The sequence below is a fragment of the Marinobacter gudaonensis genome, assembly GCF_900115175.1.
Classification (GTDB): Bacteria; Pseudomonadota; Gammaproteobacteria; order Pseudomonadales; family Oleiphilaceae; genus Marinobacter; species Marinobacter gudaonensis.
Genome location: NZ_FOYV01000004.1, coordinates 1 through 115,343, shown reverse-complemented (window position 1 = coordinate 115,343; position 115,343 = coordinate 1). Strand labels below are relative to the sequence as shown.

Genomic DNA, 115,343 nt, shown 5'->3' with positions numbered 1-115,343 from the left:
AACCCAGAGATGGCCAGCACGGAGACGGCGCTCGGCGCCTTTACGGAGATACAGAACCGGAAAATTCATGAGGACCACCTGAAGAGAACAAAAGGGTGTAGGATCGAAACGGGAACGGGCGCCGAAGCATGACGGTCTGCCGGGGCAAGCCTCCCAAAACTGTGCGGAGCCAGGGATGGCGGAGCCAAGCGTACAGGGAGGTATTTACAGCGTGTTTTGGGAGGCTTGCCCCGGCAGACCTCCCCTCACGCCTGCAATTATTGCTCGGCAGCCACATGCTCCGAATAGGCCGTCGCATCCATCAGGCCCTCGAGTTCACCGAGGTCGGCCAGCTTAACCTTGAACATCCAGCCATCGCCGTAAGGATCCTCGTTCACCTTCTCCGGCTCATCCTCCAGGCTCTCATTCACCTCGATGACCTCGCCGGTGACCGGACTGAACACATCCGACGCCGACTTCACCGACTCGGCCACGCCGGCCTCCTCGCCACCATTGACCGTGGCACCCACATCCGGCACGCCGATGTACACCACATCGCCCAACTGCTCCTGGGCGAAATCGGTAATGCCGACCGTGGCGGTGCCGTCATCGGCGACGCGAACCCACTGGTGGGTTTCGATGTATTTCAGATCTGCGGGAATCTCACTCATTGTCCGGTTTCCTGAAAGAATTTTCTGCGCAGTTTACCCGAAGACATCGTTTCCAGCGAACCCCTGAACGGTTCCGCGGGCCAGTTCCATGAACGCCTCGAGGTAATCCACCTCGCGGTCCCGCTCACGAAGGCCCAGGAAGATCTGCTTGGGAATGCCGGACGCCCCGAGCTGCACCGGCACCACCGGAATACGACTGGCGTAATCGGCTACCAGCCAGCGAGGCAAGGCCGCCACACCACGGCCAGCCGCGACCATCTGCAGCATGATGTCGGTGGTCTCGATGGTCTTGTGCCGGGCCGGACTGGTGTGGGCCGGCAACAGGAACCGGGTGTAGATATCGAGACGCTCCACCTCCACCGGATAGGTGATCAGGGTTTCTCGTTCCAGATCCTCCGGTTCGGCCCAGGCCCTGCCTGCCAGGCAGTGGTCCTTACCAACGACCAGCACCTGCTCGTAGTCAAACACTGGCTCGAAGACCAGCCCCGGACGGTGCAGGGGATCGGGCGTGACGAGCATGTCGATATCATGGCCGAAGAGCGCACCAATGCCACCGAACTGGAATTTCTGTTTTACATCCACATCGACGCCCGGCCAGCGTTCCAGATACGGCCCCACGACCTTCAGCAGCCATTGATAACAGGGATGGCACTCCATACCGATGCGCAACGTACCCCGCTGGCCCTGGGCAAACTGGCCAACCAACATTTCGGCGTGCTCAAGCTGCGGCAATAGCCGGTTAGCCAGCGACAGTAAGTACTCACCTGACTGGGTCAACCGGAGCTGTCGCCCTTCCCTTACCCAGAGGTCGGTGCCCAGTTGCTGCTCCAGCTTCCTGATCGAATGGCTCAGGGCAGACTGGGTCAGGTGAAGGTGCTCGGCAGCCGCCGTTAATGAGCCCTGCCGGTGTACCGCACGGAGGATTTCCAGATGGTTACGTTCGATCATCGCACGCCCTGGCATGAGTTATTTTCATGGAACAGTGAAATAATACCATTATTCTTCATCAATCAAGACCGATACCCTGCCCTTTCTTCCCTATTCGATTCACAACACGCATCAAACAGAGGGCAACCCATGGTAACCACACACAATCTCGGCTTTCCGCGCGTTGGCGCCCGTCGCGAACTGAAATTCGCCCAGGAGGCGTTCTGGAAAGGCCAGATCAGCGAACAGGAACTTCAGGCGACCGGCGCCGATCTGCGGCGGAAGCACTGGCACCTCCAACAGCGTCTCGACCGGGTTCCGGTAGGAGACTTTTCCTTTTACGACCAGGTACTGGATATGAGCGCCACCCTCGGCAACCTGCCTGAGCGCGCGGCAGAATCCGGTGGCACCGAGCTTGAACGGTATTTTCGCGTGGCCCGCGGCCGCTCCGGCCAGGAGACAGCCTGTTGTGGCGTTCAGGCCGGGGAAATGACCAAGTGGTTCGATACCAACTACCACTACATCGTGCCGGAGTTTTCCCGCGACACGCGCTTCAGCCTAAATGCCAACCGACTGATCGGAGAGATTGCCGAAGCCCGCGCCCAGGGACAGACACCCAAGCCTGTAATCATTGGCCCCGTGACCTACCTCTGGCTTGGCAAGTCCAAAGACGGCAGTAATCGCCTCGACCTGCTGCACACACTCCTGCCACTCTACTCGGAGCTCCTGGAACGCCTGGCCGACCAGGGCATTGACTGGGTACAGGTGGACGAACCCGCCCTGGTGACCGATCTGGACGCTGACTGGCGCCACGCCTACAGCCTGGCCTACCACCAGCTGAAAACCGCCAAGCCGAAGCTGCTGCTGACCACTTACTTCGGGGAACTGAGGGACAACCTGCAACTGGCATGCGAGCTGCCGGTCGCAGGGTTGCATCTGGATGCCGTCAGTACCCCCCAGGAGGTGGCACGGGTTGTTGACTGGCTGCCACCCCACAAGCAACTTTCCCTGGGGGTAATCAACGGTCGCAACATCTGGCGAACCAACCTGGAACACACCCTCGACTGGCTGGAACCAATTCACGATAAGCTGGGTGATCGCCTCTGGCTTGCGCCCTCCTGTTCGCTGCTTCACGTACCCGTCGATCTTGCCAGTGAGCAGAAGCTGGACCCGGAAATCCGCAACTGGCTGGCCTTTGCCGTGCAGAAGCTCGAGGAACTGGCGACTCTTGCCACTGCCCTGAACCAGGGCAGAGCCGCGGTTTCCGAGGCACTGAAAGCCTCGGCCAGCGCTGCCCTCAGTCGGAAAACATCAAGCCGGGTGTGCAATCCCGACGTGCGTAGCCGGACTGAGGGCATTACCCGTTCACTGGGGCAACGCCAGAGCCCGTACACCCAACGCATCGTTGCCCAGCAGAAGCGCCTCGGCCTGCCGCGCTTTCCGACCACCACCATCGGATCCTTTCCCCAGACCCGGGATATTCGACAGACACGCCTGCAGTTTCGCCGGGGCGAACTTAGCGAAGCGGACTACACGGCGCGCATTCGCGAGGAAATCCGCCGCTGCGTGACTGAACAGGAAGCACTGGGCCTTGATGTGCTGGTACACGGCGAAGCAGAGCGCAATGACATGGTGGAGTACTTTGGCGAGCAGCTCGACGGCTACACCTTCAGCCAGTTTGGTTGGGTGCAGTCCTACGGCTCCCGTTGCGTGAAGCCGCCCATTCTGTTTGGTGACATCTCGCGCCCCAGGGCCATGACAGTGGACTGGATCCGCTATGCACAGTCCCTGACCGACAAGCCCCTCAAAGGCATGCTTACCGGCCCGGTGACCATCCTCAACTGGTCATTCGTTCGCGACGACCAGCCCCGCCAGGAAAGCTGTCGGCAGCTGGCCCTGGCCATCCGGGACGAGGTCCTGGACCTGGAGGCCGCCGGTGTTGGCATCATCCAGATCGACGAGGCAGCCCTGCGCGAGGGCCTGCCGTTGCGCACATCCGACTGGAAAGACTACCTGGACTGGGCCATCGAAGCCTTCCGTGTGGCAGCCAACGGCGTCAGGGACGAAACCCAGATCCATACTCACATGTGCTACTCGGAGTTCAACGACATCATTGAAGCCATTGCACGCATGGATGCCGATGTCATTACCATTGAAACCTCGCGCTCGGATATGGAGCTGCTGGACGCCTTCCAGGACTTCCAGTACCCGAACGACATCGGCCCCGGCGTGTACGACATTCACTCCCCGAACATTCCCGACAGCGAGCAGGTCCGCTTACTGATGAAGAAAGCGGCAGAACGGATCCCCGCCGAGCGGCTCTGGGTGAACCCGGATTGCGGTTTGAAGACGCGGCAGTGGGAGGAGGTGATTCCGGCTCTGCAGCAGATGGTGGCGGCAGCCCGGACGTTGCGGGAGACGACTCAGTAACCGGTACTGTTCTGGTCCAGCTGGAACTGGAACCCCGTGGCCCGGCGGACTTCCGTGGTGAAGTCCCCGGTGTCATGGAATTCAAACCAGCGATAGCCGGGCGGGCGGTCTTCAACAGCGAACCGGCTGGAGCCGGCCGTAAACTGAATGCAAGTGGAAGGCGTGGCCAAGAGTGTCACGCCGTTCCGGTCGCGTTCGTGCTCCTGATGGATGTGGCCCCAGAGCACCACTTTCACTTGCGGGAATCGGTCTACAACCTGCCAGAACGCATCCCGATTGGTGAGTCCGATTTTTTCCATCCAGTCAGAACCGATGTCTACCGGGTGATGGTGCAACGCGACCACCGCCGGCAAATCCGGATGCTTCTCGAGGGTGTCGGCGAGAAACGCCAGTTCCGAGTCGGCCAGGGCACCGTGCACCTTGCCAGGCACCGAGGAGTCCAGCATTACGAACTGCCATCCGCCCTCAACGACATGCCGGGCAGTGGCGCGGAACTCGGCAGCAATCCTGCTGAGGTTGTCGGCGTGATCGTGATTACCGGCAATCCAGAGTGACGGGCAGGAAAACGCCCTCAGGCAATCGCCAAACACCCGGTACGCCTCTTCGGAGCCGTCCTGGGCAAGATCGCCCGTAGCCAGGATGAGATCCGGCTGGCCATGCGTCCTGAGAACCTCACTGATCACCGCCCGCAAACTGTCCAGGGTCCGGACGCCAAGGAGATCGCCGTCGGCCCGGGCCATCAGATGCGGATCAGTCAGTTGCAGTACCCGGAACGGCCGGGTTGATTCCTTGGCGGTCATGGATGTCTGGATCTACTCGCTGGCAATTCCCTGTCTGGACACCAGTGTACGACGCAGGTTCCCGGATTTATCACCCTCGAATCGAACCCGAGTCACATTCTGGCCAGCCCATGGCGATTTATTGCAATTTTTGACAACTATGGCACATCCCCCGCCCAGAACCACACCACTTTAGTACAGCACCCGGATCAGCGCGGGGTGGCGTGGGGTGGCATAACCGGGCTTTCCGCGACAGCGGCGGAAACGTCAGTCGACGCCTTCACCGGCTGACCAGGCCGCATGTTCCATGGGCAAGTGGCCGAAACGCAGGCAATAGTCCAGCCAGTCGGCCAGGAAGCCGTTGACCTGGACCTTCTCGTCGGGGTGATGCATGAAGCGGTTGGGATAATCGTTCACCGGCGCAATCTGGCGATCCCGGTAACAACTGATGACCTCTGCCATGCTGGCATCATGGTAGACGCGCACGGTCATTTGCGGGTTGTTGAGCCAGCGTCCGGAATTGTGGACCTGCTCAAGCAGGAGGGTTTCGGTGAACTTTGCGGTTTGCAGCACTTCGATCCGCACGCGGCCCAGATAGTGGTTTTCACGGTGCAGCTCGAACTCGCACACCGGCTTGCCGTCCACCTCCAGTTGTCGAAGCTTTGCCAGCCGCTGGTAATTGCCATCACACAGGGCACCGAGCTGCCGGAGATCCGGAACATAGCGCCGGGGTTTCATGGTCCACTCGCCCATCACTGCCATCCTTTCCTGAGACGGGCCCGATTGAGCTCGAGCCACTGCAGCGCAATGATGGCGGCGGCGTTGTTGATACGACCATCGTGGATCATCGCTATGGCGTCCTCCGCCGACACCACGTGGGCACGGATGTCCTCGTGCTCATGCTCCATGCCGTACAGGCCACCCGCATTCTCCGTGCTGACGCGCCCGCAGTAGAGATGGATCATTTCAGTGCTGCCGCCCGGTGAGACCAGGTAATCGCAGATCTTCTCGAGCGGTTCGAAGGTGAGCCCGGCCTCTTCCTGCCCTTCCCGCTGGGCCACCTCTTCCGGGCTCTCGCCGTCCTCGTTCATGCCGGCCACCAGCTCCAGCAGCCAGGGCGATTGGTTCCGCCCCAGGGCGCCGAGGCGGAACTGTTCGAGCAGAACCACCTCGTCCCGCTGCGGATCGTAGGGCAGCACGCAGGTGGCGTCGCCCCGGATGAACAGCTCCCGGGTGAAGATGGGCATGTCTTCGCCATCAAAACGTCGGTGCGTCAACCAGAGCTTGTCCATGCGGAAGAAGCCCTGGAAGACGGTCTCGCGTTTTTCGACTTTGACGTCGTCGGCGGTGAACTGGAACGGCTTGGTCATTTTTCGTCCGGTCGTTGAATCGACTTTGAACGATAGCCTCTAGTCGGCCATGACTTCAAGCTCAAACCTTGTCGTAGAGCTTGCTCCCCGATTCCAGGAACTCCCTGGACTTCTCCTGCATGCCCGCATCCACGGCCGACACCTCGTCCAGCCCGTGCTCTCTGGCATAGTCCCGCACCTCCTGGGAAATCTGCATGGAGCAGAACTTGGGGCCACACATGGAGCAGAAGTGGGCCACCTTGGCAGACTCCTTGGGCAGGGTCTCATCGTGGTAGGCCCGGGCAGTATCCGGATCCAGCCCCAGGTTGAACTGATCCTCCCAACGAAACTCGAAACGGGCCTTGGACAGGGCGTTGTCGCGAATCTGGGCGCCGGGGTGCCCCTTGGCCAGATCCGCCGCATGGGCGGCAATCTTGTAGGTGATGATGCCGGTTTTCACATCGTCCTTGTTGGGCAGGCCCAGGTGCTCCTTGGGCGTGACGTAACAGAGCATGGCGCAGCCGTACCAGCCGATCATGGCGGCGCCGATGCCCGAGGTGATGTGATCATAACCCGGCGCTATGTCGGTGATCAGCGGGCCCAGGGTGTAGAACGGCGCCTCGTCACAGCATTCCAGCTGCTTGTCCATGTTTTCCTTCACCAGGTGCATGGGCACGTGGCCGGGGCCCTCGATCATGCACTGCACATCGTGCTTCCAGGCGATCTTGGTGAGCTCGCCCAGGGTTTCCAGTTCGCCGAACTGGGCGGCGTCGTTGGCATCGGCAATGGAGCCGGGGCGCAGGCCATCACCGAGGCTGAAGGACACGTCGTAGGCCTTCATGATCTCGCAGATGTCCTCGAAGTGCTCGTACAGGAAGCTTTCCTTGTGATGGGCCAGGCACCACTTGGCCATGATCGAACCGCCCCGGGAAACGATGCCGGTGACCCGGTTGGCGGTCAGCGGCACATGGTGCAGTCGCACGCCGGCGTGGATGGTGAAGTAGTCCACGCCCTGCTCGGCCTGCTCGATCAGGGTGTCCCGGAAGATTTCCCAGGTCAGGTCCTCGGCCACGCCACCGACTTTTTCCAGCGCCTGGTAGATGGGCACTGTGCCGATGGGCACCGGGGAATTGCGAATGATCCACTCCCGGGTCTCGTGGATGTTCTTGCCGGTGGAGAGATCCATGATGGTGTCCGCGCCCCATCGAATGCCCCAGGTCAACTTCTCCACCTCTTCCTCGATGGAGGAGGTCACCGCTGAATTGCCGATGTTGCCGTTAATCTTCACCAGGAAGTTGCGACCGATGATCATCGGTTCGATCTCGGGGTGGTTGATGTTGGCAGGTATGATCGCCCGGCCACGCGCCACCTCGTCTCTGACGAACTCCGGGGTGATTTCCGGCGGCAGATTGGCGCCAAACGACTGGCCCGGGTGCTGCTGGTCGAGCAGGCCCTGAGCCCGAGCTTCCTGCAGCTTCATGTTTTCGCGGATGGCGATGTATTCCATTTCCGGGGTAATGATGCCCCGGCGGGCGTAATGCATCTGAGACACGTTGCAGCCTGGCCTGGCACGCAATGGCTTGCGTTCGTCCATGAACCGCAGTGGATCAAGCTGGGGGTCGTTCATGCGCCGACGGGTAAATTCCGACGAGTAGCCGCTTAGCTGCTCTACATCGCCACGCTCGGCAATCCATGCGGCACGCACCGGCTTGAGCCCCTTGCGCAGATCAATGGTGGCCTCGGGATCGGTATAGGGGCCAGAAGTGTCGTACACAACCACCGGCGGGTTCTTCTCACCGCCCATCTCGGTGGGCGTGTCCTGCACGGTAATTTCCCGCATGGGCACGCGCAGATCGGGTCGGCTACCCTGTACGTAGATTTTCCGTGAACTCGGCAGGGGTTGTATGGCGGCGGAATCCACCGTGGCGGAGTCGCTGAGGTAATCGGGCAAGTTGGTCATCATTCGCTCCCGGAACAATTGTTGGATGTCGGGTCGCGTATGACGGAGCCTTGGACACGGGCTTTCCCTTGGGAAACACTGGTCTTTCAGCGCTGTGGTCTTAAATCCCTACGCCGGTATTATCCGGATCAGGTCGCGGGTTCTGCGATGCAATCTCAGCCGTCTGCCTGCCGTTTTCCGGAAGACAGACCAGCACCCCGTCAAGACGCGAATCTGTAATGCGTGACACTCAAAATGAGTGCCATTTGCAAGTGTAGAGCTGCGAACGATTATTGTCCATAATGGCCGTCCAGACCCGTCGATCCGCGCCCTGCTAGCCGGACAACGATGCGATACTGTATTCAGGAGAAAGAATGAAAAAGCGATTGCTTTCCGGACTTATTGGCCTCATGGCGGCCCAGCCCGTCCTTTCCATGGATCTGGTCGAGACCTATGAGAAAGCACTTTCCTATGACTCCGGCATTGCCGCGGCCCGGGCAAGCTTCGAAGCCCAGCAGGCGGCCAGCGACGTCAGCCAGAGCGCCCTCCTGCCGCAGGTGAATGCCTATGGTGAAGGCAACTACATAGACGTCGACGGGCCGGGGCAGGACAACAGCTACCGCGAACTGAACTACGGCGTGCAGCTGACCCAGCCGCTGTTCCGGGCCGATGCCTGGTTCCGCTACGACGCCAGCCAGTATCAGACCGAAGCTGCCCGGGCCGATTACAATCTGGCTCAGCAGCAACTCATCCTTGACGTAGCAACGGCCTACTTCAACGTCCTGCGGGCACGGGACACCGTGACCACGGCCAGGGCAACCGAAGCGGCCATCCAGCGGCAGTACGAGCAGGCCCAGGAGCGCTTTGATGTCGGGCTGATTGCCATTACCGAGGTGTACGAGGCGCGCGCCAGCTACGACGACAGCAAGAGCCAGCGCATCGCCGCGGAGAACCAGCTCAACGTTGCCCGCGAGCAGCTGGCACGGCTGACCGGAGAGTATGCCGAAGACCTGGAGAATCTGCGCCAGAACTTCCCCCTCGGCCGACCGGAGCCCATGGACCCGTCCGCCTGGGAGGCAACTGCTCTGGAGCAGAACTGGTCTATCCAGTCAGCATTGTATGACCTGAACGCCAGCGAGGCGGGACTGAAAGAGGCGAAGGCCGGACACTACCCGACCCTGGACTTGAACGCGTCTTACGGCAAAACCAATCTGGACGGCATTGACGGCACTGGCGCGCCTCTGACCAGTCAGCGGGATGGCACAACCACCCGCGGCGTCATCGGGCTGACCCTGAACGTGCCGCTCTACTCCGGCGGCGGCACCCAAGCGGGCGTGCGCCAGCAGCGGTCCCTGGTGACTGTTGCCGAGCAGTCACTGAATACCGTACGCCGGGATGTACGGGTGAACACCCGGAGCCTGTTCCTGACCGTTAACAACAACATCGAAACGGCCTCGGCCCTGGAGCAGACCATCATTTCGCGCCGTAGCGCCCTGGACGCAACCCGGGCCGGCTACGAGGTGGGCACCCGCAACATCGTGGAGGTGCTGGATGCCGAGCGGGCCTACTATGTGGCCCTGCGGGATTACGCCAATGCCCGCTACGACTACGTGATCAATTCCCTGCAGTTGAAACAGGCCGCCGGCACCCTGAGCCCCCAGGACCTGCTTGAACTCAACAACTGGCTGAGCGCGACCGCCCCAGGGATCGAGGCACTGGCCCACGAGGAAGAAACGCTGGACGACCCGACCCGCTAACCACGCTACACAGCCACGGGGGCGGGCCGCAGCCGGGCAGCCCGCCCGATATCAGACCCGCTCGATGATGCCGTCCACGACGCGATCGAGTGCACCACGATTGCGATTGACGACTTCCAGGGCCCGGCGCCCGATGGCCTGCCTTTCCTCATCGTCACTGAACAGATGACAGATATGGCTGGCGAGGTCGTCACCATCGTCGACCAGTTTTACGCCATGATCATCCAGCAAACGCTGGTAGATGGTCTCGAAATTGAAAACATGGGGGCCGGAAAACACGGGGATGCCCCATGCGGCAGGCTCCAGCGGATTGTGGCCACCGCGCTCGATCAGAGAGCCGCCTACAAACGCCAGATCACTGGCACCGTACAGCATCATCAACTCGCCCATGGTATCGCCCAGGTATACCTGGGCCCCGGCGGGATCTTCAGAAAGTGACCGGCGGGCCAGGCTCAGCCCCATCTTTCCGGTACGCTCGGCGACCGGCCCGAACCGGTCCGGATGACGGGGCACGAGGATCAGCAATGCGCTCGGGTGCTTCTCCAGAACCTTGCAGTGGGCCGCCAGCAGCTGGTCGTTCTCGACGCCGTGGGTGCTGCCGGCAATCCATACCGGCCGGCCAGACAGAGATTGTTTCAGGGATTGCGAGGCTTCGCGCACCGGCTCGGGGATGTCCACGTCGAATTTGACACTGCCGGTCACGGCGACCTTGGCCGGCGCCACACCGATACGGCGAAATCGCTCGGCGTCTTTCTCGGCCTGGGCCGCCACCCAGCTGATACTCTGCATGATCGGACGGGCCAGACTGCGGACGCGCACATAGCCGCGGGCGGAGCGCTCGGATAACCGGGCGTTGATCAGAAACACGGGCACCCGGCGCTTCCTGCTCTGGCGGATCATGTTGGGCCAGATTTCGGTTTCCATAATCACCAGAATCCGGGGCTTGACCCGGTCAAGAAACCTGCGGATGCTCCCCGGCGTGTCATACGGAGCGTAGGCGTAACGCACCTGATCGCCAAACATCTTGCGCGCCTGGGCCAGCCCGGTGTCGGTCATGGCAGTCATCAGGATGGTGATGCCCGGATTGCGGGTGAGCAAGCGTCGCACCATCGGCGCAGCGGCGATGGTCTCGCCCACGGAGACCGCGTGCACCCAGACCACCGTACCGCTGGCACGGGGCACAATACCCAGGCGCTGGTACCAGTTACGTCTGAGCTCCGGAGCCTTGCGGCCATGCCACCATAAGCGCAGGAGAATGAACGGCAGAATCAGCCGTATCAACTGGGAGTAGATAAAGTGCAGCACAGGGGACTCCGGGCAAAACAGTGCGTTATGATAGCGCAAAACCTATTGATTTGCTTCCGATTGCCGCCGGGCAACCAGGCTCGCCCGGCCCGGAAACCGACATCTTGCAGGACCCGCTCCACGTGAACAGGAAATACCGTAAGCTCCCGCGAAACACCGACTATTCCGCCTACCGACATCCTCGGTGGTGGCCCACCTGGCTGGGTATTGCCCTGATGTGGCTGGTATCGCAACTGCCTGTCCGGCTGCAATGGTGGCTCGGCAAGCTCGCCGGTCTGCTTGCCTACCGACTGGCCGGCAGTCGGCGCCACATCACCGAGGTGAACATTCGCCTGTGCTTTCCCGAACTGACCGCGCCCCAGCAGCAGGCACTGGTGCGCAAGGCCTTTATTGCCAACGGCATCGGCCTTCTGGAGCTGGGCATTGCCTGGTTCCGCGACCCGGCCAAACTTACCGGCATTACCCGCGTTCACGGGCTTGAGCATTTTGAAGATGCGTTGAAACACGGTAAAGGCGTGTTGCTGCTGGGCGGGCATTACAGCACTCTCGACCTGGGCGGCAGCCTGGTAACCCAGTACATAGAAGCCGATGTCATGCAGCGGGACCACAACAACCCGCTGATGAACGCGGTGATGACCCGGGCCCGGGAGCGCCGCTACGGCACGGTTCTGGGCGCCCGCGACCTGCGCGGACTGTTCCGCAGCCTGAAACAGAACCGGGCGGTCTGGTACGCCACCGACCAGGACTACGGACGCAAGGACATTGTCTTTGCGCCGTTTTTCGGCATTGAGGCGGGCACCATTACCGCAACGTCCCGGATTGTCGAACGCAGTGGCTGCCAGGTGGTGCCGTTCAGCCACTTCCGGCGGGAGGATGGCCCGGGCTACGATATCTACTTCCATCCAGCCCTGGAGAACTTCCCGAGCGGAGATGACCTCCAGGACGCAACCCTGATCAACCAGACCATCGAGCGCGAAGTCCGGCGTGCCCCGGACCAGTACTTGTGGATGCATCGACGGTTCAAAACCCGTCCGGACGAGTCAGATCCGGGTTTCTACAAACGCAGGTAACAGAGCGCCATGGCGGATCACCCGAAACAGGCCAGAAAGGAAGCACCCGTCGTCTGGCTTCTGACCGACAACAAGCCCGGTCATCGCAACCAGCTCAAGGGGATTGGTAATCGGCTGCGGGTGTTGACCGGCGCTGCCACACACTGGGTGGACGCCACCACACAATCGATTTCGTTGTGGCGCGCGGTCCTGGGCGCGGCACCGCGAATGCACGCAGAGCTGCCGCACCCGGACCTGGTGGTGGCCGCAGGCACCGGCACCCACCGACTGCTGCTGTCGCTACGCCGACTGCGTGGGGTGAGAACCCTGGTGATTATGAAACCGGGCTTTCCCCTGTCGCTGGTGAACGGCGCGGTGATCCCCGCCCACGACCGCGTACCGCCCGGGCCCCGTACCCTGGTCACCGAGGGGGTGATCAATGCGCTCACGCCCCTGGCCCGGATTACCGAAAAACGGGAGGCGCTGCTGCTTGTTGGTGGCCCGTCACCGCATTTCGACTGGGACGACGATGTCCTGCTCGGCCAGATTAACCATCTGATCGGCCAGTACCCGGACTGGCGCTGGACCATCGCCACCTCCCGTCGCACACCGGGAACGTTACAGGCGCGCCTGGACGATCTGTCCGGGCTGCGGGTGTCTGTGGTACACCCCGAGCAAACCCACGAGAACTGGCTGAGCCACCAACTGGCCGGTTCACGAGCCGCCTGGGTCACGCCAGACAGCATGTCCATGGTTTGTGAAGCCGCCACCTCGGCCGTGCCCACAGGGGTGTTCGAGTTGGCCAACCGAACCGGCAGCCGCGTCGCCGAAGGCGTGGAACGCCTGGTACAGCAAGGGTATGTGGCGCGCTGGCCCGACCACGCGATCGTCATGGCCGGCCGAAACCCTGGCAACCGGACACTCTGGGAAGCCGATCGTGCCGCCCGCTGGATTGTTGAGCAGAAACTGCTTCCCGCCTCCCAGGCCGGTAAGCGCAACACCTTCGAGCAGAGCAAGGGAGGACCTGCACCGTGAGGATTCTTCAGGCACTGCCGGCACTTTACAGTGGTGGTGTTGAACGCGGCACGGTGGAGTTCGCGGCGGATCTTGTCAAACGAGGGCACGAATCCTGGGTGGTTTCAAAGGGTGGCCCCATGGCGGAACAACTCCGTGGCCAGGGCTCCAGGCACGTGTATATGCCGATTCACCGAAAGTCCCCTGCCTCCTTCGGGCAGATATTGCCCATGCGAAAGCTGATTCTGGATCTCAAGCCGGACATTGTCCACGTGCGCTCCAGAATGCCTGCCTGGATCATCTTCCTGGCCCTGAAAACCATCCCGAGGAACCAGCACCCCGCGGTGGTCTCCACCTTCCACGGCATGTATTCGGTCACGCCCTACAGCGCCATCATGACCCGGGCGGATCACATGATCGCCGTGTCACGATGCGTGCAGGAGTATGTGCTGAAGAACTATCAGGTGCCACCCGACAGGCTCACGGTTATCCAGCGCGGTGTTGATATCGATGCCTTCCGCCAGCGCGAGCTACCTCCGCAATGGCTTGAGCGATGGTTCCGCCAGTACCCACAACTTGCCGGCAAAAGGATCATCATGATGCCGGGTCGGATATCGCGCTGGAAAGGCCAACTGGACTTCCTCGCCATGATGGCCCGACTGGTGCAGGCCCGCCCGGACTGTCATGGCGTGATCGCCGGTGGCGCCGAGCCCGGCAAGGAACATTTTCTGGAGGAACTGGAGCGGGCGAGGGATCGCCTGGGACTCACCGAGCGCGTCAGTTTCCTGGGCCAGCGCAATGACATGACCAACCTGTACCTGCTGGCTGACGTGGTGTGCCATATGAGCACCAAACCGGAACCTTTTGGCCGTACTGTCACCGAAGCCCTGGCCTCGGGAACGCCGGTGGTTGCCTACAATCGCGGCGGCGCAGCGGAGACCCTGGAAGCCTGCTTCCCCCGGGGCCTGGTGCCGCCAGACGATATCGATGCGTTCACCGGGGTGGTCGCGCGGTTGCTGGATGCGCCGAAACCGACTATCGAGATTCCCTATCGGTTCCGCCTGGAAGCCCAGACCGAGGCCTCCCTGAACGTTTATGAGAACCTCCTCAACCAGCGCTCCGGCAAATCCAGATGATGTCCGGGCGCCCGCTGACCATTGCACTGCTACTGGCCACTCCCGGGGGAGCCTGGGGCGGCATGGAGCAGCACACGGCCGATCTCTCCCGTGCGCTGGCGGCCATGGGGCACCGGGTGCATGTGCTGGGCCATCGGGCCTACGAGGCCAGGTTTCCTGCACCCGTGCGTTTTCACGCGCTGCCGGTTCAGTTGGGTCGTCACAACCCATTGCTGCACTTCCTGCTTCGCCGGAACCTTCGCCAGATGGCACCGGATATCCTGCACGCCCAGGGCAACAAGGCGGCCCGGCTGGCCGGTAAAGTCGGCGGGCCGAATACCGTACGAATCGGCACGGTCCATGGCATCAAGTCCAGCCACACAGCCTTTGACCGGATGGACCGCGTAATCGCCGTGAGCCCGGCGATCAAACGTGCCCTCACTCATCCCCGCAGTCATCTGATATACAACGGTGCCCGCGTCGACGAAGACTCAAGGCTATCGCCATCGGAAGCGGATTTGTCGCCAGGGACCATCCATGTGATTGCCGCCGGCCGGCTGGAATCCGTGAAGGGTTTCGACCGGCTGATTCACGCCTGGTCCCTGCTTGGCCCGGCCGCTGACGGCTGCCATCTGACGATTTATGGCGAAGGCAGCCAGCGCCCGGCGCTGGCGCAACAGATTCGTGGCCTGGGCCTGGATAACACCATCTCCCTGCCCGGCTACAGCCCCTGCCTGGCCCGACACTATCGACAGGCCCGGTTGAGCGTGATCAGCTCCGATCGCGAAGGCTTTCCCTACGTCTTGATCGAGTCCTTGCTGTGCGGCTGCCCGGTGGTCTCGACCCCGGTTTCCGGGCCAATGGAGCTGCTTCCTCCCGAAGCCATCAGCGAGGGTCACGAACCGGACGCCATCGCCAGCGTACTGACCCGCGCCCTGGCCAATCTGGAGGGACTTGCCGAACGCGAGGCTACGGCCATGGCGTTCGCCCGGGCCAACCTCACCGTTGAGGCCATGGCGGCGAAAACAGAGGCACTTTATCGGGAAGTCCTTCCAGGCTGATCCCCTGAACCGACTTGCCCGACCGGTCCGCTATGGTTATTTAGCATCATCGTCAAAACTGGCCAGCATCTGCAGTTCCCGGGCCTTGGCCAGACGCATGAAATTCCGGTTGGCAGCGGTAATGGCCACGCTCAGACCAAACCAGCCGTTCAGGATCTGCCGATGAATGAGGTAATACTTCAGGAACTTCAGCGGAAACTCGACAAACAGCCGGGCACTGGAGATTTTTCGCCCCTTTTTGGCCAGGAACCGGGCCTGCTCGCTCGACAGCTGGCAGTACTTGCGCTCCATCTGCTCAAGGGAAATCAGCGTGCGGTGCAGGACGTCGCCTTTCAGGTCCAGCACCCGCCCGGCCATGACTCTGGGGCGATCGTCATTGCTGTCCTGTTCCGGCTGGATAGCAGCTCGCTTTCGGTGATAGAGCCGCAGGATCCACTTGCTTTTGTCGTGGCGAAAGGGATGGCGGGCATCCGGCTGGGACAACACCCAGCGCATCCGGAAACCGGCAATATCCTCGGCAACAGGACGTGAGAACAAGGCCTGGATATTGCCGACCAGCCGGTCCGAGAGGACCTCGTCGGCGTCCAGGTCCAGTACCCAGTCATTTCGGCACAGGCTGGCTGCAAAGGCCTTCTGGCAGGCAAAGCCATGCCAGTCGTTGTGCACGAATCGGGCGCCCGCCGCCTCGGCAATGTCCCGCGTTCGGTCCGTGCTGCCAGAATCGACTACGATAATTTCATCCACCCAGCCAGACAGCTTGGCCAGGGACTCGGGTAACCGGAGTTCTTCATTCTGGGTGATGTAATAAACGGACAGCGGTAGCTTCATCGGAATTTCCGTTTTGAGGCAAGCAATTCAGGGCCGGTTCAGAACAATACCACAACCGCCTTGTGGTAAGATGGCGCCCCTGATTTGGACGATTTCCACGGCATTCTATAACTCAAGCCCGGAGTGCACAGATGATTCACCCCGTCATTATGGCCGGCGGCACAGGCTCAAGACTTTGGCCGATGTCACGCCAGTTGAACCCGAAACAGTTCCTGAAACTGACCAGTGGCCCCCTGTCGATGTTACAGGCCACCGTTGCCAGGCTTGAGGGCATGGACGCAGCCAATCCACTGCTGATCTGCAACGAGGAGCACCGCTTCCTCGCTGCCGAGCAGATGCGACAGTCCGGTCACGAGGACTCCCGGATCATCCTTGAGCCGTGTGGACGCAATACGGCACCGGCCATCGCACTGGCCGCCCTGCAACTGAAGGAAACCGTTGCGCCGGATGCGGACGATCCCCTGATGCTGGTGCTCGCAGCCGACCACCTGATCAAGGACGTGGCGGCGTTCCAGGAAGGTGTGAAGAAGGCCATCCCCCTGGCGCGGGAAGGCAAGCTGGTGACCTTCGGCATTGTGCCCAACAAGCCTGAAACCGGTTATGGCTACATCCACCGGGGTTCGGAACTGGGGCCGGACAGCTTTGCCGTGGACCGCTTCGTGGAAAAGCCCGACCTGGCCACCGCGAACGCCTATCTGGACTCCGGCGAATACCTCTGGAACAGCGGCATGTTCCTGTTCGGCGCCCGTGAATACCTGAAAGAACTGGAAGTCCACCGGCCGGACATCCTGTCTGCCTGCCAGGCCGCCATCGCCGACACCGCCGATGACCTGCACTTTACCCGGGTCAATGCAGAACGGTTTGCCGAATGCCCGTCGGATTCGGTGGACTACGCGGTAATGGAGAAAACCGACCGGGCCGCCGTGGTCTCCCTGGACGCCGGCTGGAGTGATATCGGCTCCTGGTCCGCGCTCTGGGAAGTCAGCGACAAGGACGACCACGGCAACAGCCTGACGGGCGATGTGATCACCCACAACACCGCCAACACCCTGGTGCGTGCGGACAGCCGACTGGTGGCCACCGTGGGTGTCGACAACCTGGTTGTGATCGAAACCAATGATGCCCTGCTCGTGGCCCACAAGGACAGCGTGCAGGACGTCAAGACCGTGGTGGAGAAAATCCGCAACGACGGCCGCCACGAGCATATGAACCACCGGGAGGTCTACCGGCCCTGGGGGGTGTACGACTCCATTGACAACGGCGCCCGCTACCAGGTCAAGCGCATCACCGTGAAGCCCGGCGCCAAGCTGTCGGTGCAGATGCACCACCACCGCGCCGAGCACTGGATTGTGGTCAGCGGCACCGCACGGGTGACCAACGGCGACAAAACCTATCTGGTGACCGAGAACCAGTCCACCTACATTCCGGTGGGCCAGGTGCATTCGCTGGAAAACCCCGGGGTGATCAACCTGGAACTCATTGAGGTACAGTCCGGCTCCTACCTGGGCGAGGACGACATTGTTCGGTACGAGGACCGGTACGGCCGCAAATGAGCAAGATCAAATACTTTCTGATTGCCGGCCTGCTCAGGATCGCCGGCGGGCTTTCCCTTGCCGGAGCTCAGCGAATCGGCCGGATTGTCGGCTACCTGGTGTGGCGCCTGCCCACCAAGTCCCGGCAGGTCACCGACGTTAACCTGGATATCTGCCTGCCTGAGCTGACAGAGCCCGAGCGCGCCGCCCTGGTCCGGGAATCCCTGCGCCAGACCGGCATGACCATGCTGGAGGTGCCGCTGATGTGGGAATGGCCCGTGGAAAAGTGCCTGGGCCTGGTTCGCGAAACCGAGGGCCTGGAACTGATTGACCAGGCCATGGCCGGCGGCAAGGGCCTGATCCTGCTGGCACCGCACCTGGGCAACTGGGAACTGGCCGGCCTGTTCTTCTCTTCCCGCTACAAGATGGCGGCACTGTACAGCCCGCCCAACATGCCCGAATTCGAGGATTACATGATCAAGGTTCGCGGGCGCCTGGGCTCGGAACTGGTACGGGGCGATCGACGGGGGCTGGCACGCCTTGCGGCGATCCTGCGTGAAGGGGGCGTTGCCGGTATCCTTCCGGACCAGTCGCCAAGGGGCAAGGGCAACGCGTTTGCCCCCTTCTTTGGCATGGAAGTGAAAACCATGACCCTCGTCTCCAAGCTGATGCAGCGCACCGGCGCCAATGTGCTGATCACCTACGCCGAACGCCTGCCAGACGCGGCAGGCTTCCGGATTGTGGTGCGCGACACCGGGCCCGGGCTTGGCGACAGCGATCCGGTGGCGGCCACCACCGCCATGAACCAGGCCATTGAGCACTGCGTTCGGGAAATTCCGGCGCAATACCAGTGGGAATACAAACGCTTGCGGCACAGGCCGCCGGGGGAGATCAACCCCTACAACCCGGATCGCGTATGCTAGCCATGACTGCCATGAACCGACTACTCCCCGCAGCTCTGTTGATGGCCGGCCTGGGCGGCGCCCTGCTGTCGTCCAGCGTATTGGCTGGGGCCACGCTGCTCCTGGCCATCGGTGGCATGGTCGTCAGCTTCCGGAAATCCCTGTACCGCGCCGGGTGGGACAAACCCAAGGAGCTCAGGCTCCTGCATTTTGCCTTCTGGTTTTTTGTACTGGTCAGCGCGTTTTCCTGGGTCCTTGAGGGATTCGATTACGAGGGTGGCAAGACCCTGGGGACCCACGCTCGCTTTATCCTGTTCTGGCCCCTGATCGTTGTGCTGACCCGGGCCGCCATCGGTGCATGGGTAACGTTTACCGCGATCACATTGATTTCCGTGTCCGTTCTGGCGGTTTTCCTGGTTACCATTGCCGCCCGCCAGGGTGCCCTGCATCACGTGCTCAACTCCCGCTTTGGCGGCGGAATCAATCCCATCAGCTTTGGCAACCTTGCCTTGCTCGGAGGCATGCTGACGATTGTCGGGTCGCTGTTCTTCTACCGGGACGGGCGCCGGCTCACGGCCATTCCTGTCTTTCTGTTCGGATTGACTGCTGTTGTCATTTCCATGCTGTCGGAAACCCGAAGCAATCTCGTTGCCCTGCCCTTCCTGCTGTTGGCCCTGATTCCGCTGGTGGGCAAGCGGGCCCGTCTCGCAGGCCTGATCGCCATTCCAATCCTGGTGGCTGCAGCAGCCATCACCAGCGACCGGATGTCCAGTTCACTGGAAGGATTCCTGAGCGATGGCAAGCTCGACAACGGTATGGAAATCCGGGTTGCGGTATGGCACGAAGCCTGGGACCTGTTCACCGAGCACCCGGTGGCGGGTGCAGGCCTCGGCGGCTTCAGCCGACACATCCAGTCCCAGGTGACCGCCGGTGAACTGCCCGAGGCCTTCCTGGAGTGTTGCACCGGCCATGCCCACAACGATCTGCTGAACACGGCCGCCACCAGCGGCGTCATCGGCGTGCTGAGCTTGGCCCTGCTGCTGTTCATACCCCTCGCGGTATTTTCGAGGCACCTGTTTTCCAGGCATGCTGCCACGTCCCATCTGGCTGCCGCAGGCGTCATGGTCTGCGCGGGCTATCTGCTCTTCGGGCTAACCGAAGCCACCTTTAACCGGTCGCTGTTCCTGACCTTCTACCTGCTGCTGGTGGCGTCCATTGCCTCGGCGATGTTCACGGAACTCAGCCGATCCTATGTGCGTAACCGCACCCGCAAGGTATCGGCAACCATCATCACCAAGAATGAGGAAGACCATATTGCCGACTGCCTTCGCTCTGCGAGACTGGTGGCCGATGAGATCATCGTTCTGGACAGCGGCAGCACCGACCGAACGGTGGAACTGGCACGGGAACTGGCCGACGTGGTTGAGGTGACTGACTGGCCGGGGTTCGGCATCCAGAAGCAACGGGCGCTGGAAAAAGCCACGGGCGAGTGGGTGCTGTCCCTGGACGCCGATGAGCGGATCACTCCGGAGCTGGCGCGGGAAATCAACCACCACCTGGCTGACCCGGATGCCGACGCCTACAAGCTGCCCTGGGCCGTGACCATCTACGGCAGCCGCCTGGACTTTGGCCGCAGTGGCCGGGCGCCCTTGCGGCTGTTCCGGCGGGAGGGCGTCCGATTTTCCGACGCACTGGTTCACGAGCGGATACTGATACCCTCTGGCAGGAAAGTTCGAACGCTTCGGGGACGGCTTACCCATTACACCCACCGGGACTTCGGCCATTCCCTTGAGAAAAGCGCCAAGTACGCCTGGCTTGGCTCGCTGGAAAAACACCGCAAGGGCAAGAAAACCCGCACCATGATCTACCCCACCCTGCGGGGGCTGATGACCTTTGTTCAGGTGTATTTCATCCGGTTCGGTTTTCTGGACGGTGCGGTGGGGTATCTGACGGCGGTCACCTACGCCCAGGTGACCTTCAACAAGTATGCGGGGCTGTGGACGCTGGACCGGCCGTCACGCAAGCGGGAGCCCTAGGCCTCATTCAGACGGACACTCTCAATCCCGGCCGCCCTGAACAGCTCAAGCATCTCATCGTAATAGGCCAGCTTGACGGCCAGAGCAGGATCGTCGATCTGGACAACACGGATGTCCGGAAACATGGTTTTCAGAGTGAACAGCGCGGTTGAGGCAAAGCTGAAGAAAGCCAGGTAACGGTGTCCTGACAGCGCCACTTCCACTTCAATCGGCCGTCCGGCCTGGCGGACATCCACCGGGAATTCCGCCAGCGCCTTTTGCAGTTCGTCGCGGCTTTCCTTCCGGTGCATAAAATAAACGATTCGCCTCCCGGGATAGCTGCTCACGATGTGCTGAATTTGTAACGCGAGCCTTTGCAGACGATCCTTACCGCCGAATGGTTGCCCCAGAAAACCCACCAGCGGCTCCAGGCGACTGTCCCGGACCGTCGTCCGGAAACACTGCCGGAACACTGGAAAATCGTGATGGCGAATTTTTATCTGATCGGTACTCGGTAACGGAAAAAAAGTAAAAAAGACAATATCTTGGGGAATCGCCCGATGCGTTCGTATGCCCAGGGTTCGGAGCAACCGCCTCTTGGACACCGATATACGCGATGGCATACCTTCACGATGGATCGCGTGGTAGTACTTCACTGTCGCCAAGCCGTCATCGACAAAAATCACCTGACTGTTGTCGAAGCTCCGATAGAAAACCTCGTGAATCCAACTGGCCTTGTTGCCAATGAACAACCGCTCAATTCGGCAACCAGACAGGCGCCTCGCCAGAGCAGCAAGGCGGACGTAAAACGTGCGCTTGGTGAGATAGCTGATCTCGCCACCCCGCCAGCCCAGGGTGTTCACAAGCATGGCCATTTGGCGTTCGGTCTCGCGATTGTCGGGCCGTGCAATCACCAGGAGAGTGTCTTCCTGCCTGCATCCATAAGCGTGTCTGGCCTCTGCGCAGCTGATCAACTGCAGGGGCGTGCTGGCAACAAATACGCTGATGGGGGCCGACGAGTCCGTCAAAGCATCATTACTCCGGAGTCATCCTGGCCAACTCCTTCCGCAAACGCCGTCTGACCTTGAGTTTTCTCAGAAGATTAATCGGTTTACGTTTCAGTTTGTCGCGTTTGTTATTGAGGAAATCTTCAACCGCATCGAGCACTCGCGCACTGGAACGGCCATCCCGGAAACTGTGGAGCTGGTCGCACAACGAACGGGTTTCCTCCATCAGATCGCGGGGATACTCGAGGGCACGTTCCAGAGCCGGTTCAACTTCGTCAACCTCCTGGGCATCAATCAGATAGGGACCGGGCATTTTCGTGCGGAACGTTACCACCGGTCTGTCCAGGAACATGAATTCGAACATGATCGACGAGGTGTCGCACAGCATCACATCTGCCTGCGGCAGCAGGGGCAGTAAATCCTCGTCACTCTCCACAAAACGCAGGTGCTCGCCAGCCAGGCCCCTATACTGATCCACGATTTCCGGGTCCATCTTGGGGTGCAGGGTGACAATGAACTTCCAGTGGCCACTCCGGGCAAGCTCACCGATCTTTTCGAGCAGCTGGGGCGCGGAAGTCACCGAGCGACTGAAGGTTGACGCGTAGAAAACCACAGGCAACTCGGGTGCAGGCAGTGACCGCCGGCCTGGAAGGTTCGCCGAAAGCAGTGGATCAAGTTTCGGCCAACCGGTGTGGGCAACGGCAAAATGCCCGTGCTGCTCGGCCAGCTCGCTGAATTTTTCCGTGTCCTTCAGGGCATGGGTGCAGTACAGGTCAAACCAGCCGCGAATCCGGTAATGATCGCTCTCGTCCTCGCTGCTGTGGCCACGCTTGTTCCTGGCCATGCCGTGGAAGACCTCTACCTTGATACCCGGGAAAAAATAGGGCACCCAGTCGCCCGGAACAAAGGTAGCGTCCGCCTGGTAAGCCATGACCTCCTTGACGGTTCGCAGGCGACGCTCATCCGCACGCAGGGGGGCGGTAGAACAGCCCGCGACAAACCAGGCGGCTTCATCGCCACGCCGGCGAATCTCTTCCTGCAGGGGACGCAGGATGGAATAGGAATAGGGTTGATTTACAAAAAACAGATATCGGCGCATTCAGCCCTTGCCCGTCAGTGTCTTGTATAGGTCTCCGGTTTCCCGGACCGTTTGTGACGTATGGAAATCCCGGGCGATCCGTTCCCGCGCGGCCCGGCCCAGAGAGGCCGCCAGCTCGCGATCGCGGTAGAGCCGCTCGATGGCAGATGCCAATTCACCGGTGCTCCTGGGCGCCACTACAAGACCACTGACACCGTCTTCGACGAGCTCAGGCATACCCCCAACCCGGGTTACCACCGGTGGCACTCCGTACACCATGGCTTCGATAACAGCGCGGGGCAGGCCTTCGCGCACCGTGGATGGCAATACGAAAACGCTGCTGGCCGCTGCGATAGCCGGCGCGTCCGTCCGGAATCCGGTGAAGTGAATCCGTTCGGGGTGGGCGCTCTGGCCGGCCAGGGACCTGAGTTCCTCGTTCTTGTCCACGTCGCCCACAAGCAGCAGATGCGCCTCAATATCGTCCGGCAACTCTTCCATGGCGCGGATCAGAACGTCAAAGCCTTTTCGAGGGCTGTTACGGCCGGTACAACAAACGACGAAAGCACCCTCGGGAACATCGAACTCGGTAAGATCCGCAGGCTGGGCCTGATACCAGGCCAGATCATGGCCCTTGTAAATGCGCTGGAGCTTGTGCTCAGGAATGCGCATCCACAGGCATCGCAGGTCCGCCAGGTAATCCTTGATGGCATCGGCCACGCACACAATCTTGCTTACCCGCGGGTGCAGGAAGGTAATCCAGGATTCCGGATTAAGGAAACTGATATTGCCGATCACGCCCCGATAGGCCACCACCTTGATATTGGTGCCCCGGGAAGCCCGCAGGCCGCAGGCCAGTGCTCGGGGGTTATAGGCGTGAATCACATCGTAGGCTTTCTCTGAAAGCTGGTCACGAATCGCCGCTGTGCCGTCCTTGTCGAACCGGTTTCTGAGCGCCATGGGTCTGGCGACCATGCCTTCATCCAGCAGGCGCTGATAATTTCGGCCCTTGGGGTTACACATGACATCAACGTCAAAGCCGGCGTCTCGGAGGCCGATAAACAGTTCGGTTTCGGGACGATCGCAGGCGTCGGTGAGGCAGAGTACGGACGGAAGCGGTCCGTCTGGCTGTGAATTGGTCAAGAGGCCTTTCCCTTGTTGTAACCGTTCATGAATGAATCCCAGACCCGCCTTCGGGCTTCTTCTCCGGCAACCTTCACCAGCGACCGGGCAAAGCGGTCGAGGTTCGCCCGCTGCCAGCTGGCCGGACTGCCCTGGCCCAGCAGGCGGCTCTTGTCGAAATCGATCAGGAAATACTGATCATCGCGCACCAGCACGTTGTAACAGTTCAGATCCGCATGCATGACGCCGGCATCGTGAAACCGACGGATGGTGGCGCCGAGCTTTTCCCAACCCTCGGTTGGTGTTTCGGCGATTTGATCCGCCAGCGGAACCACCCCTTCCAACCGCTCGATCAGAATCGCGGCCTGATACTGGATGGGAGACTGCTTCCGATACCAGGCGGCCACCGGTCGGGGCACGGGAAGCGCCATGGCCTCAAGCCGGTACAGCAGCCTGAACTCGGCAAACGACCGAACCTCCGATTCGCGACTGAAAAAGTAGGTATGCCTGGCCAGCTTCGCCATCATACCGCCCCGGCGGTACTCCCGAAGCACCAGCCTGCTGTCTCCGGCTTCAACAAACCAGGCGGCACCCCGGCCACCACTGCTTACCGGCCTGGCCCTGTCGCCCCAGAATGCCGGCTGAAACCAGTCTTCGCTGACCCGCCCCCGGTAGTCAGGATGAACCAGCATGGCCGAGCCTTTGTTCCGGAGACAGATTTCAGACTCCACCATGAAGGGCTACCCGATCCTCGGAATAATGACGGAAACCCGCGCCCCACCGTTGAGACGCGCGGGCACGAGTGCGATAGAATGGCGCCAGTTTAGCAATGATTGCCAGCAAAGCTCCACAGCACCGGGCACCACCCTGACACGGATACTGTTCTGATGAAGTCCATCTGCATTCTGCGCCTGTCCGCCATCGGCGATGTTACCCACGTAATTCCGGTTGTCTTGAGCCTCCAGGAGCAAATCCCCGGCGTTGCAATCACCTGGGTGATTGGCAAGATCGAGGCAAAACTGATCGGTGATCTCCCGGGTGTCGAATTCATCGTTTTCGACAAGAAAGCCGGTCGCAAGGGCTACGCGGAGTTACGCCAGAAGCTAAAAGGCCGGCGGTTCGACGCACTGCTGCATATGCAGGTGGCGTTTCGGGCCAACCTGGCGTCGGCCTGTATTCCAGCCAGGCTGAGAGTCGGATACGACAAGGCCAGGAGCAAGGACCTGCACAGCCTCTTCATCAACCGCCGCATCAAGCCGGCGCCGGAGCAGCACGTGCGTGATTGTCTCGCCAGTTTCCTGGAGCCGCTGGGGCTTGAGCCCGCCCCGCCCCGCTGGCAGATCCCCCTCACTGATGAGGATGACGCGTTCGCCGTGGCACAACTGGCAACCGACCGCCGGAACCTGGTGATCAGCCCCTGTGCCAGTCATATCCTGCGGAACTGGCCAGCGGAGCGCTACGCACAGCTGGCCGACCATGCGATTCAGAAACATGGCATGAAGGTCATACTGGTCGGTAGCCCCGCCCCCTTCGAGAACGAATACTGTGCGGCCATTGAATCCGCCATGAAGGAAAAAGCCCACAACATCTGCGGCAAGGACACTCTGAAACAACTGACCGCGCTATTGGCCCGGGCCGACCTTGTCGTGGCTCCTGACACGGGTCCTGCGCATATTGCCAGTGCCGTTGGAACCGATGTTCTGGGATTGTTTGCCGCCAGCAATCCCTGCCGCTCCGGCCCCTATAATTCCCTTGAGTGGTGCGTGAACCGCTACCCCGAGGCTTTGCAGAAATTCACCGGAAAGTCGGTGGAGCAGGCGCGCTGGGGCGCGAAGGCCGAATTCGAGGGGGCGATGGAACTGATTACAGTGGCGGATGCCACAGCAATGCTGGATCGGTGGGTTGAGGCGCACCCTGCGCCAGAAACAACAACGGCGCCACGAGCTGACTGACTCGGGCGCCGGTGGGGTCTTGTCGGATTACGCTTTGCTAATCCGACCTACCGGCCTGATTGACCCGGCGCCGTTCGAGGCTGTCAGGCGGCTGCCACCTTACTTGCGTGCGGTGTAATCCTGGTAGGATTTCTCTTCCACAAAACGTGAGCCCAGCGCCAGGTTCACGTCTTTCTTGATGGCGGCACGCTTGTCATTGGTTACGTAAACGGCCCTGGCCAGTTCGATAAAACGGGCACCGAAATCCTGGGCTGCTTCCTGGTCCCGGATATCGTCCTCGATGACCCACAGCTCTTCATTTACGGCCTTGAGCTGTCGGCGCAGATCTGCGATCTCTGCGGCCTTGTCCTTCACCGCCTCGTCCCAGGTTGCGCTCAGTTCGTCCAGTTCCAGACGCACGTTCTTCAGCTTGGCCTCGTCCTTGATGCGCTCTGACTTGATTTCGAGAATGGTGATCTTGTCCAGCACCTCGCCGAAAGATACCGGAACCTTGATTACGTCTGCCATGGTCTTGCCCTGCCTGTTCGGGGAATTCTGAAACAACAAAGCCGCCGGGCTGTGTCAGTCAACGGCGGCTCGCGATACCGGCTATGATCAACCCTTGACGTGGGTCAGCCAGTTGCTGTGCTGGGCCAGCTTGCCCTTCACCGCATCAAAGTACATGCCCTGGAGCTTCTCGGTGACCGGGCCCCGCTTACCGGCGCCGATGACCCGGCCGTCCAGCTCACGAATCGGCAGCACTTCAGCAGCAGTGCCGGTGAAGAAGGCCTCTTCCGCCACATAGACTTCGTCCCGGGTGATGCGACGCTCTTTCACGGTCAAGCCGAGATCACGGGCAAAATCGATAATGGTGGCCCGGGTGATGCCTTCCAGGCAGGAGGTCAGCTCCGGGGTGTGCAGCACGCCATCGCGCACAATGAAGATGTTCTCGCCGGAACCTTCGGCCACGTAGCCCTCGTTGTCCAGCAGCAGAGCCTCTTCGGCACCGCCGGAAATGGCTTCGTTCAGGGCCAGCATGGAGTTGATGTAGTTACCGTTGGCCTTGGCCTTGCACATGGTGATGTTGACGTGGTGGCGCGTGTAGGAAGAGGTGCGCACCTTGATCCCCATTTCCTTGGCTTCCGGCGACATGTACGAAGGCCAGCTCCAGGCCGCCACCATCACGTGCACCTTCAGATTGTCGGCCCGCAGCCCCATACCCTCGGATCCCAGGAACGCCATCGGGCGAAGGTAAGCTTCGTCCAGATTGTTCTCGCGAACCGCCGCCCGCTGCGCCTCGTTCAGTTCATCTTTGCTGAACGGCATCTTCATGTTCAGGATATGCGCGGAGCGGAACAACCGGTCGGTGTGCTCTTTCAGGCGGAAAATCGCCGGCCCGTTCGCGGTGTTATAGGCCCGCACGCCCTCGAAACAGCCGAGGCCGTAATGCAGGGTGTGGGTCAGGACGTGGGTTTTGGCTTCCCGCCAGGGAACCATTTCACCATCCAGCCAGATAAGGCCATCGCGATCAGCCATCGACATGCTACGTTGCTCCTAAAAAAGCCGTTTTCGGGGAACCGGCATTCTAGCAGGAAAGTCCGCCCGAATTGAATTTGCCTCAGGTCTCAATCATCACTTTTTTCCACATGGCGCGGATGTAGTCACGCTCGTCGGGAAAGGCGTCTCCGGCCACCTGACTGTTCAGGTTCTGCAGGGCCCTTCGATGGATGGTCGAGCGCAGTGAAATAAAGGCCTCCCGGAGTTTTTCGGCATCTTCAACCGCCAGTACCCCGGCGCGGCCCAGCTCTTCCATTTGACGAATATTGTCAGACCACTGGGTGAGCTCAGGATGTTCGAAGCACCAGGCCAGCATCAGGTATTGCACCATGAATTCGATATCAACAATGCCGCCGGTATCGTGCTTGATGTGGAACACCTCTGCCTGCTGGCTTTCTGGCGTACCGAGGCTGGCCCGCATCTTTTCACGCATATCCACCACGTCATCGCGCAGCTTCTGCCGATCCCGTTTTTCGCACAGGATGTCGTGGCGAATGGCCTCAAACGCCTCCAGGGTATCTTTGCAACCAGCCACGCCCCGAGCCCGGGCCAGGGCCTGGTGCTCCCAGGTCCAGGCATCTTCGCGCTGGTATTTCTCAAAGGCCTGGAGCGTGCTGACCAGAAGCCCGGAATTTCCGGACGGCCGCAGTCGCATGTCCACCTCATACAGCTGGCCAGAGGGCGTTTGGGTATTGAGGATGTGGACAATTCGCTGCCCCAGCCGGGTATAGAACACCGCATTATCGATGGATTTGTCACCATCGGTGACCTGTTCCGGATCGGCCTTGTGCACGAACACCAGGTCAAGGTCGGAGGTATAGCCCAGCTCGATGCCGCCCAGTTTTCCGTAACCAATGATGGCAAAGTCCGTCTCGCACGCTGAGCCATCAGCGCGGCGTGGGTAGCCGTGACGACTCACCAGATTGGCGAACGCCACCTCCACCACATGGTCCAGCACCACCTCGGCAATCCAGGTCAGGTAGTCGCTGACTTTCATCAGCGGCAAGGTGCCTTTGAGTTCGGAGGCGGCGACGCGCAGGATATGGGCCTTCTTGAAGTGACGCAGGGATTCCATCTGCTCTTCCAGATCTTCGAACGGAATCCTGAGCATCTGCTGGCGCAGGTCATCCTGCAGCTCGGCTTTCGCCGGCGGATGATACAGGCTCTCGGCGTTGAGCAGTTCGTCCAGCAGCAACGGCGTCTCCGCCAGTTGTCGGGCAATCCAGGGACTCTCACTGCACAGCCGGACCAGTTGGGTGCAGGCCCCCGGATTTTCCAGCAGCAGCACCATGTAGGCGGTTCGACGCAGGATCGCTTCCACCAGCTGCAGCACCCGGGACAGGGTTTCCGACGGATTTTCCACTTCCGTGAGTTTGGCCAGCAGCATCGGCATGAATTGGTTCAACCGTCGGCGACCCTGGGTCTGCAGGGTTTGCACGGTACGATTGGCCCGCAATTCGTCCAGCTCGGCCAGGGTCGCCTCAGGCTTCTCGTAGCCGCGGGCTTTCAGCCATTCCAGAGCAGCTGCTTCCTGCATTTCCGCCAGCCAGATCTCCTGCCAGCCCTCCTCCGGCGCGTCCCGGTCTTCCTGGTCGTCATCCTCGGTGGCAATGATATTCGCAAAATGGGTGGCAACTCGCTTGCGGTGGGCCTGCAGCGCCTGGTCGCATTCATCCCAGCTATCAAAGCCCATGATGGCGGCAACCCGCGCCCGGGCCAGTGCATCTTCCGGCAACAGCTGGGTTTGTTTGTCCTCCATGCCCTGCAGCGCGTGCTCAAGATTTCTGAGGAAGATGTAAGCCTCCCGCAACTCCTGCACAACCGAAGGCGGCAGCAGCTCCAGGGCCTCCAGCTCCTTGAGAATCACCAGCAGCTCCCTTTGCTGGAGCTCACGGTCGCGTCCACCGCGAATCAACTGGAACGCCTGCACCACGAATTCGATCTCGCGGATACCGCCGCTGCCGAGCTTGATGTTGTTCTCCATGCCCTGGCGGCGTACTTCCCGGCTGATCATCGCCTTCATGCTGCGCAGGGATTCAAAGGCGCTGAAGTCAATGTACTTGCGGTAGACGAAGGGCCGCAGGCTGTCCATCAGCACCCGCCCTGCCCGTTGATCTCCCGCCACGACGCGGGCCTTGACCATGGCGTAGCGCTCCCAGTCGCGGCCCTGGTCCTGATAATAGGTTTCGAGGGCGGCAAAGCTCAGGGCCAGGGCTCCGCTCTGGCCGTAGGGTCGCAGGCGCATATCGACCCGGAACACGAAGCCGTCGGCGGTTATCTGGTCGAGGGCCTGGATCAGGCGCTGGCCAAGACGTACGAAGAACTGCTGGTTATCCAGGGAACGACGACCGCCCACGGTTTCGCCCTTGCCCGGAAATGCAAAAATCAAGTCGATGTCAGAGGAAACATTCAGCTCCCGCCCGCCGAGCTTGCCCATTCCGAGCACCACCATTTTCTGGTCGGATTCCTGCCCGGTGATCGGATCGGCGCCCCGCGGTGTGCCGTACTGCTCACAGGAATCCCGGTACAGCCAGTTCAGGGCGCCATCGATACAGGTATCGGCGAAGGCACTTGTGGCTGCCATGGTTTCGGCCAGGTCGGCCCAGCGCATCAGATCCCGCCAGATGATCCGGAACTGCGATTCCATCCGGAATTGTCTCAGGGCCGTGTGTAGCGCAGGTTCTCCATCCACCGAACCCAGGAACTCCTGCCAGCGACTGTTCAGGTAATCCGGCGTGGTGGGCTCGGTCAGGGGGCGCGGGTCAAGCAGCGCCCGGACGTGCTCCAGGTGGCGCTGCAACGTCTGGCGCAAAAACAGGCTTCGGGAGATTGCGGTGGCAATCACCGTCTCGCTCATACCCTCGGGCGAGACAAGCCAGCCCGGAACGCCCTCTGGAAACACCGAGTGCCAGCATCCGGCAACGTCGTCCGCCAGTGGTTCCGGCAAGCCCTGCCATGGCTCGGACATAATGCAACCCCCTGTTCCTCTGTTATATTTCCGGTACTCTATACCCTACTCTACCGCAACTGAACAGGCTGAACAGACGGATGCAGCGAAACCGCCGCCCCCTCAATCCGGAACATCAGGGCTCTCACCTGCCCATGGGCAGCCTGATCCGCGAGCGCATGAAGCGCCTGTTCCTGCTGCTGGCCGGACTTCTTACCCTCCAGATACTGGTGATCTGGGCGGTTGAGGGCCTGAGCCTTTTCGAATCGGTGTGGATCACCATGACCACGGTGTCCACGGTGGGCTATGGCGACTTCGCCCCCAAGACCACGTTAGGCCGGCTAAGTACCATACTGATCATGTTCGTGGGCGCGATCACCCTGCTGACATTGATTGTCAGTGACTTTATCGAGTACCGGTTCTATCGCCGGGAACGCATTCTGATGGGCAAGTGGATCTACAAAATGAATGACCATATCGTGATCATCAACACACCGAGAAGTGGCGGCGAGCAGTATTTCATGCGATTTGCCACGCAGATTCGCTCGATTCCGGATTACCAGACCATCCCGATCATGATCCTGACGCGCCAGTTCCCGAACGGCCTCCCGACGGAGCTGTCAGACATCGGTGTTGTGCACTATCACGGTGCCGGCTTTGAACCAGAATCATTGAAGGCGGTTCACGCGGGCAGTGCCAGACATGTCATCGTTCTGGCCGCCGATGAGGCGGATCCTTACTCGGACAGCCTGACGTTTGACATTGCCCACCGACTCACCGAGCTGAACCTGGGCAACCGAACCATCGTGGAATGCGTTAACGACGAGAACCGTGGACGATTCAAGATGCTGGGTGTGAGAACCATTATCCGCCCTGTCCGCACCTACCCGGAAATCATGGTTCGCTCGGTGGTGGCACCTGGTTCCGAGAAAGTGCTGGAAGACATGTTCAACTACGAGCATGATCACCCGCACCGGTACGATCTCACCCTCGACGACCTTAACTGGGCCGACATTGTCAGCGCACTGGTGCGTCACGGCATCGGCACGGCCCTCGCGTATATCGATGACGATAACGAGGTCATCTGTCATCCACCGACCGATCGGGAAATTGAAGGCAAGGGCTTAATCGTGCTGGTGAAATCCGCGGAGACGCCCGATGTGGACGCGGTCAAAGAGGCGCTGGAGCGTCATCGCGCCTTCCTGAAACAATGGCAAGCCCACAGCGGCGCCGGTAAAGACGCGGACGAAGAAAACGCTCACCCCTGACCCACAGCGGCCAACTGCAGCTGCAGCCGGCCCATAAGCGTGGCGCGTTCCGCAAACTCCCGAACCAGAACGCCGCGGGAAAGCTCATCATTCACCTGGCGCCATAGTTCCGAGCAGCCTGCGGCCTCTGCGGCACCCGCTACCCGCGACAGGTCCAGCATCTGGGTTGGCACCGGTTTATCCAGCAACCAGCCATGCCCTAGCGCCTTGAGGTACTCTGTTACCGACAGCCTCTCGTGCTCACCCTCCAGCCGAGGATGATACAGACCGGCCAGCCAGTAACCCTGTTCGGCCTTGCTGACGAGATTGAGGAATACGGGCACCTCGTCCGCCAGTGCCAGCGCCGCGTTCACCAGGCTTTCCGGGGACCCGGATTTCAGCTCAAACTCGATTTCGTGCAGTGGCATGCGCTCGTCGCCAGCCAGGATAAAACCGGAGTCCACCGCCACTTCGATCATGCCGGCATCCTGTTGCAACCAGAAGATCCGGCGCTGGAAATTGGTTTCAAACACGACGCCCAGTTCGCTGAGGTCCAGCGCGTGATGCAAAGGCGTGTTGGCCAGCAGGTCAAGATCGAGATCCGGGCCATCCAGCAGCCATTCCCACTCCTCACGGGCATGGGCACCGTTAACAAACTCGCCCCGGGTTTTCAGGGTCTGGATAAAGGCATCGCCGGCCTTGCGAATCCGCAACGCTGCTTTCGAGCGGTTGAGCACTCCGTCGGGTGTATCGAAATACCGATTGACCAGATCCATGGTTTTACCGGAATGCACGTCAGTCCGCCCGGCGAGCCATTGAACGGCCTGCTCCTGGGCATGCTCCGAGACACTCAGTTTGATTTCCAGTTCCGTCGCCATCACTAGAGCCTGTTGCGGGTTGTATAAACGCAAAAACCGGCGACCCGAAGGTCGCCGGTTTTCATACTACTAGATTAGCTGGTTAGCTGATCAGAAGTAGTAAACACCGCCGATCGCGAGATCAGTTGTATCAACGTCGGCAGCACCGCTGTCAGCGTTGTTCAGATAACCCTCAACATAGACGTACATGTTGTCAGACAGGTTATGCAGAGCTTGAGCAGTGATGGTTGAGGTTTCGGCGTTGGTGTTGTCAGCCTCGGCGAACTCGTAGGACAGAGCGAAGGTGTTCGCGCCCATGGAGTAACCACCGAACAGGCCCCACACGTCGCCAACGTCCTTACGGGTCTGGTACTGAGCGGTAACGCGCAGATCGCCAGCTGTGTAGCTGCCACGCACACCGTAGGTGTTCTCGTTGTTGACGCTGAGGTCAGTGTCGCTTGAGTAAGCGAAGTCACCATCGTTGGAGTCCATAGCCACGGCCAGTTCAAACGCGTCTACAGCGTAAGTGGCGGCCAGCTGATACGGATAAGATTTCTCACCGTTGTTGTCACCGTCACCGTTTACCTGAACAGCGCCGTGCAGCTGCAGGCCACCGAAGCTCGGAGAGCTGTACTGGATCAGGTCGCCTTCACCAGTGTCGTAGTAGTTGTCATTGCTCAGGTTGAGTGACGCGTACTCGTAGTAGTTGGCGATTTCGTCGATCGCACTCTCATAAGTGGAATCGTCAGAACCAACCCAGATCTGGCCAAAGCTGTCGCCACGAACACCAATGTAGGCTTCGTCAAACGCGTTCAGACCGCCATTGCCAGCCTTTTGGTCTGCGTCGAACTCCAGCTCGGCCTTGAAGAAGCCGGTGATGCCCGGAGCCAGTACGTGGTCGTGCTTCACACCGATGGTGGAACCGTTGTCGTAGTGGCCCAGCTCAGATTCGCCGTTTTCAACATCACTGTGAGCAACAACCAGCTGGATGTTGCCGTAAACCTGCGGCATGGAGTCCATCTTGGCAGCCAGCTCGGAAGCAGACATATCCATCTGGGCCAGCGCAGAACCGGAGAAGGTAGCGGCTGCAATAGCAGATGCGATGAGCGTTTTTTTCATGTTGCGTCTTCCTTTTTGAGTTAACTCAGGTTTTAGCGACGGGTTCTTATCCCGATTTTTTAAGGCATCACCAGTCAGGCTGGATGAGGCCGATTCTGCATTACCTCTGTGTCATTTTTGTGACATCGAAGTAACTTTTCTTCTTTTTCTGAAAAACCCGACAAATGTCAGGTCTATACAGCTCAAACACTTACAGATCTTTCTTCAAGCTCTGTGTGATAACCGTGTTTTAATACAACCAATCGTCTTTTGCAAATTTTTAAGTCGGCGTTTTTAGTTCGTTTAGCATCTGCGTGGGCCGCTCTTATGCCCGAACCCCCTGAAACTGCTTGTGACACATGTGTTTCAATTCCGGGGCCAAGCCTTAAAAAAACCTTTCATATCAGAAATATAAACCAAAAATCGTACCGCCGTATCAACGAATCAGCGACGAGCCAGCCAATTCGTGCACTACTTCAACGCCACACACACCGCTGTGCCCGAAATTGGTGCAAAGGTCTTTGCAGCATCAACCCGCTTCAAGCAGAAAAGTCACCGGCCCATCGTTTACCAACCCAACCTTCATGTCTGCGCCGAAAACACCTGCGCCCACCTTGTCAGAGCCAAGCGAATCCCGGGCCTCTGCCACGAAAGCCTCAAACAGGGTTCTTGCACGCTGCGGGGCCGCCGCACGGGAGAAGCTCGCACGGGTGCCGGAGGAGGTATCGGCTGAAAGCGTGAACTGGGGAACCACAAGGAGAGCGCCATCTGTGTCGGCGAGACTGTGGTTCATACGACCGGATTCATCGGGAAACACTCGGTAAGCAATGACCTTCCGGCATAATTCCCGCACCTCGTTCTCACCATCGTCCCTGTCGACGCCGAGTAGCAGCAGTAAACCGTCGCCGATGGAGGCAACCCGTTCGCTATCGACGGTAACACTGGCTTCCGTAACGCGCTGAATCAGCCCTTTCATCAACTTCCTTGGGGTGGCGTGAACGAGAGATGTTCTCAATGGCGGAAAAGTGTATCGGCGGTAATGTCCGGCCGCAACCCCGAAAGCGAGAATCAGCCGACACTTTTTCCCGTTTTTGCCACAACGGACTCCACGCCACGCATCAGGGCATCGACGATGGCGGGCTCAGACGCAGAATGGCCCGCATCCCGGATGATCTGCAGCTCGGCTTGCGGCCATGCCTGACTGAGGGCAATGGCGTTCTCCAGCGGGCACACCATGTCATAGCGACCGTGCACGATAATGCCGGGGATGTCGGCGAGGCGCGCAGCATCCCTGACAATCTGGTCCGGCTCGAGAAAGGCATTGTTCATGAAGTAGTGGCATTCAATGCGGGCCAGCGCAATTGCCACGTGCGGGTGACCGAAATGCTCGACAACCCGGGGATTGGGGTGCAGGGTGGCGCATCGCCCCTCCCAGACCGACCACGCCTTGGCGGCCTGAATCTGCTCCAGCTCGTTGGCGCTGGTAAGACGGCGGTAATAAGCCGATACCATATCCGCGCGCTCATGCTCAGGAATGGGCGCTTCGAAATCCGCCCAGTAATCCGGAAACACGCGGCTGGCACCGTCCTGGTAGAACCACTGGATATCTCTCGGACGACAGAGGAAAATTCCCCTCAACACCAGCCCGAGGACACGCTCCGGATGCGTCTGGGCGTAGACCAGACTCAGTGTCGACCCCCAGCTGCCACCGAACAGCAGCCACTGGTCCACCCCGAGAAACGCGCGCACCGCTTCCATGTCTTCAATGAGTCGGTCAGTACTGTTGCCTTGCAGCTCCGCCAGCGGAGTCGACCGTCCCGCCCCTCGCTGATCCATGAGGATAATCCGGAACCGCTCAGCGTCGAAAAACCGGCGATGATAGTCCTCGCAGCCCCCACCCGGGCCACCGTGAACCACCAGCACTGGAATGCCGTCGGGATTGCCGCTTTCCTCCACGTACAGTTCGTGGGGCGGCTCCACGGCCAGCCGGTGCTGGGCGTTGGGCTTGAGTTCAGGGTACAGGGTGAGCATCGGACACTCCGACAAGAGAAAGAAAGGATTTTAACGGGAGTTTAGCCGATAGCTGCCGGAAAGGGACAATCACGCAGGCACCCATAAAAAAGGCCGGATGCTGAAAACATCCGGCCTTGTAGACACAGTGCAGACCTTACTTCTTGTTGGCCCGCTTGCGCTCGTTTTCGGTCAGGAGCTTTTTCCGGAGCCGGATCGATTTCGGGGTTACCTCGACCAGCTCATCGTCATCAATAAACTCCAGAGCCTGTTCCAGCGTGTACTTGATCGGGGGCACCAGGCCAATCACCTCATCCTTGCCAGAGGCACGCATGTTGTCGAGCTTCTTGGCCTTGGTGGGGTTAACAACCAGGTCGTTGTCGCGACTGTGAATGCCGCACAGCTGCCCTTCGTAGATTTCCTGGCCCGGCTCAAGGAACAGCTTGCCACGGCTCTGAAGGGTTTCCAGGGAATAAGTCAGCGCGGTACCCGTGGCCATGGAGACCAGCACACCGTTCTGGCGGCTGGTCACATCACCCACCTTGATCGGGCCATAGTGGCTGAAGGTAGAGGTCAGGATGCCGGTACCGGAGGTCATGGTCAGGAAGGTGTTCCGGAAACCGATCAGCCCGCGAGCGGGGATGGTGTAATCCAGCCGCATGCGGCCCTTGCCATCCGGTACCATGTTGGTCAGATCGCCCTTGCGCAGGCCCATCTGCTCCATCACGGCCCCCTGATGCTGCTCTTCAATGTCTACGATCACGTTTTCGTAGGGCTCCTGCTTGACGCCATCCACTTCCTTGATGACCACTTCAGGACGGCCCACGGCCAGTTCGAAGTTTTCGCGACGCATGTTTTCGATCAAAACAGACAGGTGCAGTTCGCCGCGACCGGACACCTTGAACTTGTCGGCGGAATCACCCTCTTCCACCCGCAGGGCCACGTTGTGCAGCAGCTCTTTCTCAAGACGTTCCTTGATGTTGCGGCTGGTCACGTACTTGCCTTCCTTGCCGGCGAACGGTGAATCGTTTACCTGGAAGGTCATGGACACCGTGGGCTCGTCCACGGTCAGGGCCGGCAGGGCTTCCACATTGGACGGATCGCACAGGGTATCGGAGATGAACAGCTCGTCCATACCGCTGACGCAGACGATGTCACCAGCCTGAGCTTCTTCCACCTCGACCCGTTGCAGGCCGAAATGGCCCATGATCTTGAGAATACGGCCGTTACGCTTCTTGCCGTTGGCGCCAATGGCCGTCACCGGGGAATTGGTCTTGATCTTGCCGCGCATGATACGCCCAATGCCGATCACACCCAGGAAGCTGCTGTAATCCAGCTGGGAAATCTGCATCTGGAAAGGGCCGTCCAGGTCCACGTTGGGGGCTGGCACGTGATCGACAATCGCCTGGAACACGGCGTCCATGTTGTCGTCGAGGTTTTCATGGTCGACGCCGGCAATACCGTTCAGGGCGCTGGCGTAAACGATCGGAAAGTCCAGCTGCTCATCGGTGGCACCCAGGTTATCGAACAGGTCAAACACCTGATCCACCACCCAGTCCGGGCGGGCACCCGGGCGGTCGATCTTGTTGACCACCACGATCGGCCGCAGGCCGGCCGCAAACGCCTTCTGGGTAACAAAGCGGGTCTGGGGCATGGGGCCGTCGATGGAATCCACCACCAGCAGCACGCAATCCACCATGCTCATCACCCGCTCAACCTCACCACCGAAGTCTGCGTGCCCCGGGGTATCGACAATGTTGATGTCGTAACCGTTCCACTTCAGGGCGGTGTTCTTTGCCAGAATGGTAATGCCCCGCTCTTTTTCCTGGTCGTTCGAGTCCATGACCCGTTCGCTCTCAAGTTCCTTGCGGTCAAGGGTGCCGGACTGGCGAAGCAGTTTGTCTACCAGAGTGGTTTTACCATGGTCGACGTGGGCGATGATGGCGATATTACGAAGTTTCTCAATCACAAAAAGTATCCTGCGGCATGCACTCAATGACCTGAGAAGGTCGTTCGCAGGGGAGGGCCCCGGCACATGCCGTCTCAAATCCGTAAAATGAATTCATTCGCCGGAACTGACTGCCCGGCGCCCTGCACGGAACTTTTCGATCCGGGATCAAAAAAAGGCAGGGTGAAAATGAAGCGGCGCGCAGTATATCGAAAAGTCTGTGTCGTTAATATGAAGAAAAACGCCTATTCTTTACCCAACTTGCCACGGCGCGCACCCCGCACTCTTTTGATGCATACAAACAATAAATGCACCATGTTAGTGCACTGATTTGGTGCGCCAGGCGTAACTGACTCTGGCTCGGCGCCGACGCCATGCCCCAAACCCTCGCAGTTGCGCTGTTCTGGAGCATGCCCCAAAAATTGGCAAGCACCTTGCTTTACCCAAATCAGCCGAAATTTGCAGGTAAGTGTCACTGGCATTTGCTAAGCTGCGCAAACCTGAGAAACCGATCGGAACCCGCAAGGGCGGGCGATCCGGCACCACGAACATGAATGCAGCCGCCTGTGCGGTATAACTAACGGAGCATGCACAATGTCCAAGACAGTTGATTTGATCAAAGAACACGAAGTCAAATGGGTTGATCTGCGCTTCACCGACAGCCGTGGTAAAGAGCAGCACGTAACTCTGCCCGCCACCGAAGTGGACGAGGACTTCTTCACCGACGGCAAGATGTTTGACGGCTCCTCCATCGCCGGTTGGAAAGGCATCAACGAATCCGACATGATCCTGATGCCGGATGACGAAACTTCCGTTCTGGATCCGTTCACCGAAGAAACGACTGTCAACATTACCTGTAACATTGTGGAGCCCTCCACCATGCAGGGTTATGAGCGTGATCCGCGCTCTGTTGCCCGTCGCGCCGAGGAATACCTGAAGTCCACCGGCATTGCCGATGGTGCCCTGTTCGGCCCTGAGCCTGAGTTCTTTGTATTCGACTCCGTTAAGTGGAACGTCGACATGCAAGGTGCCTCTTACCACATCCACTCCGAGGAAGCAGCCTGGGTATCCGGCGAAGACTTCGACCGCAACAACATCGGTCACCGTCCGGGCGTTAAAGGCGGTTACTTCCCGGTTCCGCCGGTTGACAGCCTGCACGACCTGCGTGGCGCGATGTGTGCCGCCATGGAATCCATGGGCCTGGAAATTGAAGTACACCACCACGAAGTGGGTACTGCCGGCCAGTGTGAAATCGGCGTTGGTGCCAACACCCTGACCCGCAAGGCCGACGAAGTACAGATTCTGAAGTACTGCGTGCACAACGTGGCACACGCCTACGGCAAGACAGCCACTTTCATGCCCAAGCCGGTGGTTGGTGACAACGGCTCCGGTATGCACGTGCACATGTCCCTGAGCAAGGACGGCAAGAACCTGTTTGCCGGCGACAGCTACGCTGGTCTGAGCGAAGCTGCCCTGTACTACATCGGCGGCGTCATCAAGCACGCCAAGGCTATCAACGCCTTCACCAACCCGGCCACCAACAGCTACAAGCGTCTGGTTCCCGGTTTCGAAGCTCCGGTTATGCTGGCCTACTCTGCCCGTAACCGCTCCGCTTCCATCCGAATCCCGTACGTGAGCAGCCCGAAGGCCCGTCGCATCGAGGTGCGCTTCCCGGATCCGTCCGCGAACCCGTACCTGGCGTTTGCCGCACTGATGATGGCCGGTCTGGACGGCATCCAGAACAAGATCCACCCTGGCGATGCCATGGACAAGGATCTGTACGACCTGCCGAAGGAAGAGGCCCTGAACATTCCGAAGGTTGCCGAGACTCTGTCCGAGGCCCTGGACTGCCTCGAAGCGGATCACGAGTTCCTGACCCGTGGCGGCGTGTTCACCGAAGACATGATCAAGGGCTACGTGGATCTGAAGCGTGGCGAAGTCGAGAAGCTGAACATGACCACTCACCCGGTCGAATTCCAGCTCTACTACTCCTGCTAAAACGCTCGCCGGAGCGTGTCTCCGGAGAGAACAGCAGATCGAAGCCCCGCCCTGTGCGGGGCTTTTTTGTGAGCTGCTCCACAGTGCCTGCCGCCCTTAACGATATGTAACGAACATCCGTGTGCCCGGCCGTTGAAATGGTTTAGTGCGCCGCCGATAATCGGGGAAACCCAATAGAAGGTGAGCGTATGTATCCCAAGTCTGGGCTGGTTGCCGGCCTCTTTGTTTTGTTGGCCACTCCCGTATTCGCCGAGGTCTATCGCAACGTCGATGCCTACGGCAACGTCACCTACTCCGACGAACCGTCCGAAGGCTCAGAGGCGGTCGAAGTCAAACCGGTCACCACAATTACCCTGCCGAAACCCCAGGTGGTTCAGGAAACCGACAAACTGCGGGAAGAGGTTCGAAGAGAGGGCGCCGCCTATGACAGCGTGTCCTTCAATTACCCTGAGAACAACCAGGCATTTTACAGCGGCAGCGGCGACATTCAGTTCGAAGTAACCAGCACGCCAGGCCTGCAGCCGGGCCACAAGTACGAAGTAACCCTGGATGGCCAGCCCGTTGGCCAGAGCAGCTCCGGATCGATTACCGTGAATAATGTGTTCCGGGGAACCCATGAGGCCCGGGTTCACATCGTTGACGAAAACGGCGTTCAGGTGAAAACCGGACCTGGCATTTCCTTCACCGTGCACCGGCCATCCGTCCTCAACTGATTCCGCCCCATCGGCTGCGCACTATTTTGGTGCGCGCGCACCAGAAAAAAGCCATACTCTGACCAGCAACGGGGCGCTCAGTCCGGGCTGGTCATTTCGCTTTGCCTTTCCTGCACCAGCTTTTGGCACATTTCAGCGCTGATGGGCTCCAATGCCCGCACTTCGCCCGTTCATTCGACCATCGACACCAATGTGGTTCGCTTTTTGCAAAACTCCGGAGGTCATCTCATGTCGAACCAACGGGATTCACGCATGGCTCTGCCCTCGGCCACTCCAGTCGGATACAAAAGCATTCTGGACAGCCTTACCACGGCTGTACTGGTGCTTGAGGACAATCTGAATATCCAGTACCTCAACCCGGCCGCCGAAAGCCTGTTTGAAACCAGCATGACCCGGAGCCATGGCCAGCCCTTCCGGGACATCCTGGTGGAATCTGAAGACGCCCTGAAGACCCTGCTTGCGGCGGTACGCAACGGACAGTCCTACACCCGTCGTGAGGCCGAATTCCTGCTCACCAGTGGCTCCCGCCTGACCGTCGACTACTCCGTCACACCCATCAGCCTCGAGCCTACCGAGCTGCTGATTGAAATCCAGCCCCGGGATCGCCTGATGCGCATCAGCCGCGAGGAAGACATCATTTCCCAGCAGGAGACCACCCGCATCCTGGTGCGTGGCATGGCCCACGAGATCAAGAACCCGCTTGGCGGTATCCGCGGCGCCGCCCAACTTCTGGACCGGGAACTGAACAGCGAGGACCAGCGCGAGTATACCCGGGTCATCATTGATGAGGCCGACCGCCTCAGAAGCCTTGTCGACCGCATGCTGGGCCCCAATAAAGCCCTGAAGCTGGCGCCCACCAACATTCACGAAGTACTGGAGCGGGTGGGCACCCTTCTTGAAGCCGAGAGCAAGGGCCGTCTGCATTTCAGCCGAGACTACGACCCCAGCATTCCCGAATTCCGGGGCGACAAGGAGCAACTGATCCAGGCGTTTCTGAACATCGCCCGTAATGCCATGGAGGCCGCGTTCGAGAACCAGGCCGGCCACACAGCCAGCGAACCGCCCACCATCACGTTCCGAACCCGGACGCTGCGCCAGTTCACCATCGGCCATCGCCGACACAAGCTGGTGTGCCGGGTGGATGTCATTGATAACGGACCGGGCATCCCGCCGGATCTACTGCAAAACATTTTCTATCCGATGATCAGCGGCCGGGCCAGCGGCACCGGCCTGGGCCTGTCCATTACCCAGAGCATCATCGGACAACACCACGGACTGGTTGAATGCGAGAGCGAACCGGGCCGAACCGACTTCATCATCTTCCTGCCCCTGGAGGACACCCCATGAGCCAACCGGCAAACGTCTGGATCATTGACGACGATCGCAGTATTCGCTGGGTGCTGGAGCGCGCCCTGAACCAGGCCGGTATGCAGCCCCGCGTTTTTGACAGCGGAGAAAGCATCATGATGCGGCTCGAGCACGAGCAGCCCGATGCCATTGTCAGCGACATCCGGATGCCGGGCGTGGACGGCATTACCCTGCTGTCCCAGATCGTGGACGTGCACCCGGATGTGCCAGTCATCATCATGACCGCCCATTCCGACCTGGAAAGCGCGGTGACCAGTTACCAGACCGGCGCTTTCGAATACCTGCCCAAACCCTTTGATGTCGACGATGCCGTTGCTCTGGTCAAACGGGCCGTGGCTCACAGCCACGAGAAACGGGCCAGTGGCGAGCCCCAGACGGAGAGTGCCCAGCGCAGCGCCGAAATCATCGGCGAGGCACCGGCCATGCAGGAGGTCTTCCGGGCCATCGGCCGGCTTTCTCACTCCAACATCACGGTGCTGATCAACGGCGAGAGCGGTACCGGCAAGGAGCTGGTGGCCCAGGCGCTGCACAACCACAGTCCCAGGGCGAGTCATCCGTTCATTGCCCTGAACATGGCCGCCATTCCCAAGGACCTGATTGAATCCGAACTCTTCGGCCACGAAAAAGGCGCCTTCACCGGCGCCGGCGCTGCGCGACAGGGACGGTTCGAGCAGGCCAACGGCGGCACCCTGTTCCTGGACGAGATCGGCGACATGCCCGCCGATACCCAGACCCGGCTGCTGCGCGTGCTGGCCGATGGCGAGTTTTACCGGGTAGGCGGCACCACCCCCATCAAAGTGGATGTCAGGATTATTGCCGCCACGCACCAGGACCTTGAAAAACTGGTTCAGGCCGGCAACTTTCGGGAAGACCTGTTCCACCGCCTGAACGTCATCCGGGTGCATCTGCCCAGGTTGGCCGAGCGTCGGGAAGACATCCCACGCCTGATGCAGCATTTCCTGAAGCGGGCGGCCAAGGAACTGGCCGTAGAGCCAAAGATCCTGCGTGAAGAGGCCGAAGAGTACCTGACTACCCTGCCCTGGCCCGGCAATGTTCGCCAACTGGAGAACACCTGCCGCTGGCTGACGGTGATGGCCAGCGGCCGCGAGATTCACATAGATGATCTGCCGCCCGAACTGTTGCACCAGGCGGAGACGCCCACCACCGGCACGACCTGGCAGGAGGGTCTGAAGAACTGGGCCGAGCAGGAGCTGAAGCGGGGCAAGCGAGGCATCCTTGATACCGCCGTACCGGAATTCGAGAAGATCATGATTGAGACCGCCCTCAAGCACACCGGCGGTCGTCGCCGGGATGCGTCCATCCTGCTCGGCTGGGGACGGAACACCCTGACCCGCAAGATCAACGAACTGGGCATGGATCATCCAGAGCACGAAGAAGATTGACGATTGGCGAACCGCCGGGGTTCGCGAACGCTTCAGGGCAGGACGGCAGTCCTGCCCTTTTTTATGGCTCCTGCCAGTAAATCACCCGGTCGTGGCCACGGAACACGCCGAAGGTGGCCAAACCCACCGGGTTGTCGAGCGTACCATCGCCATCCTCGTCGTCGCGCAGCCATTGCTCGACGGCCCAGACCAGGGTGTCCGTTCCCTGGGTTCCATTTGGCTGCAGGATCAGCGGCCCTGCGGAGCCCGCCGTGAATTTGCCTGAGTCGGTGACCAGCGTGTGATGGTTGGCGGTGTTGCTGATATCAGCGGTGCTCCAGTCGGTACAGCTGTCGGCCGTGTTCACAGCGAAGCGGGCACCGTCCCAATATTCCACCCGAAAAGGCATCTCCAGCGCCTCAATATTTTCTGGGCCGTAGACATTCTCCATCACCAGGCGACCGTAATACATCTCAAACGCTGCCAACGGCGTAAAGGGATAGGACGGCTGCTCGGCGTTTACCCCGTCACTGTCAGTTATGTTGTCAACCGAGAACGGCAGTTCGGGGAAAAACGGGGCGATGCGGGCCGCAGCCGATTTTGGGTAGTCAAAGCTGTCGCCCAGATCGTAGGTGTAGGTCATCAAACCCGGTTCGGTCACGGTCAGTGCGCCGGTAGACACAGCGGACGTCACCGCCATGGCATTCCCAGCCTGGTCAGTCGCCAAGGCATCCTGGCCAGGAAAACTCCTGACCACACCCGCCGCGGCTAGCCGCTGGAACCCGGGCGCCGTGTAGTTTCGCGTGCGGGTGCCGGCCACGGAGAGCGGCTCGATGGTGAGGCTGGGCGTGGCCAGATACCCGAAACTCTGGCCGATGTAGGTGAACGGGGCGCCCGTACTGCAAACAGGGCCTACTTCTCCAGGATCCACCGCAACGGAAAACCGATCCGGATAAAAGCGGCCCGTTGGCTGACTCCTGCCTCCGTCGGGGGTCAGGCCAAGGTAGGAGCCGGCCGTTGGCGTGGCAGAGAATTCGAAAACACCCACTTCAGAAACCCGCGCCCGAACCGTTTCGGTGGCGCTTGCCGAGCGGGTGTGGGTGTAACTGACCGGATCGAACACGCCATCGGCGCCCCCCGCCGGTGCCTGCACCGAAGACGTCAGGGGTATATCCAGCAGGCGGAAATTCGGGGTTACCGGGTTGCCCTGGCAGAGGTCGGCGTCGGTATCACTCTGCCAGCCAACGGCCGTAATCGACAGGTCGAATTCCTCGTCCGCCCGCACGAACGTCGGGCAGGTGCTATCCCCGGCGGCACACTCGCCGCCGGTGCGCACGCAAAGCCCGGCAGGCCGGCTAGTAAACAGGTCCGCCCCGGGCATCACCAGCCCGTCGTCATCGGTAGCAGCCGAGCCAACATAGCGGGCATCCAGTTGCATCAGGCCAGCATCGGGATAAGTCACCTCAATCTCAGCGATGCCGCCCGGGCCGAAATCCAGGTCAACCACCGAAGGATTGGCGGAATCACCGCTGATATCTGACCCATTGATCGCAGCCGGACGGCTCACGGGGCGTCCGTTTGGCCCCGGGTCAGAGTAGGTCGACCAGAAACGCACGGGGCGAGTAACGTTCTCAAACGCCGGTACGCACGCCTGGCTTTGCTCGTCCTGCCGGACGGCCCGGACCTCGACCGGACCGGACGGCCGATGGGAAATCAGATCCGGGACATCAAAAGCGAGGCCAGACTCGAAGAACTCGAGCTGGCACTGGTTCGAGGCGAGCGTACCGCTGCCGTTGTCACAGAGGGTGACGGACTGGGGACGGGTCGAAGGCTGCGAACCCACCACATCCAGGGTGACCACACCGCCACTGGTGTTCTGGAGCGTGGCCTGGCCAACGCCACCGGAAAAGCTGATCTGGTTGCCGCCTTTCCAGCCGCTGGCCGGTGCCAGGGTAGCCGTCACCGGATCGGTGAACAGGCCGTCAGGCGCCTCACAGTCCTCGTTGGCACAGGCCCGGATGGTCACGGTTTCGGGTTGGCAGGTCAGGGCAACACCGTCGTGGACAATTTCGAAATGATCGACCTGAGCGCCGACCGGGTTCAGCTTGAGCGCACAGAGTTCCACGTTATCCAGTTCGTGAATGTTGGTGGAACCGCCGGTGGAGCCGGTCAGCGACAGCAGGAAGTTCTCTGGCACAGCGGCCTGCCCTGGTTCGTTCAGCACGTTGAACGGCGCAATCAGCTGCTGGAACCCCGAGCCGGTGTCTCGCTCCACGGAAACGATGGCCTCGCCGGCGGTCCGGGAATCAACAGTGATGCGATACCGGTGAGGGTTGTTTTGTCCTGTGGCATCAATACCCGGGTTCAGACGCCCGGTTCCGTCCAGGTAGCGATAACCACTGTTGCCTGATCCCGACCCGCGAATGGCAACGGAATCCTGGATTCTGCCCGGCCCCCCCTGTCGACCTTCGGTAGCCGCCGAGAAGTTACCATACTCATCAATGCCGATACCCAACCAGCCGCCGGCAAAGCCGGCGTCACCATTGTTGCGCTGAGCATAACCCAGGGAGCCGCCAAAACTGCCGGGCCGTGGGGTGACCCCGGCATCCGAGAGAACTACCGCAATTCCATCTGCCCCGTTACCACCATAGGCGTAGTAGTCGAACTGCAGGATCACCAGGTTTTCGGCACCCGGAATTTCCCGTTGCAATGTGGCGGCAGTGGACTGGTTGGATCGCGCTTCCGTCATCCGAAGACGTCCATTGATCTCGGTGGGCGTGAAGCTGCCGCTGGCAACAGACGTGACCCAGTCTTCCGGGGCCAGACCGTTTGCGGAATAGTCGTCGTCAAAACAGGTCAGGGCTTGCGGATCCAGAACAATCACGACGATGGAATCGCGCTGGTCTTCGATCCATCCTGTCCTGCAATCGCCAAATCGGTAATTTCGGCAGTACTCGGAAATAAACTCGACAGTATAAGTGCCCGGGGAACCGTAGCTGACCGTTCGGCCAAAAGCTGGAATGGAGCAGGGGCTGGTTCCAAAGATCTGCTGCTCGGGGTCGCCTGCGTTCACCCAGTTATCCCGCCAGACGCCGTTATTACCCTGCACGTTTTCGCAACCCGTTGCCGTCACCTCGAGGTAGACCGTGTCGCCCACATTCACGGTTACCGGACCATCCGGATCGTTGTTCGCGGAAAGCACGATCTCCGCGCTCGCAACGGAGCCAAGGAGTAACCACAACAGGAAAAAAACAGCCAATCGCCAAATCATCGAACTCGCACCTCAACTGCCCGGTTCGCCTGGTCCGGCCCCGCGCCGCACTGGCCCTGGCTTACGATGGTATACACCGTATCGCCGCCCGACCCACCGATGTCTTCCGTTACCGACTCACAGCTGACCACAGCACGACACCCGGACAGGCCTGGCGTGCTGAAAGCCACCGGACTGCTGATGGCGGCACAGCTTGACGCCTCCAGAGCCTCACGAACCGCTACCTGGGCACCGCTCTCGGCCGCAAAGAACGCGCGCTGCGACTGGATCTGCAGGCTGACCGACTCCCCGCTGGACTGCTGCAGCTGCGCCATGCCAATCACCAGCAGCGCCAGCACCGTGATGATGAACAGGGCGATGGGCAGGCCCGCGCCGCCCTGTTGTTTCAAGCTGGACACTTCAGGGCACATTACGAACCTGAACCTCTTGAGTGATCGCTGTGGTTTCACCGGATTCCGGATCCGCGAGCTCGAAACTGAACGACACCACGGCACCCCGCTGGAGACTGGGCGGCGTCACTTCGAATTCCAGGGAACCCGGCACCAGATTGGCCGCCATGACTTCACGGCCCGGATAGCTCGACGGTAATCCCGAAGCAGGCGAGGCATTGATGCCGTAGCCGCTGTAGCGATACAGGAACGCGCCCGCCTGGCAGACTGCCTCGGGCCCGGAGACCACATAGAACCGGCGCTCCGGTGACTGCTGGGAGAATCGGTGGGTGGCTCCGCCGTCAAAGGTCACCGTTATCGGCGAGGGTCCGGCAGGTACCGTGGCCGGCGGCGATATCGGCCCGGGATCCGTGGGGTTGTAGACATTCGAGCCGTAGCCATAAATCACCACCCGCCCGGCTGCAGAACGCCCCCCTGCCAGAGGCACCGCCTCGAAGGAATCGGGCGTAGGCCCGGACGGCCGGTTGAGGTAGTTTGATGCCGCCACAATCGGCATCCACTCCAGGCAGCTTCCGCCGGAACCCGTGCGCAAGGAGGTGGGCAAGGCCGCCCGCACGGCCCGACTGATCTGTTCACTGATGACAACGCCGGCCAGAGCCCGTTGCTGGCGGGCGCCCACATCGATGGCGCCGCGGGTGGACAGGGTGACGAACTGCACGGAAATGGTCGCCACAGTGGCCAGCAGAACGATGACCATCACCAGCTCCACGAGGGTAAAACCGCCCGCCCGCTTCATCAGAAATTGGCCCTGTAGGCTGAGAATACAAAGGACTGATTGCCCGGTGCCTCTATCGACAGTTCGATACGCTTGGCTTCGGAGGCCGGAAGGCCCACATCGCCCCCGGCGCAGACGACCGTGACGGACACCGTGAAACCGCTATAGCCACTCAACGAGGCACCGGTGGCCGTGGCGGGCGGACCGCTGAGATCGTCGTAATCGTCCACGTCATCAAAATCGCTTCGCGTCGACTCGCCTGGCTCAGTACCAATGGTGCAGGCACCAGAGTATCTGGGTACGCCTCCCTGAGGGGTCTTATCGTCGTACTTCTGGGTAATGATCTCATCCATGTACAGCTGGGCCAGTTTCACCGCCCGGGTCTGGTTGAGTGGGTCGGCGCTTCGCCCGGCGATCAGCGAAAAGGCGCCCACCACACCGGCAATCGCGACGCTGATGATCACGATGGTGATCACCAGCTCCACCAGCGTAGCACCGCCCTGTGCCCGGCTCATGGCTGGCAGCTCCCGGCATACACAGCGCCCAGAGAACTGAGACAGGTGGTAAAGGTGCTGTCTCCGGTAAAGGTAAGCTGCAGGTTCGAACCGGATGCGGGCGCGCCTCTGGCATCGAAAGAAAGAGTCAAAGGCAAACCGCCAGCTACCGAGAGACTGGTGCCCTCCCGGGCAATGGCAAAGGTTCGGGGATTGGCACTGCCGCCACCGACCACGAACCGGAACTCGTCTGAGCCCTGTTCAATGGTCAAGGTGTTGGCAGCATTACCCGCCAGCGCTGCCTGTTGGGCAAGCAGTGTGGCCGAGGCCAATTGCTGATTGGCCAGGAGGGGCGAGAAGGCCGACCCGCTGGCAAACAGCCCAATACCCAGGGCGGAGAGCACTCCGATCAGGATAATGACCATCACCAGCTCGACCAGGGTGAACCCCGATTCTCGCGGGGCGTTTACCTTTTTCATGCCCCCTCCAGAATTACCAGATGTAGGTCGGATTAGCGGAGCGTAATCCGACTCTGCAACGTTCGGCCTCGATTGTGGGTTTACGCCTAGCTAATCCAAGCTACTGAACAGTTAGTTGCACGTAGTTGTGCCAGCATACGCGGGCGGCGTCAGCGTTCCGGCGGCGAATGAAGCTTCTGTGTACGTGATGGTGCAATCGGTATCAAGTGTGACCGTAGTAACTCCTCCGGAATGAGTCACAGTGCCAGCATCAATCTGCGCCGCGGATTCAATACCCGTGGCTGTTCCGTCTGGATAACCATACGCAGTGGTAATGCTTACACCCTCAATGGAAACTGAACTTGAATCAGACGCCTCATCACACGCGGAGTCTGCCAAACATTTCGCTCGAGTAATTCCAGCTGCAGATTTCATCGCACCGATTACGCCTGCTCTCGCTGCCTTCTCAGCGTCCCCACCGAAATCCGCAAACCTTGGCAACGCAAACGCCGCCAGAATCCCCAGAATCACGATCACCATCACCAGTTCGATGAGGGTGAAACCTTTCTCTTTTCTCACTGCCATTGCTGTCATTGCGCTCATAGTGCTACTCCGTCGTTGTTGCCAGTTGGCTTTCAGTTTTATCAGTTGATGTTGGTTATGATTTCACCGGTGTCGGCATCGTAGGTAATGTCAGAGCCCTGGCCGTCCGGTTGATAGGTAAAGACGCAATCCCCGGCATCAATGGAAACCAGGTAGTCCGGCGTGCCCGAGGCCGCCACCGTAGGTGCATTCGATTGCAACACGCCCAGCCATACCTCCTGACACTTGGTAGCGGTCATGGTTGCCGAGGTATCGTCGGAGGCAACCGACGTTGGCCAGCCTTCGTCGTTCACATCCACGTTGTCATTGCCAAAGCCAACAATGTTGGTCTGGGCGGTGGTGAATCCGTTGGACACCCACTGGGTCTTGGCCAGAGCTACCCCCGCTGCCAGCGCTCCGGCTGTCGCCCGAATGCTTGACTGGTGCGCCTGCTCCGACAACTGGGCAAACCGCGGCAGGGCGAAGGCGGCCAGGATCGCCAGTATGGCAATCACCACCACCAGTTCGATCAGCGTAAAGCCCCGCTGTTTCTTTGTTCTGCTCTCCCGCTTCATGGGTCGTCCTCGTCTCGGTTTCAAAAGTTGTAATCGTTCAATTCCGCGCATCCTGCGCCGGCAACGGTTCGCCAGCCAACGACACCGGTGCCAGTTTCAGACCCGTCAGCCGTTCTTCCTGCTCCCGCACCCCGTTTCCGTTGCGGTCTGCAAATTCCGTTGTTACCCGCCACGCCTGCGGCTGCTGCGATCTGGCCGGCCGTTCATCAATGGTTATCGGCTGCCTCGGGTTATAAATTAACCAGCCGTCCGCCTGTGCGTCTGTTTCATTGTGTTGCCCGGCCTGGAAGCACCAGCTCCCCGGATCCGGGACAGGAGCCGAACAGTGCCCCCGGTAACGGCTCCATTGATGCTCAATGAGCTCGAACGGGTTGATGCCCCTTTGCTCTGCCAGGTTGCCGTCACGACTCAGCATCACCTCCGCACCCTTGATCACCAGGGCCGACCGCAGCTGCCCCAGCACCATGTTTGCCGCCCGCTCTTCCGCATTGCGCGTCTCCCGCTCCAGCACGCCCAGCAGGAACCACCAGAGCACCGCCAGTATGGCCAGCGCCACCCCCAGCCGAAACCAGCGAGACATCGCCAAACCGCTCGCATCGGACATCTTCGCCGGTGCCATTCATCCCCGCCCCATGGCGGCCGCGCCCAGATCCCAGATCGGCAGAAACACGCCCAGCGCCAGAATCAGCACCAGGATGCCCATGGCCACGATGAGTATCGGCTCAATGGATTCCGCCAGCCGCTTCAGGCCGTAATCGACGTCCTCGTCGTAAAAGTCCGCCACGTTGTTGAGCATGTCGTCCACCGAACCGGTTTCCTCGCCTACGGCAATCATCTGCAGGATTAGCGGCGTGAACATCCCGCTGTTTCGAGCCGTGCGCAATAGGCTCTCGCCCCGCTCGATACCCAACCGCATATCCTTGATATGCAGCGAAATCCAGGCGTTGTCGGTGGCATCTGCAACCACCGTCAGGGCCGTTGTCACCGGCATGCCCGCCGACAGCATAGTGGCAAAGTTGCGGGAGAATCGGCTCAGGGTAATCAGCTCCAGCAGTGGGCCAATGATCGGCACCCGCAACTTGTAGCGGTCCCAGGTTAACCGGCCCTGTTCTGTCTGTTTCCACTGGCGAAGCAATAACCCGCCTGCGGCTAAAAAAAACAGCACCACGTACCAGTAGCCAAGCAGAAAGTTCGAGGTGCCAACAAGTACCTGGGTCAGGAATGGCAGGTCCGCACCCAGCTTGTTGAACACCGCGGCAAACTTCGGAATTACCAGGAAGTTCACCACCATCAGTGCCGCCAGCAGCGCAATCACCACGAATGTCGGGTAGCGCATGGCCTGCTTCAGGCGCCGACGGGTGTCCCGCTCCAGCTCCAGGATCTCCGACAAACGCTTGAAGGCGTCGTCCAGCATCCCGGTGTTCTCGCCCACGTGGATCATGGCAATGAACAGCTCCGAGAACACCCCGGGGTGCGCCTGCATGGCAGTGGCCATGGTCGTGCCGCCCTCAAGCCGGGTGGTTACGTCTTCCAGCACCTCCGCCAGCACCGGCGACCGGGTGGTTTCGGCCAGCCCGCGCATGGTGCGGATCAGCGGGATGCCCGCCTTGGTGAGGGCATGCATCTGGCGGCAGAATACGATCAACTCGTCCAGGGTGACCCTCTTGCGAAACACCGGCAGCCGGTTCAGTCGATCAAGCAGTGAATCCCGCTCTTCCACCTCGCGAATGGTCAACGGAGTAATGCCCCGGCGCATCAGCTCCGATGCCGCCGCGTCCGCGTTCGGAGCCCCGAGGGATCCCTGCTGGACCACGCCGCGATTGTCCTTACCCCGGTAACTGAACTGCATCAGTCGCCACCCCCGAGCGGCTCATCTGGCAGGGGAATCTCGGCTTCCGGTGCGAGCTCTCCTTCCGAGGTCGCGGCCACCCGGGCCACTTCGTCCAGCGTAGTCGTCCCCTGGAGCGCAAAATCCATGGCGCACTGGCCCAATGGCCGGTACAGGGGGCTCTGGCGAGCTGCGATGGTAAAAGCGGAAACGTCCCGGCGCCGGAGGGCATCCAGCATGGCTTCATTCATTTCCAGCAACTCGTAGACACCAATCCGGCCTTTGTAGCCGGTATTGCTGCACTGGTAACAGCCGCGGCCGCGTATGAAGCCCGCCTCAAGGTCGAGAGGATCCAGATCGAAACTGCGCAGCCACACCAGTTCCTGCTCACTGGGGGAATAGGACTCGGCGCAGTTCTCGCACACCCGCCTTACCAGCCGCTGGGCGACAACCCCCAGCAGGGAGCTGGCCACCAGAAACGGTTCCGCGCCCATATCAATGAGACGCATGGCGCTGCTGATGGAGTCGTTGGTGTGCAGAGTGGACAGCACCAGGTGGCCGGTCATGGCGGCGCGCAGGCCGATTTCCACGGTTTCCCGATCCCGCATTTCGCCCACCAGGATCACATCCGGGTCCTGGCGCAGGGCCGCCCGCAGCACGCTGGCAAACTCCAGCCCGATTTTCGGATTAACCTGAACCTGGGTAATGCGAGGCAGACGGTACTCCACCGGGTCTTCCGCGGTGATGATCTTCACCTCGGGGCGATTAAGCTCTGTGAGCGCTCCGTAGAGCGTCGTGGTTTTACCACTGCCGGTGGGGCCAGTTACCAGAATCATGCCGTGGGGCTTCTTGATCATCCGCCGGAAGCGCTCCAGCAGCTCCACTGGCATGCCGGTACCATCCAGATTCAACATACCCTGGCTCTGGTCCAGCAGACGCATTACCACCGACTCCCCGTACTGCACGGGCATGGTAGACACCCGCACATCAATGCTGCGGCCCTTGACCCGCACATTGAAGCGACCGTCCTGCGGCATCCGCTTCTCGGAGATATTGAGACCCGCCATAAGCTTGAGGCGCAGGACCAGTGCAGCGTTGACCCGCTTCTCCTTCATCACCTGTTCCTGCAGCACGCCGTCCACCCGCTGCCGGATACGCACCACGGCTTCATCCGGCTCGATGTGAATATCCGAACTGCGGGCCTGCACGGCATCCTCAAACAGAGTCTGCAGCAGCTTGACCACCGGGGCCTCGGCACTTTCCGATTCTGCGGACAGATCGGCCAGGTCGAACGCATCGTCGCCCAGTTCGTCCTCCAGCTCTTCGGCCAGTGAGGCAATCTCATCGGTGCGCCGGTACACCAGATCCAGGGTGTTCAACAGTTCGCTCTCGCGAACCACCGCCTGCTTGATAGGCTGCTTGAGAATACGGACCAGCTCATCGTAGGCGAAGATATCGAGGGGGTCGGCCATACCCACGAGCAGTTCGCCCCCCTGCTCTGCCAGCACAATACTGCGGAAACGCCGGGCCATGGCTTCCGGCAGCTTTTTCACCAGTTCATTGTTGAACTGGTAGTGGCGCAACTGCACAAAGGGCACGTCGAGCTGACGGGACAGTATGTTGAGCAAACTGTCCTCGTCTACGTACCCCAGGTCGGTCAGGGTCTTGCCGAGCTTGCGACCGGTGCTTTTCTGCTCGCGCAGGGCCGTCATCAACTGCTGTTCGGTAATGACGTCGTTCTGAACCAGCAGGTCCCCTAACCGGACTTTCTTTTTCGGTTCTGTTGTCATCATCCCGCCTGCAAGCTTCTCAGTCGTTCACGAACGTAGTCCGCCAGCGAGGGCGACAGCCCTGGCAGCTGTGCCGCCTGGGTGTAGGCCCGTGCGGCGCTGTCACGCTCGCCACCGGTTTCCAGGGCAATGCCGAGCCCCACCCACCAGGCCGCCCGGCTGTCGTCCTCGGCGATCAGCAGCGACCAGTGCCGGGCCGACTCGGCGCTTCGGCCGGCCTGCTGAAGCAGTGTGGCCAGAGTTACCCGATACCCGGCGTTGTCCGCCACGGGCGGCACAGAGCTCTCCAATGTATTCAGGGCGCCGGCCAGATCGCCGGTGGCATGCAGGGCACGGGCCCTGAGCAGGCGCAAATCCGGCACATCGGCGGTCACGTCAGCTGGCAGCCAGGCCAGGGCGCGCTCCGGCTTGCCCTCCACCAGCATCCGGCGCGCAAACACCTCGCGGCTGGCAGGGGCGGACTGAGCCGCCACCAGTGCCTGTAACCGCTGTTCGGCTTTCGCAACCTCACCATTGCCAAGAAGCGAGGCAAGCTCCTGACTGACCCGGCGATCCACCGCTTCCGGGGTTTCCCGAACCTGCTTGACCGCGGGCAGCTCTTCTTCTGCCGTCGAGGCGGATAATGGCTTTCGCGAGACTGGCGTCTGCGCTGGCGGAACCGGCGCTGAATCGGCGACGGGCTGTGACTGAGTAGCTGAAGCCTGGACAACCCCAGGTTCCGGTTCGGATGGCTGCTCGCCTGCATCGCGCTCCAAAGTCGCAACCGGGGCGTCAACGGGCTGTTCCACCTGCCGTTCAACTGCTGGCGTCGGCCCAGAGGCTGGCGCGTCGCTGATTCGTTCTGGCGCCATCACAACCGTCTCTGGCTGAGACTGCGGCTGTGGCTCTTTCGACTCCACTACGGGCGCATTCCCCATGGCATCGCCGGCACCGGCCCCAGAATGGTCGGGATTCAGGAACCAGATTGCCGGAACAGCGGCCAGACCGGCCACCAACAGCAAAACAATAAACCATGGGGCCTTTCGTGCGGGCCGCTTACCGCGAACCTGGCCGGTGTAGGCGCTGGCGACCTCCGGTCGGTTCTGCCGTTGTTCGGCAGCCCTGAGCGCATCATTAAGCAGGCTCATAACCACCTCGCAATCAGACCCGGCGGCCGAACGCTTTCGGTATCGCGGATGGCCTGCAGGGCATGGGATTTCTGTACCAGCCGGTCGCCGCGGCCCCAGGCCGCCAGCAGGGATTTATGGGCGAGAATGTTTACCAGCCTGGGAATACCGCCAGACGCCCGGGCAATCAGCCGCAGAGCCCCCGGTGTAAAGAGGTCGGCGCCATTGTAGCCAGCCTGGGCCAGTCGGTGGCGCAGGTACTGCGCCACCGACTGCCTATCAAGTGGCGCCAGCCGGTAATGGAAAGTGATGCGCTGGTTCAGCTGTCTGAGACTCGGTTTCTGCAGCAGCGCATCGAGCTCGGGCTGGCCGAACAACACCACCTGAAGCAGACGCATGCTCTCGGTCTCGAGGTTGGTGAGCAGCCTCAGCGCCTCAATGGTGTCTTCGGGCATGGCCTGGGCTTCGTCAATGACCAGCACCACCGGCCTTCGCTCCATGGCGTGGCCAATGAGGCGTTCATTAATGGCTTTCAACACCTGGTGATTGTTGGCGCAGCCGGCCGGATCCACCCCCAGCTCCTCGGCAACGGCCTCGTAGAGGGTCTCTGGCGTCAGGCAGGGATTGGGAATGTAGGCGGTGTGCGCCTGTTGTTCCAGCTCATTGAGAAGAAGGCGGCAAAGCAGGGTCTTGCCAGTGCCAACCTCACCGGAAATCTTGATGAAACCCTCTCGCTGGCGCAACGCCACCAGCAACAGCTCCAGCGCATCACCATGGCTGGGCGCCCGCAGAAAGTAACGGGTGTTGGGCGTCAATGCGAACGGTGCTTCCTGCAGTCCAAAGTGGGATTCATACATGCTATCGCGGCGCTTTCTCCGGCTCAGGGGTAACGGACCCGGACGATTGCAGCAGCTCTTTCAGAACGCTCATGCGTTCCCGGCTCGCAGCGATGTCGGCGTTCATTTCCGGCAGCCCGGCCACCACCGGCCGCAGCAGAATCACCAACTCGCTTTTGCGTGACTGGAAACGGCGCTGTTTGAACAGCTCGCCTACCAACGGAATTTCACTTAAGAAGGGCACGGCTGAGTTCTGGTCTTCACTGGTGTTCTGGATCAGGCCACCAATCACCACAATCTGCCCGCTCTCCGCCCGGATCACACTGTCGGTTTCGCGAACGGTGCTGCTGGCCAGGGGCAGCGTCACGTCCCGCTCGCCAACGGTAATCACCTTCTCCTGGTCGGTCACCTCGCTGACCGCCGGGTGCACGTGCAGGGTAATCGAGCCGTCTTCCGAAATCTGGGGCGTGACATCGAGGGAAATCCCCGAGAAGAAGGGGGTGAGTTCCACCGAGGTGGACGTCCGATCCGTTGCCGCCACGGCCGAGTTGTTGTCGTCAAAATCGATATCGGTGACGAAGAACTCGTCGGTGCCCACCTTGATCACCGCTTTCTGGTTGTTCACGGTGGAAATGCGAGGACTGGAAAGAATCTGGACATTGCCCTGCCGGCCCAGCAGCTCGATCAATCCGGTAAAATCGCCGGCCCGCACGCTGGCCGAAAACAGGCCGCCGATGTCCGAAGTCTGGATCACCTGGCCGGCGAGGGCCTGTGCGGTGAAGTCTTCGGGCAGGCCGTCAGAGGCGGTGATGCTGGAGGCGCTCTGAATGTCCGACCAGTTGATGCCCTGCTGGTAGCCTTCGTTGAGGGCAATCTCCAGAATTTTGGCCTCCAGGATTACCTGCCGCTGCATGATCAGCTCGGTGCGGCGCAGGTAATCCTCCACCAGCTCAAGATCGTCGGAGCCCGCGCGAACCATAACCAGACCGGCGCCGGGATTGACGATCACCTGCTGGCCGTCGCCGCCAACAATCATGTTGAGGGCGGTCTGGATGTCCTGCCAGAAATCAGACTCGGTTTCGGTGGAGATAGCGGTGCCAATCAGGTTCCGGGTGTCGCCGGAGTCACCGGCACTGCTGCTGGCGCCTGCATCACTGCTGCGGGCATTGGTTACCTGCCCGGAACTGACCCGGGTCTCGGAGCCGCCACGACGCTTGAAATGCAGGTAGTCTATGGCAAACAGGCGAGTCTGGAGTTCATCAGCCATTACCCGGAACAGACGGCCGTTGCGCCGGATATCCAGACCGTACAGATCGGCGGCAATGTCCATAACCTCTGGTACCGTCACATCGCCCAGACGCAGGTCCACGACAACATCGACTTCTGGATGGACCACCACGTTGTAACGGGTACCCTCAACCAGGGACTGGAAGAAACTGGCGGCCGGTACCCCCTGGGCCCTCACGTCAAAGCGCTCGTCCAGAGCAGCGCTCGTCGACAGCGGGGGCAGCAGCGCGGCACTGACATCCGGGGGCAAGGTGCTCTCCACAGGTGCCTCCGGCTCTCGCTGGGCAGGCTGCCCGGCCCGGGCCAGGGTCTCTTCGATGGCCTGCGCCGAATCGGTGGAGGTGGCCGTAGCCGTGCGCATCAACGGGTTGTTGCTGCAGGCTGCGAGGCCCAGGGCCAGGGCCAACACGCCGAGGTTTCTGATTGTGGTCATGTCTATCCGTTTGTCAGTCATTGAGTTCCCCGAACCTGCGGAAGTCCCTCCAGGTACAAGACCCGTTCGCGGCCACTGTCCGAAACCCGCACATGATCGTGGTAGATCCGGATGACCCGCACGCCATCAAACCTCTGTCCTTCCGTGAGGGCCTTACCTTCAATCACCGCAACCCGCCGATCCTGGCTGTAGAGGATGGAATCCAGCACCAGGGTCCGCTCTGGCTGCGGCGTTGAAACCACCTGGTCGCCCGCTGGAGGGCGGGTCGGATCCTGCAGCGCCACGGCAGGTCCGGACAGCGATGCCACCATCACCAGACCCAGCCAGCTCTGCATTGCCACACGCGCCCGACATTTCATACTCAAACCCCCAACCAGGCCGGTTCCAGGCTCAGCGTGCGCACACGAATGGTCGCCTCTCCAGCAGGCCAGTTGCCGGCATCATAGTGCAGCCGGACCCAGCCCAGGCGATCGTCCAGCGCTTCCAGCCGCTCCAGGTAGTTCAGTACCTGCAAGTAACTGCCGCGTATCCGCAACTCCACTTCGTGGGCGTAGAGCAGAGGCTCCGCTTCCTGCTCGCTGTCGGTGTTTGCCGACGGCGCATAGACAGGTGTGGGCTTTTGCAGTTCCAGGCCCTGCAACTCCAGCTCATCCTGGGCGGCAAGCATTGTCTGCAGGAGCGAGACCATGGCCCTGGGCGCAATCAACTCACCGGTGGTGTCGGAAATCTGTCGATTGAGTGCCTCCAGTCTCTGTTGCCTGGCACTGAGCTGGTTTCGCAACGAAAGGGAAGGATCAGTGGCCAGTTCACGCTCCAGTGTCTGCTGCTGCGCCAGGAGGCTGTCGGCATCCGCTGACAGGGCCTGCAGGCGATTTTGGAGACGCTGGTGTTCCTGCTGAACCGGAGCCACGGCAAGCTCCCAACCCCCGACAACCAGGACAACCAAAGCCGTCGCGAGCATCAGCGCCCGTTCCCGCACGGGACGCTGGTTGTACCGGTCGGCAAGATCCGCCAGCCTGTCAGGGAATGAAAGGGCCATCAGTCCTCCTCCCCGGTCCGCTGGCTGGCGACGCGGAACTCAATCCAGGGCCCCTCATCCACACGGGAAAGACGGAAGGCTCCGAAGGTCTTTCCGGCGAACGCCGGTTCCTGCCCAAGTTTTTCAAGGTACAGGGGCACCAGCGCGCCGCTGCGGCTACGTCCCTCGAGAATGACCTGATCGGCGTCCGCGGCCAGGGTAATACCGGTGAGCCAGACATCTTCGGGAATCTGGCGGGCGAGAGCGGCCATGCCGGGGGAGAAGCGGCGATCCTCGGAAAGCACCAGGCTCTCAACTTTCTGCAGCAATCGCTGGCGGCGTGCCAGGGTCTCTGTGACCTCTGCCAATTGCGCCTCCAGATCAGCATCCGGCTGACGGCCCCGGACTGCTTCCTCGAGACTGTCCACGGCCTGCTCCAACTGCCGGTTCTGCTGTTCAAGACCCGCGACCCGCGCATCCAGATCCATGTTCTGGTATCGCACCAGACCGGCGGCAAGAACAACCAGCAGCAACCCGGCTCCGACTATCGCCAGGGCGGTCCCGGCCTGCAGTTTCTGCTTGCGAGGCCGCAGCTCCTCGGTGTACAGATTTACCCTCTGGATCATGCGCGTGCCTCCGCTGGCAACGCCAGGCCGGCACTCCAGGCCGGCAGGCAGCGACTATCCAGGGGCTCATCCAGGCCCAACGACTGCCATTCCAGTGTCTCCACACCGGCGGCCACGTAGGACGAGAGCATCGAGGCCAGCGGCAGGACGCTATCCCGCGCGACCAGGCGAATCCGGGCCGGGGGCACCTGCCCCAGCTGGCTTTCGTAATAATCCAGTGAGCGCTGCATTTCCAGGGCCAACGACTGCACTGCGAATTCCTGGCGCGAGGCATCCCGCAGATCGTCCGAATTCACATCAAGGCGGCGGGACAGGTAGAGGGTGTTGTTCTTGCATATCACCATCTGGCCATAGTTTTCACGCAGGTGAACCAGCGCGGCACTGCGACCGCTCTCATCCAGCCGGCACACCAGGTTGCGCAGGGCCAGTTCGGCAATATCAATCTGTATGAGCGAGAGCCCGGACGCCTGTACCAACGAGACCAGCTCGGACACCAGGGCTTTCCTGGCGGCTACCACATTCACCAGCTCGCCGCTTCCTCGGGAGGCATCCATGGGAAAGGGGAAAACATCCGAGACGGCATCCGAAGGGCTGAAATCAAGAAAATCCTTGAGCTTCCATTTCAGGGCGTCACCCAGCTCAGACTCATCGACGCCCTCGGGGCGTTCCATCTGGAATACCTGATACTGATCCAGCGGCAGAACCAGGGTAGCGGAAGCGCCGGACCAGCCATACCGGGACACCAGGTTCTCCAGCGCGGCCACACGCTTGGCGGGCAGGCATTCGACAAACCCGTTACCGCCCGAGCCACCGGAAGCCGCCCAGGCGATGCCGTCCGGGCGGATTTCAAGGCAGACCTGTTGCCGCACACGGCCCCGACGAAAAATGCCAGCCAGTTTGTTGATCAGTGATGTGCTTGTCATACAGTCCGCTCACCTGGATCCGAGCGCGTCTCGCCAGCCCTGTAGTTGTTCGCTGTCCAAAAAACAGCCGCTTTTTTACAAACGATAACATGATCGTTGAGAAAGTGAACCTAACTCCCAGATTTGGCGGTTGATTTGACTTCTTTTTGCAAGCGCTTAACAAAAAAGCCTCCGCAATGCGGAGGCTTTTTTGTTGATCACGTTTCCCTCAGAAGGGAATGTCGTCATCAAAGTCGTCAACCGGTTCCGGCATGCTGCCCTGGGACGGCTGATTGCTGTAGCCACCCGACTGGGGCGGATTGCTCTGCTGCCCTGCCGGCGCGTTGTAGCCGGACTGCTGCGGCCGACCGGACGGGGCACCCTGGTTCATGCCACCTTCGCTTCCGCGACTATCCAGCATCTGCATCTGGCCGTTGATGTCCACCACCACTTCGGTGGTGTAGACGTCTTGCCCCTCCTTGTTCTGCCACTTGCGGGTCTGCAGCTTGCCTTCAATGTAGACCTTGGAGCCTTTACGCAGATACTGGCCGGCCACTTCTGCCACCTTGCCGAACAGGACCACGCGGTGCCATTCGGTTTTCGGAACCAGTTGTCCGGTCTGACGATCCTTGTAACTCTCGTCCGTTGCAAGATTCAGGTTGACCACGGCATTGCCGTTGGGGGTGTAACGGGTATCCGGATCCTGACCCAGATTGCCGATGAGAATTACCTTGTTTACGCCTCGTGCCATGTTTTGCTCCTGACTCTGTTTTCAGGGACAGCCCGCGATCCCTGCGGGCATCCAGATTTCACGAATTGTTAGCCTGCCGGACAAATGGGAAGTCCGCAAGTGACGCTTCATCAAAAAACTGGCGGTCAATTTTCAAGTAGGCGGTGGCCGCCTCTTCCACGATGACAACATCCTGCACGCCTGGGAGCTGCCTGAGGTCGTTATCGATATCATCGTACTGATCGCCAAGAACCTGCTGTAACTGTACCACGAAACTGGTGGTGTAACCGGGCGATGGCATGGTGAGGGCGAAGATTAACCATAGACCCAGCACGCCAACCATAAACCACAGGACACCGGAAATCCCCGCCTGCTCCAACAGGAATCCGCCCAGGGCCCCACCCAGGAATGCTCCCAGGAATTGTGAGGTGGAGTACACTCCCATAGCAGTCCCCTTACTCGCGGCCGGTGCTTCCTTGCTGATCAGCGAGGGTAGGCTGGCCTCAAGCAGGTTGAACGCCATGAAAAACAGAAACAGGACGCCCCAGGCTGCGATCAGGCTCGAGGACACCGCCGTAAAGCTTGCCGTGGCGATCGTCAACAGCGCGATTGCGCCGCACAGTACCGGCTTCATTCTGCGCTTCTTCTCGCCAATGATGATGAAAGGCACCATGGCAAAAAACGACGTTACCATCACGCTCAGATAAAACCACCAATGGGAATCGCCCGGCAAGCCAAGCTGGTCCTGCAGCAGTGAAGGAAATATCAGAAATAGGGACGTGAGCGCCAGGTGCAAGGCAAAAATGCCGAAATCCAGCCTCAGCAGTCGACCATCCGAGACAACCCGGCCAAGCATTTCTCTGGCAGGCTGGGTGTCCGCGCTGTTTCTATGCTGATGCGGTGTCGGCACCAGCCGGTAAACAACAAACAGAGCCATCACCGCGAACGCGCTTGTCGTGTAGAAGATTCCTGAAAGGCCCCACCAGGCCCCGAGTAATGGCCCAAGCACCAGCGACACAGAGAACGACATCCCGATGGTCACGCCCACGGTGGCCATGGCCTTGGTTCGTTGCTCTTCCCGGGTAAGGTCACTGAGCAGCGCCATCAAGACGCTGGCGATCGCCCCGGCACCCTGAAGAATCCGACCCGCGATCACAACGTATATGGAGTCGGTGGCTCCGGCAAGGAAGCTGCCAGCGGCAAACAGGAGCAGACCGATATAGATCATGCGCTTGCGTCCGACCCGGTCGGACAGCATTCCGAACGGGATCTGCAGCAGCGCCTGGCTCAGGCCGTAGGCCCCGATAGCCAGACCCAGAAGCGCCGGCGTCGCCCCGTCCAGATCGCTGCCGAGTAGCATGAACACCGGCATGACCATGAACAGCCCGAGCATCCGCATGGCATAGACCGAGGCCAGGGCTGCAACAGAGCGTTTTTCCAGGGCATTCATGGCAAGTACGTACCTCAGCCGGGGTTGAAAGCGGTCCGATTCAGGAGCAGATACCGTTCGCAGGCGGCGCATTGTAGCAAAAAGGCGCGGCAGCAGGGGACCTTCGGAAGCAATGGCATTTTATCGTCGAAGAAGGAAATGGTAATGATGGGCTGCCCGGGCGGGCGGTGAAGCTGGCGGAGGTGTTCCTACGTCCTACGTTGAGGATCTGGGGAGGGTTAGAGATGAAATCGCCTCCCAAAAGCACATAATGTCGTTGGCTTTCGAGAGGCGAAGGGCAGCGTGTCTAACGCTCTTGTTTCAGAATCAGAAGCTGTATTGGGCTAGAAACATAACCCGATTGGCGTCTCCGTCAGAACCATCCTGGTTCTCTTTCGAAATGCGTGCGTACTCGACGCCCATTTTAACCTTAGCGACGGGAGACCACTGATAGTTTGCGGCAAGCATAGAGTTTCGCTCACTCTCTCCACCCACAGCAGCGCCAGCGGCGGCCGCTTCGTCTAGGTCCTGCTCGGCGATACCATAACCCACATTCACGGAACTGCCGCCACCCAGATTCAAGCTTGCGCCGAACGTGCCTCCAACTGATTCAATGGTTTCGAGATCTCCAGAAGCGCTCGTGGTATAGGCATCCAGACCAAAGAATCCATTGCTGCCGGTTCTGTAGATGTAGGCTGCAGCGCCGTCAGTGTAGTTGATGGCGGCGCGAAGGGTTAGCGATTCAGTCACGGCGATGTTGCCAGAGACGAATGCTCCATATCCAAAAGCGGAATCGTCAACCGTCCCGTCATCAACGGTAATTTGCTTTGCCATCGCACCCGCCGCGTAAGACATGCCACCCATCGAATCCTGGAATCTCGCTGTTACCGTCGGAGTACTTTTTGTGACGTTACCGGGACCACCAAGGTCATTGTTAACGAGGCCACCGAGCTGCTCCTCGATAGAGAAGGACAGCGGGCCACTCGTATAACGAATCTGGGGAACGCGGTTTACCGTTCCGCCTGTACCAGGCAGTGAGTCAAAGTCGAGCGTTGACGAATTACCGAAGAAACTGAGGTAGTTTGACCAGTACTGTCCGATCAATACCCCATTGTACTCACCGTAGGCATGCCGGAGTCTCGGAACAAGGGTATCGTTGTTGTCAAAGTCAAGTTCAACGACTGTCTTAACGCCCTCTGGGGACTCCACCGAAAGCCCAAGACGACTGGTATTGGCATCCATTCCGAAATGACCACTGGCACCGTCCGAACCGGACGTGTTCACGGCGCCGATGCTTCCTGACTGCCCACCCGAAGCAATGTTTTCATCGAGGTCGTAAGAGGCTGCGACTCGCGCAAAACCGTAGAGATTCACGTTGTAATCGCCAGCGTTCAGTTCAACAGCACCAGCGTGGCCAGCTACCGAGAGAATGCTCATCGAAATCGCTGCTTTCATGCCAGATTTTAGTTTTTTCATTTTCATTGTTTGATTCTCCAGTTTATATTTGGAATTGTTCCATTTTCGCTCATCCAAAACCGACTACGGCTCGAACACACCCTTCTCGAAATACACCTCCTGAAGCCAAAATTAATTAAATGCTGAGCTAACAAAAAGATCTTTTAATACATCCCTATTTATTCACTTGTAAAATGCACCAAACGATCAAAAGAATAAAAAAACGACAAGCAAAAATGTCTGGAGACAACAACGATAGCGCTTGCCGCGTGAAATAACCCAACCGTAACAACGCTCATCTAACTGATGAAACAGTTGGGCTCGTCGACTTTTAAAAATCACAAACCAAACTTATTTAAATCTGCTCCCAAACGAATTTTTTATTTTTTATTTAAATCTTTTATTAATATTAGACATTTAAGCTATGGACCCACTACACAAATATTGTGTTGTTCTACCCATATATTGATGATTGTTAGGTTCAACAGTCTTAGAATCGGAAAGTCTAGAGCTGGCAGACGACTAGAGATGAAATCGACTGGAAGTTTCGAGCAGTCCGGCCGCCTGTTCAGAAAGGCTTATGGTATGACTCTCCAGTTGAGTTCGAACTGTGCGGATTTCGATTGTCGAGAGATGAATCTGCTCGACTTTTTGTGCGATTTCATCCGTCGTCTCAGAAATGCCTTCCACGGACGACAAAACCTGAGACATGTCTTCCACCAGGCTGCTCACGCACCCGGTAATTTGGTCGATCGATCGCGCAGTTTCGCCAGCCGTCTCCTCGCTATCCAAAACTTCTTTCAGACCCTGCTCCATGAGATTCGAAATTTCCCGCGTCTCCCTATTCAGCAAACCCACAATATCTGATACTCCTCCGGTCGCAGACACCGTTTTTTCAGCCAGCGAACGCACCTCGTCTGCAACGACAGAAAAACCTCGACCGGCATCGCCAGCCCGGGCCGCCTCAATCGCTGCGTTCAGCGCAAGCAGGTTCGTCTGCTCCGCCAGGCCATTGATCACATCGACAATTTTGTTGACTTGGCTACCCGTCTCTCGGAGACGGCGGGCCTGCTCGTTCGCTTTTTGGATTTTTACGGAGAGCGAATGCATGTTGTATGCGCTTGTCTTTATGACAGAAGCTCCCTTCCGAGCGGACTGATCGGCTATCTGCGCAGACTGGTAAACGGCAGCCGTACGAACGGCAATGTCGGACGCAGTGTGGGAAATCTCCTGCACCGAAGCGGCCGTCTGCTCCGTTTTCATCTCAACTTCTTCGCTGCTGCCCGTCATTCGATTCATTGAATCCTTCAACTCACGCTGGACGCTATTGAGTTCTTTATTCCCTTGAGCAAGTTGGCGAATCACCGTCGATACATCCTCGATCATCTGATTCGCTGATCTCGCCAGCTCATTGAATTCGTCGCGAGGATTCGAACCGACGTTCAACCGATTACTTAAGTTTCCCCGGGCAACCTGAGAAAGAAGATCGATAGTTGAACGCAGCCGACCAACCAAGGTGCGAGATACCCGGATCAGTGTGATCACAAGAATGACGATGACTGAAATTGAAGTGATCAAAATGAGTGCGGTCGAAGCTTCCCTGGCCTCCTTGGCGTTCTTTGTGGAGGACGCAATCAAACCGCTTTTCAAAGTTTGGTTCTGCTGTTCAATGGCAGTCTCAAGAAGGTGCCCAACGCTCGTCGTACGAAGTTCAATCCGATGGACTTTGGCTGCCAACTTATGGATGAGAACAAACTCAGCATTGAAGTCAGCGATCGCCTCACCAATACTGTTGTTCTCCCAGCCCATTTTCGCGACGAGAGCCCCCATCCGATCAATTGCTTCGTATGCCGGCTCCGCTGTGGCAGGGTCCAGGCTCGTCAACAACTCACCTAGACTAATTACAGCCTGATTAATGTCTTCATCGAGCAGCGAGATCCCCAAATCTCGCAATTCCTCGTCTACAGTTCTAGCAATTTCCTCTCTCAGTCCCTCAGAGTCGTCCTGACCGAGCCGCTCAATAAAGCCGAGCCATTCAGTGCGCAGTGAAATATAATCTGTCACTTGACTTTGAATAGCGTTTGCGGAACTTACCACTCCGTCGCTATTGAGTTGCCCGGCCAATCGCACCAGTTGCTCTGCACTATCCTTCAAATCGACCAACCGCTTACGATATGCAGGCATATCGAGAGATTGGAGACTAGCAGCCTCGCTCTCCAGCTTTAGCCATTGCACCAAAAGCGCAACGGAGACTCTTTCGTAGGCCGTCACTTCGCCGCGAGCCTCGAAAGACGAAGAAACTTCATCCAACCCCTTCAATGCTGAAAGCGTGAGAAGCACCAGGCCAATAAACGTGACAGCAACAAGTAAATGAAGCTTGCGCTGCCAGGACAGAGATAAGACCAAGATGGGAGCCCCCGGAGGTCTATGAGTTTTGGATAACGGGAATTTCAGCTTTCACTATGGCCCCGGTGCCATTTGAAGAGAATACTGTCAGATGCCCTCCCTGCGACTCCGCTCTCACACGCATGTCAACGAAACCCTTCCCGCTGTTCTCTCCTTTTCTGAACGCAGTATTCGCGTCAAAACCGATACCGTTGTCTTGAATCGTCAACGTGAGAACGTTCCGCTCAACGCGCAGCCTGATTCGGGATTTCTCTGCTCCCGAATGTTTCACGATGTTCTTTATGGCTTCCTGAGCAATACGGTAGACGGCGATTTCAATCTCGGAGTCAAGTCGCTGGGAACGGGGCGACATCACCAAGGAGAACTCGATACCGCTTTCGAGTCGAGCTTGATCCACCAAATCCTCAAGTGCTTTGAATAGCCCCTTTTCGTCGAGAGCTTCTGGACGCAAATCCCCAGAGAGCTTATGGACTGCAGTCATCGTATCGTTGAGGGCACTCAGAGCAGCATTAAAATCTCGGCGGCCAGTTTCTCCCAGTGATTTGGTTAACTCGGAGGATTGTAGTTTTGACTTCATGACATTCATTGGTCGCAAAATCTCTTTTTGCAGCGCCATGGCGACCCTGCTCCGCTCCTCTTCCTGACCCTCTACCACCTTATGGGATAGGTTTTTCAGCCGGACGTCCGCAAGCCTTCCCTCGGAAAGCGTTAGCCTCGCACCAACAAAGCCGACCAGCACTACAGCACCGACTGCAAGGCCCGTGATGATCTGAAGTGTCGCCAGAATATTGTTATCAACAGACGAGCGGATCGAGAGAATCGAGTCTTCCAAGTCGTCAACATAGAGACCCGTGCCAACCCACCAGTCCCACTTGTCGACCGGGGCGGCATAGCTGATTTTGTCAACTACTCGCCCTCGAGAAGGTTTAAGCCATGCATAGTCTGTGTAACCACCACCAGCCTCTGCTTGTTTATAAAGATCCTGGATGAGGCGGACTCCGTTGGGGTCTTCCAATGTTCGCTGGTCTTGCCCTTCAAGCGAAGGCACGGATGGGTTCACAAGTGTTGTGTAATGATCATAAACAAAGAAATATCCATCTTCCCCGTAACTCACATTCCGCAAGACATTTCTTGCAAGTTCTTGTGCTGAAATATCGCGTTCGAAATCTGAAGTGGAGAAATACTCCAGAGTGGTTCTGGCAATATCCGTATAGTTTTCAATTTCTGACCGCCTTAGATCGAAAATCGTATCCGTGAAACTTTGAATATTCTTTTCACCCAATTGTTTTGCTTGGTAGCCGGCGATAACAATCAACAGGGCGCTAACCACCAACAACGGAAGAAGAGATACGATGAGTATTTTTGTCTTGAACGTCAGCTTTTTCATCCTAATACCTTGTTGAGGTAAAACGTGCACCGGAGGCTCACCACACTCAAATCAAAACTAACACCATCCAACTAAAATAACGCCGCGCATATTGCTCAAATGCTCTCGTTTTTTGTGCTTAACTGGAGATCTGTCTTAAAAACGCGGAGATTACCGCACCACAAAAGATTGTGGACTTTGCTGATTTCCGTCTCCAAGAAGGAAATACTTTCCTATAGGGCGCTTGATATGGTGTCCGAGATAAGGAACGCCGCTCGACAATGGCGGTCGTTTTGGGGCGGGGGCTTCAGCTAAGATTTATACCCTGGCTTTTACTAATCGTTGGCGACGGCTTTAGCAAGCTGCTAGCTTCCTTGAAGAGGATGAGAAGAAGCATTCAAAGAGTGGCCAACATAGCCAGATTTCCTTACTGCTTGATCCCAGATATTGATTGGAGGTTCGTCTGAAACAGTTCAAAGGTCTTTTCGATCAGAGACCGTTCTTGCTTTGCTACGCGAAGGGCAAACAGCCCACCCAGCGATTTGTCCTTGCAAGCAGGACAAGTTGCAGCAATTTCCATGCAGGCGTGAAAGAGCTGTTCGGGCCGAAATAACGATTCGTTGGTCTGGTTGTCTGGCTGATTGAAGGCCAATTCTCGGTGAGCAACCACCTCACTGGCTAGCCCCACGAACATCTCAAGAACTCTTGGATCGGGGCGGTTCGCTATAAATGTGCGGTCAAACAACTCGATGTCATTTGCGCTGACAATTTCAACACCACCGGCCAAATCTGAGAGCGCAGTACAGTGGCTTTCTATAATGCAATGCAACTTGGCGCGTTCTGGCATTTGGTTTCTGCCATCAGCCCACATCACCTGGACAACAGGCAGAATCGGTGCGAGATAGACGAACGAGGGCGGAAGATCATGCTGAGAGAGGAAGGAGGAAAAACGATCATGATTCATTGGAAATGCACCTCATGGGTGATTGGTAAAGTGTATGCAGCGCCTCAACCTCTGCCAGGCTCGCGAGAGACCAACGTGACGAAACTTTGTTGATGCCGATCATCGAGCCAAAAAACCTTTAACTCTACCCGCATCACAGTTACCCATGGCTCTAATCGCGAAGAGTCATCATCACTGTAAAGCTCAAGAAGCGAAGCCTCAGCAGAAAAAGGACTGACGTCTAATTCCCAACGAAAACGCTGATTAAACTCACCTGACTCGGTGCCCACCGACAGCGTCTCGCGATGTACCAGCTCAACCAGTTTAGACTCCGCCCAAAGGGCAGCCTCCGTGTATTCTTGCGACCTCGCGACGCTTCGGTAGGACACCGTCGTTAGCTGTAGAACCGTGGCAAATATAAGCGTGAAAACGATAAATGCAGCCAACACCTCAATCAGGGTGAATCCTCGCGATGAACTGGGTTTCAAATTATTCCCGATCATTGAGCCCACGCCTCAAGACGATCTGACCAGTAAGCCAGGCAACATCAATCACCCAGGTTTTTCCGGGCCCTTCAAGCACAACCCGGCCTCCAGTGGAACTTCCATTGGGGAAAAAGCGGATACTCGCAGTCCCTTGGCCACCTAATTCAGACTGTGCGGTAACCAACTTAAGATTCAAAGAGCTGGGCAAAGACACCGTCCTGTGATTTGTTAAAGCGGAATAGCTGTTCTGTTTAGGGTCGAACAGGATACGTTGCTCTTTATTCGTGATGAGTGCCTGAGCCCGAGTATCACGTATCGCCGCGAGCAAATCCCTTCCTACACTATTGATCTCGGCACGTTGAATGCTATTTATGATCAGTGGGGAAATCAGCCCTACTATCAGCGTTACCAGAAGCAACGCCACTACCAATTCAATTAGGGTAAAGCCAGCGATGCCCTTTGTAGACGCTCCTTTGCGTTTGAAAAAAATTGGCGCTACTCCCAATTATTCACATCCCGATCACCGTCTTCGCCACCGGGACTGTTGTCAGCACCCAAGGTGAAAATATCAAAATCCGAGTGCTCTCCAGGATACTCGTAGTTGTATTGCCGCCCCCAAGGATCTTCCAGCTGTGACGGTTTCGCAAACTGGGGCACAAGATCATTCAAATCCTCCGGTGGCGTCCCGAACTCTACGTAATATTCCGTCACCAAGCCTGTCAGCAGCTGGATCTGGCTTTCCGCTGCCTTGCTCTTAGCTTTTTCGGTTTTACCCAAGAGATTTGGTACAACCAGACCAGCTAGCAATGCCAGCAGCATGACAACAACTAAAAGTTCGATAAGACTGAACCCTCGAAACCTGGAGGGCATAGCGGGGCATTTATAGTTCATTTTTTCGAGACCTCCAAGGAGCGGTTATTGTATGTTTATGAGCGGCTTAGCAGAGTGAATTTCCTGTCAAGGCCTTGTTGTTATCCAAATAAATCATTGACACTGAGAATGGCTAGAAGAATGGAAACAATGATTGTGCCAATCAATGCCGACAACACGAGAATTAAAAGAGGAACCAGCAAACTGAGCAAACGATCCATTGTTACTTTCACCTCTTTATCGTAGGTGTCAGAGATTCTAATGAGAATGTCAGAGATCTGCCCCGTCTCTTCCCCGACCACTAGCATCTGCTGAGCCATGTCAGGGAAGTAAGAAATTGTGTCCATAGCATCGGCCAACGATTTTCCAGTTTTGACGTCGGCGGCCACGTTTTGGATTGCAGACGCAAATGCTGTGTTATTGACAACCTCAGCGGACAGGGTCAGTCCCCGCAAAATAGGCACTCCGCTGGCCAGGAGTGCGCCCAATGTTCTGGCAAAGCGCGCGGTCTCTATCTTGATTAGCAAGGTGCCGATCTTGCCGGTGGCGAGCATGAAACGATCCAAACGAAGTTTCTTTGGGGGTTGAACCAACTGATACTGAAGGACCAACAAGCCGACGATAAGCACTGATAAAAAGAGCCACCAATAATCTTGTAGTAGAGTCCCCGTACCCAGAACGACCTTTGTGATGGTAGGCATATCTCCACCCAACTCCTCAAACATCGGGGCAAAGCTAGGTACCACGAGTGTCAGCAACGCAATCACCGACCCCATCGCCATTACTAAGAGGATCGCGGGGTAAATAAGCGCAGAAACCAGGCTTCGCCGCAACTCTTGGCTCCGTTCCAGGTAACCACTCAAACTCTGCAAAGTCTGCCCCAGATTGCCGCCGGTCTCACCTGCTCTGAGCATGCTGATATAAAGCTTGGTTACCAAGCCCGAGCGCGCTTCGAAGGCACTGGAAAGTGGAACCCCATCCCGCACATCTGCCAAGATTTTATCAATCTGCCCTTTTAATCCTTGATGCTCGGTAAGGCGCTTGAGAAGCTGAAGCGCGCGCTCAACCGGTAAACCAGCATTCAGCATTGTTGCCATTTGTTGGGTGAAAAGCACAATTTGGGCTTGACTCGCTTTCCTCCGCCGCACCAACAAATGTTGCATCGACAGCGAACCGGGAAGACTAACCTTCAAAGGACTCATACCCTGAGACTGCAACGTGCGAATAGCCTCCGCTTGATTGGGCGCTTCAATGGTCCCTTGCTTTACATCACCGGTCGCTGATATGGCTTGGTAATTGAATGTGGGCATTAGCTATCCTGCTGAGTCACACGAAGTACCTCATCAATGCAAACGGTTCCTGAGAGGACTTTTCGGAGGCCGTCCTGAAACATGGTCAGCATTCCCTCATCTATAGCCTTTTGCTGAATTTCTGCGGAGCCGGCGTTCGTCATGATCAAAGCCTGTATGGCCTCCGACATGGGCAACCACTCGACCAACATGGTTCGGCCGCTATAACCACTGTGGCCGCATGCTCGACAGCCTTTTGCTCGATAGAGCGTCAAAGAACTTTGCTCAGGTAATTCCATTAATTTGAGTTGCTCAGCACCGGGCCGATAATCTTCTCTGCATTCGAGGCAAAGCTTTCGGACCAGACGCTGTCCGAGAATCCCGCTAATAGTGGAAATAATCAGGTAATTTTCGATGCCCATGTTGAGCAATCGGGTAAAGCCTGCACTGGCGCTATTAGTGTGCAGCGTGGATAGCACCAAGTGCCCCGTAAGTGCCGCCTGAATAGCAATTTTAGCTGTCTCGACATCCCGCATTTCGCCGATCATTATGATGTCGGGATCCTGACGCATAATGGAGCGGAGCGCAGTGGCGAAATCCAGGCCAATAGCACTTTTAACAGGCAGTTGATTCACACCCTCAATCTGATATTCCACCGGATCCTCAACGGTAATGATTTTTACAGCGGGACTGTTAAGGTGGGATATTGCGGTGTACAGACTGGTCGATTTGCCACTGCCGGTAGGGCCGGTAACCAGAATGATGCCGTGAGGTGTTTCCAGCACTTTCTTGAAATTCTCAAGAATGGCCGATGTAAATCCCAAGGCTTCGAAGCTCAGCTCCAGGCTGTCCCGATCCAGAACACGCATCACCACGCTCTCACCATGCACAGTTGGCAGCGTCGAGACCCGAATATCCAGGGTCTTACCCTGAGAACGGACCATGATTCGGCCATCTTGGGGCAACCGACGTTCAGCAATATCCATTTTCGCCATGATCTTTACTCGGCTAACGACTGCAGCCGACGAGTAATTGGAAGGCACTGTCTCTTCTGTCAGAACCCCGTCAATTCGATATCGAATTTTCAAAGCTTTTTCGAAGGGCTCTATATGAATATCAGAGGCGGCCTCTTCCACCGCCTTCTGCATTATTTTGCTGACGAGCTGTATCACTGGCGCTTCCGAAGCAAGATCCTTGAGGTGCTCGACATCGTCCTCGCTCGGCTCATCAACATCAGCCTCAGAATCTGCGGCGGCTTCAACCTCGCCGTACAACTGCTCAATAGCCTGGTCGATTATCGACGGCAAACCCACTTTCACGGGAGGAACAGATCCATACAGAAAGCGTAAGGCGTCGAGCGCAATACGATCCGAGGGATCGCTTACAATCACAAACAGCTCCTCGTTCGCTGCGCGGGACGGAATCAAAAGATGGTGGCGCATGAACCGCAGAGCCATCTGAGGCTGAATAACCGCCAGTTCCGGATAATCGTTCTCAGTGGCAAGCGCGCATCCTGACTGCGCCGCAAGGGAGGCCGCCATATCCTGTTCAGAGACCCATCCCAGAGACACCAGTAATTTTGACAGGCGGTCGTGACCCTCCCGAGCGAGTTGCCGCGCCCGGCCTAAATCTGTGGACCGCAATGCCCGTCTTTCCACAAGTACGTCCAACAGCGCCTGATGATCTATGCGATCGCCGTTTTCGAGCATGGTCTGACTTCCCGCTAGTTTCTCTGAAATTTAATATTCATCCCACCGCAGAACGGTGAAAGGCGCAAAACGGCTCTTTCTCTCAGTGTCGACCACCGCCCTGATTCGACTGGTAAGATTATTGGGCGTCATTGCCGTAACCTCGATATTGAAGACTGGGCCTCGCCCTCGAAAAACACCGAGCTGCTTACCACCGGGCCAAGTTGGCAATGCGGCCGAGATCGACGTTTCGCCATACCTAGCTTGAAGAAACATATCGACAAACTCTTCGGTCACTCCCGGTTCCATCATCAATACTTCCCGAGGCGCCAATCGCAAATCTGGCGTGGGATTCTGAGAGTGCACACTCAGCGCTGGTGCAACCTTTTGGTATAACTGGTAGTTCATGCCGTAAACTTGCAAGAGCTCATCCAACACCAGAAATTGCGCATTGCGCGGACCACTCATCAGCCCGGCAGCCTCATAATCCGCCTGTTCGGCGCCATGAACTCGCACCAAGTCGTCCGCATCTCGGTAATCGAGCACAGCGTCGGCTAAAGAATCAGCCTGTTTTTCCTCAGCCCCTGCCGAAACGAACAGTTTTTTCAGCTGTTCCTGCGAAACCCGGTTCAGTCCCAGCTTACCGCTTTCGTCTTCAATTCTGATGATCAAGTCCACCCCTTCGAATTCCTTTGAGTAGGGACGGCCATCAGCCCAGAGACGAAACTTCGGGTTAGGATGCCGCAGCTGATAGACAGCCATCTGTATTCCAGCGTTTGCTGCAGCCAGTAAAGACACCCGGTCGACAGCACGCCGAGTCAGCAAACCTTCAACTTGGCTGTTATACGCAACGCCGGCGGCAACCACCGTCAGCAACAAGCTCAGCCAGAGCACTACCAGCAAAGCAATACCTCGTTGCTTGCGATATCCACGCTGACCCGACCACGAGGTCTTGAACGTCCTTTTGTCCGACATCCTCAATTCACCTGGGTGACAGGAGATACCACAAACGACGGCCAAAAAAATGCATTGGCATCATCGGTAAAGCGCAGATCAATACGGATCAAACCGGGCATTGAGCGCGGTGTTTCCCAGGACTCAAGCCACGATGGCGATCTTCCGCGCTCTGCCCACTCACCGTAACGGAAGTGGATGTCCTCAATGTTTTTGTCCAGTAGCGTCACCTGCCGCAAGCCGTTGGGATCGGGCGTCAAGGCATTGATGGGTTCAAAACGGAAAACCAGTGATTTTTCATTCCCTACACCCACCACTTCCAGAGTCTGGCGAAAAATACCACCTTGACGAAGGTAGGGCGGCATAGTGGCCACAAATCGCATTCGCTGAGACGTCCCCTCAAAATACAGGGGGCCAGTCTCCCCCTCTTGCTGCACAGGAATATTTGGCAAGGCGCCACGAAGTTGGTGTCGCAGGAACGTGTTGATCGTACGGATCTGGCTGATAGCGCTCGTATGCGCCTCACTTTTACCGTCAATGCGGTAAACCAGCCGAATACCCACAAACATCATTGCGATAATCACGGCCAGTAAAGTGAAGCCGACCAGAATCTCCAGGATTGTGAAGCCTTGTTGACGCATTGTCGGGGTCATGGCGATCATCGCGTCAGCCCTTTAACCACGGTCTTCCTGTTTAGCCGGTGCGATCTCCACTTCACTTTCCGGCTGCGTTTTCATTTGATCAGGAGGGGAGACATACTGAAAACGACGCTGATACTCCTCAAAAATGGCATTGGATTTGCTGTCGTTCGAAACCACTGTCGGAGTAATGATCGCAATGATCTCCGTACGGGTAGAATCCCTATTCTTACTATTGAAAAGTTCTCCCAGAATAGGCATGCCAGACAAAATCGGTACGCCGCTTTCGCTGTCTATCCCACTCTCAGAAATCAAACCACCCAGTAACACAGCCTGGCCACCCTGTACCGCGATGTTGGTTTGAAGCGCGCGCTGGGCAATGGAGACATTACCGTTACTGTCAGCAGGCCCCACCGGGTTGCTGATATTCAGGGCCACATCGAGGAAAACCAGGCCTCCCGGATGAATACGGGGAGTCACCTCCAGAATGACACCAGTATCTCGGAACTGAACATTGCTGGTAATGACATCTGTATCGCCGCCGGGGTCTATACTGGTAACGTTTACTGGTATCTGGGTCCCCACGGTGATGGAGGCCGCTTGGTTATTGAGCGCCCAAAGACTGGGTGATGACAAAAGCTTGGTTTTGCCACTCTGACGCAGCGCAGATACTGCGACTCCCACATTCCGCCGGCCAACCAGATAACTCAGGCCCTCCCGGCCGGCACGCATGAAGCCGTTACCTCTGGCATCTTCACTTTCTAGAAACTCATCGGCGGCGTTGTTGAGAAACCATTCAACGCCGTAACTCAGACCATCAGATAGGGTTACCTCAAGAATGGTCGCCTCAATAAGTACTTGGAGAGGCATAATGTCGAGCTGCCTGATGGCGTCCAGGATGCCACGATACTGACTCGCAGTGGCTTTGATCAATAACGCATTGTTTTGCTCAATAGCGGTAAAGCTGATGGGTTCACCATCTATGGCGCCAACACTTACCCCACTAGGCGAATTTAGAAAAGAGCCAGCCATTGTCGGGACGGTTGAGACTCCATCCTTGCTCACTTCCACCGGAGTTAAACCAGGCGCCACCTTGCTCTGGGACGCTCGCCGAGGTTCTGTCCTGCCACGTGACACATCGACCTGATCGCCAGCACCGAATAAGCTTCCCAGGATCTCACTAAGTATCTTGGCGTCAAAATTGTTGACCGGATATACAAACAGCCGCTGTTCCTTGGACTGGCCGGCCTGACGATCCAGCCTGTCAGTCCATTGCTTGATTTTTTTCAGGTACTCGGGCTGGGACGTCATAGCGACGATTGCATTGAGTCGGGCCATGGGCATGAAACGAATCTGGTTGGCCAGAGCGCCTCCATCTTCCTCCGCTCCAAACAACAGTGTAAGTTCGTCGATAATGACCTCCGGCTCGGTTACCTCAAGAGGAAAAATACCCACCGACATGCCAGTCAGCCAGTTGACATCAAAAATCTCTACCGTACGCAGGTAATTGCGAAGCTGGTCCAGTGTTCCGGCGAGAACAAGGAACTGCCGGTTATCATCCGCGTATAACAAAGCATTCTTGGTCAGGAAAGGCTCCAACAATTTCGTCATTTCCGAAGCGGCAATGTATTTGAGCGGCACTATTTGCACCTCGTAGCCCGGCTCCACCGGCAATTCACCGACGCTGGGGCTCAGGTGACCTGGCACCGCCGAATCCAGTGGCACAACATGATAGATCCCCTCACGCAGGATCAGCGCTGCCGAATTCCAGCTCAGAAACGTCTCCAACACATATTTGAGCTGGCTTCTAGCAATGGGCTTGGCCGTGGAGAAAGTCACCGTGCCCTTCACATCCGGGGAAATAATGTATGTTTGGTTCAAAAGCTCTCCGAATATCGTGCGTACCACTTCCGAGATATCGGTATTGTTGAATTGCAAGTTTACCTTGCCACGAGTGATCAACACCCTATTAGGCCGCTCCCGGGCCAGATCGGAATTGACAAAGTTCCCGGTGCCGATGTCGGTCATCATGGGGTTCGCCGCTGATTCCGTCAGGGTATTCTCGGCTTCCGCGGTCAGGGGAGCCTCCGGGTCAGCAAAACGGTCCGTGTTCAGTGGTCGTGTTTCATCGTGATTCTTAGCGGGCGCGGCAGCGCGTTGCGGCCATTCAATCGAAGCATTCTCCGAGGGGACGCCGGCACAGGCGACAAGTGTGAAGATGCTCAACACAAAGAGAACTCGCACCGGCATCACTGAGTGCCAGCGCGTGGATTGCCCAGAAGGCCACTGATTGCTCCAATCGGCAACCTTACTGGGCACTCTCAACAATTGTGTAATGCGCACCCGAGTCGCTGATGGGGAGTTGCTTTTTCTTGTCATTGTCAGAACTGCCCTGTCTACCTTGGTTGGTCGCGTTATTTTCGGAGTCGTTTAACGACTTTTTATTAGTCACCACCACTTCCCTATCGTTGATGTTGTCAAGCACCCATTCTGCGTAGTCATCTGGAAGATCACTGCCTAAAAACAAGGTATGCTCCTGATTAGAGATGGTGTTCCTTAAGACTGCCATTTTTTGATCACCGGCCGTGACAATGCCAGTCACCACCACGGTAAAGGGTTTCTCCTTGAACTTCGGTTTGGCCGCCAGATTACGGCTCCCAGACAGTTCCTTTTCAGATATTGGTCGTCGACCCTCAACGAAAAGCGGCCGCTGTATGACTTCCGAAAGCTGAATAAGTCCGGCAAGCTCGAACGCCCTATTGTCGACAACCGCATCCGTCATCGGCACGGGAGCGGGAGCGTCCTCGACAGACACCTCAGGCAATCGGCGGTAATCGAGGAAAAGTCCCAGAGCATAGAGCAGACTCAACGCACTCAGCACACATCGGAAAACAAGGTGTGGGTTCATCGAGGATCGCCTTCTGGCTCGCCATTCGCATCGGGCCTTATAAAGCCGCTAAGGTCAAACTGTGTGCTCAGGGCCAGATCATCCCGACTACGCCGGTTGATAGTCAGATTATCCAGCACCATCACCGGAGTACTCGCCTCCAGGTCGTATAACACCGCTTGAAGCTCTTCAAGATGACAGTTCAGAGCCACATTGACTGTGACTCTGGTGAACGGGCCATCACCTTTCGTAGCGACGTTTCTCTGCTGCTGGATTGCACACCGTCGCTGGGCCGGATCGTGAAGGCTGACCACAGACTTTAGCCGTTCCTGAAGGGCCGCGGCGGCCAGGCTGAACGACCGTTCGCGTAGCAGCATCGCCTGATTGTCAGCCAACGCGGCCTGCCAGCGTTCCAACTGCCTCTCAAGACCTTCCCGACGTGCTTCAAAGGTCAGGGCCCTGTGGTACTGCCGACCCCATTCGGCGAGCTGCCGGTTAAGATCCTGCTGGGGCTGAATTAACAGCCAGTAGGCCAAAGAACCGAACGTGAAAAGCAGCGCGAGTAGCACCATCAAGGCAACGATTCGATCCCTGACGGTTGCCTGCTCGGCCCAAGGCTCGTGGCTATTAGTCGACGCCCCTGATGGCTCTAACAAATCACAAAGTCCCCGTTGTTCATAGCTTAGCTACTGTCCTCGCTTGCACCCGACTGAGATGACTCTCCAGCCGGTTGTTTCGAGTTAGCCCTTAAGGCTTTACGATCAACGGCCACCCGGATCTTATAGCGCTCCAGGGCGGATTCCCTGTCCTGAGTAATAGCAGCGCGTAACGTAGCCTCTTGGAACCAGGGCGAGCCCTCCAGCAAGGGAATCAGACTGGCGGCTGATTTGGAGAATCCGTGGAGCTCCACTTCATTACCGTTTACCCGCAACTGCTCAATGTGGGTATGGTCAGGCAATACTTCAGTCAGCCGGCGCAGCACGTCGGTCATAGTCGGGATTTGCAGCTTTCGCGCCATCACAAAGTGTGTGGCCTGCTCCGTTTCACTCACCTGTTTAGTCAGTTCAATAACTGCCTTGGTAGACTCGCTCAGGCCCCGCACTTGCGCCTGCAGCTTCTCTATCCGCCCTTCCTTGTGGTTCAACGTAGACATTTGGAGGAAAACCACGAAAGCGAGGGCCATCGTTGCGAATGCAACACTGAGCCAGAATGGCCTTGACGGCGGCTTATGCCGAAGTTCCGACGGCAGCAAGTTGACACCATGCCGCTCCAGGCGATCTGTATTTGTGTTCCGTGTCACATCCACAGAATGCAGGCGTGAGCCCAAAGCCCCGAGAGTCTCGAGGAGGCCGTCCAGGTCCTGACGTCGAATCAGTACGAGCAAAACCGTAATTCTACCCTTGGCTTTATCTCTCCCAATTACTTGATAATCGTAGTACACCTCATCACTTGCGAAAGGGGTCAGACGGTCCAAGTCAAATTCGAAGAAACTATTGAGACTGCCTTCTGCTGCTACTGGCAGCGTGATCCTTTGCGACAGAACTTGGTCGGTACTCAACAGCAACACTATGGGCATCCGTCGAGAACTGCGGCCGATTAAGCCCATAACATCTAACAGGCCATCTCCTGCCGCTGGACTGAGCGGTACTGTTCGAAGATGGGACTGGCCCACGCCTTCACCACGAACAACATGAATCTGGCTGTCAGCAAGTTTCAGCAACAACAAGTAGTTGCGCGGTGCCCGAAGCCGTTTTGCCCAGGCCACTGGCAAAAGCCCCCAAAGAGACTGCTGCCACCATGCAAGCCCGATTTGCAAACGGCCCACCTGGTAGGCTCTCCAAGCCCTGGTCAATATATTTTCATCGCCACTCATAGCAGAAAGATTGCCAACTCCAGGCTAAGCCAAACAAATGTGTATGATCTCTGCTTCGCGAGTCAACAAGCTAAATCTATGCAACGTCCTCTCCATAACGGTTGCAGAAACTCGTTTAACGCGCAGAGAAGTGCAGGTCATTGCCAAGTAGGCGGATGCCCATGCAATGCTCCGATGCCCCAAGTCAATCCCATGGGAATTAACCCAGTAGTCGTCCCTGCATAGCCTAAACCGAGGATAAACGCTCGATCTTGAAAGCGCGTATCTCCATACCATGTCTCGTATGCCTTAATTGCGCCTATTGACGTCGCGTCTCCCAAACCAATCAGAAACGTAGACGCTAAGTCCGCGCCGCCGCCCCCAGCGGCAGCTGTTCCCCACATCCCGAAGCCGGTGGCCGCTAGCCCATGAACCATGCGGGCCCACCAATACGCCGAGCCCCGATCTCCTCGGTTATTGCGCAGAAAATTAACGCCGACTTCACCCTCATCCCGAATAGGTAGGCGCTGGTTCATAACGGTATCCAGGCTCGCACCATGGATAAATTCGTCAGCAAATGCGCCTCCTATTCCAGTTATCAAAGCTGCCTTAGTTCCGGGAATGTAATCGTAATCATGACCGCCCGCCCATTTAACTGACTGAGATGCCACGTTAGTCAGTAACTTGGACCCAGCCACAACCATAATTCGCGCGTTTAAGCCCGTTAACCGCGGCATTGTCGTGCCATCTGGGCTCACTTTGGTCGCATCCCCACCAGTTCCGGCGGACCTGAGTATCGCCTCTAGAGATTGGTTAAAAAAATACTCTGACAATTCACTCCCTGTCATGTAGAGATGGATGCCAGCGCTCACTGTTAGGGCCGCCAAAGGCCAAGTGGCTGGATCGGCTAAAGAGTTACCAACCTGTTGCGCCCCCACCCAAAAGCCATGAAAGAAGCCACGAGGAATGGCGAGAGCTAAGTCTGTAAGACCAGTCTTTAATCCATGATTCGCGAATGCGCTGTATTGCTCCCTGCCGAAATCTCCAAGAGCGGTTATGAAGCCTTCTACCACTATGGGCATATGCCCATCAGTGTCCACAAATTTCAAAGGGTTATTGTAGGCATAGGAAAATCGATTGCTCCCACGAATGCCGCCAGTCATTCGGTCATCGGTGTTATAGAATCGTTTGAGCGCCGGATCGTATAGCCGGGTATCCCCGGCAAACGTCAGCCCGCTAAGAAACAGTGTCTTGTGCCCAGTGAATCCCCGCCGCACAGGTATTCCGTCCTTGAAACGCTCGACGTAGGACTGACTTTCAGTGTAGGAAGAGGCTCCGCCGGCGGGATAACTTTTATAAAGTTCCCCGTAGGGGGTCCATTGATTGTCTACGAGAGTGGTGCCGCTCTCATCATAAGCTGCGATCAACGAACCTTGCCGATCATGCTGGTAGTATTCCCAGGAGCTTGCGCCCCAGGCAGAACTGAATGGCAGCACCATTGTTGCGAGCGACACCGCGTAGGCGAGCAATTTTCCGAGCCTGAGCAAATTCGGCTTTTCGTTCAATTCATACATTTTCATTGTTGTGACCTCGTGACAAAACGTATCTATTGTTCTTGACCACCGTCCGATGCAAGCCGCTCACAGAGACGAGTTACTTTTACAAATCCGGAAATTCGCCAGACCAATTAGCGCCATGGAGCTCACCCGAGTCAGATAGGATCGCGAGATACAGGGACTGCTTTTCTGCGGGGTTGTCCACTCTGACAATGTAATAGTCTTGATCCTTTGAGTGGATAAATACTGCCCCGCGATTCAGCCTTTGCCAGCTGGGGGCCAGCAAGCCAAAACCCATTCCCGCATCAATCACTGCAAACTGTTGAGCTTTTTTCAAACCGATCGTCATTGCAGTCTGTTCGTTGATATGCTGAGCGTAATGGCCCGCCTCATGGGCTCCCGCGCTCAAAGCAAAGAGCAGCAGGCAGGCCGGAAAATAAGACAACAAAGTGGCTCGTTTCATGAGATTTATACCTCTCTAATGAGCGTTCGTACGTGAATCGTGTCCACACCTCAGGGGTACGGCCAGGCGCCCTGGTTCAGCACCACCGGCGAGGCCGGGAAGTCTCCGATGTTAGTGTAGGTTTCCGCGTTATCTGTAAGCAGCACCTCAACAGACGTGATGATTCCGGCACTCGCGGGCAGATTTATAGCTTCGTCAATAAAGGAGTCGGCATTGCTGTAAGGCAGGTTCGTGTTCCAGTCCTGGGCCAGAACGTAATGGCTTGTCTGCCCACCCTGGACCACTCTAAGCGTAAGGTCACAGCCATTGACCGGACATTGACCGGTTGCCGCCAACGCTGACATATCGGCGGGCAGTGTTGGATCAAACAGTGTCCGGACATTGGCTTTGTAGGGCCCGATAGGCGGATAGGCCAGCGCAAACGGAACGGCACCGTTGTCGGACGCCATACTGGCCGATATCAACAGGCTGTATACATCCATATTGCTGGCAATGGGGCGGCCCAAGCCGTCCCCGGTAAAGTGCTGCCCGCCGTTGCTACCCCAGTACCAACCGGGACCTTCCCATGATTCGTTGCTGATCCACTCGTGCTGGGTGTCGAACCAGTAGGCCTTATCATTCAGAATGCCCAAAATGTGATTGATTTCGTAATCCGAAAATTTGGTAACCTCAAAGCCGTCGTCTTTATCCGCAGCCCCGCCCCCCTGCATGGGAGAGGCTTTCCAGAAATCGGGGTTACCGTCGCCGTCCGAATCAACCCATGGAGCGATAAAGGTGCCTTTATTCGTACCTGCCACCCCTACGTTCCTTGTATCGTAAGTCCAGTAAGGCCCCCCATGGACGTTGTGGGTGCGAGACCCGGTCGACAATCCCAGGTAGGTCTCGTAGGTGATCGGGCCATCTTTGTCCGGGTCTCGATACGGGTAGGCGGCGTTACTGGTGGCCCAATGGAACACATCAAGCGAGTGACCCATTTCATGAAGAACCAGGCCCTTGTTGTTTGGTTTGGCCTTGGTTACAAAGAAATAGCCGTTGTTGCCCTTACTGCCGTTGCCCCCCACAGAAGCATGGTTTGCAATCCCAAAATTCGATAACTCGTAGCCATTATCGCCAGGCGCGCGACGCAACTCATCCACCCAAGCCTCGCCGCGACCGAGACTGCTACCAGTGGTTATGTTCGCGGTGAAGTCGGCGGAGGAGCTAACAACCTGGGGCAATTGAGCGCCGCTTCCAGGCATGGCGACCTTCGTGAACAGTACCGGCGGCGGTTGCCTCAGATCCAGCTCGGTGATGGGCAACTTCTGAGCCATCTCGTCCCAGAAGCCAGCTGGGTAACCGGTAAACTGGGGCTCGAACCATTCGATGTCGATCATGGTCAACGCATAGCTGACGGGAGGATTCACGGTAAGCGTAGGAGATTTTAGCTGATGCGCCGCGAGCACTCGGTTGTTGTTATCTGGCAGTGCCCAATGCAACGTCCAGCGCAAGCCAGGCTTTATCAGGTTGCCAGGTATCATCACCGAGTAGCTATCATCAAAGGTGTGGATCATGGTCACTGGATCATTATCGTAAGACACTGGCAGCTCTGTCATTGCGAGGGGATCGTCCAGCGCAAAGCTCTGGCCTTCCGGCAAGCCGTCGTTATACACGGTCAACCATGCCATGAACTGATCAGGCGTAATACCCGACTGATCAGCAACGAAATTGACCTTGAACAGCAGGTCACGATTGCCAACGATCACCGGCTGAGCTCCATCATTGGGCCCCTCCGCTCCATCAGCATTCATCACGTGGCTCTGGGCAACGTGGACCGAGCCCGCCTTGACTGAAAAATCAATGGCCTGTGCCTGAGACTGAGCAACAAACATTAGCGTTAACGCGGCCCCTGCGCAGCAACGCTTCGTCCAGTGTAGAAAATAGCTCTCTTTCATTGTCCGATCCTCACCCGCGGTGAAAGGTTTTTCGTCATTCAGAACGGAGCTGCGAACGCAGCTCCCGTCGAAAGTGGTCCAAAGGCTATTGGTTCAGCCGGTCGAAGGGTGCCAGATGTATACCCGGGATGATTTCAAAGGCGATATCCTCGGTCGGGTCTGTGGCGTCCACTTCCCAAGCCGCACGCACATGCTTCCAGCCGCCCCAGCCGGTTTTATGCTGAAGCCTTACATAAACTACATCGCCCGCCGTGAGGCTGATGGTCTCACCGGTTACACCGTCACCATCATGGTCGAAGTAGGTAGAGACCTGCTCGGGAAATGTCGTCCACTCAGCGCTCGTTTTGTCGAGCGGGCTCACGTAACCAACAAAATTGGTGCCCGGAATCTCAGCAATTTCAATGAGCGGGCCATTAGGATCACCATTCAAGTTCATGTGAAGGTCGGTGCCACGCGAACCGGAAACATAGAATGTGTATTCGCCGGTAACGGGCACCTGCAGATAAGCCATGATTTCCTGGCCGCAGGTATCGCCACAACCGCCCTCTGTCACCGCATGGCTTGATTCCAGTTGCCCGATATTTCCAGACGTAGAGGGGGTGCCGTTGATGTACTTGCTATGGCCCGTCAGCTGCCATACACCGTTACCACTCCCAATACCGTTGTAAATGTCCCGATGGGCGCCATTGCCGAAGGGAATACCCGCAACAATCTCGACAGAGCGTGTTACCTGAGGCATGACGTTCGGCGTCGGCGCCGTGTCCTGGGCATTGATAGTGACCGTATAGGTGCCCGCTGTTCCGCTATTACCGGTTACGCCATCAACGTACGTAGTGCTTCCAGAGACGGTATGATGGCAGTCACCATCAACATCATCGATACAGGTGTATCCGGGATCCACAAAGGCATCATTCAACTCCAGCTGCATTGATCCGTCGGCGGGATCACCCGGGTTCCCCAGCAACAATTCAACCTCGGGAGCGTGGGTGTTGGTCCACTCGCTACTGTCGTCATAGATGATTTCCATGTAGTCGACATTCGGGCCGTCATAGCTTGCGCCACTGGCGACCCGGAGCTCGATTGTGTTGCTACCAGCCACCAGGTCCACATTATTAACATGGAATTCCGGCTGTACGATGAAGTTCTCCCAACCCCCCGTACCAGTTTGCATGTCGATCAGGCCAGCAAAGGCACCGTTGACAAACAGATCCAGATCCCTGTCGAAACACCCGCCGTTGACGGTCGGGCCGCAACCCAGAGCAAACCGGATATCGTATGTGCTGGCGGCATCGACGTTGACCGTCCAAGCTAGAACGTCAGTCATGCCGCTCCAATTCCGGTACCCCTGGACCTTGTTGGTGATGTATGGGCTGATGGCCGTGCTGGTCATAGGCGCGTATTGGACCAGGTCGGTACCACCAGAAGCATCAGCATCCTCAGCCTCGACCCGGCGGGCAAACTTAACCGTGACATCCCGTATCTCAAGCGCCCGATTGCCCGCTGCATCAGTGTAACTGTAGGTCACCCGATGGGTGCCGAGCGCATTGGTGTCTACGGAACTCAGGTCAACCGAAACGTCCGAAGTGCAGTCGACGCCTCCGTCATCACAGGAGAAGGCAGGCTCAGGCTCTTCATAGGCACCTTGCACCCATACTTCGGCGTTACCCCCAAGCACCGTGATTACTGGCGCCGTGCTGTCCACAATCACAGTAAGTGTGGTTACCGTCGTGTTGAAGTCCGAGTCCGTCGCCGTGTAATAGACCGGATAAGTGCCTTCGGTGCTGGTGTCCAACTGGCTGATATCAATACTACTAACGGTGCAGGCGCCATCCTTGCTGTCGGTACACTCATACCCTGGGTCATTGAAGGTTTCGTTCACCAACAGGCCGTGGGGGTTGCCGTTGGGGAAGGTAATCACCGGGCCCAAGTCATCCTGATTGGCGATACAATCGTCCCACCAGATCTCGGTCATTTCTGCGCCACGGTGCATCGTCCAGGCCGAGCCTGAGATCACGTCTCCTGCACCAATTGCGACAGGCTGACCGCTGGTGTCCTGCAAGCCGCTGGCCAGATCGACCGCCAACTTGTGCCAGCCACCATCAGCATACGGTACGCTGCCAAGGTATTTACTACCCGGCACTGAGGGAGTTGCTTCCCCCCAGTGAGCCGCCACCCAACTTTCATTGGTACCATCGTCGACCCGCAAGCGCACTTCAATTCCAGTGACCGGGCCGCTGTCGGTAGGCACATACACGGAGCTGCAGATACCCTCACCTGCCAGAACCGTATGCTGATGATTTTCCAGCACATGCTGGTTGACGACCGGCTTGGTGGCCGGGTCGGTACCCCACCAGAGTTCGGAGTCGGTCAGTGTGGGAAATGGATCGAGCGTGGCCGGGTCAACTATGACCACGGTTTGCACAATCTGCTCAGCCTGGTTGCCCATGGAATCCACTGCGTCGTATTCAAGTGTGAAGCTCGTACCTAGGACAGCTGCGGTATTCACAGACTCTCCGGTAACGATAACATCGCAATTGGCATCAATATCATCCACACAAGTTGCAGGATCGACATAGTCGGATCCCTGAGAGACCTCCAGAGGCGTCGGGCCATTCGGATAAATCACGGGACCCACTTTGGAATTCTTTCGCTCGTAAATCTTGACGTTCCTGAAGACAGCGTCAGCCAACCCACCTGCTTTGTCAGAATCTGAAGCCATCATGAAAAGCCGATCAACGGTCGTGCCTGCAGCGAGATAGTCGCCCACATCCACCGCGTATTTCTGAACTTTTCCGTTTTCATAGGAGGGTACGGCGCTCTCTAATCCGAATGTTCCGTCGCCAGCCAATTTGAAGGTAAGGGCAGGATCCTCAACGGCATCATTATCAAGTCCAACCGCTATGGCATCGCCGGGGTTTGCAATCAGGGATTCAAACTGCAGAACCGTATTTTCGGTAATGGTGTAGCTGTTGGCGAGGGGATGAGAAACGCGCCGATTGCCAGAGACATGAAGGCCGTTGCCATCAAAGGCGCGGGCAACTGCACCTTCCGCGGGCAGGTCTGAACCGTAGCTATCTATTAAAGTAAGATCCAGCGTAAGGTCGGTAATCGGCATTGACTTATCTACGGAGCTAAGCAGGGCAAGCGGAGAAACTTCAATTCCAAGAGCTCGGTAGGTGTCATTAGACTCGCCGTCTGTGGCCTGGAACAGCACCAGATAGTGACCAGCGATCGATTCCAACTCGGGATTGATCACATCATCAACGCCGTCGACAAAGTACTCTGAATAATCTGAAGTCGCCGAGCCACAAGTGCTTCCCGTCGGACAAGTCTCGCAGTAACGAGGGCCAGACCATGTCGTTGAAGAGGTTGGGGATCGGCACACCGCCTTAATCGTCAATTCACAGGCGCCCGAATTGTCAGTGCATATCGCATTTGGGGTGTTAGGAATTGGAGAGAATGGGGAACGCATATTGATCTTGAAGAGGTAGTCCAGATCGGCATTTTCAGTTGAGAGCCGCAGTACTTCCCCAGCCCGAGCCCAACCATAGGGACTGACGAAGTCTTCGGATTCAAGATCAATCGTGTCGATCTCAGTGACTTTACCGCAACTGTTGTCGCTGCAAGATGTGTCGGTCATTGAGCTAATCAACCGGATAAACGCGTTTTTTGCGTCGGCAAGGGGTGCCTCAAACCCGAGATCGTCCGCAAATTCGATGGCCGGATCCCGGCTGTCGGCAACTCGACAATCGCTTCGACACCCATCCGGAGAATTGCCATCGACTTGCCAGATGACATCTCCTCGACTGTCCAGCAGCTGTAGGACTCCATCATTAGTCAACTGGAGACGTTCCGGGGGCCAGGCGGTATCGGCACTCCAAGCGGCCTGTGTACCACTGTGGTAAATATAGAGGTCTCCCTCGGCCGAGACCCCGTCGCCAACGAAGTAGAGTTTGGGATTTTCTGCAGTGTTACTGTCGGTTGCGGATCCGCTGTCCCAGAGATTCTCCCCGGTATTCGCGTTTTGCAAGGTCACTCGATAGTTGTTGAAAGGGTCGATGCCAACGATGTATTGGCGATTCTCCGACTGCAATACGTCGCTAGCTCCGTATCCGAGGGGCGCTGAACCGGCAAGGAGGCAGTCCGTCAACGCACCGCATACGGGACCGGCATAGATCTCGAGATATTCTTCAGGGATCGTGGAAAATACAGCATCACCGGGTTTTTTCCATCTGATAACAAACTCGTCGTCAAAAATCGCTTCCTTGTCCAGAACTTCAATGTAATATTTCTGATTAGGTGACCTGCCAGCGAGCGTGACAACAGTAGGTCCTGTTGTATCGGTTCCGTCCACGGTGGCAATATTAAACTTGTTAGTTTCGGAGCTTCCGGTATTCCATTGCGAGCCCTCTCCTACGAAAACTTGTGTTTGTTCGTTCGCAGCTATTTCCAGCTCGTAGTCTCCAGAAACTGGAGTTGTTAAATAGCCCCTTGTGCGAGTACCAAAGTTATCCCCCATGTTTGGCTCATCTTGAAAAGTTGAAAGGGGATAGACGGACGAGACTTGGGTCGGGAATGCAGCGCTGCTCGTCAAGTTATGTATCCTGTATCCGTAGATATCGGACCAAAGCTCTCTCAATACGCCAGTGCCTTGATAGTCATAGCCAAACGCTTCAACTTCGGTGACCTGAATCGGTGTGCCTTTTTCGGTCCAGAGGCTAACGTAACGACCTTCAATGCCGCCATCAGGCGCAAGCCAGTCGAATTTGGTTTCGCCTGTATCCAATGAGACACTTTGTGATTTATACACACTAGAGACTTCTTTTGCCTTCTCAAACATTCCTTCAGCGGAGTCGAAGGCAGTGTAGATTTGGCTGAAATCAGTGTCGGAGATCAGGACCGTGAAATTATCAAGCCATTGCCTTGCCCACGTACCGCAATCGGCGCCAACGTGGACTCGAATGCTTGAGATTGTAGTTTTTACCCCGAGGTCACCTTGCCACCAATGATTAAAGTTTGGACTGGTAAGCCAAGTGGAGGTACGACTGGCATCAGGAACACTCGCATAATCACATGCGGTAATACCATCAATGGCAACATGAGGCCCGAAACCCGGGCCATCGCCATCAATACTAGACTGTTTTGCAGTTGCAAACTCCAATTGGTCGATTTTGTGATCGACCAAAGTGAGTTCCATATAGTCAAGATAGAGTCGTCCTGGCGCTGATTCGTTTTTGGACTGAAGGGCAATGGTATTAACACCCTCTTCCAACTGCACTGCCCCAAGGCCGCGATTCGACATACTCCAAGTCAGCCAGTCCACCGAAGGCGGAGCCCCAATATGATAGAGCTCTGCGTCACTTACGAAGTTGTTATTTACCCACAGCTCCAGCGTTCTGGAGTCGCTACCAGGAGAATCATCGTAGTTGTAAAGAAATGAAATGTCGTAGAGCCCAGGTTCGTCCACAATGACATCCCATTGGATGAAATGTGACTCGGTATCCCCAAGAAACTCCAAATACATTTCATTGTCCGAAGAGCGCGTGAAGACATCATGGAGTCCGTCACTATCCGAGCTGGAGGCATCATCCCAGTACTCAGCCTCCAGTCTTCTGCGCGCCGATCCGCCCGAACCCTCTGTAGAGGTAGCGGTGCCAGACGACGCGCTGTATTTCACGGCAGCAACCGGATTCGGCCCGTCGGCAAACACGTATGCTCTCTGGATCCTGATCTTTTCGCCGTTGCCTTCATATGTGCTGTCTTCGAAAAAGTCACCCATGAAATAGGTCATCATTTGAGTGTCGACCTTGGGGTAACCGTCATCGATGAACATCGTATTTTCTTCAAGGTAGACCAGGCCATTTGCGCCATACTCAAGAAACGTCTCGGATGCCGGCTCATCAGCGATCTGAGTCTTGAAGAAAGTGGGCTGTCGGGCAGAATTGTAAATGATGTCGCTGATATTCGGTCGAACGTCACTGGGGGCTACCAGCGTATTACTGGAGACGTACAGGCGGTCATCGTATGCAAGGTCAAATACATTGCCAGCCCCCTCCTCGGCGACCCTATCCAGCCGTAATGCCGTAGCAGAAGGCGCCGTGCCATCGACGGCAAAAGTCTCGTAAACGTAGTTTTGTCTCAGCGATCCAAGTTCTTGGAAGTCTATATTGCCGCCAATGCCATAAGTTATAGTCGTTCCATAGCCATCATCTGTCAGACGATCTCTGGAGTCATAACCCATTGCGAGATTCGCATTCGGTGCTTTCCCGCTGAACCTTTCCTGAACCGTGTCTATATTGCCGTTAATATCGTAGGTGTGTGACTGACTGCGGAGGGTGGTATAGGCTTTATAGCTTTTGGAGAGGCCGTTGTAAGTGGCGCGCCCTTTCGCATCCATACGGACTGTGTGCCTGAGTAGGTCGTTACCAAGGGCGACCGTACTCGAAAACTCATTCAATGAATTTAAGCCCACGGTTTTTATTGTCTGCTTCCAAACGGGAACCTTTTCACCGTCTCCGGTCCATTCGCTCACAGCCTCTAGGTTGCCGGCAGGATCGTATGTGTAATTCAGGAACAAACGGTCGAGAAAATCCTGCTCACTGTCTACGATGGTTCGAATCGACACGCAGCCTGCCTCGCCATAAGCGCGATCACTGAAGGTGTCCGGGTAAAGCATGTCTTGAAGACGACCAAGAGAGTCGTAGGCGTAGAACATGTCAAACGCCTTGTATTTTTCCTTGTCCTGCATTTTTACGTCTTGAGTTTGACGGCAAACTTGCCCTTTGCTGTTGTAGTCAAATGAAAGTTTTGTGGTTTCAGTCGCGGGGTCAATATCTGATTCGTCCGCTAATGTGTTTCCGCGAGATACAGAGCACAATTTATTCCAACCGTTATCACAATCATCATATCGATATCTTATAATCGGCATATCGGCTTCGGTCGTTCCGATATTCATATCAACAACAGAGAATAATCGACCGGACCCATCAGCGAGATAATCGTAATCCTCAGCGATTCGCGTTTGTGTCTTGCCACTTATGTAGGTTCGTTCTCTTTGGCCAAAATCGTTATAAGCGTAATAGCGACGTCCGATCTGGTCGCCGAACTCCTGAACTAAGTTGCCGAAACTGTCATAAAGGTAATAAGCATCCACGACGCCATCAGTCATAGCGGGGGCGTCATTGCCATCCTTGGCATCAACATCGACTCGGACTTGGTATCGGTAAATGAAATCTTCGGGATCGTAATAGTGATATGTCGCTTTATTTCCAATGTTTGTCTGCGTACCCGTTGAATCGATTTGGTACAAGCTTTCTTGAGCGGTGCCTTGAGGTCCGACGGATATGACTTCCTTTAATGTATAGCCGGCACTGTCTGTCCGCTCGACAGTTGTAACCTGATAATTGAGAGTTGGCGAACTTGAATTGTTCGCGCTGGAGCCAGAATAGGAATACTCAGCCACCAAATCCGAAACCACGCCAGTACGTTTTTCTGTGATCTTTTTGACGCGGCCGCCAGCGTATTCGTACACCGTTTCACCATTGGGTGGTACTGCCTTGTAGCCCCCTCCTGTAGTACCGCCGACTTTGTAGGGCGCCGATTTTTTTTGCAGCAGTTGACTATCGGAGAGGTAAAAATAATCCACATAAAGCACCGCCTCTGACCCAAAGGCATTTTGATAGACTTCATCTCTCGAAACTTCGCGAAGCACCTGACCGCGCACGTTATAACAGCTGACGATGTCTTTTTTACCGGTCTGACTTTCGGTAATTTGGTAAGCCGCATTACGGAGCGGTTCAGTTAAGCCGGCAGGACAATGACTGCTAATTTCAGAACTGACGTGAGTGGCGGTAACGATGCCATTACGGGTAGTTGTTTCCCTGCGCCCCAACTCGTCATAGGTAAAGCTCGTTTGTATGCTATTTCCGCCCCCCGTTGGTGTTGATATTGACTCGTAGATCCCGAAAGCCACATCATAGGGGCCATAGTCGGTGACCAATGTTGCATCGGTCGCGCTGGCCGGTCCTGACCACGCTTTGGTTAATCCGACAAACAGGTCTGGCGTAATTTGCCATCCCGAATATTCTATTACTCCACTGTCAACTGACTCTCGCGCCTCGAGAACGAGATTTCCCCTGAGGTCATAGGAGTTAGTTACTTTGAGCGAGTCTGCACGGGTCCCGTTTACCCCCCGCTTGCCGGACGAAGTCGATGTATGAACTCGGGATGGGTAGAGGTTGTTCCCAGAATTTTCCCCGTAAGTCTGAGTGTTTGTGAGCCGGCCCGATGGCAAGCTGCCACCTAAGGTAGTACAGGAGCTCTTACGGTGATCGCTGGCACAGGTCCAGCGATCCATCGTAAGGAGTGCGTTGCGCGAGTGGGGCTGCGGCATATTCGTTGATGGATCCGTCGGCTGTACAGCCTGGGTATCGTAGGTAAGCCGTACAACCTTATTGAGGAACTCACTCGCCGAGGAATCAGCGCTGCTATTTTCAACGCTTACTATCGTCTGACACAGTTTGTTATTTTTAAAATTTTGGCCCAGGATACGAGTCGTCATATATGATCCCGAAGTATCCGTGCAGTCATCAACGGGTTCATTTGTGCCAGTTGGCGTGTAGTCATTACCATAGTAAAAGTTTTGTGTCGTTTCCTTCCACAAAAGAACATCGGCGTCATTCGCCAAATTACGCTCGTAAACCGAAGACTCCTGATTTTCAACTCGACCTACTGCATCGTATGTGAGCTTGACGTTGGACGTCTTTCCTAACGATTTATCCCACTCACCGAGGTTTGCGGACCCGCGATACGTCGTCGTCTCAGCGGGCAGACCAAAGGTAAGCGTGTTAACGCTTGATTCTATTGTGGTCTTCGCGATCGCAAGCGTGTCTGAACCAACCGTCTCTTTGAGTTCACGATCGGTAACCAACTGTCGGGACGGGTAGACCGAACTCAGTCGGTAATCAGCGACCGACGATACGGCTCGAGAGACTGTTGGAAGGTCGTCAACCGTCATTGAGACCTGATAGCTGGTATTAGGGCCGGGCTGGGAGCTTGAAGAAAGCGCTTGGTCAATGTTGTAGACGAGCTTGCTTCCGTTCAGGCCACTAGCGCCTTCTTTTTGCACCTGCATTATCGTCTGCAACTGCCCATTACCCGATGCGTCAGTAGCCATCAAGCTTGTTGCATCGTTATGTTGAAAATCTAACGTGTCACAAACCACGTCAGTTGAGTCACATTTATCTATGGCATCCAGCCAAACGGAACCGTGCGGACCGTCGGCAAGTTGTCGGTAATTTAAGCTGTAATAGTACTTCTCTTCTCGCTCACCCGGCTTACCCGTTCTCACTCGAACACGGTCCAAAAACGGTCCTCGGGTTAACGTACCTTGCTCGCCGCTCGTTTCGATAGAGTTCCAGTCGAGTTCCACCAAGATGTAACTGTCACCACTACCGTCTTTCGAATATTCAATCGTTCTCGGTGCGAGCGAACTTCCAAACACTGAAGTCCCATCTTTGTAGTAGGTATACGTGACGTCGTTGCCATAGCCTGACCGGTCCTCAATCTTGCTTGGCCAATAAGTGTTCGACGAACCAGAAGCGCCATTTGTTGCCGAGCCCTGTTCGTCGAACCTGGTTACGGTCTGCCCTTCGGTATCACGCAACTCGTAGTAGTCCCATACATCATTGGCGTCCTGAGTATCATCCTTTCGGTAAACGACGAGCGCTCCCAGAGACTCTTGTCCCCCGCCCTCTCCTACCCGATAAAAATCCCAGAGATCACTATTGATGTTGGTTCCAGCCGCATCGTGAGTCACCGGTATCAATGGCACCTCTGCAAACCCGTTAAACAAACAAAGATCCGAGCTCAACGCATTCCCATCCTGCCCATTCTCAAGCTTGTCGCACTTCCGGATGTAGGAGATCCCACCAAGGACCCAGTGCCCGACTCTCTCCATCGTCGAAGTATCCGAACCGTCCGTCACCAAAATATCTTGCTGACCTATCGGGAAATCCCTGTAGAAGCTGTTGTAATCCAGGCTCAGCCCGATGGATTGACCGCCCGCGCCAACGGGAAGATCGAAAGGCACGGTCACGTTGAGATCGTTGTAGTGATCAATAGATGCGCCATAACTTATTGTTCCAAGTTGTGCCGATGACGCAGTGCCTACAAAAAACAAGCCCGAAAGCACGAGCGGCCAACCAATCCAAATGCCGCAAACACCCTTCTGTGATTTGAAACCTGCTCGAAACATGACCCGCTCCCACTAAAGAAAACTTGCAATTCTTGTTAACTGCCAATAAAACCAGAGATCAACTGTCGTCAGGCCCTGGTTCAGCTTTTATCCCTCGACGCCACCGGTCGCTGCCACACTGCGGTTTTGCCCAACACCGGGCTGCCCGAGTAACCATCGGGAGCAGTACTATCCAGCCTGAGTCTCAAGCCATCGTCCTCCAGCACCAGATTCACCTCGTGTGTCTTTCCGGTGGCCGGATCCAATAGAATGATGTCGCCCCTGTCGGAGTCGGCGGGTTTAACGGACCCACGCAGTATCGTCATGCCGACAATAGGGTCGTTCTCCAGGGCGCCGTTACAAGCTCCGCATCTGGGGAGCTCATCTGGCAACTCTGGGTGGTAAAGCTGGATGACCTCGCCTTTGATCTGCTGATCGGTTCCTGTGATTAGAATGACGCTTTTAACTTGCTCTGTGTCTTCATCCACCACTTCCCAAACGCCGAACACTGACTCACGAGCCTGGGCCAAAGACGAAAAGACACACAAAATCAGAATGAAATATTTCATCGAACTGCCTCATGCATAAACAATTGCCGGTCTTCTCTCTTGGTTTATCAACACACGATCTATTCCTTGCCGGCGAACCCGGGCTGACCCCGCTCCGGAAAATGGATAGTCGCGTTACCTTTCAACTCAGAGAGGTAGTGTTCAAGCCTCTGCGCCACTAAGCGCTCCGCCAGCTCTTGCCGAACTTGCGCAAATTTGGGCTTTGGGGTCCGACGCTTCGCCAGCATCTTCAAAATTTGCCAGCCCCGTTCGCTCTGGATGGGCGTACTGCTGTGTTCATCCACTGAAAGCTCTTCCAGCTCCCCAACCAGCCCAGCATCGATCTGAAACGCGTTAACCCATCCCAGATCTCCGCCGTAGGTCTTACTCGGGTCGATAGAGAATTCGCTGGCCATCCGTTGGAAGTCAGCGTTTTTGTCCAGGCGACCAATCAGCTCGTCCGCAAGATCTTTTTTCTCCACCAACAGATAGCCCAGCCGATATTCCTTAGCGGGCATGCGCATCAGTTGTTGCTCCTGAAAAGCCTCGCGAAGCTCCGACTCAGAGGGCATCATTTCTTGCATGAGTTTTTGAATGAACAATGCCGATAAAAGGCTTTCTCTCTGCAACTCGACGGCTTCGACAACCAGAGGTTCAAGATGAAATTTCCGCCGCTTTAATTCCTGTCGAATCAGTGATAAATGAATCAATTGGTCCAACAACATCTCCTGGTTAAGCTGTTGACCCTGAGTTTGCGGATTGAGAGTCTGGTGCAGCATCGAAAGGTCCCGCTGTGTGATCGGGTCATCGTTGACCCGAACCAATATCTGCTCGCCTGCTGCACTATGGGCGGTTAGAACCGAACTAAGCGACAAAACGCCGATCAGGAGACATCTTCGAAATAACAGCGAGACGAAGACTTTAAAGGAGAGAAACATGTGACCAAGAATTGATGTAATTAAGGCCCCATTCATATTTTTATTTTTCATTCGCTTTATCCAATACCATGACCACGGAAAAGCGGCACTGACGTAACTCGAAAGGACCGTATTTCAGAAGCAAGGATTTCTTTACGCTGCTCATCGATTATAAATCCATCTCAGAGCAACATAGTGCCTAACCAACTTAGGACGGATTGAATTCAATTTCAACGCTGAATTTAATTCACAAGAACCTCAATGTAATTCACGTTGAGAAAACTGAATCTGATTCAACTAAAACTGAATATGATTCAAAAAGCTCGACTTAAAAACACTTACTTAATCAGACTTAGATTCAAGAATTTTTTTCATCAATCAACGATTAATAAATCTATCAGCATGATTCTTATGGATTTATAAAAATGATACTGCAATAAGGTTTATCTTGATTATGCTTTTATGTAGATTATTTGATGATTCGAGTAGCCGAACATAAGAAAAATATCAAATCGGAGTTTTGTATCGCTCACGATCCAAAACTTAGAACGCCTTTGTTGGTTCATTCTTTATACAGACGCGGATCCAAGGGCTCTAATGTCGCTCCGACCGTTTTACGACAAGCCAGCTGCGTAGCTAGTGAAAGAGCGTTTGTGTGAGTGTGAGCATGGGCACGCACTCGGACGGGATATTTTCTGGAAGAGAAGTCCAGAATCCAGTGGGCCAAATGGCCTAGCTGCAATGAACACCTAACGGATTAACAGGACACCGCTTAGCGCTGCGCCGCGTCAACGGCAAGCTCTGAGATCGCCTGAACAACGGTCGCCCCAGGACCACCCCGAAAGGCGGCATTGAATTCTAGATCCGGCATTTCTACATCAACGTCCAGTTGTATCAGATCACCCGAACGGAGCTCCTTTTCTAGAATCTCTTCAGGCAACGCACTAACACCCAGCCCATCGATCGTCATTCGAATGATGTTGGAAAGCGATGAGCTGGAGTGGATTCTGGTGGAGTGATTTATCGGATCAATCAATGAACGAATGACCGTGTGAGGTTGAGTTTTCCTGGGGTAAGTGACTATCGGCCAGGTCGCTAACTCAGATAGCGACATCCGTCTATTCTCTATTCCCAACCTAGGGCTTGCTACCCAGATCAACGGATAACAACACAACTTCTGATTCAGGATGCCTGGTTGAGTCACCGGTCCTATGAGTAGGGCAATATCAACTTCATGGTCAATGAGCTTCTCAGACAAATTGACGGAGATGTCTATTTCAAGTTCAAGGTTCAGAGCAGGATAAACTCCACTCACTTGTTCAACCAATTGCGGCAACCAAGAGTGGGCGATGGTCTCCGAAACGCCCATCCTCACCGTGCCTTGCATCGCGGTAGATTTGGCAACCGAATGCATCATCTCAGCATGCAGGGCAAGCATCTTCTCGGCATAGATCAAAAACTCCCTCCCCTTTGCCGTTAACGTGACTTTTCGTACAGAACGATTGAAGAGCTCCACGCCCAGCTGATCCTCGAGGCCGGAAATACGGGCAGAGACAGAGGGCTGTGATGCATGCACCCGGTTAGCGGCCGCTCGAAAGCTACCGAGCCGCGCAATCCAGACAAACGTTTCTAAAGATCGAATATTCATAGCATTTACAGGATTCACTCACATAGAACTGATGCCCAATGATAATCAATATTCATGGTCAACACACAGCCTGGGGCAAGAAACTTTGGCATGACCACAACATCCACAAAACAAGAGAAATTTGCCTATTTCAATATATCAAACAGAAACTTAACTCGAAGATTAGGTTTTTTTATCGGTTTCGATAAGACATTCAAATCTAATGAAAAACCTTTTTGAAATCAGATGATAAACAACGATTTCTGGAGAACCGAAGGAACAACCTATTTGCGAATGCCCAATCCCGACTATATGCTTTTTTTGATCTCATAGATTGACATTTAAAGTTATTTTTCCCCACTTTCAATAAAAAACACCAATAAAAAATGGTATTAAAATGGGAAATCAAAACTCTATTATCGACAAACGAAGCAATGTTTTCTCTCTGGCGCAGCCTTGCATCGATAACAACACCTCCATACATTGGCGAGTCAGCGGCGAGTATGAGTTACATTTCTTTTCTGGCAGTCAGGGTAGCGCGTCCATTGGAAATAAAGTTCTCAACTTTTCAAATGAGAGTCTCTTCTTAATCGGTCCAAATCTCCCTCATTGCTGGACCGTAGAATCATCCGCTTCACAAAATGGTCGAACATGTCATTTTTACCACAGGTACGTTTGCTTTCCGGAATTCAAAGTTGTTCATCCGTCCCAACGGCAGACAGCATTAAGGCAGTTAGAAACACTTATGGAAGAGGCCCGCTATGGCATTCAGTTTCAGGATCCAGCGGTAATCTCGGAAGTAGGTTCGCTTATGATGAACCTTGATGAGTCAAGTAATTGCGGGCTTCTCGGAGGGCTCTTCGGGTTGCTCGACCTCTTGATTAGCAGCAAACGCTCTATTCTTAACTCTCAGGCATTCCCAGAAGAAGTCAATGACAGGTCAATGCACAGAATTAACAAAGCCATTACGTACATCAAGAGAAACTTCCGTAACGGAATTTCTCTTGCAAAGGTATCTGAGGTGGTCAGCATGAGCCCTTCCCACTTTTGCCGCGTCTTCAAGAAAAAATATGGAGTGGGATTTATCGATTATTTAAACAAGACAAGAGTGGAGAACGCATGTGAACTGCTTCACAGTAGTGACGACACCGTCTCGTCCATTGCATACGAATGCGGTTTTTCACATCTCTCAAGTTTTAACCGGAACTTTCAAAAGTATGTAGGCCAATCGCCCACCAATTACCGAGTCCAGTTGAAAAATTCATCAAAAATCAAACAATCGAGAACACCAGGCACGTCAAACCGCGCGAATAGGGCAAATTCCCCAGAAGTGTTCTCGAACGTTGCTAAACTTCTATAAAAGCCTAAAAGCGCAGACTTTTCATAAACCGCCGAGCTCGTGAGTTATGCGTGGCTGGACGGAGCGATTTGTTGCCAGGTTCAAGAATCCATTTGGCCGAACCAACGTACATTCCCGCGTATCAAACTGCCCCAATTGGTAGCTGCCATTTCGCCCAGAATTACCACAACACGAAGAAACGCTTAATCACCAAACTAGAAGATTTAGGGGCCTTTCATGGCCACGACGTACCTCCGCCCGGGTTGAAAGCGGTCCGATTCAGGAGCAGATACCGTTCGCAGGCGGCGCATTGTAGCAAAAAGCCGTGGCATCGGGGGACCATTACCCTGGCGGAGCCCATGATCCTTTTCGCGGCGTGGCAGCCAACACGGTATACTTTTCGTTTTTCTTCCGAGCGAGGTGTTATGGACCATATCCAGATCAAAGGGGCACGCACCCACAACCTGAAGAACATCGACCTGGATATGCCGAGGGACAAACTGATTGTAATTACCGGCCTCTCCGGCTCGGGAAAATCGTCCCTCGCGTTCGACACACTGTACGCCGAGGGACAACGGCGGTACGTGGAATCTCTGTCCACCTATGCCCGCCAGTTCCTGTCCATGATGGAAAAGCCCGACGTTGACCACATCGAAGGTCTATCCCCGGCCATTTCCATCGAACAGAAATCCACCTCTCATAACCCCCGTTCCACGGTCGGTACCATCACCGAAATCTACGACTACCTGAGACTGCTTTTTGCCCGCGCCGGCGAGCCCCGCTGTCCGGACCACGACCAGCCACTCGAGGCCCAGACCGTCAGCCAGATGGTCGACCAGGTGCTGGCCATGCCCGAGGACAGCAAGCTGATGATCCTTGCGCCGGTGATTCGTGACCGCAAGGGCGAGCACCTGCAGGTAATCGACACCATGCGCAGCCAGGGATTTATCCGCCTGCGTGTGGACGGCACCGTGTACGACATTGACGATGTGCCGGCTCTGGACAAGAAGCGCAAACACCAGATTGACGTGGTGGTGGACCGCTTCAAGGTTAAACCGGGCCTTGAGCAACGCCTTGCCGAAAGCTTCGAAACCGCACTGGAGCTGGCCGACGGCATCGCCCTGGTGTCTCCCATGAGCGGCGAGGGCGAGGAACACACCTTTTCCGCCCGCTACGCCTGCACCCAATGTGGCTATTCGCTCAGCGAGCTGGAACCGCGGCTGTTCTCCTTCAACAACCCGGCCGGAGCCTGCCCGACCTGTGACGGCCTCGGCGTGCGGCAGTTCTTCGATCCGGAGAAGATCGTACAGCATCCCGAGGCGACGCTGGCTTCCGGCGCCATCAAGGGCTGGGACCGACGGGCCGTTTACTACTTTCAAATGCTCGGGAGCGTCGCGGATCATTACGGCATCGATCTGGAGACGCCCTGGATCGATCTGCCCGAAGAGTTCCGGAACGTCCTGCTGTTCGGCTCCGGCAACGAGAAGATTCCGTTCCGGTATGTGAATTCCCGGGGCCACATCATGGAGAAGGCGCATTCATTCGAGGGCATTCTGCCGAATCTGGAGCGCCGCTACCGCGAGACCGACTCCCAGAGCATGCGCGAGGAGCTGGCCCGCAACCTGAGCACCCAGCCCTGCAAGGAATGCCACGGCTCCCGCTTGCGTCGCAGCGCCCGCCATGTGTTCATCGAGAACCACAACATTTCCGACGTTACCCACCTGCCGGTGGGCGACGCCCACGACTATTTCCAGACCCTGGCCTTGCCCGGACGGAAGGGCGAGATCGCCGAAAAGATCCTCAAGGAGGTGCGCCAGCGTTTGCAGTTTCTGGTGAACGTGGGCCTTGAATACCTCACCCTGGAGCGCAGCGCCGACACACTCTCCGGTGGTGAGGCCCAGCGTATCCGGCTGGCCAGCCAGATCGGCGCCGGGCTGGTGGGCGTGATGTACATCCTGGACGAACCCTCCATCGGTCTGCACCAACGGGATAATGACCGGCTACTGGCCACCCTCACCCATCTTCGGGACCTGGGCAACACGGTGATCGTGGTGGAACACGACGAGGATGCAATCAGGGCTGCCGACCATGTTATCGACATCGGCCCCGGCGCGGGCGTGCATGGTGGTCAGGTAATTGCCCATGGGACTCCCGAGGACATTATCGCGAACGAGGATTCCCTTACCGGCCAGTACCTCAGTGGCACACGTGAGATCGCTGTCCCGAAAAAGCGAAACAAAGGCAGCGGCAAGACCCTGACCCTGACCGGCGCCAGCGGCAACAATCTCCAGGACGTGACACTCAACCTGCCCCTGGGGGTGATGACCTGCGTCACCGGTGTGTCCGGATCCGGCAAATCCACCCTGATCAACAGCACCCTCTACCCGGTGGCGGCCGCCAAACTGAACAAGGCCACCAGCCTCAACCACGCCCCTTACGGGGCGCTCAAAGGCCTTGATCATCTGGACAAGGTCATCGACATCGACCAGAGCCCTATTGGACGCACGCCGCGCTCCAATCCGGCCACCTACACCGGCCTGTTCACGCCCATCCGCGAGCTCTTTGCGGGCACACAGGAAGCCCGCTCCCGCGGCTACAAGCCCGGTCGATTCTCCTTCAACGTCAAGGGCGGCCGCTGCGAGGCCTGCCAGGGCGACGGCGTGATCAAGGTCGAGATGCACTTCCTGCCGGACATCTACGTGCCCTGCGACGTGTGCAAGGGCAAGCGCTACAACCGGGAAACCCTGGAAGTGCGGTATAAAGGGAAGAACATCAACGAAGTTCTGGAGATGACCGTAGAAGAAGGCCGCGAATTCTTCGATGCCGTGCCCTTCATCGCCCGCAAACTCCAGACCCTGATCGACGTCGGCCTGTCCTACATCCGCCTCGGTCAGAGCGCAGTGACCCTCTCCGGCGGCGAAGCCCAAAGGGTGAAACTGGCCAAGGAACTGTCCAAACGGGACACCGGCAAAACCCTCTACATTCTGGACGAACCCACCACCGGCCTGCACTTCTACGACATCCAGCAACTGCTGAATGTCCTGGAAAGGCTCCGTGACCACGGCAACACCATTGTGGTGATCGAGCACAACCTGGACGTCATAAAAACTGCCGACTGGATTATCGATCTGGGCCCCGAAGGCGGCTCCGGCGGCGGGCAGATCATTGCAGAGGGCACACCCGAGGAGGTTGCAGAGAACGCCGCTTCTCACACAGGCCGCTATCTGAAGCCCATGCTGACGAAGTAATTGGCGGGCAATGAAGAGATCTGTCGGCGAGGGGGTGGCGGTTTATTTTCTGCCGGAAAAAGATGTCTGAGCGAAGCGAGTTGTTTTTCCAAAGAAAATAAACCGCCACCCCCTTGCCAGCCGCCTAAGCCTCCAGGCTACTAGTTATATACAACCGAGGCACAAAAAAACCGGGAACCTCACGGAACCCGGTTTTTCTGTGGTTGGCCGAAGCCGAGGCAATTACTCCTCGTCTTCGTCCACCTCTTCCGCTTCGATATCCAGCGGGCGACCAACCAGCTCAACAAATGCCATGGGGGCATTGTCGCCGGCACGGAAGCCGCACTTCAGGATGCGAAGGTACCCACCCGGACGCTCGCTGTAACGGGGACCCAGCTCGTCGAAGAGCTTGGCAACCGCTGCATCGTCACGCAGGCGTGAAAACGCCAGACGACGATTCGCGACCGAATCATTCTTGGAGAGCGTGATCAAAGGCTCAGCTACCCGACGAAGCTCTTTGGCTTTCGGCAGCGTTGTCTTGATCAGCTCGTGTTCAACCAGTGACGCAGTCATGTTACGGAACATGGCCTTGCGATGCGCACTGGTCCTGCTGAACTTACGACCACTCTTACGATGACGCATTGCTCTGATTCCTTACCTTAAACTAATCGGCGATTAACCGCCCAGAACCCGGTCGTCGCCACGAAGGCTAGCCGGCGGCCAGTTATCAAGACGCATGCCCAGTGACAGACCACGGGACGCCAGAACGTCCTTGATCTCGGTCAGCGACTTTTTACCAAGGTTAGGCGTCTTCAACAGCTCAACTTCTGTGCGCTGGATAAGATCGCCGATGTAGTAAATGTTCTCAGCCTTCAAGCAGTTAGCTGAACGCACTGTCAATTCCAGATCATCAACCGGACGCAGCAGGATCGGATCGATTTCTTCCTCTTCCTCTACGCGCTCCGGCTCTTTCTCATGATCGAAATCAACGAACACCGCCAGTTGCTGCTGGAGGATGGTCGCGGCCCGGCGAATCGCTTCTTCCGGGTCGATGGTGCCATTGGTCTCCAGATCGATAACCAGCTTGTCCAGATCGGTACGCTGCTCAACCCGTGCGCTTTCCACGGCATAGGCCACGCGACGTACCGGGCTGAACGTCGCGTCCAGCTGCAGGCGTCCGATGGCGCGAGTTTCGTCCTCGTCAAGACCGCGCTGATCCGCCGGCTCATAGCCGCGACCGCGGGCAACACGCAGACGCATGTTCACTTCACCGTTTTCGCTCAGGTGACAGATCACATGTTCCGGGTTGGCGATCTCGACGTCGTGATCCAGCTTGATATCACCGGCTGTGACGACGCCCGGGCCTTTCTTGCTGAGCGTGAGCTCGGCATCGTCCCGGCCGTTCATTTTTACGGCAACGCCTTTGAGATTCAGCAGAATCTCGATGACGTCTTCCTGGACACCTTCAATGGCGCTGTACTCGTGCAGGACACCGTCGATCTGCGCTTCAGTCACGGCGCAGCCCGGCATCGAAGACAAGAGAATCCGGCGCAGAGCGCTACCCAGGGTATGGCCAAAGCCCCTTTCCAGCGGCTCAAGCGTCACCTTTGCGCGGGTGGCGCTGGATTCCTTCACGTCAATGGTACGAGGTGTCAATAACTCATGTACTGAACGCTGCATAGACGCCCCTATCTGCTATCGTTGCTAACTGGGCTTTACTTGGAGTAAAGCTCGACGATGAGGTTCTCGTTGATGTCGGCCGGCAGTTCAGTACGCTCAGGCACTGACTTGTAAACGCCGGACATCTTGTTGGCGTCGACCTCTACCCAGCTCACCGGTGCACGGCTTGCAGACAGATCCAGTGCGCCCTTGACGCGCAGCTGATTCTTCGCCTTTTCACGCACGCTCACAACATCACCCGGCTTGACCTGGTAGGACGGGATGTTCACCGTCTTGTCGTTAACCAGGATGGCCTTGTGAGACACGAGCTGACGAGCCTCTGCACGGGTAGAACCAAAGCCCATGCGATAGACAACGTTGTCGAGGCGGCCTTCCAGCAGCTGCAACAGGTTTTCACCGGTTGCACCTTTGCCTCGAGCAGCCTCTTTGTAATAGTTACGGAACTGCTTCTCCAGAACGCCGTAGATACGACGAACTTTCTGCTTTTCACGAAGCTGTACGCCGTACTCGGACAGACGACCGCGACGCGCGCCGTGCATACCCGGCGGAGTCTCGATGTTGCACTTGGAATCGAGCGCGCGAACACCGCTCTTCAGAAAAAGATCTGTCCCTTCACGACGAGACAGCTTGCACTTCGGGCCTATATAACGAGCCATAATTCACTGTCTCCTGTGTTAGACGCGGCGCTTCTTGGGCGGACGACAGCCGTTGTGGGGAATCGGCGTCACATCTGTGATGTTGGTGATCTTGTAGCCACACGCGTTCAGCGCGCGAACTGCAGATTCACGTCCGGGCCCAGGACCCTTAACCTCTACGTCCAGGTTTTTAAGGCCGTATTCAGCAGCCGCATTACCGGCTCTTTCAGCTGCTACCTGCGCAGCAAAAGGTGTACTCTTGCGTGACCCACGGAAACCGGAACCACCAGAAGTGGCCCAGGACAGGACGTTGCCCTGACGGTCAGAAATGGTCACGATAGTGTTGTTGAAGGACGCGTGAATGTGCGCGACGCCATCAACAACCGTCTTTTTCACCTTTTTACGGGTACGTGTACCTGGCTTTGCCATGTTTGCCTACCTGTTACTTACGAATAGGTTTGCGTGGACCTTTACGGGTGCGGGCGTTGGTCTTGGTGCGCTGGCCACGGACCGGAAGGCCATGACGGTGACGCAGACCACGGTGGCATCCGAGATCCTTCAAACGCTTGATGTTCATCTGTACTTCACGACGCAGATCGCCCTCGACAGACACCTTGCCCACTTCGGTACGAAGTGCTTCAAGCTGTTCATCGCTCAGGTCCTTGACCTTGACGTCCGGCTTCACGCCGGTTGCATCGCAAAGCTTCTGGGCTGTTGTCTTGCCAATACCAAAGATATAGGTCAGCGAGATAACAGCATGTTTGTGATCGGGTATATTGACACCGGCTATACGTGCCATCCAAATTACTCCGCGTTCAAAGCTTTGCTGTGTGAATTTTCCGCCACAAAAAGGGCGCGAAATAATAGCGCCTGACCCCGCGTGGAGTCAAGCGCCACTATTTCGAAACCCTGCAATGTCAGGAAGGCTTCCTTTCGGAATCAGCCCTGGCGCTGCTTGTGACGAGGCTCCGAGCAAATGACTCGTACCGAGCCATTGCGACGAATTACTTTGCAGTTACGGCAAATTTTCTTTACCGAAGCGCGTACTTTCATTGTCGACTCCAGTTTTCAAGGGGAACGGGGTTACCCGTTCCGACCATAGCCCTTGAGATTGGACTTCTTCATCAGTGATTCATACTGATGGGACATCAGGTGCGACTGAACCTGCGCCATGAAATCCATCACCACGACTACAACAATCAGCAGAGAGGTACCGCCCAGATAGAACGGCACATTCCCGGCAACCATCAAGAACTGAGGGAACAGGGACACTGCTGCAATGTACATTGCACCGAACAGCGTCAGGCGAGTCAGCACACCGTCAATATACTTGGCGGTCTGATCACCCGGACGGATGCCCGGAATAAACGCGCCAGAGCGCTTGAGGTTATCCGCAACTTCTTTCGGGTTGTACATCAGGGCTGTATAGAAGAAGCAGAAGAAAACCACTGCTGCCGCAAACAGGATAATGTACAACGGCTGGCTGGGCGCCAGAGCCTGAGACACATCGCTCAGCCATTCCATACCCTCACCCTGACCAAACCACTGGCCCAGCGATGCCGGGAACAGCAGGATGGAAGACGCGAAGATGGGCGGAATAACACCGGCCATATTCACTTTCAGGGGCAGATGACTGGACTGCTGGGCAAATACCCGACGGCCCTGCTGGCGCTTGGCGTAGTTGATGGTCAACCGACGCTGACCACGCTCCATGAACACCACGAAGCCGATGACCGCAACCGCGAGCACACCAATACCCAGAACGACCAGCAGACTCATCTCACCGTTCCGGGCCTGCTCCAGGGTCTGACCAATAGCGCCAGGCAACCCGGCAACGATCCCGGCGAAGATCAACAGCGAAATACCGTTACCGACACCCCGCTCGGTGATCTGTTCACCCAGCCACATCATGAACACAGCGCCACTGACGAACGACACAACTGCCACGAAGTGGAAGCTGAAGCTGTCGTTGAAGGTAACACCCTGCGATGCCAGGCCGACCGAAATACCAAAGCCCTGAACCAGGGCCAGGATAACCGTACCATACCGCGTATACTGGCTGATCTTGCGACGACCAGCCTCGCCTTCCTTCTTCAACTGCTCAAGCTGCGGACTGACCGCAGTCATGAGCTGCATGATGATGGAGGCCGAAATGTACGGCATGATACCGAGAGCGAAGATACTCATGCGCTCAAGCGCACCACCGGAAAACATGTTGAACATGCTCAGGATCGTGCCCTGATTCTGCTCAAACAGTGCCGCCAGACGGTCGGGGTTGATACCCGGCACCGGGATGTGGGCACCGATCCGGTACACCAGCAATGCCAGGAAGACAAACCAGAGCCGCGATCGCAGCTCTGCCAGTCCTTTACCCGCGCCCGCAGGCAATGATGCGTTCTTGGCCATTTAGTCCTCGACTCGCCTTAGTCTTCGACTTTACCACCCGCGGCGGAAATCGCCTCGCGCGCGCCTTTGGTGACCCGAAGTCCCTTTACGGTTACTGCGCGGCTCAGTTCGCCGGACAGGATAACCTTGGCCTCGCGAATTTCTTCGCGAATGATGTCGGCCTTCTTAAGGGCTTCCAGATCCACCACATCGCCTTCCACCTTCGCCAGTTCGTTCAGGCGAATCTCGGCAACGTAACGCTGCTGACGGGAGGTGAAGCCAAACTTCGGCAGACGACGGGCCAACGGCTGCTGACCGCCCTCGAAACCGGGAGCTACGGAGCCACCGGAACGGGACTTCAGACCCTTGTGACCACGGCCGCCGGTTTTGCCGAGCCCGCTACCGATACCACGACCGACGCGCTTGGCATCGGGACGTGAACCGGGTTCTGGAGCAAGTTCGTTCAGACGCATCTTAGTTCTCCTCAACCCGAACCAGGTAATTCACCCGGTTGATCATGCCGCGGATGGAAGGAGTATCTTCCACTTCCACGGTGTGACCGATTTTACGAAGACCCAGGCCCTTCACACACAGCTTGTGCTTGGGCTGGCAGCCGATCGGGCTGCGGGTCAGAGTTACTTTGATCGTTTTTGCGTTCGCCATGACTTCAACCCAGAATCTCTTCCACGGTCTTACCGCGCTTGGCTGCAATATCTTCAGGCGCCTTGGTCGCCTGGAGACCCTTGATGGTGGAACGTACCACGTTCACCGGGTTGGTGGACCCGTAACACTTGGACAGTACGTTCTGAACACCCGCCACTTCCAGTACCGCACGCATCGCACCGCCGGCGATGATACCAGTACCTTCGGACGCCGGCTGCATGTAGACCTTGGAGCCGCCATGCTGAGCCTTCACCGGGTATTGCAGGGTAGTGCCGTCGAGCGGTACTTCCACCATGTTTTTGCGTGCAGCTTCCATGGCCTTCTGGATGGCGACCGGCACTTCACGTGCCTTGCCACGACCGAAACCAACGCGACCCTTGCCATCACCCACTACAGTCAGTGCGGTGAAGGCGAAAATACGGCCACCTTTAACAACCTTGGCGACACGATTGACCTGAACCAGCTTCTCCTGGAGCTCAGGCGCCTTCTGTTCGTTAACGCTCATCTTCTCCACCTCTTAGAATTGCAAGCCAGCTTCACGGGCTGCGTCGGCCAGAGCCTGGACACGACCGTGATAACGGTAACCGGAGCGGTCGAAAGCAACCTGCTCAACACCTGCTGCCTTGGCACGCTCAGCAATCAGCTGACCGACCTTCTTGGCAGCGTCCACGTTACCGGTTGCACCCTGGCGCAGTTCCTTATCCAACGTGGAGGCAGAAGCCAGCACTTTGCTGCCATCTGCAGTAGTGACCTGGGCGTACATATGACGCGGCGTGCGGTGCACGCACAGACGATTGGTACCCAGCTCACGGATCTTCATGCGCACTTTGCGTGCGCGACGCAATCTTTCGTTATTCGCGCTCATAGTCCCGCCTTATTTCTTCTTGGCTTCTTTGCGTCTGACCTGCTCATCCGCATAACGAACACCCTTGCCCTTGTAAGGCTCGGGCGGACGGAACGCGCGGACTTCCGCAGCGACCTGGCCAACCTGTTGCTTGTCGATTCCGCGAATCACCACTTCCGTGTTGGAAGGAGTTTCAGCGGTAATCCCCTCGGGCAGCTCATACTCAACCGGGTGCGAAAAACCCAGGGTCAGATTGAGCTTCTTACCTTGCGCCTGGGCACGGTAACCTACGCCCGTCAGCTGGAGCTTGCGCTCCCAGCCTGTGGAAACACCGGTCACCATGTTGTTGACCAGTGCGCGTGTAGTACCTGCAAGAGCGCGGGACTTTTGAGCACCATCGCGGGCCGCAAAGCGAAGAACATTCTCTTCCTGCTTTACTTCAACCGCCTGGTGAATGGTGAACTGAAGCGCTCCCTTGGAACCCTTCACACTAATTTCCTGTCCGTTCAGCTTAACCTCAACACCGGAAGGCAGCACGACAGGATTATTGGCAACCCTGGACATGTGTATCTCCTAGAATACGGTGCAGATGACTTCGCCACCCACGCCAGCAGCACGTGCGGCGCGGTCTGTCATAACGCCCTTGGACGTTGAGACAATCGCGACTCCCAGACCACCGGATACTTTCGGCAGTTCCCCAGCGCCTTTGTACTGGCGCAGACTCGGACGGCTGACCCGCTTGATCTCTTCAATAACCGGCTTGCCACCGAAGTATTTCAGAGTAATCGTCAGCTCGGGCTTCGCGTCGGCTGAAACGGAAAAATCGTCTACGTAACCTTCGTCCTTGAGGACCTGGGCTACGGACACCTTCATTTTTGAAGACGGCATCGTTACGTCTGCTTTAGATGCCATCTGGGCATTACGGATACGGGTAAACATATCCGCAAGCGTGTCTTGCATACTCATTGGTATGAGGCTCCTGATCTTTTTAGTTGTGCAGCGGCTTGCCGCACCGCTTACCAACAGGCACCTGACCGGAGTCAGGCGGCCTATCTTACCAGCTTGCCTTGGTCAGGCCCGGAACGTCACCGCGCATGCCGTATTCACGGAGTTTGATCCGTGACAGCTCGAACTTGCGCAGAACGCCATGGGGACGACCAGTCACCTGGCAACGATTCCGAAGACGCGAAGGAGATGCATCGCGAGGAAGCTGCTGCAGCTTCATCTGTGCGTTCCAACGGTCGTCGTCGCTGGTATTCGGGTTCTTGATAATTGCCTTGAGCTCGGCGCGCTTCGCTGCATACTTCGCAACGGTTTTCTCGCGCTTGAGCTCGCGGTTCTTCATGGAAACCTTAGCCATTACACTCGTTCCTTATTTCTTGAACGGAAAGCCAAAGGCTTTCAACAGTTCACGACCTTCGTCGTCGGTACCGGCAGTGGTGGTAATGGTGATGTCCAGACCACGGATCTTGTCGACCTTGTCGTACTCGATCTCAGGGAAAATGATCTGCTCACGCACGCCCATGCTGTAGTTACCACGACCGTCGAACGACTTGGGGTTCAGACCGCGGAAGTCACGAATGCGGGGAACCGCAATGTGCACCAGACGATCAAAGAAATCCCACATACGCTCGCCACGCAGGGTAACCTTGCAGCCGATCGGCCAGCCTTCACGGATCTTGAAACCCGCAACGGACTTACGTGCCTTGGTAACAACAGCTTTCTGGCCCGCCAGGCGCTCGAGATCCGCCACAGCGTTTTCAATCAGCTTCTTGTCACCAACCGCTTCGCCGACACCCATGTTCAGGGTGATCTTTTCGATACGCGGCACCTGCATCACGTTCTTGTAGCCGAACTCTTTCTGCAGGGCGGGTACCACTTCCTGACTGTACTGCTCTTTCATGTTAAGCATCGTAACCACCACCGCTTACTGGTTATCGACAGCTTCGTTCGTGGACTTGAAGATCCGCACTTTCGCGCCGTCTTCCTTGATCTGGAAGCCTACGCGATCGGCTTTGCCGGTCTGCGGATTAAAAATAGCCACGTTGGAAGCCTGGATAGGTGCTTCTTTTTCGACGATGCCACCTGGGGTGCCCAGCATCGGGTTCGGCTTGGTGTGTTTCTTGATCATGTTGATCCCGGAAACAACCACACGGCCATCGTCCTGAACTTTCAGGACTTTACCACGTTTGCCTTTGTCTTTCCCCGTGGTGACGATTACTTCGTCATCTCGTTTGATCTTTTTCATAACCGGCCTCTGGTCCTTTAAAGTACTTCGGGTGCCAGTGAGATAATTTTCATGAACTTCTCATTACGCAGTTCACGGGTAACCGGTCCGAAGATACGGGTACCGATAGGAGCGTCCTGATTGTTCAGAAGTACTGCCGCGTTTCCGTCGAAACGGATCAGCGAACCGTCGGGACGGCGCACACCTTTGGCGGTGCGTACCACGACAGCTTTCAGGACCTGGCCTTTCTTCACCTTACCGCGCGGGATGGCTTCCTTGACGGTCACCTTGATAATATCCCCAACGCTGGCGTAACGCCGGTGTGAACCGCCCAGGACCTTGATGCACATCACCTGGCGTGCACCGCTGTTATCCGCGACTTCAAGCATTGTTTGAGTCTGAATCATGGTTGTTCTCCGGGCGAATTACACCTTGGATGCACGTTCGGTGACTTCCACCAGGGCCCAGCTCTTGGTCTTGGAGACCGGACGGGTTTCCTGGATGGTCACAGTGTCACCGATGTTGCACTGATTGCTCTCATCGTGAGCATGGATCTTGGTGGAGCGCTTCATGTACTTGCCGTACAGAGGGTGTTTCACCTGACGCTCGACCAGCACCACGATGGACTTCTCCATCTTGTTGCTCACGACCTTGCCGCTCAGAGTTCTGGCAGTTTGGGTAGCTTCGGTCATGTCACTGTCCTGCCTTTTCGTTCAATACTGTTTTCACGCGAGCGATGTCGCGCTTCACCTTGCCGAGAAGGTGAGACTGATTCAGCTGACCTGTCGCCTTGCGCATGCGCAGGTTGAACTGCTCCTTCAGGAGGTCGATCAGCTCTTTGTTCAGCTCCTCGACTGACTTTTCACGCAGCTCTGTTGCTTTCATCACATCACCGTCCTCGTTACAAAGGTGGTCTGTACCGGCAGTTTGGCCGCCGCAAGAGCGAATGCGTCACGTGCTACATCTTCAGCAACGCCTTCCATCTCATAGAGCATGCGGCCTGGCTGGATTTCAGCCACCCAATACTCGACAGAACCCTTACCTTTACCCATTCGAACTTCAAGCGGTTTGCTGGAGATCGGCTTGTCCGGGAAAATCCGGATCCAGATCTTGCCGCCCCGCTTGATGCGACGTGTCATGGTACGACGTGCCGCCTCAATCTGGCGCGCAGTTATACGTCCGCGAGTTGTCGCCTTCAATCCGTATTCACCGAAGCTCACCTTGTTGGCGCGGTGAGCAAGACCGGTGTTACGGCCTTTCATTACCTTGCGGAATTTGGTGCGTTTTGGTTGCAGCATAAGAGTGCCCCTTTACTTAGAACCTTTCTTCCCAGAGGCTTTCTTGTCAGCACGGACCTGCTCCATACCACCAAGAATCTCACCTTTGAAGATCCATACCTTGACGCCGATAACGCCGTAAGTGGTATGCGCTTCGTAGGTTGCGTAATCAATGTCTGCACGCAGTGTGTGCAGCGGAACACGACCTTCGCGATACCACTCGGAACGCGCGATTTCAGCACCCCCGAGACGACCGCCTACCTGGATCTTGATGCCCTTGGCACCCTGGCGCATGGCGTTCTGCACCGCACGCTTCATAGCGCGACGGAACATCACACGACGCTCCAGCTGACCGGCAACGTTCTGCGCGACCAGGCGGGCATCCAGGTCCGGCTTGCGGACTTCTTCGATGTTGATGTGCACAGGCACACCCATCATGTCGCTGACTTCGCGACGCAGACGGTCAACATCTTCGCCCTTCTTACCGATAACAATACCGGGGCGGGCAGTATGGATCGTGATCCGGGCGTTCTGAGCCGGGCGCTCGATCACAATCTTGCTGACAGACGCCTTGACCAGACGCTTGTCGAGGAACTCACGAACCTGAATATCGTTAAGCAGGTTGCGGGAGTATTCCTTCTTGTCGGCATACCAGACTGAGTTGTGCTCTTTGATCACACCCAGGCGAATGCCGGTTGGATTTACTTTATGACCCATCTGAGCATCTCCTACTTGTCGGCGACCTTGACGGTGATATGGCAGGTGCGCTTGAAAATCCGGTCAGCGCGCCCCTTGGCTCGAGCTTTGATTCGCTTGAGCGTCGGACCCTCATCCACCATCACGGTGGAAACCCGCAGTTCGTCAACGTCCAGACCTTCGTTGTGCTCAGCGTTGGCGATGGCGGACTCAAGAGCCTTCTTGATCACAACCGCCGCCTTCTTCGGGCTGAAAGTCAGAATGTTCAGGGCGTCCTCAACAGCCTTGCCGCGTACTTGGTCAGCGACAAGACGTGCTTTCTGAGCTGAGAGGCGAGCGCCCTTGTACTTGGCTGCTACTTCCATTTCTATTACCTCAGAATCAGCGTTTAGCTTTCTTGTCGGCCGCATGACCACGATAAGTACGCGTTGCCGCGAACTCACCCAGCTTATGTCCAACCATATCTTCGGTGACATAAACCGGCACGTGCTGCTTGCCGTTGTGGACTGCAATGGTCAGGCCTACCATCTCCGGGAAGACTGTCGACCGGCGGGACCAGGTTTTGATCGGCCGCTTGTCGTTAGCTTCCAGAGCTGCCTCGACCTTCTTCAACAGATGCAGGTCTATAAAAGGACCTTTCTTCAAAGAACGTGGCACAGCAATTACCTCTATGTAGTCGTTTACTTGGCCGAACGACGACGTACTATCATCTTGTCAGTACGCTTGTTCTTACGAGTCTTATGCCCTTTGGTCGGAACACCCCACGGAGTAACCGGGTGACGTCCGCCAGAGGTACGCCCTTCACCACCACCATGCGGGTGGTCAACTGGGTTCATAGCAACACCACGTACTGTTGGCCGTTTGCCGCGCCAACGTGATGCACCCGCTTTACCAAGCTGCTTGAGGCTGTGCTCGCTGTTGGATACTTCACCCAGCGTGGCACGGCAATCTACAAGCACCTTTCGCATTTCACCTGAACGCAGGCGGATGGTGGCATACGCCCCTTCCCGAGCAACCAACTGTACGGATGCGCCCGCTGAGCGAGCCAGCTGTGCACCTTTGCCAGGCTTGAGTTCGACGCAGTGGATCACGGAACCGACCGGAATGTTCCGGAGCGGCAGCGTGGAGCCCACCTTGATCGGCGCGTCGATACCGGAACGCACAGGATCACCGATCTGCATGCCCTTGGGAGCGATAATGTAGCGACGCTCGCCATCGGCGTACTTGACCAGCGCGATGTGCGCAGAGCGGTTCGGATCGTATTCCAGGCGCTCGATGACCGCCGGGATACCATCTTTGGTCCGCTTGAAATCAATAATGCGGTAGTGCTTCTTGTGACCACCACCAACGTGACGGGTTGTGATGCGGCCAACGTTGTTACGACCACCCGTCTTGTTCTTTCTTTCTACCAACGGCTCGTAAGGGCGCCCAGTGTGCAGATCCGGGTTGTAAAGCTTTACAACGTGACGGCGTCCGGCAGATGTTGGTTTGGTTTTGACGATCGGCATATTACGACCCCTTTACCTTATTCCACATCCAGAAAATCGATGTCCTGACCTTCTGCCAGCTTGACGTAAGCCTTACGAATGTCATTACGCTTGCCGAACCCGCGGATAGTGCGCTTGAGCTTACCCTTACGGTTCAGAACCTGAACACCTTCGACGGTGACGTTGAACAGTTGCTCAACGGCTTTCTTGATCTCCGGCTTGGTGGCGTCAGGCGCTACACGGAACACGATTTGACCGCGCTCGGCTGCCAGAGATGCTTTCTCTGATACGTGCGGCCCAAGAAGGACCTTATAAATACGTTCCTGATTCATCCCAGCATCTCCTCGATTTTCTTCAGAGCGGGAACAGTCACAACCACCTTTTCAAAGGCCACCAGACTGACCGGATCCAGGCCCGCGATATCGCGCACATCAACGTGCGGGATGTTGCGGGAGGCCAGGTGCAGGTTCTGCTCGACGTTGTCGGCCAGAATCAGCGCGTTGGTCACACCGATGTCCTTCAGCTTGGCGTTGAAGGCCTTGGTCTTGGGGCTGTCAACATTGATGTCGTCAACAACCACCAGACGCTCCTGGCGAACCAGCTCGGAAAAAATGGAGCGCATGGCAGCGCGGTACATCTTGCGGTTGACCTTCTGCTCAAAACCACGGGGCTTCGCAGCAAAGGTCACACCACCGGAGCGCCAGATCGGGCTACGGATGGTACCAGCACGGGCACGACCAGTGCCCTTCTGACGCCACGGCTTCTTGCCGCCACCGCTAACTTCGGAACGCGTCTTCTGAGCCTTGGTTCCCTGACGACCACCCGCCATGTAGGCAGTAACCACCTGGTGAACCAGCGACTCGTTAAAATCTTTGGCGAATGCAGCGTCGGAAACAGAAATTCCCTTGCCGCTACCTGTAATAGTCAATTCCATCGCACCGCTCCTCAGGCTTTAACTGCAGGCTTGATGACAACATCGCCGCCAGTCGCGCCAGGAACGGCACCACTTACCAGCAGCAGGTTGCGCTCGGCGTCGACACGGACGATCTTCAGGTTCTGCACAGTGACCTGTGCGTTACCCATCTGGCCCGCCATCTTCTTGCCCTTGAATACCTTGCCCGGAGTCTGGTTCTGACCAATGGAACCCGGTGCACGGTGAGACAGAGAGTTACCGTGAGTGGCGTCCTGCATGGAGAAGTTCCAGCGCTTAACGCCGCCCTGGAAGCCTTTACCCTTGGACTGACCAATGGCGTCAACAACCTGGCCATCTTCGAAGATGGAAGCAGTGATCTCGCCGCCTGCGGCCAGGTCTTCACCTTCGCCATCAGCCAGACGGAATTCCCACATGCCACGACCGGCTTCTACGCCCGCCTTGGCAAAGTGACCTGCTTCACTCTTGGTAACACGAGAGGAACGACGAGTACCGACAGTCACCTGAACGGCGCGGTAGCCATCGCTTTCAAGAGTTTTCAGCTGGGTAATGCGGTTGGGCTCAACCTCAATTACCGTTACGGGCAATGCCTGCCCATCTTCCGTAAAAATACGGGTCATACCGGCCTTACGACCGACAACACCAATTGCCATGTTTCACCTCTTAAGTGTACGGGGCTCTCACCCTCTATGGCCTTATGACAGTTACACAGACTAATACCGGGCGGTATTAGCCGAGGCTGATCTGAACGTCTACACCTGCTGCCAGGTCCAGTTTCATCAGAGCATCTACTGTCTTTTCCGTCGGCTCAACGATGTCGAGCAGACGCTTGTGAGTACGAATTTCATACTGATCACGCGCGTCCTTGTTGACGTGCGGGGAGATCAGAACAGTGTACTTTTCCTTCCGCGTCGGCAGAGGGATTGGGCCACGCACCTGAGCGCCGGTCCGCTTGGCGGTATCGACGATCTCCTGCGTGGACTGGTCGATCAGGCGATAGTCAAACGCCTTCAACCGGATTCGAATTTTTTGGCTTTGCATGATGCACCAAACTCCACTCGTAGCAGCTACTTATTAGCCGACCTTCAAAAAAAGGAGCCGCATTGTATGCATAATACCCAACCAAGTCAACAGCGATGCTGACTGACCGGGCAGCGATTGCATTGCGACTGAAACAGAAAAAGGGGCTGAAACGTCAGCCCCTTTTTCCTGATCAAACGAGCAGATTACTCGATGATCTTGGAGACCACGCCGGCACCTACGGTACGGCCGCCTTCACGAATCGCGAAGCGCAGACCATCTTCCATGGCGATCGGGGCGATCAGGGTAACACTCATCTTCACGTTGTCACCCGGCATTACCATCTCAACACCTTCCGGCAGTTCGCAAGAACCGGTCACGTCAGTGGTCCGGAAGTAGAACTGCGGACGGTAGCCCTTGAAGAACGGGGTATGACGACCACCTTCTTCCTTGGACAGTACGTACACTTCGCACTCGAACTTGGTGTGCGGCTTGATGGAGCCCGGCACACACAGAACCTGACCACGCTCAACGTCGTCACGCTTGGTGCCACGCAGCAGCGCACCGATGTTCTCACCCGCACGACCTTCGTCGAGCAGCTTGCGGAACATCTCAACACCGGTACAGGTGGTCTTCTGGGTGTCACGAATACCAACGATCTCAACTTCGTCGCCAGTCTTCAGGATGCCACGCTCAACACGACCGGTTACTACAGTACCACGGCCAGAGATGGAGAAGACGTCCTCGATCGGCATCAGGAACGGCTGATCGATCGCACGCTCCGGCTCAGGGATGTAAGAGTCCAGGGCTTCTACCAGCTTCTTAACAGCAGTAGTACCCATCTCGTTGTCATCCTTACCTTCCAGCGCCATCAGCGCGGAACCGGTAACGATCGGCGTGTCGTCGCCCGGGAAGTCGTACTGGCTCAGCAGGTCACGAACTTCCATCTCAACCAGCTCAAGCAGCTCTTCATCGTCAACCATGTCCGCTTTGTTCAGGAACACAACGATGTAAGGTACGCCAACCTGACGGGACAGCAGGATGTGCTCACGGGTCTGCGGCATGGGGCCGTCAGCAGCGGAGCAAACCAGGATCGCGCCGTCCATCTGCGCCGCACCAGTGATCATGTTCTTCACATAGTCAGCGTGGCCCGGGCAGTCTACGTGTGCGTAGTGACGAGTCGGGGAATCGTACTCAACGTGGGAGGTCGCGATGGTGATACCACGCGCACGCTCTTCCGGGGCGTTATCGATCTGGTCAAACGCACGGCTCTCACCAGTGCCGAACACTTCGTGACATACACGAGTCAGGGCAGCTGTCAGAGTGGTCTTACCATGGTCTACGTGACCAATGGTGCCCACGTTCAAGTGCGGCTTATTACG

General features: G+C 57.0%; 108 protein-coding genes and 1 riboswitch (1 of these 109 running past the window's edge). Of the genes, 17 read left to right on the top strand and 91 right to left on the bottom strand.

What is annotated here, in order from left to right:
* The 3 genes from BM344_RS16470 to BM344_RS16460 form a co-directional block, all read right to left on the bottom strand.
* Window positions 1-69 carry the start of a class I SAM-dependent rRNA methyltransferase gene (locus BM344_RS16470; RefSeq protein WP_091992274.1) on the bottom strand. 1,128 nt of this gene lie to the left of the window's left edge, so only the first 69 of its 1,197 coding nucleotides appear in the window; the start codon lies at window positions 67-69; its stop codon lies beyond the left edge, outside the window.
* A 188-nt stretch (window positions 70-257) separates the two neighbouring features.
* Window positions 258-650 (bottom strand): glycine cleavage system protein GcvH, encoded by a 393-nt coding sequence (gene gcvH / locus BM344_RS16465; protein ID WP_091992273.1) that lies wholly within the window; start codon window positions 648-650, stop codon window positions 258-260.
* A gap of 33 nt (window positions 651-683) precedes the next feature.
* A complete protein-coding gene (locus BM344_RS16460) occupies window positions 684-1,598 on the bottom strand; it encodes a LysR family transcriptional regulator (RefSeq protein ID WP_091992272.1) in 915 nt (304 codons plus the stop codon).
* 129 nt (window positions 1,599-1,727) lie between these two features.
* Here BM344_RS16460 and metE point away from each other — a divergent pair, with 129 nt between their 5' ends.
* Complete coding sequence (gene metE, locus BM344_RS16455) at window positions 1,728-4,007, top strand: 5-methyltetrahydropteroyltriglutamate--homocysteine S-methyltransferase (protein ID WP_091992271.1); 2,280 nt, start codon at window positions 1,728-1,730, stop codon at window positions 4,005-4,007.
* Here metE and cpdA read toward each other — a convergent pair.
* The 4 genes from cpdA to thiC form a co-directional block, all read right to left on the bottom strand.
* Window positions 4,001-4,807: a 3',5'-cyclic-AMP phosphodiesterase gene (cpdA, locus tag BM344_RS16450; protein WP_091992270.1), complete on the bottom strand. Its 807-nt coding sequence runs from the start codon at window positions 4,805-4,807 to the stop codon at window positions 4,001-4,003. The genes metE and cpdA overlap by 7 nt on opposite strands.
* 246 nt (window positions 4,808-5,053) lie before the next feature.
* A complete protein-coding gene (locus BM344_RS16445; RefSeq protein WP_091992269.1) occupies window positions 5,054-5,539 on the bottom strand; it encodes a DUF1249 domain-containing protein in 486 nt (161 codons plus the stop codon).
* Entirely contained in the window at window positions 5,539-6,156 is a 618-nt protein-coding gene (locus BM344_RS16440; RefSeq protein ID WP_091992268.1) for an NUDIX domain-containing protein, read from the bottom strand. Before BM344_RS16440 ends, BM344_RS16445 begins: the two co-directional genes overlap by 1 nt.
* A gap of 61 nt (window positions 6,157-6,217) precedes the next feature.
* Entirely contained in the window at window positions 6,218-8,095 is a 1,878-nt protein-coding gene (thiC, locus tag BM344_RS16435; protein ID WP_091992267.1) for a phosphomethylpyrimidine synthase ThiC, read from the bottom strand.
* 87 nt (window positions 8,096-8,182) lie between these two features.
* A riboswitch (TPP riboswitch) is annotated at window positions 8,183-8,305 on the bottom strand.
* Window positions 8,306-8,448: 143 nt separating this feature from the next.
* On the opposite strand from thiC, the gene BM344_RS16430 reads away from it, so the two are divergent.
* The gene (locus tag BM344_RS16430) at window positions 8,449-9,831 is read left to right on the top strand and encodes a TolC family outer membrane protein (RefSeq protein ID WP_091992266.1); all 1,383 of its coding nucleotides are present in this window, start codon (window positions 8,449-8,451) and stop codon (window positions 9,829-9,831) included.
* Between the two features lie 51 nt (window positions 9,832-9,882).
* On the opposite strand, the gene waaA is transcribed toward BM344_RS16430, so the two are convergent.
* Complete coding sequence (gene waaA / locus BM344_RS16425) at window positions 9,883-11,136, bottom strand: lipid IV(A) 3-deoxy-D-manno-octulosonic acid transferase (protein ID WP_091992265.1); 1,254 nt, start codon at window positions 11,134-11,136, stop codon at window positions 9,883-9,885.
* A gap of 122 nt (window positions 11,137-11,258) precedes the next feature.
* Between waaA and lpxL the strand changes: the two genes are divergently transcribed.
* From lpxL to BM344_RS16405, 4 genes are read left to right on the top strand one after another with little or no spacing between them, the layout of a single operon-like run.
* Entirely contained in the window at window positions 11,259-12,206 is a 948-nt protein-coding gene (gene lpxL / locus BM344_RS16420) for an LpxL/LpxP family Kdo(2)-lipid IV(A) lauroyl/palmitoleoyl acyltransferase (protein ID WP_091992349.1), read from the top strand.
* Window positions 12,207-12,215: 9 nt separating this feature from the next.
* Window positions 12,216-13,220, top strand: coding sequence for an ELM1/GtrOC1 family putative glycosyltransferase (locus tag BM344_RS16415; RefSeq protein WP_091992264.1), 1,005 nt, complete (start codon window positions 12,216-12,218; stop codon window positions 13,218-13,220).
* A complete protein-coding gene (locus BM344_RS16410; protein WP_091992263.1) occupies window positions 13,217-14,335 on the top strand; it encodes a glycosyltransferase family 4 protein in 1,119 nt (372 codons plus the stop codon). Before BM344_RS16415 ends, BM344_RS16410 begins: the two co-directional genes overlap by 4 nt.
* Entirely contained in the window at window positions 14,332-15,375 is a 1,044-nt protein-coding gene (locus BM344_RS16405; protein ID WP_091992262.1) for a glycosyltransferase, read from the top strand. The genes BM344_RS16410 and BM344_RS16405 overlap by 4 nt, the downstream gene beginning before the upstream one ends.
* Before the next feature lie 36 nt (window positions 15,376-15,411).
* Here the strand turns inward: BM344_RS16405 and BM344_RS16400 are convergent, their stop codons facing one another.
* Window positions 15,412-16,203 (bottom strand): glycosyltransferase family 2 protein, encoded by a 792-nt coding sequence (locus BM344_RS16400; RefSeq protein WP_091992261.1) that lies wholly within the window; start codon window positions 16,201-16,203, stop codon window positions 15,412-15,414.
* A gap of 131 nt (window positions 16,204-16,334) precedes the next feature.
* On the opposite strand from BM344_RS16400, the gene BM344_RS16395 reads away from it, so the two are divergent.
* Genes BM344_RS16395 through BM344_RS16385 form a run of 3 tightly spaced genes read left to right on the top strand, consistent with a single transcriptional unit; the run spans window position 16,335 to window position 20,673 of the window.
* Window positions 16,335-17,756 (top strand): mannose-1-phosphate guanylyltransferase/mannose-6-phosphate isomerase, encoded by a 1,422-nt coding sequence (locus BM344_RS16395; RefSeq protein WP_091992260.1) that lies wholly within the window; start codon window positions 16,335-16,337, stop codon window positions 17,754-17,756.
* Window positions 17,753-18,658, top strand: a complete 906-nt coding sequence (locus BM344_RS16390; protein ID WP_091992259.1) for a lysophospholipid acyltransferase family protein — start codon at window positions 17,753-17,755, stop codon at window positions 18,656-18,658. Before BM344_RS16395 ends, BM344_RS16390 begins: the two co-directional genes overlap by 4 nt.
* The gene (locus BM344_RS16385) at window positions 18,652-20,673 is read left to right on the top strand and encodes a glycosyltransferase (protein WP_228143669.1); all 2,022 of its coding nucleotides are present in this window, start codon (window positions 18,652-18,654) and stop codon (window positions 20,671-20,673) included. Before BM344_RS16390 ends, BM344_RS16385 begins: the two co-directional genes overlap by 7 nt.
* On the opposite strand, the gene BM344_RS16380 is transcribed toward BM344_RS16385, so the two are convergent.
* From BM344_RS16380 to BM344_RS16365, 4 genes are read right to left on the bottom strand one after another with little or no spacing between them, the layout of a single operon-like run.
* Window positions 20,670-21,680 (bottom strand): hypothetical protein, encoded by a 1,011-nt coding sequence (locus BM344_RS16380; RefSeq protein ID WP_091992258.1) that lies wholly within the window; start codon window positions 21,678-21,680, stop codon window positions 20,670-20,672. The genes BM344_RS16385 and BM344_RS16380 overlap by 4 nt on opposite strands.
* A gap of 7 nt (window positions 21,681-21,687) precedes the next feature.
* A complete protein-coding gene (locus BM344_RS16375; RefSeq protein WP_091992257.1) occupies window positions 21,688-22,758 on the bottom strand; it encodes a CDP-glycerol glycerophosphotransferase family protein in 1,071 nt (356 codons plus the stop codon).
* On the bottom strand, window positions 22,759-23,877 hold the full coding sequence (locus BM344_RS16370) for a glycosyltransferase family 4 protein (protein WP_091992256.1): 1,119 nt from the start codon (window positions 23,875-23,877) through the stop codon (window positions 22,759-22,761).
* A complete protein-coding gene (locus tag BM344_RS16365; RefSeq protein ID WP_091992255.1) occupies window positions 23,874-24,590 on the bottom strand; it encodes a 3-deoxy-D-manno-octulosonic acid kinase in 717 nt (238 codons plus the stop codon). Before BM344_RS16365 ends, BM344_RS16370 begins: the two co-directional genes overlap by 4 nt.
* Before the next feature lie 153 nt (window positions 24,591-24,743).
* Between BM344_RS16365 and BM344_RS16360 the strand changes: the two genes are divergently transcribed.
* Window positions 24,744-25,808 (top strand): glycosyltransferase family 9 protein, encoded by a 1,065-nt coding sequence (locus tag BM344_RS16360; RefSeq protein ID WP_091992254.1) that lies wholly within the window; start codon window positions 24,744-24,746, stop codon window positions 25,806-25,808.
* A 99-nt stretch (window positions 25,809-25,907) separates the two neighbouring features.
* On the opposite strand, the gene BM344_RS16355 is transcribed toward BM344_RS16360, so the two are convergent.
* The 3 genes from BM344_RS16355 to glnE form a co-directional block, all read right to left on the bottom strand.
* Entirely contained in the window at window positions 25,908-26,315 is a 408-nt protein-coding gene (locus BM344_RS16355; protein ID WP_091992347.1) for a DUF6165 family protein, read from the bottom strand.
* An 87-nt stretch (window positions 26,316-26,402) separates the two neighbouring features.
* Window positions 26,403-27,329, bottom strand: coding sequence for a branched-chain amino acid transaminase (locus BM344_RS16350; RefSeq protein WP_091992253.1), 927 nt, complete (start codon window positions 27,327-27,329; stop codon window positions 26,403-26,405).
* A gap of 76 nt (window positions 27,330-27,405) precedes the next feature.
* Window positions 27,406-30,312 (bottom strand): bifunctional [glutamate--ammonia ligase]-adenylyl-L-tyrosine phosphorylase/[glutamate--ammonia-ligase] adenylyltransferase, encoded by a 2,907-nt coding sequence (gene glnE / locus BM344_RS16345; protein WP_091992252.1) that lies wholly within the window; start codon window positions 30,310-30,312, stop codon window positions 27,406-27,408.
* Between the two features lie 80 nt (window positions 30,313-30,392).
* On the opposite strand from glnE, the gene BM344_RS16340 reads away from it, so the two are divergent.
* Window positions 30,393-31,559, top strand: coding sequence for a potassium channel family protein (locus BM344_RS16340; protein WP_091992251.1), 1,167 nt, complete (start codon window positions 30,393-30,395; stop codon window positions 31,557-31,559).
* Here the strand turns inward: BM344_RS16340 and BM344_RS16335 are convergent.
* The 5 genes from BM344_RS16335 to typA form a co-directional block, all read right to left on the bottom strand.
* Complete coding sequence (locus BM344_RS16335; RefSeq protein ID WP_091992250.1) at window positions 31,550-32,416, bottom strand: CYTH domain-containing protein; 867 nt, start codon at window positions 32,414-32,416, stop codon at window positions 31,550-31,552. The two genes, BM344_RS16340 and BM344_RS16335, sit on opposite strands and share 10 nt — an antisense overlap.
* A 90-nt stretch (window positions 32,417-32,506) precedes the next feature.
* Complete coding sequence (locus BM344_RS16330) at window positions 32,507-33,514, bottom strand: porin (protein ID WP_091992249.1); 1,008 nt, start codon at window positions 33,512-33,514, stop codon at window positions 32,507-32,509.
* A gap of 508 nt (window positions 33,515-34,022) precedes the next feature.
* On the bottom strand, window positions 34,023-34,469 hold the full coding sequence (gene dtd / locus BM344_RS16325) for a D-aminoacyl-tRNA deacylase (protein WP_091992248.1): 447 nt from the start codon (window positions 34,467-34,469) through the stop codon (window positions 34,023-34,025).
* A 92-nt stretch (window positions 34,470-34,561) separates the two neighbouring features.
* Window positions 34,562-35,524: a prolyl aminopeptidase gene (gene pip / locus BM344_RS16320; RefSeq protein ID WP_091992247.1), complete on the bottom strand. Its 963-nt coding sequence runs from the start codon at window positions 35,522-35,524 to the stop codon at window positions 34,562-34,564.
* Window positions 35,525-35,660: 136 nt separating this feature from the next.
* The gene (gene typA, locus BM344_RS16315; protein WP_091992246.1) at window positions 35,661-37,472 is read right to left on the bottom strand and encodes a translational GTPase TypA; all 1,812 of its coding nucleotides are present in this window, start codon (window positions 37,470-37,472) and stop codon (window positions 35,661-35,663) included.
* Between the two features lie 573 nt (window positions 37,473-38,045).
* Between typA and glnA the strand changes: the two genes are divergently transcribed.
* The 4 genes from glnA to ntrC all read left to right on the top strand — a co-directional run bounded on the left by glnA (window position 38,046) and on the right by ntrC (window position 42,933).
* Window positions 38,046-39,449 carry a glutamate--ammonia ligase gene (glnA, locus tag BM344_RS16310; RefSeq protein WP_091992245.1) on the top strand — a complete coding sequence of 468 codons (1,404 nt, stop codon included), beginning with the start codon at window positions 38,046-38,048 and terminating at the stop codon, window positions 39,447-39,449.
* Between the two features lie 188 nt (window positions 39,450-39,637).
* Window positions 39,638-40,162, top strand: coding sequence for a DUF4124 domain-containing protein (locus BM344_RS16305; RefSeq protein WP_091992244.1), 525 nt, complete (start codon window positions 39,638-39,640; stop codon window positions 40,160-40,162).
* A 252-nt stretch (window positions 40,163-40,414) separates the two neighbouring features.
* Window positions 40,415-41,509 carry a nitrogen regulation protein NR(II) gene (gene glnL / locus BM344_RS16300; protein ID WP_091992346.1) on the top strand — a complete coding sequence of 365 codons (1,095 nt, stop codon included), beginning with the start codon at window positions 40,415-40,417 and terminating at the stop codon, window positions 41,507-41,509.
* Window positions 41,506-42,933: a nitrogen regulation protein NR(I) gene (gene ntrC, locus BM344_RS16295; protein ID WP_091992243.1), complete on the top strand. Its 1,428-nt coding sequence runs from the start codon at window positions 41,506-41,508 to the stop codon at window positions 42,931-42,933. The genes glnL and ntrC overlap by 4 nt, the downstream gene beginning before the upstream one ends.
* A gap of 61 nt (window positions 42,934-42,994) precedes the next feature.
* Here ntrC and BM344_RS16290 read toward each other — a convergent pair whose 3' ends face one another.
* The 41 genes from BM344_RS16290 to BM344_RS16090 all read right to left on the bottom strand — a co-directional run bounded on the left by BM344_RS16290 (window position 42,995) and on the right by BM344_RS16090 (window position 95,571).
* On the bottom strand, window positions 42,995-46,114 hold the full coding sequence (locus BM344_RS16290; protein WP_139229657.1) for a DUF6701 domain-containing protein: 3,120 nt from the start codon (window positions 46,112-46,114) through the stop codon (window positions 42,995-42,997).
* Window positions 46,115-46,179: 65 nt separating this feature from the next.
* On the bottom strand, window positions 46,180-46,581 hold the full coding sequence (locus tag BM344_RS16285; protein ID WP_228143668.1) for a hypothetical protein: 402 nt from the start codon (window positions 46,579-46,581) through the stop codon (window positions 46,180-46,182).
* A 1-nt stretch (window position 46,582) separates the two neighbouring features.
* Window positions 46,583-47,368 (bottom strand): PulJ/GspJ family protein, encoded by a 786-nt coding sequence (locus BM344_RS16280; protein WP_091992240.1) that lies wholly within the window; start codon window positions 47,366-47,368, stop codon window positions 46,583-46,585.
* A complete protein-coding gene (locus tag BM344_RS16275; protein WP_091992239.1) occupies window positions 47,368-47,862 on the bottom strand; it encodes a type IV pilus modification PilV family protein in 495 nt (164 codons plus the stop codon). The genes BM344_RS16280 and BM344_RS16275 overlap by 1 nt, the downstream gene beginning before the upstream one ends.
* On the bottom strand, window positions 47,859-48,320 hold the full coding sequence (locus BM344_RS16270) for a type II secretion system protein (protein WP_091992238.1): 462 nt from the start codon (window positions 48,318-48,320) through the stop codon (window positions 47,859-47,861). Before BM344_RS16270 ends, BM344_RS16275 begins: the two co-directional genes overlap by 4 nt.
* 111 nt (window positions 48,321-48,431) lie before the next feature.
* Entirely contained in the window at window positions 48,432-48,902 is a 471-nt protein-coding gene (locus BM344_RS17755) for a type II secretion system protein (protein WP_322853420.1), read from the bottom strand.
* Window positions 48,903-48,943: 41 nt separating this feature from the next.
* A complete protein-coding gene (locus tag BM344_RS16260; RefSeq protein WP_091992237.1) occupies window positions 48,944-49,456 on the bottom strand; it encodes a type II secretion system protein in 513 nt (170 codons plus the stop codon).
* 37 nt (window positions 49,457-49,493) lie between these two features.
* A complete protein-coding gene (locus BM344_RS16255) occupies window positions 49,494-50,075 on the bottom strand; it encodes a hypothetical protein (protein WP_091992236.1) in 582 nt (193 codons plus the stop codon).
* Window positions 50,076-51,305, bottom strand: coding sequence for a type II secretion system F family protein (locus BM344_RS16250; RefSeq protein WP_091992235.1), 1,230 nt, complete (start codon window positions 51,303-51,305; stop codon window positions 50,076-50,078).
* Entirely contained in the window at window positions 51,305-53,074 is a 1,770-nt protein-coding gene (locus tag BM344_RS16245; RefSeq protein WP_091992234.1) for a GspE/PulE family protein, read from the bottom strand. The genes BM344_RS16250 and BM344_RS16245 overlap by 1 nt, the downstream gene beginning before the upstream one ends.
* The gene (locus BM344_RS16240) at window positions 53,074-54,201 is read right to left on the bottom strand and encodes a tetratricopeptide repeat protein (RefSeq protein ID WP_091992233.1); all 1,128 of its coding nucleotides are present in this window, start codon (window positions 54,199-54,201) and stop codon (window positions 53,074-53,076) included. The genes BM344_RS16245 and BM344_RS16240 overlap by 1 nt, the downstream gene beginning before the upstream one ends.
* Window positions 54,198-55,037 carry an ExeA family protein gene (locus BM344_RS16235; RefSeq protein WP_091992232.1) on the bottom strand — a complete coding sequence of 280 codons (840 nt, stop codon included), beginning with the start codon at window positions 55,035-55,037 and terminating at the stop codon, window positions 54,198-54,200. The genes BM344_RS16240 and BM344_RS16235 overlap by 4 nt, the downstream gene beginning before the upstream one ends.
* A gap of 1 nt (window position 55,038) precedes the next feature.
* Complete coding sequence (gene mshL / locus BM344_RS16230; RefSeq protein WP_091992231.1) at window positions 55,039-56,736, bottom strand: pilus (MSHA type) biogenesis protein MshL; 1,698 nt, start codon at window positions 56,734-56,736, stop codon at window positions 55,039-55,041.
* A gap of 17 nt (window positions 56,737-56,753) precedes the next feature.
* Entirely contained in the window at window positions 56,754-57,071 is a 318-nt protein-coding gene (locus tag BM344_RS16225; RefSeq protein ID WP_091992344.1) for a hypothetical protein, read from the bottom strand.
* 26 nt (window positions 57,072-57,097) lie between these two features.
* Complete coding sequence (gspM, locus tag BM344_RS16220) at window positions 57,098-57,775, bottom strand: type II secretion system protein GspM (protein WP_091992230.1); 678 nt, start codon at window positions 57,773-57,775, stop codon at window positions 57,098-57,100.
* Window positions 57,775-58,380, bottom strand: coding sequence for a PilN domain-containing protein (locus tag BM344_RS16215; RefSeq protein ID WP_091992229.1), 606 nt, complete (start codon window positions 58,378-58,380; stop codon window positions 57,775-57,777). Before BM344_RS16215 ends, gspM (BM344_RS16220) begins: the two co-directional genes overlap by 1 nt.
* On the bottom strand, window positions 58,377-59,303 hold the full coding sequence (locus BM344_RS16210; protein ID WP_091992228.1) for a type IV pilus biogenesis protein PilM: 927 nt from the start codon (window positions 59,301-59,303) through the stop codon (window positions 58,377-58,379). Before BM344_RS16210 ends, BM344_RS16215 begins: the two co-directional genes overlap by 4 nt.
* A gap of 208 nt (window positions 59,304-59,511) precedes the next feature.
* The gene (ssb, locus tag BM344_RS16205; RefSeq protein ID WP_091992227.1) at window positions 59,512-60,033 is read right to left on the bottom strand and encodes a single-stranded DNA-binding protein; all 522 of its coding nucleotides are present in this window, start codon (window positions 60,031-60,033) and stop codon (window positions 59,512-59,514) included.
* Window positions 60,034-60,091: 58 nt separating this feature from the next.
* The gene (locus BM344_RS16200; protein WP_091992226.1) at window positions 60,092-61,462 is read right to left on the bottom strand and encodes an MFS transporter; all 1,371 of its coding nucleotides are present in this window, start codon (window positions 61,460-61,462) and stop codon (window positions 60,092-60,094) included.
* A gap of 306 nt (window positions 61,463-61,768) precedes the next feature.
* The gene (locus tag BM344_RS16195; RefSeq protein ID WP_228143667.1) at window positions 61,769-62,923 is read right to left on the bottom strand and encodes a DcaP family trimeric outer membrane transporter; all 1,155 of its coding nucleotides are present in this window, start codon (window positions 62,921-62,923) and stop codon (window positions 61,769-61,771) included.
* Between the two features lie 495 nt (window positions 62,924-63,418).
* Window positions 63,419-65,302, bottom strand: a complete 1,884-nt coding sequence (locus BM344_RS16190) for a methyl-accepting chemotaxis protein (RefSeq protein WP_091992225.1) — start codon at window positions 65,300-65,302, stop codon at window positions 63,419-63,421.
* A 19-nt stretch (window positions 65,303-65,321) separates the two neighbouring features.
* Window positions 65,322-66,689 carry a cache domain-containing protein gene (locus BM344_RS16185; protein ID WP_091992224.1) on the bottom strand — a complete coding sequence of 456 codons (1,368 nt, stop codon included), beginning with the start codon at window positions 66,687-66,689 and terminating at the stop codon, window positions 65,322-65,324.
* Window positions 66,690-67,095: 406 nt separating this feature from the next.
* Window positions 67,096-67,632, bottom strand: coding sequence for a hypothetical protein (locus tag BM344_RS16180; RefSeq protein WP_091992223.1), 537 nt, complete (start codon window positions 67,630-67,632; stop codon window positions 67,096-67,098).
* Window positions 67,633-67,676: 44 nt separating this feature from the next.
* Window positions 67,677-68,114: a type IV pilus modification PilV family protein gene (locus BM344_RS16175; protein ID WP_091992222.1), complete on the bottom strand. Its 438-nt coding sequence runs from the start codon at window positions 68,112-68,114 to the stop codon at window positions 67,677-67,679.
* The gene (locus BM344_RS16170) at window positions 68,101-68,601 is read right to left on the bottom strand and encodes a GspH/FimT family pseudopilin (RefSeq protein WP_091992221.1); all 501 of its coding nucleotides are present in this window, start codon (window positions 68,599-68,601) and stop codon (window positions 68,101-68,103) included. Before BM344_RS16170 ends, BM344_RS16175 begins: the two co-directional genes overlap by 14 nt.
* Complete coding sequence (locus BM344_RS16165) at window positions 68,592-68,987, bottom strand: type II secretion system protein GspG (RefSeq protein WP_208603461.1); 396 nt, start codon at window positions 68,985-68,987, stop codon at window positions 68,592-68,594. The genes BM344_RS16170 and BM344_RS16165 overlap by 10 nt, the downstream gene beginning before the upstream one ends.
* 80 nt (window positions 68,988-69,067) lie before the next feature.
* Window positions 69,068-70,276, bottom strand: a complete 1,209-nt coding sequence (locus BM344_RS16160) for a type II secretion system F family protein (protein ID WP_091992219.1) — start codon at window positions 70,274-70,276, stop codon at window positions 69,068-69,070.
* Entirely contained in the window at window positions 70,276-71,964 is a 1,689-nt protein-coding gene (gene gspE / locus BM344_RS16155; protein WP_091992218.1) for a type II secretion system ATPase GspE, read from the bottom strand. Before gspE ends, BM344_RS16160 begins: the two co-directional genes overlap by 1 nt.
* 30 nt (window positions 71,965-71,994) lie before the next feature.
* Complete coding sequence (locus BM344_RS16150; protein WP_091992217.1) at window positions 71,995-72,918, bottom strand: type II secretion system minor pseudopilin; 924 nt, start codon at window positions 72,916-72,918, stop codon at window positions 71,995-71,997.
* Window positions 72,919-72,920: 2 nt separating this feature from the next.
* Window positions 72,921-73,559 (bottom strand): prepilin-type N-terminal cleavage/methylation domain-containing protein, encoded by a 639-nt coding sequence (locus BM344_RS16145; protein ID WP_091992216.1) that lies wholly within the window; start codon window positions 73,557-73,559, stop codon window positions 72,921-72,923.
* A gap of 12 nt (window positions 73,560-73,571) precedes the next feature.
* Window positions 73,572-75,566 carry a type II secretion system secretin GspD gene (gene gspD, locus BM344_RS16140; RefSeq protein WP_167363257.1) on the bottom strand — a complete coding sequence of 665 codons (1,995 nt, stop codon included), beginning with the start codon at window positions 75,564-75,566 and terminating at the stop codon, window positions 73,572-73,574.
* Window positions 75,567-75,843: 277 nt separating this feature from the next.
* The gene (locus BM344_RS16135; protein ID WP_091992214.1) at window positions 75,844-76,443 is read right to left on the bottom strand and encodes a hypothetical protein; all 600 of its coding nucleotides are present in this window, start codon (window positions 76,441-76,443) and stop codon (window positions 75,844-75,846) included.
* Window positions 76,440-77,078 carry a type II secretion system protein GspM gene (gene gspM / locus BM344_RS16130; protein ID WP_139229656.1) on the bottom strand — a complete coding sequence of 213 codons (639 nt, stop codon included), beginning with the start codon at window positions 77,076-77,078 and terminating at the stop codon, window positions 76,440-76,442. The genes BM344_RS16135 and gspM (BM344_RS16130) overlap by 4 nt, the downstream gene beginning before the upstream one ends.
* Window positions 77,079-77,104: 26 nt before the next feature.
* Window positions 77,105-78,247 carry a PilN domain-containing protein gene (locus BM344_RS16125; protein WP_208603460.1) on the bottom strand — a complete coding sequence of 381 codons (1,143 nt, stop codon included), beginning with the start codon at window positions 78,245-78,247 and terminating at the stop codon, window positions 77,105-77,107.
* Window positions 78,248-78,432: 185 nt separating this feature from the next.
* Window positions 78,433-79,854: an RHS repeat-associated core domain-containing protein gene (locus tag BM344_RS16120; RefSeq protein WP_091992211.1), complete on the bottom strand. Its 1,422-nt coding sequence runs from the start codon at window positions 79,852-79,854 to the stop codon at window positions 78,433-78,435.
* A 79-nt stretch (window positions 79,855-79,933) separates the two neighbouring features.
* Complete coding sequence (locus BM344_RS16115; protein ID WP_091992210.1) at window positions 79,934-80,293, bottom strand: DUF6488 family protein; 360 nt, start codon at window positions 80,291-80,293, stop codon at window positions 79,934-79,936.
* Between the two features lie 50 nt (window positions 80,294-80,343).
* Complete coding sequence (locus BM344_RS16110; protein ID WP_139229655.1) at window positions 80,344-82,224, bottom strand: hypothetical protein; 1,881 nt, start codon at window positions 82,222-82,224, stop codon at window positions 80,344-80,346.
* 85 nt (window positions 82,225-82,309) lie between these two features.
* Window positions 82,310-92,479 carry an immunoglobulin-like domain-containing protein gene (locus BM344_RS16105; protein WP_091992208.1) on the bottom strand — a complete coding sequence of 3,390 codons (10,170 nt, stop codon included), beginning with the start codon at window positions 92,477-92,479 and terminating at the stop codon, window positions 82,310-82,312.
* Between the two features lie 80 nt (window positions 92,480-92,559).
* Window positions 92,560-93,027, bottom strand: coding sequence for a DUF2147 domain-containing protein (locus BM344_RS16100; RefSeq protein ID WP_091992207.1), 468 nt, complete (start codon window positions 93,025-93,027; stop codon window positions 92,560-92,562).
* 59 nt (window positions 93,028-93,086) lie between these two features.
* Window positions 93,087-93,995, bottom strand: a complete 909-nt coding sequence (locus tag BM344_RS16095; protein WP_091992206.1) for a peptidylprolyl isomerase — start codon at window positions 93,993-93,995, stop codon at window positions 93,087-93,089.
* Between the two features lie 700 nt (window positions 93,996-94,695).
* The gene (locus BM344_RS16090) at window positions 94,696-95,571 is read right to left on the bottom strand and encodes a LysR family transcriptional regulator (protein ID WP_091992205.1); all 876 of its coding nucleotides are present in this window, start codon (window positions 95,569-95,571) and stop codon (window positions 94,696-94,698) included.
* Window positions 95,572-95,947: 376 nt separating this feature from the next.
* On the opposite strand from BM344_RS16090, the gene BM344_RS16085 reads away from it, so the two are divergent.
* On the top strand, window positions 95,948-96,910 hold the full coding sequence (locus tag BM344_RS16085) for an AraC family transcriptional regulator (protein ID WP_091992204.1): 963 nt from the start codon (window positions 95,948-95,950) through the stop codon (window positions 96,908-96,910).
* A gap of 404 nt (window positions 96,911-97,314) precedes the next feature.
* Entirely contained in the window at window positions 97,315-100,137 is a 2,823-nt protein-coding gene (gene uvrA, locus BM344_RS16080; protein WP_091992203.1) for an excinuclease ABC subunit UvrA, read from the top strand.
* A 222-nt stretch (window positions 100,138-100,359) separates the two neighbouring features.
* On the opposite strand, the gene rplQ is transcribed toward uvrA, so the two are convergent.
* From rplQ to tuf, 29 genes are all read right to left on the bottom strand, one after another.
* Window positions 100,360-100,758, bottom strand: a complete 399-nt coding sequence (gene rplQ, locus BM344_RS16075) for a 50S ribosomal protein L17 (protein ID WP_091992202.1) — start codon at window positions 100,756-100,758, stop codon at window positions 100,360-100,362.
* A gap of 33 nt (window positions 100,759-100,791) precedes the next feature.
* Complete coding sequence (locus BM344_RS16070; RefSeq protein WP_008174911.1) at window positions 100,792-101,796, bottom strand: DNA-directed RNA polymerase subunit alpha; 1,005 nt, start codon at window positions 101,794-101,796, stop codon at window positions 100,792-100,794.
* A gap of 35 nt (window positions 101,797-101,831) precedes the next feature.
* On the bottom strand, window positions 101,832-102,452 hold the full coding sequence (gene rpsD, locus BM344_RS16065; RefSeq protein ID WP_091992201.1) for a 30S ribosomal protein S4: 621 nt from the start codon (window positions 102,450-102,452) through the stop codon (window positions 101,832-101,834).
* 18 nt (window positions 102,453-102,470) lie between these two features.
* Window positions 102,471-102,860: a 30S ribosomal protein S11 gene (rpsK, locus tag BM344_RS16060; protein ID WP_007153992.1), complete on the bottom strand. Its 390-nt coding sequence runs from the start codon at window positions 102,858-102,860 to the stop codon at window positions 102,471-102,473.
* A gap of 13 nt (window positions 102,861-102,873) precedes the next feature.
* Window positions 102,874-103,230, bottom strand: a complete 357-nt coding sequence (rpsM, locus tag BM344_RS16055) for a 30S ribosomal protein S13 (protein WP_091992200.1) — start codon at window positions 103,228-103,230, stop codon at window positions 102,874-102,876.
* Between the two features lie 140 nt (window positions 103,231-103,370).
* Window positions 103,371-103,484, bottom strand: a complete 114-nt coding sequence (rpmJ, locus tag BM344_RS16050) for a 50S ribosomal protein L36 (RefSeq protein ID WP_008174902.1) — start codon at window positions 103,482-103,484, stop codon at window positions 103,371-103,373.
* Window positions 103,485-103,514: 30 nt separating this feature from the next.
* Complete coding sequence (secY, locus tag BM344_RS16045) at window positions 103,515-104,837, bottom strand: preprotein translocase subunit SecY (protein WP_008174899.1); 1,323 nt, start codon at window positions 104,835-104,837, stop codon at window positions 103,515-103,517.
* A gap of 17 nt (window positions 104,838-104,854) precedes the next feature.
* Complete coding sequence (rplO, locus tag BM344_RS16040; protein WP_091992199.1) at window positions 104,855-105,289, bottom strand: 50S ribosomal protein L15; 435 nt, start codon at window positions 105,287-105,289, stop codon at window positions 104,855-104,857.
* A gap of 1 nt (window position 105,290) precedes the next feature.
* The gene (rpmD, locus tag BM344_RS16035; protein ID WP_008174894.1) at window positions 105,291-105,479 is read right to left on the bottom strand and encodes a 50S ribosomal protein L30; all 189 of its coding nucleotides are present in this window, start codon (window positions 105,477-105,479) and stop codon (window positions 105,291-105,293) included.
* A 4-nt stretch (window positions 105,480-105,483) separates the two neighbouring features.
* Window positions 105,484-105,984 carry a 30S ribosomal protein S5 gene (gene rpsE / locus BM344_RS16030; RefSeq protein WP_091992198.1) on the bottom strand — a complete coding sequence of 167 codons (501 nt, stop codon included), beginning with the start codon at window positions 105,982-105,984 and terminating at the stop codon, window positions 105,484-105,486.
* Between the two features lie 12 nt (window positions 105,985-105,996).
* Complete coding sequence (rplR, locus tag BM344_RS16025; RefSeq protein ID WP_091992197.1) at window positions 105,997-106,344, bottom strand: 50S ribosomal protein L18; 348 nt, start codon at window positions 106,342-106,344, stop codon at window positions 105,997-105,999.
* A gap of 9 nt (window positions 106,345-106,353) precedes the next feature.
* A complete protein-coding gene (rplF, locus tag BM344_RS16020; RefSeq protein WP_091992196.1) occupies window positions 106,354-106,887 on the bottom strand; it encodes a 50S ribosomal protein L6 in 534 nt (177 codons plus the stop codon).
* 9 nt (window positions 106,888-106,896) lie between these two features.
* A complete protein-coding gene (rpsH, locus tag BM344_RS16015) occupies window positions 106,897-107,289 on the bottom strand; it encodes a 30S ribosomal protein S8 (RefSeq protein ID WP_091992195.1) in 393 nt (130 codons plus the stop codon).
* An 88-nt stretch (window positions 107,290-107,377) separates the two neighbouring features.
* Window positions 107,378-107,683: a 30S ribosomal protein S14 gene (rpsN, locus tag BM344_RS16010; RefSeq protein ID WP_091992194.1), complete on the bottom strand. Its 306-nt coding sequence runs from the start codon at window positions 107,681-107,683 to the stop codon at window positions 107,378-107,380.
* A 12-nt stretch (window positions 107,684-107,695) separates the two neighbouring features.
* Complete coding sequence (gene rplE / locus BM344_RS16005; RefSeq protein WP_407656874.1) at window positions 107,696-108,226, bottom strand: 50S ribosomal protein L5; 531 nt, start codon at window positions 108,224-108,226, stop codon at window positions 107,696-107,698.
* Window positions 108,227-108,250: 24 nt separating this feature from the next.
* Complete coding sequence (gene rplX / locus BM344_RS16000) at window positions 108,251-108,571, bottom strand: 50S ribosomal protein L24 (protein ID WP_091992192.1); 321 nt, start codon at window positions 108,569-108,571, stop codon at window positions 108,251-108,253.
* A gap of 17 nt (window positions 108,572-108,588) precedes the next feature.
* Complete coding sequence (gene rplN / locus BM344_RS15995) at window positions 108,589-108,957, bottom strand: 50S ribosomal protein L14 (protein ID WP_091992191.1); 369 nt, start codon at window positions 108,955-108,957, stop codon at window positions 108,589-108,591.
* 18 nt (window positions 108,958-108,975) lie between these two features.
* Window positions 108,976-109,242, bottom strand: a complete 267-nt coding sequence (rpsQ, locus tag BM344_RS15990) for a 30S ribosomal protein S17 (RefSeq protein WP_008174879.1) — start codon at window positions 109,240-109,242, stop codon at window positions 108,976-108,978.
* A gap of 1 nt (window position 109,243) precedes the next feature.
* Window positions 109,244-109,435, bottom strand: coding sequence for a 50S ribosomal protein L29 (rpmC, locus tag BM344_RS15985; protein WP_008174877.1), 192 nt, complete (start codon window positions 109,433-109,435; stop codon window positions 109,244-109,246).
* On the bottom strand, window positions 109,435-109,848 hold the full coding sequence (gene rplP, locus BM344_RS15980; RefSeq protein WP_091992190.1) for a 50S ribosomal protein L16: 414 nt from the start codon (window positions 109,846-109,848) through the stop codon (window positions 109,435-109,437). The genes rpmC and rplP overlap by 1 nt, the downstream gene beginning before the upstream one ends.
* Window positions 109,849-109,860: 12 nt before the next feature.
* The gene (rpsC, locus tag BM344_RS15975) at window positions 109,861-110,544 is read right to left on the bottom strand and encodes a 30S ribosomal protein S3 (RefSeq protein WP_064230338.1); all 684 of its coding nucleotides are present in this window, start codon (window positions 110,542-110,544) and stop codon (window positions 109,861-109,863) included.
* A gap of 11 nt (window positions 110,545-110,555) precedes the next feature.
* On the bottom strand, window positions 110,556-110,888 hold the full coding sequence (gene rplV, locus BM344_RS15970) for a 50S ribosomal protein L22 (protein WP_069185081.1): 333 nt from the start codon (window positions 110,886-110,888) through the stop codon (window positions 110,556-110,558).
* A 16-nt stretch (window positions 110,889-110,904) separates the two neighbouring features.
* Window positions 110,905-111,180 (bottom strand): 30S ribosomal protein S19, encoded by a 276-nt coding sequence (gene rpsS / locus BM344_RS15965; RefSeq protein ID WP_007154011.1) that lies wholly within the window; start codon window positions 111,178-111,180, stop codon window positions 110,905-110,907.
* A gap of 23 nt (window positions 111,181-111,203) precedes the next feature.
* Entirely contained in the window at window positions 111,204-112,031 is an 828-nt protein-coding gene (rplB, locus tag BM344_RS15960; RefSeq protein WP_091992189.1) for a 50S ribosomal protein L2, read from the bottom strand.
* 17 nt (window positions 112,032-112,048) lie between these two features.
* Window positions 112,049-112,342 carry a 50S ribosomal protein L23 gene (gene rplW / locus BM344_RS15955; protein ID WP_091992188.1) on the bottom strand — a complete coding sequence of 98 codons (294 nt, stop codon included), beginning with the start codon at window positions 112,340-112,342 and terminating at the stop codon, window positions 112,049-112,051.
* Window positions 112,339-112,944 carry a 50S ribosomal protein L4 gene (gene rplD / locus BM344_RS15950; RefSeq protein ID WP_091992187.1) on the bottom strand — a complete coding sequence of 202 codons (606 nt, stop codon included), beginning with the start codon at window positions 112,942-112,944 and terminating at the stop codon, window positions 112,339-112,341. Before rplD ends, rplW begins: the two co-directional genes overlap by 4 nt.
* An 11-nt stretch (window positions 112,945-112,955) precedes the next feature.
* Window positions 112,956-113,594: a 50S ribosomal protein L3 gene (rplC, locus tag BM344_RS15945; protein ID WP_091992186.1), complete on the bottom strand. Its 639-nt coding sequence runs from the start codon at window positions 113,592-113,594 to the stop codon at window positions 112,956-112,958.
* A 76-nt stretch (window positions 113,595-113,670) separates the two neighbouring features.
* Window positions 113,671-113,982, bottom strand: a complete 312-nt coding sequence (gene rpsJ, locus BM344_RS15940) for a 30S ribosomal protein S10 (protein WP_004580743.1) — start codon at window positions 113,980-113,982, stop codon at window positions 113,671-113,673.
* A gap of 185 nt (window positions 113,983-114,167) precedes the next feature.
* The coding region (gene tuf / locus BM344_RS15935) for an elongation factor Tu (RefSeq protein WP_228143666.1) at window positions 114,168-115,343 on the bottom strand (1,176 nt) is incomplete at its 5' end.

What these genes read in the sequence shown, in the direction of transcription:
- gcvH (WP_091992273.1), bottom strand. Translation starts at nt 650, where the DNA reads ATGAGTGAGATTCCCGCAGATCTGAAATACATCGAAACCCACCAGTGG.
- BM344_RS16460 (WP_091992272.1), bottom strand. Translation starts at nt 1,598, where the DNA reads ATGATCGAACGTAACCATCTGGAAATCCTCCGTGCGGTACACCGGCAG.
- metE (WP_091992271.1), top strand. Translation starts at nt 1,728, where the DNA reads ATGGTAACCACACACAATCTCGGCTTTCCGCGCGTTGGCGCCCGTCGC.
- cpdA (WP_091992270.1), bottom strand. Translation starts at nt 4,807, where the DNA reads ATGACCGCCAAGGAATCAACCCGGCCGTTCCGGGTACTGCAACTGACT.
- BM344_RS16445 (WP_091992269.1), bottom strand. Translation starts at nt 5,539, where the DNA reads ATGGGCGAGTGGACCATGAAACCCCGGCGCTATGTTCCGGATCTCCGG.
- BM344_RS16440 (WP_091992268.1), bottom strand. Translation starts at nt 6,156, where the DNA reads ATGACCAAGCCGTTCCAGTTCACCGCCGACGACGTCAAAGTCGAAAAA.
- thiC (WP_091992267.1), bottom strand. Translation starts at nt 8,095, where the DNA reads ATGACCAACTTGCCCGATTACCTCAGCGACTCCGCCACGGTGGATTCC.
- BM344_RS16430 (WP_091992266.1), top strand. Translation starts at nt 8,449, where the DNA reads ATGAAAAAGCGATTGCTTTCCGGACTTATTGGCCTCATGGCGGCCCAG.
- BM344_RS16415 (WP_091992264.1), top strand. Translation starts at nt 12,216, where the DNA reads ATGGCGGATCACCCGAAACAGGCCAGAAAGGAAGCACCCGTCGTCTGG.
- BM344_RS16405 (WP_091992262.1), top strand. Translation starts at nt 14,332, where the DNA reads ATGATGTCCGGGCGCCCGCTGACCATTGCACTGCTACTGGCCACTCCC.
- BM344_RS16400 (WP_091992261.1), bottom strand. Translation starts at nt 16,203, where the DNA reads ATGAAGCTACCGCTGTCCGTTTATTACATCACCCAGAATGAAGAACTC.
- BM344_RS16395 (WP_091992260.1), top strand. Translation starts at nt 16,335, where the DNA reads ATGATTCACCCCGTCATTATGGCCGGCGGCACAGGCTCAAGACTTTGG.
- BM344_RS16390 (WP_091992259.1), top strand. Translation starts at nt 17,753, where the DNA reads ATGAGCAAGATCAAATACTTTCTGATTGCCGGCCTGCTCAGGATCGCC.
- BM344_RS16385 (WP_228143669.1), top strand. Translation starts at nt 18,652, where the DNA reads ATGCTAGCCATGACTGCCATGAACCGACTACTCCCCGCAGCTCTGTTG.
- BM344_RS16375 (WP_091992257.1), bottom strand. Translation starts at nt 22,758, where the DNA reads ATGCGCCGATATCTGTTTTTTGTAAATCAACCCTATTCCTATTCCATC.
- BM344_RS16365 (WP_091992255.1), bottom strand. Translation starts at nt 24,590, where the DNA reads ATGGTGGAGTCTGAAATCTGTCTCCGGAACAAAGGCTCGGCCATGCTG.
- BM344_RS16360 (WP_091992254.1), top strand. Translation starts at nt 24,744, where the DNA reads ATGAAGTCCATCTGCATTCTGCGCCTGTCCGCCATCGGCGATGTTACC.
- BM344_RS16355 (WP_091992347.1), bottom strand. Translation starts at nt 26,315, where the DNA reads ATGGCAGACGTAATCAAGGTTCCGGTATCTTTCGGCGAGGTGCTGGAC.
- BM344_RS16350 (WP_091992253.1), bottom strand. Translation starts at nt 27,329, where the DNA reads ATGTCGATGGCTGATCGCGATGGCCTTATCTGGCTGGATGGTGAAATG.
- glnE (WP_091992252.1), bottom strand. Translation starts at nt 30,312, where the DNA reads ATGTCCGAGCCATGGCAGGGCTTGCCGGAACCACTGGCGGACGACGTT.
- BM344_RS16340 (WP_091992251.1), top strand. Translation starts at nt 30,393, where the DNA reads ATGCAGCGAAACCGCCGCCCCCTCAATCCGGAACATCAGGGCTCTCAC.
- BM344_RS16335 (WP_091992250.1), bottom strand. Translation starts at nt 32,416, where the DNA reads ATGGCGACGGAACTGGAAATCAAACTGAGTGTCTCGGAGCATGCCCAG.
- BM344_RS16330 (WP_091992249.1), bottom strand. Translation starts at nt 33,514, where the DNA reads ATGAAAAAAACGCTCATCGCATCTGCTATTGCAGCCGCTACCTTCTCC.
- dtd (WP_091992248.1), bottom strand. Translation starts at nt 34,469, where the DNA reads ATGAAAGGGCTGATTCAGCGCGTTACGGAAGCCAGTGTTACCGTCGAT.
- pip (WP_091992247.1), bottom strand. Translation starts at nt 35,524, where the DNA reads ATGCTCACCCTGTACCCTGAACTCAAGCCCAACGCCCAGCACCGGCTG.
- glnA (WP_091992245.1), top strand. Translation starts at nt 38,046, where the DNA reads ATGTCCAAGACAGTTGATTTGATCAAAGAACACGAAGTCAAATGGGTT.
- BM344_RS16305 (WP_091992244.1), top strand. Translation starts at nt 39,638, where the DNA reads ATGTATCCCAAGTCTGGGCTGGTTGCCGGCCTCTTTGTTTTGTTGGCC.
- glnL (WP_091992346.1), top strand. Translation starts at nt 40,415, where the DNA reads ATGGCTCTGCCCTCGGCCACTCCAGTCGGATACAAAAGCATTCTGGAC.
- ntrC (WP_091992243.1), top strand. Translation starts at nt 41,506, where the DNA reads ATGAGCCAACCGGCAAACGTCTGGATCATTGACGACGATCGCAGTATT.
- BM344_RS16280 (WP_091992240.1), bottom strand. Translation starts at nt 47,368, where the DNA reads ATGAAGCGGGCGGGCGGTTTTACCCTCGTGGAGCTGGTGATGGTCATC.
- BM344_RS16275 (WP_091992239.1), bottom strand. Translation starts at nt 47,862, where the DNA reads ATGAGCCGGGCACAGGGCGGTGCTACGCTGGTGGAGCTGGTGATCACC.
- BM344_RS16270 (WP_091992238.1), bottom strand. Translation starts at nt 48,320, where the DNA reads ATGAAAAAGGTAAACGCCCCGCGAGAATCGGGGTTCACCCTGGTCGAG.
- BM344_RS17755 (WP_322853420.1), bottom strand. Translation starts at nt 48,902, where the DNA reads ATGAGCGCAATGACAGCAATGGCAGTGAGAAAAGAGAAAGGTTTCACC.
- BM344_RS16260 (WP_091992237.1), bottom strand. Translation starts at nt 49,456, where the DNA reads ATGAAGCGGGAGAGCAGAACAAAGAAACAGCGGGGCTTTACGCTGATC.
- BM344_RS16255 (WP_091992236.1), bottom strand. Translation starts at nt 50,075, where the DNA reads ATGGCACCGGCGAAGATGTCCGATGCGAGCGGTTTGGCGATGTCTCGC.
- BM344_RS16250 (WP_091992235.1), bottom strand. Translation starts at nt 51,305, where the DNA reads ATGCAGTTCAGTTACCGGGGTAAGGACAATCGCGGCGTGGTCCAGCAG.
- BM344_RS16245 (WP_091992234.1), bottom strand. Translation starts at nt 53,074, where the DNA reads ATGACAACAGAACCGAAAAAGAAAGTCCGGTTAGGGGACCTGCTGGTT.
- BM344_RS16240 (WP_091992233.1), bottom strand. Translation starts at nt 54,201, where the DNA reads ATGAGCCTGCTTAATGATGCGCTCAGGGCTGCCGAACAACGGCAGAAC.
- BM344_RS16235 (WP_091992232.1), bottom strand. Translation starts at nt 55,037, where the DNA reads ATGTATGAATCCCACTTTGGACTGCAGGAAGCACCGTTCGCATTGACG.
- mshL (WP_091992231.1), bottom strand. Translation starts at nt 56,736, where the DNA reads ATGACCACAATCAGAAACCTCGGCGTGTTGGCCCTGGCCCTGGGCCTC.
- BM344_RS16225 (WP_091992344.1), bottom strand. Translation starts at nt 57,071, where the DNA reads ATGCAGAGCTGGCTGGGTCTGGTGATGGTGGCATCGCTGTCCGGACCT.
- gspM (WP_091992230.1), bottom strand. Translation starts at nt 57,775, where the DNA reads ATGGCCCTTTCATTCCCTGACAGGCTGGCGGATCTTGCCGACCGGTAC.
- BM344_RS16215 (WP_091992229.1), bottom strand. Translation starts at nt 58,380, where the DNA reads ATGATCCAGAGGGTAAATCTGTACACCGAGGAGCTGCGGCCTCGCAAG.
- BM344_RS16210 (WP_091992228.1), bottom strand. Translation starts at nt 59,303, where the DNA reads ATGACAAGCACATCACTGATCAACAAACTGGCTGGCATTTTTCGTCGG.
- ssb (WP_091992227.1), bottom strand. Translation starts at nt 60,033, where the DNA reads ATGGCACGAGGCGTAAACAAGGTAATTCTCATCGGCAATCTGGGTCAG.
- BM344_RS16200 (WP_091992226.1), bottom strand. Translation starts at nt 61,462, where the DNA reads ATGAATGCCCTGGAAAAACGCTCTGTTGCAGCCCTGGCCTCGGTCTAT.
- BM344_RS16195 (WP_228143667.1), bottom strand. Translation starts at nt 62,923, where the DNA reads ATGAAAATGAAAAAACTAAAATCTGGCATGAAAGCAGCGATTTCGATG.
- BM344_RS16185 (WP_091992224.1), bottom strand. Translation starts at nt 66,689, where the DNA reads ATGAAAAAGCTGACGTTCAAGACAAAAATACTCATCGTATCTCTTCTT.
- BM344_RS16180 (WP_091992223.1), bottom strand. Translation starts at nt 67,632, where the DNA reads ATGAATCATGATCGTTTTTCCTCCTTCCTCTCTCAGCATGATCTTCCG.
- BM344_RS16175 (WP_091992222.1), bottom strand. Translation starts at nt 68,114, where the DNA reads ATGATCGGGAATAATTTGAAACCCAGTTCATCGCGAGGATTCACCCTG.
- BM344_RS16165 (WP_208603461.1), bottom strand. Translation starts at nt 68,987, where the DNA reads ATGAACTATAAATGCCCCGCTATGCCCTCCAGGTTTCGAGGGTTCAGT.
- BM344_RS16160 (WP_091992219.1), bottom strand. Translation starts at nt 70,276, where the DNA reads ATGCCCACATTCAATTACCAAGCCATATCAGCGACCGGTGATGTAAAG.
- gspE (WP_091992218.1), bottom strand. Translation starts at nt 71,964, where the DNA reads ATGCTCGAAAACGGCGATCGCATAGATCATCAGGCGCTGTTGGACGTA.
- BM344_RS16150 (WP_091992217.1), bottom strand. Translation starts at nt 72,918, where the DNA reads ATGTCGGACAAAAGGACGTTCAAGACCTCGTGGTCGGGTCAGCGTGGA.
- BM344_RS16145 (WP_091992216.1), bottom strand. Translation starts at nt 73,559, where the DNA reads ATGATCGCCATGACCCCGACAATGCGTCAACAAGGCTTCACAATCCTG.
- gspD (WP_167363257.1), bottom strand. Translation starts at nt 75,566, where the DNA reads ATGATGACCGACATCGGCACCGGGAACTTTGTCAATTCCGATCTGGCC.
- BM344_RS16135 (WP_091992214.1), bottom strand. Translation starts at nt 76,443, where the DNA reads ATGAACCCACACCTTGTTTTCCGATGTGTGCTGAGTGCGTTGAGTCTG.
- BM344_RS16120 (WP_091992211.1), bottom strand. Translation starts at nt 79,854, where the DNA reads ATGAAAATGTATGAATTGAACGAAAAGCCGAATTTGCTCAGGCTCGGA.
- BM344_RS16115 (WP_091992210.1), bottom strand. Translation starts at nt 80,293, where the DNA reads ATGAAACGAGCCACTTTGTTGTCTTATTTTCCGGCCTGCCTGCTGCTC.
- BM344_RS16110 (WP_139229655.1), bottom strand. Translation starts at nt 82,224, where the DNA reads ATGAAAGAGAGCTATTTTCTACACTGGACGAAGCGTTGCTGCGCAGGG.
- BM344_RS16105 (WP_091992208.1), bottom strand. Translation starts at nt 92,479, where the DNA reads ATGTTTCGAGCAGGTTTCAAATCACAGAAGGGTGTTTGCGGCATTTGG.
- BM344_RS16100 (WP_091992207.1), bottom strand. Translation starts at nt 93,027, where the DNA reads ATGAAATATTTCATTCTGATTTTGTGTGTCTTTTCGTCTTTGGCCCAG.
- BM344_RS16095 (WP_091992206.1), bottom strand. Translation starts at nt 93,995, where the DNA reads ATGAAAAATAAAAATATGAATGGGGCCTTAATTACATCAATTCTTGGT.
- BM344_RS16090 (WP_091992205.1), bottom strand. Translation starts at nt 95,571, where the DNA reads ATGAATATTCGATCTTTAGAAACGTTTGTCTGGATTGCGCGGCTCGGT.
- BM344_RS16085 (WP_091992204.1), top strand. Translation starts at nt 95,948, where the DNA reads ATGGGAAATCAAAACTCTATTATCGACAAACGAAGCAATGTTTTCTCT.
- uvrA (WP_091992203.1), top strand. Translation starts at nt 97,315, where the DNA reads ATGGACCATATCCAGATCAAAGGGGCACGCACCCACAACCTGAAGAAC.
- rplQ (WP_091992202.1), bottom strand. Translation starts at nt 100,758, where the DNA reads ATGCGTCATCGTAAGAGTGGTCGTAAGTTCAGCAGGACCAGTGCGCAT.
- BM344_RS16070 (WP_008174911.1), bottom strand. Translation starts at nt 101,796, where the DNA reads ATGCAGCGTTCAGTACATGAGTTATTGACACCTCGTACCATTGACGTG.
- rpsD (WP_091992201.1), bottom strand. Translation starts at nt 102,452, where the DNA reads ATGGCTCGTTATATAGGCCCGAAGTGCAAGCTGTCTCGTCGTGAAGGG.
- rpsK (WP_007153992.1), bottom strand. Translation starts at nt 102,860, where the DNA reads ATGGCAAAGCCAGGTACACGTACCCGTAAAAAGGTGAAAAAGACGGTT.
- rpsM (WP_091992200.1), bottom strand. Translation starts at nt 103,230, where the DNA reads ATGGCACGTATAGCCGGTGTCAATATACCCGATCACAAACATGCTGTT.
- rpmJ (WP_008174902.1), bottom strand. Translation starts at nt 103,484, where the DNA reads ATGAAAGTACGCGCTTCGGTAAAGAAAATTTGCCGTAACTGCAAAGTA.
- secY (WP_008174899.1), bottom strand. Translation starts at nt 104,837, where the DNA reads ATGGCCAAGAACGCATCATTGCCTGCGGGCGCGGGTAAAGGACTGGCA.
- rplO (WP_091992199.1), bottom strand. Translation starts at nt 105,289, where the DNA reads ATGCGTCTGAACGAACTTGCTCCAGAACCCGGTTCACGTCCCGATGCC.
- rpmD (WP_008174894.1), bottom strand. Translation starts at nt 105,479, where the DNA reads ATGGCGAACGCAAAAACGATCAAAGTAACTCTGACCCGCAGCCCGATC.
- rpsE (WP_091992198.1), bottom strand. Translation starts at nt 105,984, where the DNA reads ATGAGCGTTAACGAACAGAAGGCGCCTGAGCTCCAGGAGAAGCTGGTT.
- rplR (WP_091992197.1), bottom strand. Translation starts at nt 106,344, where the DNA reads ATGAGCGCGAATAACGAAAGATTGCGTCGCGCACGCAAAGTGCGCATG.
- rplF (WP_091992196.1), bottom strand. Translation starts at nt 106,887, where the DNA reads ATGTCCAGGGTTGCCAATAATCCTGTCGTGCTGCCTTCCGGTGTTGAG.
- rpsH (WP_091992195.1), bottom strand. Translation starts at nt 107,289, where the DNA reads ATGAGTATGCAAGACACGCTTGCGGATATGTTTACCCGTATCCGTAAT.
- rpsN (WP_091992194.1), bottom strand. Translation starts at nt 107,683, where the DNA reads ATGGCTAAGGTTTCCATGAAGAACCGCGAGCTCAAGCGCGAGAAAACC.
- rplE (WP_407656874.1), bottom strand. Translation starts at nt 108,226, where the DNA reads ATGAAAGAGCAGTACAGTCAGGAAGTGGTACCCGCCCTGCAGAAAGAG.
- rplX (WP_091992192.1), bottom strand. Translation starts at nt 108,571, where the DNA reads ATGAAAAAGATCAAACGAGATGACGAAGTAATCGTCACCACGGGGAAA.
- rplN (WP_091992191.1), bottom strand. Translation starts at nt 108,957, where the DNA reads ATGATTCAGACTCAAACAATGCTTGAAGTCGCGGATAACAGCGGTGCA.
- rpsQ (WP_008174879.1), bottom strand. Translation starts at nt 109,242, where the DNA reads ATGACCGAAGCTACCCAAACTGCCAGAACTCTGAGCGGCAAGGTCGTG.
- rpmC (WP_008174877.1), bottom strand. Translation starts at nt 109,435, where the DNA reads ATGAAAGCAACAGAGCTGCGTGAAAAGTCAGTCGAGGAGCTGAACAAA.
- rplP (WP_091992190.1), bottom strand. Translation starts at nt 109,848, where the DNA reads ATGCTGCAACCAAAACGCACCAAATTCCGCAAGGTAATGAAAGGCCGT.
- rpsC (WP_064230338.1), bottom strand. Translation starts at nt 110,544, where the DNA reads ATGGGTCATAAAGTAAATCCAACCGGCATTCGCCTGGGTGTGATCAAA.
- rplV (WP_069185081.1), bottom strand. Translation starts at nt 110,888, where the DNA reads ATGGAAGTAGCAGCCAAGTACAAGGGCGCTCGCCTCTCAGCTCAGAAA.
- rplB (WP_091992189.1), bottom strand. Translation starts at nt 112,031, where the DNA reads ATGCCGATCGTCAAAACCAAACCAACATCTGCCGGACGCCGTCACGTT.
- rplW (WP_091992188.1), bottom strand. Translation starts at nt 112,342, where the DNA reads ATGAATCAGGAACGTATTTATAAGGTCCTTCTTGGGCCGCACGTATCA.
- rplD (WP_091992187.1), bottom strand. Translation starts at nt 112,944, where the DNA reads ATGGAATTGACTATTACAGGTAGCGGCAAGGGAATTTCTGTTTCCGAC.
- rplC (WP_091992186.1), bottom strand. Translation starts at nt 113,594, where the DNA reads ATGGCAATTGGTGTTGTCGGTCGTAAGGCCGGTATGACCCGTATTTTT.
- rpsJ (WP_004580743.1), bottom strand. Translation starts at nt 113,982, where the DNA reads ATGCAAAGCCAAAAAATTCGAATCCGGTTGAAGGCGTTTGACTATCGC.